This window comes from Streptomyces sp. NPDC127595 (assembly GCF_042671685.1).
Lineage (GTDB): Bacteria > Actinomycetota > Actinomycetes > Streptomycetales > Streptomycetaceae > Streptomyces.
Genome location: NZ_JBHXWK010000019.1, coordinates 1 through 94,927 on the forward strand (window position 1 = coordinate 1; position 94,927 = coordinate 94,927).

Sequence of the window (94,927 nt, forward strand, 5' to 3'; positions counted from 1 at the left end):
GTGGCCGGAACGATGTGTTCCGGCCACCCCGGCGGCACGTTTCTGCTGAAGTGCGGTCTGGAATCAGCCCTCGTCGTGGGAGACCGCGCGGCGTGCGTCCGCGTCCAGGACGCCCCAGCTGATGAGCTGCTCGGTGAGGACCGAGGGCGACTGGTCGTAGATGACGGCGAGCGTGCGCAGGTCGTCCTGGCGGATCGACAGCACCTTGCCGTTGTAGTCACCGCGCTGCGACTGGATCGTCGCGGCGTAGCGCTGCAGGGGACCGGCCTTCTCAGCCGGCACGTGGGCCAGCCGCTCCAGGTCCAGGACCAGCTTCGGCGGCGGCTCGGCGGCCCCGCCCGGAGTGGTGCCGGGCAGCAGCTCCTGCACCGGAACCCCGTAGAAGTCCGCGAGCTCGGCAAGACGCTGCACGGTGACGGCGCGGTCTCCGCGCTCGTACGAACCGACCACGACCGCCTTCCAGCGTCCCTGGGACTTCTCCTCGACGCCGTGGAGGGAAAGGCCCTGCTGGGTGCGGATGGCCCGGAGCTTGGCCCCGAGCTGTTTGGCGTATTCGCTGGACATATAGCTCCCCGGACGCTGTATCAACGTGCGGCTCGGCCGCGCGGCTGGTGACTCTGGTGACTCACTGTGAGGTTACGCAGCGTTACTCTCCCCCGTCAAGCCGAATGGTCCGGACCGACCCTTCAGTGGGATTCACCGGCGATGGCTTGAAGGGGGGTGATCAGGCGCGTTGCCGGGCTGGTAGCGTGGTTGGCGCAATTCCGACGTCCTTTAATGATCCGTCCCGTGAGGCGGAGAAGGAGGTCCGTTTCATATGGACACCGAGCAAGACAAGCAGCAATACGAAGCCGATGCGCGGCCCGTTCTCGAAGGCCCCGACATCGCGCGGGTGCTGACCCGCATCGCCCACGAGATCGTCGAGCGCGCCAAGGGCGCCGACGACGTGGTCCTTCTCGGCATCCCGACCCGGGGCGTCTTCCTCGCCCAGCGGCTCGCGGTGAAGCTGGCGGAGATCACCGGACGCAAGATCCCGGTCGGCTCCCTCGACATCACCATGTACCGCGACGACCTGCGCATGCACCCACCACGAGCGCTGGCCCGCACCGAGATCCCCGCCGACGGCATCGACGGCCGCCTGGTCGTCCTCGTCGACGACGTGCTCTTCTCCGGCCGCACCATTCGCGCGGCGCTCGACGCGCTGAACGACATCGGCCGCCCGCGCGCGGTGCAGCTCGCGGTCCTCGTCGACCGCGGTCACCGTGAACTGCCCATCCGCGCCGACTACGTCGGCAAGAACCTCCCCACGTCGTTGCGGGAGACGGTCAAGGTCCAGCTCGCCGAGGAGGACGGTCGCGACACCGTCCTGCTGGGTGCGAAGCGGACCTCCACGGGCGGCGAGCAGTAGCCACGCGCGGACGTACGGCCCTGTCGTGCGCCCTCGCACAGTGCTTCTGCCGTGTGCCCTTGCACGGCCGCGCGCCCGAATTCTCCCGCGAACTGAACTTCCTTACGGAGCCTGAAAGATGCAGCGTCATCTCATCTCGGCCGCCGACCTCACCCGCGACGACGCCGTCCTGATCCTCGACACCGCCGAGGAGATGGCCCGGGTCGCCGACCGGCCGATCAAGAAGCTGCCGACTCTGCGCGGCCGCACCGTCGTCAACCTCTTCTTCGAGGACTCGACCCGTACCCGGATCTCCTTCGAGGCCGCCGAGAAGCGCCTCTCAGCGGACGTCATCAACTTCACCGCCAAGGGGTCGAGCGTCTCCAAGGGCGAGTCCCTCAAGGACACCGCCCAGACACTCGAAGCCATGGGCGTCGACGCCGTCGTCATCCGGCACGGCGCCTCCGGAGCCCCCTACCGGCTCGCGACGTCCGGCTGGATCGACGCGGCCGTCATCAACGCCGGGGACGGCACCCACCAGCACCCCACCCAGGCGCTGCTCGACGCCTTCACCATGCGGCGCCGGCTCGTCGGCCGGGACGCGGGGATAGGGCAGGACCTGGCCGGCAAGCGGATCACGCTCGTCGGCGACATCCTGCACAGCCGTGTGGCCCGCTCCAACGTCGACCTGCTGCACACCCTCGGCGCCGAGGTCACCCTCGTCGCCCCGCCCACCCTGGTCCCGGTCGGCGTCGAGGCGTGGCCCTGCGAGGTCTCGTACGACCTCGACAGCACGCTCTCCAAGTCCGATGCCGTGATGCTGCTGCGTGTGCAGCGTGAGCGGATGAACGCGGCGTTCTTCCCCACCGAGCGCGAGTACTCGCGGCGCTACGGCCTGGACGGCGACCGCATGGCGCGGATGCCCGAGCACGCCATCGTGATGCACCCCGGCCCCATGGTCCGCGGTATGGAGATCACCGCCGAGGTCGCCGACTCGGACCGCTGCACCGTCGTCGAGCAGGTCACCAACGGCGTATCGATCCGAATGGCCGTCCTCTACCTGCTCCTTGGCGGCAACGAGCCCGCCGTCACCCACACCCGTACCGAGGAGAAGTAAGTACATGAGCAAGATCCTTATCCGTGGTGCGCGGGTGCTCGGCGGCGAGCCGCAGAACGTACTCGTCGACGGCCCGGTCATCGAGGCGGTCGGCACCGGGCTCTCGGCCGAGGGCGCGGAGGTGGTCGAGGCCGAGGGCAAGGTGCTGCTGCCGGGGCTCGTCGATCTGCACACGCATCTGCGTGAGCCGGGCCGCGAGGACTCCGAGACCGTGCTGACCGGCACGCGGGCGGCGGCGAGCGGCGGCTACACCGCCGTGTTCGCCATGGCCAACACCTTCCCCGTCGCCGACACCGCCGGTGTCGTCGAGCAGGTCTACCGGCTCGGCCAGGAGCACGGCTACTGCGACGTACAGCCCATCGGCGCCGTCACTGTCGGCCTGGAGGGCAAGAAGCTCGCCGAACTGGGCGCCATGCACGAGTCCGCCGCCGGGGTCACGGTCTTCTCGGACGACGGCAAGTGCGTGGACGACGCGGTGATCATGCGCAGAGCGCTGGAGTACGTGAAGGCGTTCGGCGGGGTCGTCGCGCAGCACGCGCAGGAGCCGCGGCTCACCGAGGGCGCCCAGATGAACGAGGGCGTCGTCTCCGCCGAGCTGGGGCTCGGCGGCTGGCCGGCGGTGGCCGAGGAATCGATCATCGCCCGGGACGTCCTGCTCGCCGAGCACGTCGGCTCCCGCGTCCACATCTGCCACCTGTCGACCGCCGGCAGCGTCGAGATCGTCCGCTGGGCCAAGTCCCGCGGTATCGACGTCACCGCCGAGGTCACCCCGCACCACCTGCTCCTCACCGACGAGTTGGCGCGTACCTACAACCCGGTCTACAAGGTCAACCCGCCGCTGCGCACCGAGCGTGACGTGCTGGCTCTGCGTCAGGCGCTCGCCGACGGGACGATCGACATCGTCGCCACCGACCACGCTCCGCACCCGCACGAGGACAAGGACTGCGAGTGGGCCGCGGCCGCCATGGGCATGGTGGGGCTCGAGACCGCACTGTCCGTCGTCCAGCAGACGATGGTCGAGACCGGACTGCTGGACTGGGCCGGCGTCGCGGACCGGATGTCCGCCAAACCCGCCGCGATCGGCCGGGCCACCGGTCACGGCCGTCCTGTCTCGGCAGGTGAGCCCGCCAACCTCACGCTGGTCGACACGGAATACCGTGGGGCCGTGGACCCCGCGGGCTTCGCCTCGCGCAGCCGCAACACCCCGTACGAGGGCCGTGAGCTGCCGGGCCGTGTCACGCACACCTGGCTCCGGGGCAAGGCCACCCTCGTGGACGGGAAGCTCGCGTGACACCTCAGATGATGATCGCCGCCGAACAGAAGTCGGCGGAAGTGACCGACTGGGCCGCCCGCGTGGGCTGGCTCGTCGGCCTCGCCCTCTTCGTCGCGCTTCTCTACTGGCTGATGCGTGAGGGCTGGAAGTGGCGCGGCACCCTCCAGGGCGACCTGCCCGAGCTGCCCACCGCGCCGGAAGACCTCGGTCCGGTGAGACTTGAGCTGACCGGTCGCTACCACGGCTCCACCACCGCCGGGCAGTGGCTGGACCGCATCGTGGCGCACGGCCTGGGCACCCGCAGCAGGGTCGAGCTCACGCTGACGGACGCGGGCCTTGACGTCGTACGCCCTGGAGCGGCCGACTTCTTCGTCCCGGCCGCGCAGCTCCGCGAGGCCAGGCTCGACAAGGGAATCGCGGGCAAGGTCCTCACCGAGGGCGGTCTGCTCGTCGTCACCTGGGCGCACGGCGAACGGCTGATCGACTCGGGGTTCCGCTCCGACCGCGCGGCAGAGCACACCACATGGGTCCAGACCCTGAACGACATGATCAAAACGACGGAAACGGAAGGCGCACGATGACGACCTCCACCAAGGGAGCCGCGAAGGTTCCCGCCGTACTCGTCCTGGAGGACGGCCGCGTCTTCCGCGGCCGTGCCTACGGGGCCGTGGGGGAGACCTTCGGCGAAGCGGTGTTCTCCACCGGCATGACCGGCTACCAGGAGACCCTCACCGACCCGTCGTACCACCGCCAGGTCGTCGTGATGACCTCCCCGCACGTCGGCAACACCGGCGTGAACGACGAGGACCCCGAGTCGAAGCGGATCTGGGTCGCCGGTTATGTCGTACGGGAACCCGCGCGCGTCTCCTCCAACTGGCGCTCCCGGCGCTCGCTGGACGAAGAACTGCGCAACCAGGGTGTCGTCGGCATCAGCGGCATCGACACCCGCGCGCTGACCCGCCACCTGCGTGAGCGTGGCGCCATGCGCGTCGGCATCTTCTCCGGCAACGCGCTGCCCGACGAGGGCACCATGCTCGCCGAGGTGCGCCAGGCTCCTGAGATGGCCGGCGCCAGCCTCTCCGAGGAGGTTGCCACCAAGGAGTCGTACGTCGTCCCCGCGATCGGCGAGAAGCGGTTCACCGTTGCCGCCCTTGACCTGGGGATCAAGGGCATGACCCCGCACCGGATGGCCGAGCGCGGCATCGAGGTGCACGTACTGCCCGCGACCGCCACGGTCGAGGACGTGTACGCGGTGAATCCGGACGGTTTCTTCCTCTCCAACGGCCCGGGCGACCCGTCCACCGTGGACCTGACCGTGATCAAGGCGGTGCTGGCGCGCAAGACCCCGCTCTTCGGCATCTGCTTCGGCAACCAGATCCTGGGCCGCGCGCTCGGCTTCGGCACGTACAAGCTGAAGTACGGCCACCGCGGCATCAACCAGCCGGTGCAGGACCGGACGACCGGCAAGGTCGAGGTCACCGCGCACAACCACGGCTTCGCCGTCGACGCGCCGCTCGACAAGGTGTCCGACACCCCCTACGGCCGCGCCGAGGTCTCCCACGTCTGCCTGAACGACCAGGTCGTCGAGGGACTTCAGCTGCTCGACCAGCCGGCCTTCAGCGTCCAGTACCACCCCGAGGCGGCGGCGGGCCCGCACGACGCGGCCTACCTGTTCGACCGCTTCGTAGAGCTCATGGCAGAAAAGGGAGCCCAGCGTGCCTAAGCGCACCGATATCCAGTCCGTCCTGGTCATCGGCTCCGGCCCGATCGTCATCGGCCAGGCCGCCGAGTTCGACTACTCCGGCACCCAGGCCTGCCGCATCCTGCGAGCCGAAGGCCTCAGGGTCATCCTCGTCAACTCAAACCCGGCGACGATCATGACCGACCCGGAGATCGCCGACGCCACGTATGTCGAGCCGATCACCCCGGAGTTCGTCGAGAAGATCATCGCCAAGGAGCGGCCGGACGCGTTGCTGCCCACCCTGGGCGGCCAGACGGCCCTGAACACCGCCATCTCCATGCACGAGCAGGGTGTCCTGGAGAAGTACGGCGTCGAGCTGATCGGCGCCAACGTCGAGGCGATCAACAAGGGCGAGGACCGCGAGCTCTTCAAGGGCGTCGTCGAAGCCGTCCGCGCCAAGATCGGGCACGGCGAGTCCGCCCGGTCGGTGATCTGCCACACCATGGACGACATCATCAAGGGCGTGGAGACGCTGGGCGGTTACCCCGTCGTCGTCCGCCCCTCCTTCACCATGGGCGGCGCCGGCTCCGGCTTCGCCCACGACGAGGAGGAGCTGCGCCGCATCGCCGGTCAGGGCCTCACGCTCTCGCCGACCACCGAGGTGCTCCTGGAGGAGTCCATCCTCGGCTGGAAGGAGTACGAGCTGGAGCTGATGCGCGACCGGAACGACAACGTCGTGGTCGTCTGCTCCATCGAGAACTTCGACCCGATGGGCGTGCACACCGGCGACTCGATCACCGTCGCGCCCTCGATGACGCTGACCGACCGCGAGTACCAGCGGCTGCGCGACATCGGCATCGCGATCATCCGCGAGGTCGGTGTCGACACCGGCGGCTGCAACATCCAGTTCGCGGTGAACCCCGAGGACGGCCGGATCATCGTCATCGAGATGAACCCGCGTGTCTCGCGTTCCTCCGCCCTCGCCTCCAAGGCGACCGGCTTCCCGATCGCCAAGATCGCGGCCAAGCTCGCCGTCGGCTACACGCTCGACGAGATCCCGAACGACATCACGGAGAAGACCCCGGCGTCCTTCGAGCCGACACTCGACTACGTGGTCGTGAAGGCCCCGCGCTTCGCCTTCGAGAAGTTCCCGAGCGCCGACTCCACCCTCACCACGACCATGAAGTCGGTGGGCGAGGCCATGGCGATCGGCCGCAACTTCACCGAGGCGCTACAGAAGGCGCTGCGCTCGCTGGAGAAGAAGGGCAGCCAGTTCACCTTCGTCGGCGAGCCCGGCGACAAGGCCCTTCTTCTGGAAGAGGCGGCCAGGCCGACCGACGGGCGTATCAACTCCGTCATGCAGGCCATCCGCGCGGGTGCCACTCCCGAGGAGGTCTTCGAGTCGACGAAGATCGACCCGTGGTTCGTGGACCAGCTCTTCCTGATCAAGGAGACCGCGGACGAGCTGGCCGCCGCCGACAAGCTGGATCCCGAGCTGCTGGCGGAGGCCAAGCGGCACGGCTTCTCCGACGTCCAGATCGGCGAGATCCGCGGCCTGCGCGAGGACGTGGTCCGCGAGGTGCGGCACGCGCTCGGCATCCGCCCGGTCTACAAGACGGTCGACACCTGCGCCGCCGAGTTCGCGGCCAACACGCCGTACTTCTACTCCTCTTACGACGAGGAGACCGAGGTCGCCCCGCGCGAGAAGCCCGCGGTCATCATCCTGGGCTCAGGACCCAACCGCATCGGCCAGGGCATCGAGTTCGACTACTCCTGCGTCCACGCCTCCTTCGCGCTGAGCGACGCCGGCTACGAGACCGTGATGGTCAACTGCAATCCGGAGACCGTCTCGACGGACTACGACACCTCCGACCGCCTGTACTTCGAGCCGCTGACGCTCGAAGACGTGCTGGAGATCGTGCACGCGGAGACGCTGGCCGGTCCGGTCGCGGGTGTGATCGTGCAGCTCGGCGGCCAGACCCCGCTGGGCCTCTCGCAGGCGCTCAAGGACAACGGCGTCCCGATCGTGGGTACTTCACCGGAGGCCATCCACGCCGCCGAGGACCGCGGCGCCTTCGGGCGGGTCCTGGAGGAGGCCGGCCTGCCGGCTCCCAAGCACGGCACCGCCACCACCTTCGCCGGGGCCAAGGCCATCGCCGACGAGATCGGCTACCCGGTCCTGGTCCGGCCGTCGTACGTGCTCGGCGGGCGCGGCATGGAGATCGTGTACGACGAGACGCGACTGTCCTCCTACATCGCCGAGTCGACCGAGATCAGCCCCTCCCGGCCGGTGCTGGTGGACCGGTTCCTCGACGACGCGATCGAGATCGACGTCGACGCCCTGTACGACGGTGAGGAGTTGTACCTCGGCGGCGTCATGGAGCACATCGAGGAGGCCGGTATCCACTCCGGCGACTCGGCGTGCGCGCTGCCGCCGATCACGCTCGGCGGGTTCGACATCAAGCGACTGCGGGCGTCAACCGAGGCCATTGCCAAGGGTGTTGGCGTGCGCGGACTCATCAACATCCAGTTCGCGCTGGCCGGGGACATCCTGTACGTCCTCGAAGCCAACCCGCGTGCCTCGCGGACCGTCCCCTTCACCTCGAAGGCGACCGCGGTGCCGCTCGCCAAGGCCGCCGCCCGCATCTCGCTCGGCGCGACCGTCGCCGAACTGCGCGCGGAGGGGCTGCTGCCCGCCAACGGCGACGGCGGCACGCTTCCGCTCGACGCGCCGATCTCCGTCAAGGAGGCCGTCATGCCGTGGTCGCGCTTCCGCGACATCCACGGGCGCGGCGTCGACACGGTGCTCGGCCCGGAGATGCGCTCCACCGGTGAAGTCATGGGAATCGACTCGGTGTTCGGCACGGCGTACGCCAAGTCCCAGGCGGGCGCCTATGGTCCGCTGCCGACCAAGGGCCGCGCCTTCATCTCCGTCGCCAACCGCGACAAGCGCTCGATGATCTTCCCGGCGCGTGAACTCGTCGCCCACGGCTTCGAGTTGCTCGCCACCTCAGGCACGGCCGAGGTGCTCAGGCGCAACGGCCTCAACGCCACCGTCGTACGCAAGCAGAGCGAGGGCGTGGGCCCGAGCGGCGAGAAGACCATCGTCCAGCTCATCCACGACGGCCAGGTCGACCTCATCGTCAACACGCCGTACGGCACCGGCGGCCGCCTCGACGGCTACGAGATCCGTACGGCGGCCGTGGCGCGCTCCGTCCCGTGCCTGACGACGGTTCAGGCGCTCGCCGCAGCCGTCCAGGGCATCGACGCGCTCAACCGCGGTGACGTGGGCGTGCGTTCACTGCAGGAACACGCCGAGCATCTGACCGCGGCCCGCGACTAGCAGCCCTGAGGGGGACACCGGAAACGGTGTCCCCCTCTTCGTGAGGACACCCATGTACAAGATCTTTTTCAAGCTCGTCTTCCAACGGATGGACCCCGAGCGGGCCCACTACCTGGCCTTCCGCTGGATCCGCCTGGCCGCCCGCATCCCCGTGCTCCGGACCTTCGTCGCGGCTGCCCTCGCGCCCCGCCACGAGGAACTGCGCACCGAGGCGTTCGGCCTGCGGATGCACGGCCCGTTCGGGCTCGCCGCCGGCTTCGACAAGAACGCCGTCGCCATCGACGGGATGTCGATGCTCGGCTTCGACCACATCGAGATCGGCACGGTCACCGGTGAGCCGCAGCCCGGGAACCCCAAGAAGCGGCTGTTCCGCCTGGTGCCGGACCGGGCGCTGATCAACCGTATGGGTTTCAACAACGAGGGCTCCGCGGCCGTCTCCGAGCGCCTGGCGGCCCGTACACCCGTCTTCAGGACCGTCGTCGGCGTCAACATCGGCAAGACCAAGGTCGTCCCCGAGGCGGAGGCCGTCGGCGACTACGTGAAGTCGGCCGAGCGACTGGCCCGCCACGCCGACTACCTCGTGGTCAACGTGAGCTCGCCGAACACCCCGGGCCTGCGCAACCTCCAGGCCACCGAGGCGCTGCGGCCGCTGCTGAGCGCCGTCCGTGAAGCCGCCGACCGCGCGGTCACCGACCGGCGGGTGCCGCTCCTCGTCAAGATCGCGCCCGACCTCGCCGACGACGACATCGACGCCGTCGCCGACCTCGCCGTCGAACTCGGCCTGGACGGGATCATCGCCACGAACACCACCATCGCGCGCGACGGACTCGGTTTGAAGTCCGAACCCACGCTGGTCAAGGAGACGGGCGGGCTCTCGGGAGCGCCGCTGAAATCGCGCTCCCTGGAGGTGCTGCGCCGCCTCTACGCGCGCGTGGGCGGCCAGATCACCCTGGTGGGCGTCGGCGGTATCGAGAACGCCGAGGACGCCTGGCAGCGCATCCTGGCCGGCGCCACGCTGGTCCAGGGCTACAGCGCCTTCATCTACGAGGGCCCCTTCTGGGGCCGCGCCATCCACAAGGGGCTCGTCGCGCGCCTCCGCACGAGCCCGTACGCCACCCTCGCCGACGCGGTCGGCGCCGACGTGAGGAAGTCCGCATGAGCCTGGAACCCTTCGGCGCGCGTCTTCGCCGTGCCATGGACGACCGCGGTCCGCTGTGCGTCGGCATCGACCCGCACGCCTCGCTGCTCGCGGAGTGGGGCCTCGGTGACGACATCGCGGGCCTGGAGCGGTTCAGCCGCACCGTCGTGGAGGCGCTGGCCGACCGGGTCGCCGTGCTGAAGCCGCAGAGCGCGTTCTTCGAGCGCTTCGGGTCGCGCGGTATCGCCGTCCTGGAGAGGTCGGTCGAGGAGGCGCGGGCGGCCGGCGCGCTGGTCGTGATGGATGCCAAGCGCGGCGACATCGGCTCGACCATGGCCGCGTACGCGGAGACCTTCCTGTGCAAGGACGCGCCGCTGTTCTCGGACGCGCTCACCGTGTCGCCGTATCTGGGGTACGGCTCGCTGAAGCCCGCGGTCGAACTGGCCCGCGAGAGCGGGGCCGGCCTCTTCGTCCTCGCACTCACCTCCAACCCGGAGGGCGGCGAGGTGCAGCACGCGGTCCGGGCGGACGGCCGGAACGTCGGAGCGACCATGCTGGCCCATCTCGCCACCGAGAACGCGGGAGAGACACCCCTGGGCTCCTACGGCGCGGTGGTGGGCGCCACCCTGGGCGACCTCTCCTCGTACGACCTGGACATCAACGGGCCGATCCTCGCGCCCGGGATCGGCGCTCAGGGGGCCACCGCGGCCGATCTCGCGGGTGTCTTCGGCGCGGCGGTGCGCAATGTCGTCCCGAACGTCAGCCGGGGTGTTCTGTGTCACGGTCCCGATGTCGTCGCGCTGCGGGAGGTCGCGGAGGGCTTCGCGGAGGAGATCCGGGTCGCTGTGGCGGCCGTCTGAGCGTCCGAAGGCCTTGCGACGTTCTGTGGGAGCACGTTTAGAGGCCTCGGAGGCTCTCCGACGAGGGGCTTCGGAGGGCGCCGAGCCTGAATACATTCTCAAATCCAGGGCAATATGTCGGAAATGTCTAGCTCCAGGGAGGCTGACCAGGACTTTTCCGCTGTTCTCGCTGACTCTGGCGCGGTTGCCCGCTAGTCTCCGTCGAGAGTGTTCGGGCAAGCGTGTTGCTCGTAGCTCCCCAGGTGTGGGGCGACTAGGTTCCTCACCGGTCCGTATCCGACAGTTCGACATCCGAGGTGACGTAGGCGTGGCTCTTCCGCCCCTTACCCCTGAACAGCGCTCAGCCGCGCTCGAAAAGGCCGCCGCGGCTCGCCGGGAGCGGGCCGAGGTCAAGAATCGACTCAAGCACTCCGGCGCCTCCCTTCACGAGGTCATCAAGCAGGGCCAGGAGAATGACGTCATCGGCAAGATGAAGGTCTCCGCTCTCCTCGAGTCCCTGCCGGGCGTGGGCAAGGTCCGCGCCAAGCAGATCATGGAGCGACTGGGGATCTCCGAGAGCCGTCGTGTACGCGGCCTCGGTTCGAACCAGATCGCCTCCTTGGAGCGTGAGTTCGGCGGCGCGGGCGCCTGAGTTCTGGGCACCCCGTGATTGCTGGAATAATCGCTGCATGAGTGAACGTCCGCGGCTGACCGTGCTCTCCGGCCCCTCAGGGGTCGGCAAGAGCACGGTCGTCGCTCATATGCGCAAGGAACACCCCGAGGTCTGGCTCTCGGTGTCGGCGACGACCCGTAAGCCGCGCCCCGGTGAGAAGCATGGAGTCCACTACTTCTTCGTCAGTGACGAGGAGATGGACAAGCTGATCGCCAATGGTGAGCTGCTGGAGTGGGCGGAATTCGCCGGCAACCGTTACGGGACGCCCCGTGCGGCGGTCCTGGAGCACCTGGAAGCGGGTGTGCCGGTCCTCCTGGAGATCGATCTCCAGGGCGCCCGGCAGGTCCGCGAGTCCATGCCGGAGGCCTTGCTGGTGTTCCTGGCCCCTCCCTCCTGGGAGGAGCTGGTGCGCAGACTCACCGGCCGGGGCACCGAACCGCCCGAGGTGATCGAGCGCCGTCTGGAGGCCGCCAAGATCGAACTGGCGGCCGAGACCGAGTTCGATGTCACCCTTGTCAACACCTCCGTCGAGGATGTAGCGCGTGAGCTGCTAGCCTTGGTGGAAGTTGTTTGATCTTTCAGGTCTTTTTCCCTTTTCGGAAGGCAGAGCGTGTCCTCTTCCATCACCGCTCCCGAGGGCATCATCAACCCTCCGATCGACGAGCTCCTCGAGGCCACCGACTCGAAGTACAGCCTGGTGATCTACGCGGCCAAGCGTGCCCGTCAGATCAACGCGTACTACTCGCAGCTCGGTGAGGGTCTCCTTGAGTACGTCGGTCCCCTGGTGGACACCCACGTCCATGAGAAGCCGCTCTCTATCGCCCTGCGCGAGATCAACGCGGGCCTGCTGACGTCCGAGGCCGTTGAGGGCCCCGCTCAGTAGTCACACTGTTTCTCTTCATCCACAGGCCCGGCAGCGCGACTGTCGGGCCTGTGGTGTGTCATGGAGTCGTCCGGCACGGGGTTTTCGGCCTGAGCCGTTCGGCGTCGTACGTTCTCGAGTGTGGGGAGACCCGGTGGACAAGCCCAAGGTCGTGCTGGGAGTCAGCGGCGGTATCGCCGCGTACAAGGCCTGTGAGCTGCTGCGCAGGCTGACCGAGTCCGGTCATGACGTACGGGTCGTACCGACGGAGTCCGCCCTGCACTTCGTCGGCGCCGCCACCTGGTCCGCCCTCTCCGGCCATCCTGTCTCCACCGAGGTCTGGTCGGACGTCCACGAGGTGCCGCACGTCCGCATCGGTCAGCACGCCGATCTGGTCGTCGTGGCCCCCGCGACGGCCGACATGCTCGCCAAGGCGGCCCACGGCCTGGCTGACGACCTCCTCACCAACACCCTCCTCACCGCCCGCTGCCCGGTCGTCTTCGCACCCGCCATGCACACCGAGATGTGGGAGCACCCGGCGACGCAGGAGAACGTGGCGACGCTGCGCCGCAGGGGCGCCGTCGTCATCGAGCCCGCCGTGGGGCGGCTGACCGGCGTCGACACCGGCAAGGGACGGTTGCCCGAACCCGCGGAGATCTTCGAGGTCTGCCGGCGGGTGCTCGCGCGGGGCGTGGCCGAGCCGGATCTCGCCGGCCGGCATGTCGTCGTCAGCGCGGGTGGCACGCGCGAGCCGCTCGACCCCGTCCGCTTCCTCGGCAACCGCTCCTCCGGGAAGCAGGGCTACGCCCTCGCCCGTACAGCGGCCGCGCGGGGCGCCAGGGTCACACTGATCGCCGCCAACACCGGACTGCCGGACCCGGCCGGTGTGGACGTCGTACAGGTCGGGACCGCCGTGCAACTGCGCGAGGCGGTGCTGAAGGCGGCCCCGGACGCCGACGCGGTGGTCATGGCCGCGGCCGTGGCGGACTTCCGCCCGGCGACGTACGTGACCGGAAAGATCAAAAAGCAGGACGGCCGGGAGCCGGACCCGATCGTGCTGGTCCGCAACCCGGACATCCTCGCCGAGATCTCGGCGGACCGGCCCCGGCCCGGCCAGGTGGTGGTCGGTTTCGCCGCCGAGACGGACGACGTGCTGGCCAACGGACGTACGAAACTCCGGCGCAAGGGCTGTGACCTCCTCGTGGTGAACGAGGTGGGGGAGCGCAGGACCTTCGGCGCCGAGGAGAACGAGGCCGTGGTGCTCGGCGCCGACGGCAGCGAGACCCCGGTGCCGTACGGGCCGAAGGAGGCGCTGGCCGACATCGTGTGGGATCTGGTGGTGCCGCGGCTCGGGTGAAGGAGGATGCCCGGGCTCGGGCTCGGGTGGTTCCCCGGCCCGGGTGGAGGTGATGCCGCGTCTCGGGTGAAAGTGGAACGTCTCAGTCACGTGAAATCTCAGCCATGGGGAACGCTGAAAATGCCTCAACAGGCGCCGCAAGACGCGCGAAAAACGGGCGTGGCGACCCTGGCGGAGACCGAGCGTCATGGCGGAGAATGCCCGTGCCGCAGGTCACAGCGCTTCCGCGAAGCGAGACAGATGGGCCTATAGGCGAGTGCGACCGATAAACTGTTCTCGGACGACGCCGGGCGCAGCCCCCGGCCGTCCACCAATGATCAGCCAGCAGCCGCTGCAACCTCAGGGAGCGTTGTGTCCCGTCGCCTGTTCACCTCGGAGTCTGTGACCGAGGGTCACCCCGACAAGATCGCTGACCAGATCAGTGACACCATTCTCGACGCGCTTCTGCGCGAGGACCCGAAGTCCCGGGTCGCCGTGGAGACGCTGATCACGACCGGCCTGGTGCACGTGGCCGGAGAGGTCACCACAAAGGCGTACGCGCCGATCGCGCAGCTCGTCCGCGACAAGATCCTCGAGATCGGTTACGACTCCTCGAAGAAGGGCTTCGACGGCGCGTCCTGCGGCGTATCGGTGTCCATCGGCTCGCAGTCGCCCGACATCGCGCAGGGCGTCGACACGGCGTACGAACAGCGGGTCGAGGGCGATGAGGACGAGCTCGACAAGCAGGGCGCGGGCGACCAGGGCCTGATGTTCGGCTACGCGACGGACGAGACCCCGGCGCTGATGCCGCTCCCGATCCACCTCGCGCACCGCCTCGCGCGCCGCCTCTCCGAGGTCCGCAAGAACGGGACGATCCCGTACCTGCGCCCCGACGGCAAGACCCAGGTCACCATCGAGTACGACGGTGACAAGGCGGTCCGCCTGGACACGGTCGTCGTCTCCTCGCAGCACGCGTCGGACATCGACCTGGAATCGCTCCTGGCCCCCGACATTCGCGAGTTCGTGGTCGAGCCGGAGCTGAAGGCCCTGCTGGACGACGGCATCAAGCTGGAGACCGACGGCTACCGCCTCCTGGTCAACCCGACCGGCCGCTTCGAGATCGGCGGCCCGATGGGCGACGCCGGCCTCACCGGCCGCAAGATCATCATCGACACGTACGGCGGCATGGCCCGCCACGGCGGCGGCGCCTTCTCGGGCAAGGACCCGTCCAAGGTCGACCGCTCCGCCGCGTACGCCATGCGCTGGGTCGCCAAGAACGTCGTCGCCGCGGGACTCGCCTCCCGCTGCGAGGTCCAGGTCGCGTACGCCATCGGCAAGGCCGAGCCCGTCGGCCTCTTCGTCGAGACCTTCGGCACCGCCAAGGTCGACGCCGAGAAGATCGAGACCGCCATCACCGAGGTCTTCGACCTCCGCCCGGCGGCCATCATCCGCGACCTCGACCTGCTCCGCCCGATCTACTCCCAGACCGCCGCGTACGGTCACTTCGGACGCGAGCTGCCCGACTTCACGTGGGAGCGGACGGACCGAGTGGAAGCGCTGCGCAAGGCTGTCGGCCTGTAGGGCCTGTTGTGTGGCGAGGCCCGGTGCCCTTGGGGGTGCCGGGCCTCGGTGTTTCCCGGTGTTGTGTCACTCGTCCTCGGGCGCGTGGCGCTGTCGGTGGGGTCTGGTAGGAATGTTGCTGTGAGCAGCGCGGACGGGGAGTCTGAGGGTGGTGCGGAGGGTGCGCCGCCCGAGCAGCTTGCGTTGATTCGGGAGAGTGTGCGGAAGGCCGCGGCGCCGAAGGCGAAGCCGCGGACGTGGCGGGGCGCCGCGCTGGCCAGGGAACTGCCCGTCGCGCGCGTGCTCGTGGACAAGGGCGTGCTGCATCTCGACCGGTACTTCGACTACGCCGTGCCCGAGGAGCTCGACGCGCAGGCGCAGCCCGGGGTGCGGGTGCGGGTGCGGTTCGGGGCCGGGCGGCATCGGGTGCGGGAGGGGCGGCGTGAGGGCGGGGGGCTGATCGACGGGTTTCTCGTCGAGCGGCTTGCCGAGTCGGAGTACGCGGGGCCCTTGGCCGCGCTGGCTCAAGTCGTCTCGCCCGAGCCGGTGTTGAGCGCGGAGTTGCTGGGGCTCACGCGTGCTGTCGCCGACCGGTACGCGGGCAGCCTCGCCGATGTGCTGCAACTGGCTGTGCCGCCGCGCAACGCTCGGGCGGAAGGCAAGGCTTCGCCCGCGCCGCTGCCGGTTCCCGGGGTGCCCGAGGTGGGGTCCTGGGCGCGGTACGGGCGGGGGGCGGCCTTTCTGGAGGCGCTCGCGGCGGGGGGAGCGCCGCGCGCGGTGTGGAACGCGTTGCCCGGGCCCGGCTGGGCCGAGGAGCTGGCGCGGGCCGTGGGTGCGACGCTCGCCTCGGGGCGGGGCGCGCTCGTGGTCGTGCCGGACGGGCGGGCCGTCTCGCGCGTCGACGCAGCGCTGACCTCGGTGCTGGGGGAGGGGCGGCACGCCGTGCTGACCGCGGAGGCCGGGCCGGAGAAGCGGTACCGGGAGTGGCTTGCCGTGCGGCGCGGGTCCGTACGGGCCGTCGTGGGCACGCGGGCCGCCATGTTCGCGCCCGTGCGGGATCTGGGGCTCGTCGCCATCTGGGACGACGGGGACGGCAGCCACAGCGAGCTGCACGCGCCGCAGCCGCATGCCCGGGAGGTGCTTCAGCTGCGGGCCGCTCATGACAAGTGTGCCTTTCTGCTGGGGAGTTGGAGCTGCACGGTCGAGGCTGCGCAGCTCGTCGAGAGTGGCTGGGCGCTGCCGCTGGTCGCGGAGCGCGAACAGGTGCGGGGGGCCGCGCCGTTGGTGCGGACCGTGGGGGACGGCGATCTCGCGCGGGACGAGGCGGCCCGGGCCGCGCGCCTGCCCACGATCGCCTGGCAGGTGGTCCGGGAAGGGCTGCGCAACGGGCCCGTGCTGGTGCAGGTGCCTCGCCGGGGGTACGTACCGCGGATGGCCTGTGCCCAGTGCCGGGCCGCCGCGCGGTGTCGGCACTGCGCGGGGCCGTTGGAGGCGCAGGATGCGGGGGCGCTGCGGTGTACGTGGTGTGGGCGGGACGAAGCGGCCTGGCACTGTCCCGAGTGCGGTGGCTTCCGGCTGCGGGCGCAGATCGTGGGCGCGCGGCGGACCGCGGAGGAACTGGGGCGGGCGTTTCCGGCCGTACCCGTGCGGACGTCCGGTCGGGAGCAGATCCTCGACACCGTGGCGGGAGCGCCCGCACTCGTCGTGAGCACGCCGGGCGCCGAGCCGGTGGCCGACGGTGGATACGCGGCCGCACTGCTGCTCGACGGCTGGGCGATGCTCGGGCGGCCCGATCTGCGGGCCGGGGAAGAGGCGCTGCGGCGCTGGATCGGCGCGGCATCGCTGGTGCGGCCGCAGAGCGCCGGGGGGACCGTGGTAGTCGTCGCCGAGCCGACCTTGCGGCCCGTGCAGGCGCTCGTACGGTGGGATCCCGTCGGGCATGCCGTCCGCGAACTGTCCGAGCGCGCCGAGCTCGGTTTTCCCCCGGTGTCGCGGATGGCGGCCGTGTCCGGTACGTCCGAGGCGCTGGCGGGATTCCTCGCCGCGGCCGAACTGCCCGGTGACGCCGAGGTGTTGGGGCCCGTTCCGATGCACGTCACGCAGGTGGGGCGTCCACGGCAGGCCGGGGGGGCGCCTCCGGGCGAGCACTGGGAGCGGGCCCTCATTCGGGTGCCGCCCGGGAGCGGGGCCGCGCTCGCCGCGGCGTTGAAGACCGCACAGGCGACCCGGATGGCTCGTGGGGGGAGCGAGCCCGTACGGATCCGGATCGATCCGCCGGACATCGGGTGAGGGCTGGGGGAGGGTGTGTCAGTTCGGGCTGCCTCCCAGGCCTGGTGGCGCCGGGAGGCAGACGAGGCAAGGGGTCAGCCGTTGCGCGGCCCGGGGAACGCGGTGGGCCGCACCTCCTCGCGGAGGGTGGGGCTGCCCGCCGTCGGCTGGGTCGGCATGGAGCGGGCGGCGGGAACCGTCGGTACGGGCAGGGCGGGGATGCCGGTGTTGACGGCGACGGTGTGGTTGCCCGCCGGCTCCGTGGCGCGCTCCGCCTCCGCGGCGGCCTGGGTGGTGGCCCGGCGGGCGCCGTAGCGGCGGTGCACCGCCTGCTTGGTGACCCCGAGGGCCGAGCCCACCGCATCCCACGAGAAACCCAGTGAGCGGTCGAAGTCCACGGCGGCCGTGACCAGGGTCTCGACGCTGTCCCGCAGCTCTTGGGCGAGGCGGACGGTCGGGGCGGGGGCGCGTCCGTAGACGACGAAGCCCGCGGAGGGGCCGGAGCGGCGCGGGCGGTAGACGTTGCCCAGCTGGGCGGTCAGCGTGCGCAGTGCGTCCACCTGCCGGCGGACCCGCTCGATGTCCCGCACCAGCAAGTGCAGGCTGGCCCGAGCCTGGGCGTCGTGGGTTGCGTGGTCGGCCATGAACAAGCCTCTCGAACAGGCGTTGAAAAGGATCGGGCCGCGATTGCGGCCCGTTGTGTCAACTCTTTCTTGACCAACGCGTTGAGGGGTGAGTGGTAACGCTGCGGGGGCGTAAGGGCATATGCACGGGGCGCGACGTGGGGCGTACGCCCCCGGTGGATTGTTGACTCGACAAGGGACTTCACCGGTACGTGTGTTCCCTCCCGGGATCTCTGTGCGAGTCGGTTGGCCGGATACGCGGCCTTCCGCGGGTCGGGCGCCCCCGCGCCCCCGACCGCCCGCCCCGCATAGACTGGTGCGCTGCCCCGCAACCCCGCCGCTCCCTGCGTGCGTGCAGGGTCTGAAGCACTCCCGTCCGAGAGGTCAACCGCCACCCATGAAGCTGGTCTTCGCAGGTACCCCCGAGGTCGCCGTTCCCGCTCTGGACGCCCTGATCGCCTCCGGGCGGCACGAGGTGGCCGCCGTTGTCACGCGGCCGGACGCGCCGGCCGGGCGGGGGCGTCGGCTTGTCGCGAGTCCGGTCGCCGAGCGCGCGGAGGAGGCCGGGATCGAGGTGTTGAAGCCGGTGAAGCCGCGGGACGAGGAGTTCCTGGCGCGGCTTCGGGAGATCGCGCCCGACTGCTGTCCCGTGGTCGCGTACGGTGCGCTGCTGCCTCGCGTGGCGCTGGACATCCCGGTCCACGGGTGGGTCAACCTGCACTTCTCGCTGCTGCCCGCCTGGCGCGGCGCTGCACCCGTGCAGCACTCGATCATGGCGGGGGACGAGATCACCGGCGCCTCCACCTTCCTCATCGAGGAGGGGCTCGACTCCGGACCCGTCTACGGGACCGTCACCGAGGAGATCCGGCCCACCGACACCAGCGGGGACCTGCTCACCCGGCTGGCCTTCGCCGGTTCCGGGCTGCTCGCCGCGACCATGGACGGGATCGAGGACGGCAGCCTGAAGGCCGTCCCCCAGCCCGCCGACGGCATCACCCTGGCGCCGAAGATCAGCGTCGAGGACGCCCACGTCGACTGGTCGGCCCCGGCGCTGCGCGTCGACCGGGTCGTCCGTGGCTGCACCCCCGCGCCCGGTTCCTGGACCGTCTTCCGGGGCGAGCGGCTCAAGCTCATCCAGGTCGCCCCGGCCGCCGACCGCACCGACCTCGCCCCGGGCGAGCTGTCCGTGGGCAAGAACAACGTGCACGTGGGGACCGGTTCGTACGCCGTCGAGCTGCTGTGGGTCCAGGCCCAGGGCAAGAAGCCGATGCGCGCCGCCGACTGGGCGCGCGGGGTGCGGATCGACTCCGGGGAGCGGGTCGGGGCCTGACCCGGCGCCCGCCGGGACGCCGGCGGGTCCAGGCATCAGCCGAGGCAGGGCGGCGGGTTGTGGGACCTGCCGGGAGGCTGGAGCGGGTCCTGGCATCATGCCGAGACGGGCGGCGGGTTGTGGGACCCGCCGGGACGCCGGTGTGGGTCCTGGCATCATGCCGAGGCAGGGGGGCGAGTCTTGGGCCCCGCCGAAACACCCGAGTGGGTCCCGGCACTACCGCGGGACCACCCCGGGACCACCCCGGGACCCCGAGGGCGGGTCGTGGCACCCCGCCGGGATCCCGCGGCCGGTCCTGGCACCCTGTCGAGACGCCGATGAGGTTCTTGACGCCGGCCGTGATACCGGCTCTTGGCACCACCCCGAGACACCGTCGGGGGCCCGGCGTCAGCCCCGCGGCGTACGCTGGCAGACGCACCTTTTCCCGAATCCGGAGCACCTTTTCGTGAGTGAGCAGTCCCGTCGGCCGCGCAAGCCCGGCAAGCCCTATCGCCGCCCCCAGAAGGACCCGGTCCGCATGCTCGCCTTCGAGGCGCTGCGGGCCGTGGACGAGCGGGACGCGTACGCGAACCTCGTGCTGCCCCCGTTGCTGAGGAAGGCGCGCGAGAAGGGCGACTTCGACGGGCGGGACGCGGCGCTGGCCACCGAGCTGGTGTACGGGACGCTGCGCAGGCAGGGGACGTACGACGCAGTCATCGCCGCGTGTGTCGACCGGCCGCTCCGCGAAGTCGATCCGCCGGTGCTCGATGTGCTGAGCCTCGGTGCTCATCAGCTGCTCGGCACCCGCATCCCGACCCACGCCGCTGTCTCCGCCTCAGTCGAGCTCGCCCGCGTGGTGCTCGGCGACGGACGGGCCAAGTTCGTCAACGCCGTCCTGCGGAAGATCTCGCAGCAGGACCTCGACGCATGGATCGAGCAGGTCGCGCCGCCGTACGAGGACGACCCCGAGGACAATCTCGCCATCGTTCACTCGCACCCGAGGTGGGTCGTCTCGGCGCTGTGGGACGCGCTCGGCGGAGGCCGCGCCGGGATCGAGGATCTGCTCGAAGCCGACAACGAGCGGCCCGAGGTGACGCTCGTCGCCCGGCCAGGGCGGTCCACCGCCGGTGAACTCCTCGACGTGCTCGGCGAGGAGTCCGCGCTGCCGGGCCGCTGGTCGCCGTACGCCGTGCGGCTCTCCGAAGGCGGCGAACCGGGTGCCATCGACGCCGTACGGGAAGGCCGTGCCGGTGTTCAGGACGAGGGCAGCCAGCTCGTCGCGATCGCCCTGGCGAACGCGCCGCTCGACGGGCCCGACAAGGCGTGGCTGGACGGGTGCGCCGGTCCCGGTGGCAAGGCCGCCATGCTGGCCGGGCTCGCCGCCGAACGCGGTGCCCTGCTGCTCGCCTCCGAGAAGCTGCCGCACCGCGCCGGTCTTGTGGCGAAGGCGCTCGCCGGGAACCCCGGGCCGTACCAGGTCATCGCGGCTGACGGGACCCGTCCGCCGTGGCGGTCCGGCACCTTCGACCGGGTGCTGATGGATGTGCCGTGCACCGGGCTCGGCGCCCTGCGCCGCCGTCCCGAGGCCCGCTGGCGGCGCCGCCCCGAGGACCTGGAGGGCTTCGCGCCGCTCCAGCGCGGGCTGCTGCGCACGGCGCTCGACTCCGTGCGCGTCGGCGGAGTGGTCGGTTACGCGACCTGCTCGCCGCACCTCGCCGAGACCCGGGCCGTGGTCGACGACGTCGTCAAGCAGCACGCCGCCGAGCTCATCGACGCCCGGCCGCTGCTGCCCGGCGTACCGGCCCTGGGCGACGGTCCCGACGTACAGCTGTGGCCGCATCTGCACGGGACGGACGCGATGTATCTGGCGTTGATCCGCCGGACGGGATGACCGTGTGAACTCTCGGCCCGGGCAGCCCCGGGCAGGGAGTGCGCGCGTTCGTCGACGGGCTGCTCGCGCGGGCCACTACCGCCCCCGTGGCGACGGTCCAGGGGATGAGTCAGTCCGGCCGCGAGGCCGGTTGCGGTGCCTCCGAGGGAGCCACCGCGGGCGGCGGCTCCCCGTCGTCCTCGTGGGCCAGCCGGTGCGGCCACCACACCTTCGGTCCCACGTCCAGGAACAGGGACGTGACCAGCACCGAGCGCACGATGAAGGTGTCGAGCAGGACGCCGAGCGCCACCGTGAAGCCGAGCTCCGCGAAGGCCACCATCGGCAGTGTGCCCAGCGCGGCGAAAGTGCCCGCGAGGACGAGGCCGGCGGAGGTGATGACGGCGCCGGTTGCGGTCAGGCCCGTCACCACGCCCTTGCGGGTGCCGTGGTGGGCCGCTTCCTCGCGGATGCGGGTGGTCAGGAAGATGTTGTAGTCGATGCCCAGGGCTACCAGGAAGACGAACACGAAGAGGGGGAAGTCGGTCGACTCGCCCGCGTAGTCGAAGACGTGCCGGAACGCCAGGGCGCTGATGCCGAGCGCCGCCGCGAAGGACAGCACCACCGTTCCGATGAGCAGCAGAGGCGCTATCAGGGCACGGAGCAGCCCGCACAGGATCAGCAGCACCACGACCAGCACCAGCGGGATGATCAGAATGTTGTCGTGAGTCGTCGCCTTGTCCATGTCGAGCAGGGACGCGGTGCCGCCGCCCACCTGGGCGTCGGCGTCGGGGACCGCGTGGACGGCGTCCCGGACCCGCTCCACCGTCTGTTTCGCGGCCTCGCTGTCGGCGGGGGCGGTCATGGTCGCCTCGAACAGCACCTTGCCCTCGAACTCGGGCTTCGTGCCGGGTGGCAGGCCCAGGGAGTCCGGTACGACACCGGAGGTGGCGGCCACCGCCTGACCGACCTCCTCGGCCTGGGCGCGGTTGCTGACGATGACGAGCGGATCGCCGCTGCCCGCGGGGAAGTAGCGCGCGGACACCTCCTGGCCGACGATCGAGTCGGGTTTGCCGGTGAAGGCGTCCGCGTTGCTGATGCCCTCCGCGCGCAGCTGGATCAGGCCCAGCGAGAGCAGTGCGAGCGCCGCCGCCGTGACGCCCCAGATCATGCGTGGGCGGCGGGCGATACGGCCGCCCATGCGTGCCCAGATGCCGCGCTCGGTCGGATCGGCGGAGCCGAAGTGCGGGATCACCGGCCAGAAGATCCAGCGGCCGAAGATCACCAGCAGGGCGGGGAACAGGGTCACCATGGCGATCAGCGCGACCGCGACACCGATCGCGGCGACCGGGCCGAGGCCGCGAGTGGAGTTCATCTCGGCCGCCAGCAGCACCAGCATGCTCAGGACGACGGTGGCTCCCGAGGCGAGTACGGCGGGCCCCGCGCGGTGCAGGGCCAGCGCCATCGCCTCGTGGCGGTCCTCGTGGCGGCGCAGTTCCTCCCGGTAGCGGGCGACCAGGAGCAGGGCATAGTCGGTCCCCGCGCCGAAGACGAGCACCGTGAGGATCCCCGCGCTCTGGCCGTTGACCGTCAGGCCCGCGTGCTCGGCGAGGAGATAGATCAGCGCCTGCGCGGTGAACAGCGCGGCGATCACCCCGAGCAGCGGGACGATGATCAGAGTGGGGCTGCGATAGGTGAGCAGCAGCATCACGATGACGACGCCCAGCGCGGAGAGCAGCAGGGTGGAGTCGATGCCCTCGAAGGCATCGGAGAAGTCCGCGGACGTACCGCCCGGGCCGGTGACATGCACCGCGAGCCCCTCGCCGCCCTTGCCGGTCACCTCACGGATCGAGTCGACCGCGGGAGCGATCTCCTCCCAGCCCTTCTCGTCCATCGTGATGGGGACGAGGATCTGGGCCGCGCGCGGGTCGGTCTCCCGGTCGTAGACCGGACCCCGGGTCTCCGCGCCGCGGATGCCGTGCGCGGTCAGCTGCTTGATCCGGTCCGCGTCCTCGGTGATCTGCGCACGGTCCTGTGCCGTGAGACCGTCCGCACGGGCGTACACGACGACCGCGGGGATCTGTTCCGGCCTGAAGTCCTCGGAGAGCTGCAGGACTTGGGTGGACTCGGCGGAGCCGGGCAGCCAGGAGGCCGCGTCGTTGTCCTGGGCGTCGGCGAGTTTCTGGGCGAACGGTGCCGTGAGAACCAGCAGCACCAGCCACAGGCCCACCACCGCCCACTTGCTGCGCCGACCGCAGACGAGCCAGGCGATTCCCCGCCGTTGCGTTCCCTGTTGGTCCCTCATGGCCACCCCCGTAGCCGCTCCTGGAGCCTGTGGGCCGCCCAGCATGGCATGTGGCGCCGTGGCACAACATCCGCAGAACGGCCTAGGTCTGGACCGAGGCGAGCGACCGGCCCGTGGCATGGCAGTCTTGGGGCATGGCCGTGCAGATCAACCCCAGCATCCTGTCCGCCGACTTCGCCCGCCTTGCCGAGGAGGCAAAGGCGGTGGAGGGGGCCGACTGGCTCCACGTGGACGTCATGGACAACCATTTCGTACCGAACCTCACGCTTGGTGTGCCGGTCGTAGAGTCCCTGGCCCGTGCTACGGATACGCCGCTGGACTGCCATCTGATGATCGAGGACGCCGATCGGTGGGCACCTCAGTACGTAGAAGCGGGTGCCGGTTCCGTCACCTTCCATGTGGAGGCGGCCGCCGCGCCCGTGCGGCTCGCCCGCGAAATCCGGGCCATGGGTGCCCGTGCCTCCATGGCGCTCAAGCCCGCGACGCCGATCGAGCCGTACGAGGATCTGCTCCCCGAGCTCGACATGCTGCTGATCATGACGGTCGAGCCGGGATTCGGCGGTCAGGCCTTCCTCGACATCATGCTCCCGAAGATCCGGCGCACTCGCGAGTTGATCAGCAAGCACGGTCTCGAACTCTGGCTCCAGGTCGACGGAGGAGTTTCGGCGTCGACGATCGAGCGCTGTGCGGAGGCCGGAGCCGACGTTTTTGTCGCCGGATCGGCCGTCTACGGGGCATCCGACCCGGCCCAGGCGGTACGTGCATTGCGCACGCAGGCTCAGGAGGTGACGGCCCAGGCATCGTGGGCGTGCGGCCACTGACCGAAGGGAACGTGAACGCCGCCCATCTGGGCTGATCAAATACGCCGGATCTGCAAGGATGGACGGCGAATCCAGAGTGTGAACAGCAGTGAGGAGATCGCCGTGCCGGGTATGTCGGCGGGCCGGTCAGCCATGCGGATGGGACCCGCAGAGCTGGTGCAGGCGGCGGCCATGGCCCGCCGCTTTTACCTCGAGGGCAAATCCAAGATCCAGATCGCGGAGGAGTTCGGCGTCAGCCGCTTCAAAGTGGCCCGGGTCCTGGAGACCGCTCTCGAACGGGATCTCGTGAGGATCGAGATCCGCGTCCCCGCAGAGTTGGACGCGGAGCGCTCGGACGCGCTGCGCGCCCGTTACGGCCTCAGGCACGCGGTCGTGGTGGAGTCCCCGGCCGAGGCCCAGGAGTCGCCCGACCCCGAGAACCTCGGCGAGGTCGCCGCGGACCTGCTCGGCGAGCTGGTCAACGAGGGCGATGTGCTCGGCCTCGCCTGGGGCCGCTCCACCATCCACATGGCGGCGGCCCTCGACCGGCTCCCGCCCTGCACGGTGGTGCAGTTGACGGGGGTGTACGACGCCGGGACCGCCGAGCGCGGTTCGGTGGAGGCGGTACGGCGGGCCGCCCAGGTGTCGGGCGGCGACGCTCACCCGATCTACGCGCCGATGCTGCTGCCCGACGCGGCCACCGCGGCCGCACTGCGCAGCCAGACCGGGATCGCCCGCGCCTTCGAGTACTTCGACAAGGTCACGGTCGCCTGCGTCTCCATCGGTTCCTGGGAGGCGGGCATCTCGACGGTGCACGACATGCTCACCGAGGAGGAGCGCGCCCACTACGCCACCCTCGGTGTCGCCGCGGAGATGTCCGCGCACCTCTTCGACGCCGAGGGGCGGCGGGTCGGCCGGGACCTCGGTGAGCGCTGCATCACCGTCGAGACGGACCGGCTGCGCCGGATCCCCGAGGTCATCGCGATCGCGGGCGGTCAGCGCAAGGGTGCCGCGATCGACGCGGTGCTGCGGTCCGGGCTCGTCACCAGCCTGGTGACGGACACGTCCGCTGCGGACTACCTGATGACGGCGGGAGCGACGCCGCGTCCGGCGCTGAACCGGGAGGATCCCGACGGGGTCTGACGGACTGACTTGTACGAGGAGTGGCCATGACGGCGGTCGGGATCATGCCTCCCCGCGCGCGGGGAGGGGCGGTCCGGCCTCTTCTCGGCGTCGCCGGCCGGTTGTTCCCCATGTGCTTGTCCGCCTTTGCCGCACCGCACTAACGTGCCGTCGTGGATCTCTTCTCGCGCTCCTGGACAGCGTTGCGTACGGCGGTCGCCGGGCTCTCGGACGAGGACTTCGCGCGGCCGTCCGGCTGTACCGGCTGGCTTGTACGGGACCTGGTGTGCCACCTGGTGATCGACGCCCAGGACGTCCTGATCACCCTCGTGACCCCCGCGGAGACGGAACCGACCCGCGACGCGGTGACCTACTGGGAGGTCGCGGAGACGCCGCCGACCGGTGACGACCCGCTGGACGCGCTGACCGTCCGGCTGGCCGCCGCGTATCAGGAGCCCTGGCTGCTCAAGTTCCACCTCGACGACGTCGGCTCCGCCGCCGGGCGCGCCGCGGAACTCGCCGACCCGGGCCTGCGGGTCGGCACCCGCGACGAGGTTCTCACCGCGGGCGACTACCTCTCCGCCTACGTCCTGGAGTGGACGCTGCACCACCTCGACCTGGTCGCCCACCTCCCGGACGCGGCGGATCCGCCCGCGGAAGGGCTCGCCCGGGCCCGCGAGCTGCTGGAGAAGATCGCCCGGGCCGCGTTTCCCGCGTCGGTCTCCGACAAGGACGCGCTGCTGGTCGGCACCGGACGACGTGCCCCGACCGACGCGGAGAAGGCCGAACTGGGCGAGCTGGCCGCCAGACTTCCGCTCATCCTGGGATGACCGACCAGCTGAACGGGACCCTGGGAGCGCGCAGGGAACGCACGGCGAGGGCGATCGGGAAGCGTGCCGCATTGTCAGCGGGCAGGGCGGCGAGATCTACTACACCGATGATCACAACGAATCAGTCAGGGCGGTGCTGAGATGACGGACAACCCGCTCGCGCCGGTGCTCGAAGGAAGCTCACCCGCCGGTGTCCTGTCCTGGCCCGCCCAGCTGCCCGTGGAACGTGCGCTCGAAGCCGCGCGGAAGGCCGACTGGGAAACCGCGGTCCTGGACCTCGCGGGCGTCACCGACAAAACCGGGCTGATGGCGGCGTGTGCCACCGCGCTGCGCCTGCCGGACTGGTTCGGCGCCAACTGGGACGCCCTCGCCGACTGCCTCGGCGACCTCGGATGGTGGCCCACTCCGCACGGCCGGCTGATCCTCGTACAGGACTGGCAGGCGTACGCGGCGGCCTCGGCCGCGGACTGGCGCGTGCTGCAGGAGATCTTCGCCGACGCGGCGGCACACTGGCGGGGTACGGACACCCCGCTGGCCGTGGTGATGGCGCTGGCGGGGCCCCGGTAGCGAGCATCCCCAGGTGCGATGTCGGAGATGTCGCGAACCGGGCGCACCCCGGTCTCCAGGTTGGCCCGCGCGGGACGCCGTCGAAGTAGCGGAAGACCGCGACGTGGCGTCGTGCGTTTCAAGCGGCAGTGTGTCCATCGGTTCGGGCGCCGGATGGCGGTCGACGGCGGCCTGAACGTTCTCGAGCAATGACGTCACTGCTTGGGCGGCCGCCGTCTGTGACAGCAGGTGACCCGGTTTATGACCGGTCACGGAGGCAGCGATGAGTTTTCGTGGCCTGGAGAGTCCGGTCGGCCGCGCCGTCGCCCCGGCGAGGCTGTTTGCCTGGGCCGGTGCCACGGCAAGCTGGCCCAGGCGTACCGAATCTGGGGGAGCCGGGGACTCGACGACTACTTCACGCGGGGCTGCGCGCGCAACATCGGCGCCGAGATCATGGGCCGCAATAAGTTCGGGTCCCAGCGTGGGCCCTGGAATGTTGGACGGCGTGCTGGGAAGGCCCGTGTACAAGGCCGTGGTGGTCTGCGGTGTCTGTCACGAGCGCGACCACACCGGGTGGCCGCCGTCAGGACCGGCTCCGACCCCTGCGCAGCGTATAGCGGGTCAGCAGCCGGAAGCCGCGGTCGAGGTGCGGCCGGTCCGCTGGGCGAAGGCATCGGTCTCGGCCTGTCCTGAGGGGTGATCAGCCGTTGCCTGCTCGCTGAATCGGGACTGCCGTCCCAGAGCCGGCCGCCAGGTGGGTGCCGAGCAGGCGAAACCGCGCGGGCTAGCTGGGAGTCCTGGCGGGTGGTGACGACGGCGTCCGCCCACCGCGGGGGGTGAGCGGGTACGTGAACTCCGCTTCGCGGAACGGCCGATGACCGTCGGACGGAGTGCGCGGAGCTCAGTTGTCGATTTTGAGCTCGCCCATGGCGCTCCAGCCGTCCGCGCCCTCGATCGTCGTACTCACGATGTCGGGTGTGCGACGGAGGAGGGGACGCATTGTCTCCAGTCCCGCGCGGAAGTGGTCGGAGTTCACATGGGCCGCGGCAGCGCCGTCTTCGAAGGCCTCGACCAGGACGTAGGTAGTCGGGTCCTCGACGCTGCGAGACCATTCGAACCATTTGTTGCCGGGCTCAGACCTGGTACCGGCGGTGAAGTCGGCGACGTGATCCGGCCACTGGTCGGCATATTCGGGCTTCACTGGAAATTTGACAACAATGAAGATCATTGAGCCATTCTAGGCTTGCTTCAGTGCACGGGGTCGGGGTGCCGGCTCGGACGACCGGCCAGGAGAGGCGTGAATCTCCTGGAACGAGTGCTGCACCGAAGGAGGGCCGAGACTGTCCAGCCTCGGCCCCTCCCCTTTGGGATATTGCCCCGAGGGCCCTCGGTTACCGCGCCAGAGGCGGGGTGCTGCGCGGAGGCTTGCGGCTCGTCGCGGCCTTCTCGTAGGCATAGGCGAGTGAGAGGAGCACCGGCTCGTCGAATTCACGCCCGAGCAGCTCCGCGCCCACCGGTACGCCGATCGGAGCCGTCGAGGTGGGGGCCGAGAAACCGCCGGGGAAGCAGATGGCCGGGAAGCCTGTGCCGTTCGACAGGGTGCCGTTGCGCTCCGGCTGGGGCACTCCGACCGAGGAGACGAGCACCTTCTGCAGCGGGTACAGGATCGCCTGGATGTCGAGCTCGGCCATCTTGGCGGAGACCGCGAGACGCAGCTTCTCGCGGTTGACGAAGTGGTCCTTGTAGGTCGGGTTGTTCAGTCCGTCGACGATGGCGATCTCCTGTTCCATCGCCGCCTGTGCATCGGGTGTCGCCGTCTTGGAGGCGACGAGCTGTTCGAAGGTGTGCACCGGGGCGTCCGGTCCGAGGGTCTCGAAGTACGCGTCCATCGCTGTGTGGGCTTCCCAGGTGGAGGTCACCACGACGTTCTGGAGAGTGTCGTATTCCGGCAGGCTGAACCGGACGATGGTCGCGCCCCGTGCCTTCATGGTGGAGATGACCTGCTCCATCACGCGGTTGACCTCCGCGTGGCGTGCCTCGGTGCCGAACAGGTTGGTCATCACGCCGATACGCGCGCCTCGGAGCGCGTGCCGGTCCAGGTGGTCCGTATAGCTGTGCGGAGGACGGCCGACGCCGTATCCCGTGACGGGATCGGCAGGGTCGAAGCCCGCCATCACGTCGAGCATCCGCGCCGCGTCCTCCACCGTGCGGGTGATGGGGCCCAGCTCGTCCTGGGTGATGCTGGCCGGTATGACACCACTGCGGCTGATCAGGCCCCGGGTGCATCGCACCCCGACGAGACTGTTGGCCGAGGCGGGGGAGCGGACCGACTGGCCCGTGTCACTGCCGGTGCCCAGGACGGCGAAGTTCGACGCGATCGCCGCGCCGGTTCCACCGCTGGAGCCCCCGGGGGTGCGGGTAAGGTCGTAGGGGTTGAGGACCTGTCCGCCCAGTGAGCTGATCGAGTTGCCGCCCCGTGCGAACTCCTGCAGGTTGGCCTTGGCGAGGATGATCGCGCCGGCCCTCCGCATCTTGGCGACCGTGAAGGCGTCTGTCGGCGGCACGGAGGTACGCATCGCCGTGTTGCCGCCCGTGGTCGGCATGTCGAAGGTGTCGTAGTTGTCCTTGAGGATCACCGGGATGCCGTGCAGCGCGCCGGTCAGGCCGGAACGCCGGTACTGGCGGTCGAGTTCGTCAGCGGTCTCGAGTGCACGTGGATTGACGGTGATGAGCGACTTCAGGGTCGGTCCCTGCTTGTCGTACGCGGCGATCCGGTCGAGGTACAGCTGCACCAGCTGACGGCACGTCAGCCGGCCACGGCGGTAGGCGTCGTGGATGTCGGCGACCGTCGCCTCGATCAGATCGAACCCGCCCGTGCCGGACCGCGACCCGGACGCGGCGGCCGCGGTCTTCGACGCGGCCGATCCCTGCGCGGCGGCCGGGCCGGCGGTCTCGCCGACGATACTCAGCGCGCCGACGGCGCCCACGGCGCCGATGAAACCACGTCTGTTCAGACTGCTGTGCTCGCTCATGTGTCCACTGGCCCTCTCTGGTACCGCCGTTGGCGGCGGCAAGGTGTGAATGGTTCGAGTCCTCGGCGGCACGCGCGCGCCTTGGACGGCTGGGGACCGACGACCCGTCAGAGCCTCGGCTGGTCCGATGCCGAAGGCGGGTGAGTCCCGCCGGCCGGGGAGGGGATCTGATGCTCGCTCGGCACCCCTACTTGTGGTGCCGCGGGGGGAAGTGCGCCTTCTGGATGACGCCGTGGACACCGACGGTGCGGTCCACGACCTGGGACACCTCGAAGTCGGCGGCCGCCGACAGGTAGGCGTAGGCCACGGCCCGGTCCATTCCGAGGTCGTGCTCGAGGAAGTCCAGTGCGTTGACCACCGCGCGCCGCATGGCGATGTTCAGTTCGCTGATCTGGCCGTTCAGGCCTCCGTCGGGATCCGACAGGCCCACGGCCACCCAGGCGTCCTGGGTCTCGGCGAAGGGGTAGTGGAACGCGACGGACGGGGCGTCGCCGGAGCCCTGCCGACACACCGTGAGGCGGAACGTCGTGCGCAGGGAACCTTCCATGGCGGTGAGGGCCACTTCGCCGTTGCCCATGGCCATGTGCGGGTCGCCGGTGTAGAACAGAGCGCCTTCGGAGAAGACCGGGAGGTACAGGGTCGAGCCCTGCTGGAGCCGGTTGATGTCGATGTTGCCACCGCCGAGGGTCGGCGGGATCGAGTTGAGCGCCGGTGCGGTGAGGTCGTTCTCGGAGGTGAAGGCGACGCCCATCATGCCCATGTGAGGCTTGAGCGGGAAGGCGACCTCACCTGAAGTGCCGAACGGCATCACGCCGTTGACTGCGCCGCCGTTGCCCCGGCGGACCGGTGTGAAGACGGAGACATTGCCGTAGTGCATGGGGTCGCCCGTGGGCCGGCCGTCCGTCGCCACCGGAGGCATGACCTCGTCGAGTGTGATCCCCACCGGAGCGGAGCCACCGGCCTGGCGGGCGAGGGAGCCCTTTCCGTGCCGGCTCGACACGACGCCGTAGGGCACCCGGGGCAGCAGCGAGAGAATCTCGATCTTCAGTACGTCACCGGGCCGCGCTCCCTCGACGTGGATCGGGCCGGTGACCACGTGCGGGCCGTCGACGTCGAAGTCGCGGTCCGTGCGGTTGTAGTCGCGGGCGATGGCGACCGCGTCGTCCAGCACCTGATCGGCCGGCACACCGTGGCTCCTGAAATAGGCGGCGGGGTCGCGGCCCTGGTCTTCCAGAAGTCCCTCGTGGGAGACTGTGTCCACGGTCACCGACTCACCGGATCGCATCCGCAGGACCGGCTGACTGCCGACCGAGGGCACGTACCCCCAGCGGACCCGCTCCGGAAGGGACGGCACGTAGTGCTTGCCGTGGATGGTTCCTCTGCCGGGCTGGAGGATCTCCTTCGGAAGCGCGGCCGTCGGCTGCGCCGCCTGCGCCGTGCCGTTCGACAACAGGGTCGCCGCGGTGCCCGCGGTGGTCACGGCGGTGGCGGCGCGGAGGAAACCGCGGCGCCCGAGGCCGGAGATGAGCAGCTCCCGGGCGTTGTCCGGGTCCATGGCGGAAGGGTTCACGGGTACTCCAGAGTTCGTGTCGTTGGATCGCTCTGCTGTCGGATCGGGGCCCGCCACGACCGGAACACGTCACTGCGCTGTGGCCGGGAAGCACCCGGGCAGATCCGGTGGGAGGGGGACTCGCAGGAGGAGCCACGCTGTCCTGTCGTGCGCAGCGGTGAAGAGAGAGGCCAGACCTGGTCAGACGTCAGGTCCGGCCGGCGCCGGGGAGGCGCTGAGGCCGATGGTCAGGCCTGGTCGGAGGAGGACGCGCTCTCGTCGCGCGAGCGCCGGATGAGCTGGTCGACGTCGGCGAGGTGACGGCTCATGGCACGGGCTGCCGCGCCCGGGTCACGGGCCTCGATCGCGTCACGGATCGCCTGGTGGCCGGCCAGCGATGCCCGACGCCCTTCCGGTGTGCTGTGGGAGTCCTTGCGCACCGGGGTGGTCCATGAACTGACCATCGTGGTGAGGGCGGTGAGCAGCGGGTTGTGGCTTGCCCTGGCCAGCGTCAGGTGGAACTTGATGTCGAGTTCGAGCGACTTGGCACCCAGGAGATCCTCGTCCGTGGCGTGCAGGATGTCGTCCATCTGCAGCAGGTCGGCGCTGGTGGCGCGCAGTGCCGCGAATTCGGCGATCTTCGGTTCGATGACCATCCGCAGCTCGGCGACGTTCCCCAGTTCGCGGTCGGCCTCGGCCAACTCGGTCAGATTCGTGTAGAGATCGTCGACCTGGGTGGGAGGAGCCAGCACCACTGTGCCGCGGCCCGGCCGGCGCTCGATGAGGTGCTTGGCCTCCAGCTGGTGCAGGGCCTCCCGCAGGGAGGTCCGCGACACGGACAGTGACTCGGCCAGTTCGCGTTCCGACGGCAGCCTGTCGCCCGGGGCGATCTCGCCCAGCGCCATCATCTGTTCCAGATGCGCGACCAGGGCGTCACTGATGCTGTGAGCACGGGTCCGCAGCGGCCGCACCTTCGCCACCCCCACGCCCTTTACCTCCTTGCCGAACGTGCAGCCAGCGTACCGTGCCCGATCACGTCGGGTCCGGGTTTCAGCCCGCGGCCGGGGTCGCCGGCTCCGACAGTCTTCCACGATCATGTCCACGCGCCGAAGTCGCTCTTACGGATCAGGCAGTGGACGCCCTTGACGTCGTCCACCACCTGGCTCACCACGAAGTCCGCGGCGGCACTCAGATAGGCGTACCCGATGTCCGTCGGCACCTCGTACAGATCCGCGAGCAGCCGCAGGGCTTCGCGGACCGCTTCGCGGACCGCCTCGTTGAGGTCGCGGTGGAGCCCGAGCGCGATCCAGTGCTCCGGCGTTTCACCGAGGGGCCGGCGCAACAACCCCAGCAGTGCTCGGCTTTCCGCCGCCGGCAGTACCGTCGCGCGCAGGGTCGCGCGCAGAGGAGCCTCCAGCGCGGTCAGCGCGACTTCGCCGTGCCCCTGGGCGTAGTGGGGGTCTCCGACGTAGAGCCCGGCCCCGTCCACCTGTACAGGCAGGTAGAGGCTGGTGCCGACGACGAGGTCCTTGACGTCCATATTCCCGCCGAACGGCCCGGGGGGTACCGAGTTGAGCGGAGTGGCGCCCGCGTTCGTCACCCCGACCAGCCCGAGGAACGGTGCGAGGGGGAAACGCAGTTCCCGGCCTCCCGGCACCGCGATGCTGCCCGTCAGGTCCGCCGTGGCCCGGCAGAACGTGGAGACGGAGCCCGCCTTCTCCGGGTCGCCCGGATCGGGCACGAAGCCGGGGTGCGGCAGGTGGGGGAGCTCCCCGGCCAGGGCGCCGTACCCGTGCCTGCTGGAGATGACGCCGTACGGGGCCCGCGGCACGAGCTCGAGGAAGTCGACCCGCAGTACGTCGCCGGCTCTCGCCCCGCTGACCGCGATGGGTCCGGTGGTGATGTGTGGTCCGTCGCCGGCGGCGTCGCGGACGGGGTGCTGGGCGGCGATGTCGGCGGCGTCTCGCAGCACGGACCCGGGGTCGATCCCGAACTGGCCGAAGAAGGCCACGGGGTCCCTGCCCTGGTCTTCCATGATGCCCTCGTGGGACACCGTGTCCACGGTGATGGTTTCCGCGGAGCCGATCCGGGCGACCGGTGCGGTCCCTTCGGCGGGCAGCCATCCCCAGGTGACCGTGTCGCCGGTCGAGGCCAGGTAGTGGCGGCCGGGAAGAGGCCCCTCGTGGGGCTGAAGGAGGGGCAGGCTCATGAGTGGTTCCTCTCCGGTATGCCGGCGATGAGATCGATCTCGATGGCGGCGCCCACGGCGAGACCGGTGACGCCGACGCAGGTACGGCTCGGCAGCGGGCCCTCGAACCAGGTTTCGTAGGCCGTGTTGAAGGCGCCGAAGTCGGCGAAGTCGGTCAGATAGACCCGGACCATCAGCACGTCGTCGAGCGTGAGGCCGAACTGTCGGAGCACGGCCTCCAGATTGCGGCGCACCTGCTCCGCCTGGGCGAGCACGCCGCCTTCGACCAACCGGTCGGTGGCCGGGTCGGTGGGCATCTGGCCGGTGACGAAGACCATCGGCCCGAAGCGGGTCGCGTGCGCGAAGGGGCCCACTTGCGGGGGCACCCCGTCCTCAGCCGAGAAGACGAAGGTCTCCTTGCCTGTCGGGGCATCGGCCGGGACAGTCATGCCGCCCCTCCCATGGTCTGCGCGCCCATGACCCGCAGGAACCGCGCGGTCGCCGGATGCCTGGGACGCGTGAGGAGCTCATCGGCGGGCCCTTCCTCGGTCACGGAGCCGTCGCTCATGAACACCACCCGGTCGGCCACCTCCTGGGCGAAGCGCAGCTGGTGGGTGGCGATGAGCATGGTCAGACCGTCCTCGCGGGCGAGTCGGCGGATCACCTCGAGTACTTCGTGGACGAGTTCCGGATCGAGGGCCGAGGTCGGCTCGTCGAGCAGCAGGACCCGGGGACTGGGCGCGAGTGCGCGGGCGATGGCCACGCGCTGCTGCTGCCCTCCCGACAGGTGCCGGGGCAGCGCTCCCGCCCGGTGGGCGAGACCGACCCGTTCGAGCAGTTCGGCCGCCCTGCCTTCCGCCTCTTCGGCGGGCAGCCGGTGCACCCGTCGCAGGGGCACCGCCACGTTTTCGAGGGCGGTGAGGTGGCTGAAGAGATTGAAGTGCTGGAAGACCATGCCCACCCCGGCTTCCGCGCGGGCGTTCGCGATCTTCGCGGGCGAGAGCGGCTTGCCGTCGTCGCGGTAGCCGATGCGGCGCCCGCCGATCAGGACCGCTCCGGAATTGGCTTCCTCCAGGTGGTTGATGCTGCGCAGCAGGGTGCTCTTTCCGGATCCGCTCGGACCGAGCAGCGCCACGACCTCGCCGGTACGCACGGTCATGTCGAGCCCGTCGAGGACGACGTGCGCCCCGTACGACTTGTGCAGGGAGCGGACCTCTACTGCGGCCGGGGCGGAGGCGAGGGCGGTCATCCGCGCTTCCCGCTCCGGCGGCTCGGGTGGCGTCGGAGGTACCCATGGCTCGTCGTCGGACACGGGTTCCTTCACCGCTGCGGCCACGGGTACGGGCACGGCGGTGGCCCGGCGGAAAGGCAGCAGCCGTCGTGCCCACGAACGGGAGGCGGGGCGGTCCAGATCGAGGGCACGCTCGGCCGCCAGTTGGATCGCGCTGATGCCGCCGGTGAGGACGAGGTACATGACGCCGGAGGCGAAGAAGACGGAGAAGAAGTCGAAGGTGGACGATGCGAGTTGGGTGCTGCGCAGGGTGAGTTCCTGGACGGCGATGAACGAGGCGAGCGAGGAGTTCTTGAGCGTCGTGACGGCTTCGTTGCCGAGGGCCGGGACCATGAGGCGTATCGCCTGCGGAGCAACGACTCTCCTCATGATCACGAGCGGTGTCATACCGAGCGCCTGCCCGGCGACGACCTGGCCCCTGTCCACCCCGAGCACGCCGGACCGGAAGACCTCCGCGATGAAGGTGGCCTCGTTGGCCGCGAGAGCGAGCCCGGCCGCCGTCAGAGGGCTCAGGGTCAGACCTGCGTGCGGCAGTGCGTCGTAGGCGAAGACCAGCTGGAGGATCAGCGGGGTGCCCCGGAAGATGATCGTGTATCCGCGCGCCACCGCGGACAGCGAACGGTGCCGGGACAGTTGCATGCTCGCCAGCACGAATCCCAGTATCAGACCGCCGAGCAGCCCCAGCGCGGTCAGCTCCAGGGTGATGAGGATTCCCTGCAGCAGATACGGCAGTTCGAGGTAGTGGAGGAACTGGGACATCAGCCGGTCACCAGCCGCGGAGCCTCCAGAGTGCCCGCCTCCAGGGACCACTTCTTGAGCAACTTGGTCTGGGTGCCGTCCTTCTGGATCTCCACGAGAGCGGCCTTGAGGGCGTCCCGGAACCCGGTCTTGTCCTTCGGCACCGCGATACCGATGGAGTAGGGCAGCGTCACGGCGGTCGCCTTGGCCAGTTGGTTCGGGTACGCCTTGACCGCCCCCGTCACGGTGTTCACGTCGTTGATGTAGGTGTCGGCGCGGCCGGCGAGGATCGCCTGGATGCACTGGGCGTTGTTGTCGTACAGCTGGACCTGCGGAGCCGGGCGACCGGCGGCCTTGCATGCGTCGGCCAGGTCTTGGACCAGGGGCACCTCTACGAAGCCGGTGTTGAGCGCGGCCGTCGACCCGCAGAGCGAGGTGTTGATGCCCGTGAGCTTCTTCGGGTTTCCCTTCTTCACCAGCACCCCGTCGTAGACCTTCGAGTAGGTCACGAAGTCGGCGGCCTTGGCACGGTCCTTGGTGGCGTAGATGTCGGAGATGACGAGGTCGGCCTGGCCGCTCTGCAGCGTGGGCAACAGCGCTGGGAAGGCCACCGGCTTGTAGTCCAGCTTGAAGCCCAGACACTGGCCCAGAGCGGTGCCGAGATCGATGTCGAACCCTACGTATCTGCTCGGATCGTTGGGATCGAGCGCCTCGTAGCCGGGCGTGTGCGGATTGATCGCGTTGGTGAACGTCTTGCCCGCAAGTTCCGGATGGGCGGACTGCAGCTTCTTGCAGGCCGGCGAGACGGGGGTGGTCGAGGCCGCGGCGTTCGACGGCGACCCGGCATCGCAGGCCGTCAGCAGGACGGCGGATGCGGCGAACGCCACGGTTATCGGCAGAAGGGGGCGCATGGAGGCATTCCTCTCGTTCGCGGGGAGTGAGGAGACTTATTGGTCCGATGGTCCGACCAAGTGCCCTCACCTTATGAACGGCCTGTGGGTGCGTCAGTAGCCGGGCGTGAACGTCATGGCGTTATTACCTGGATGCAACAAAGGCCGGTTGTCGCGGTGCTCCGGGAAATGTGGAGGTAACCGGACGGCCTCGGGCGGTGGGGTCCAGGAAATACGCGTGGCCGGCCGTAGAGGACATGCACGGACCGCGACGACGCCGGTGCGGTGTGGCGAAGGGGCACAGCGCGGGGCCGCGTCGGTGGCTGCTCGCTCGACGGTGGACGGTCGACCGTCATGGGGTCATGGACCTTCGGGGAACCGCGTGCCGCCGCCGTCCCCGGGGGCGCACGGATGATCGCCGGACGTCAGATGTCCTGTTCGGCCCAGATGATCTTGCCCGCAGCGGTGTAGCGGGTGCCCCAGCGTTGGGCGAGCTGCGCGACGAGGAACAGGCCGCGCCCGCCCTCGTCGGTCATAGCAGCACGCCGCATATGGGGTGATGTGCTGCTGGCGTCGGAGACTTCGCAGATCAGGCTCCGGGTACGAAGCAGACGCACCCGGATGGGGCCGGCCGCATGGCGGATGGCGTTGGTGACGAGCTCACTGAGAATCAACTCGGTGGAAAAGCCGAGGTCGTCCAGGCCCCATTCGGTCAGCGTGCGGGTGAGGGCGGATCGCATGGTGGAGACCATGGCGGGGTCGGAGGGGACATCCCAGGATGCGACCTGCTGGGCGTCCAGGGTGCGTGTGCGTACTACGAGCAGAGTGACGTCGTCACTCGACCGTGCGGGCAGCATGGTGTCCAGGACGGCCTCACACGTCTCCTCGGCGGGCCGGTCGGGGACGGTCAGGGCGCGACGCAGTATCTCGATGCCGGCGTCTATGTCACTCCGGTGCCCCTCCAGAAGGCCGTCGGTGTAGAACACCAGCTGGCTCCCCGCGGGCAGCTGCAGTTCGGCCGTCTCGAAGGGCAGTCCGCCCAAGCCAAGGGGCGGCCCTGGAGGCAGTTCCGGGAAGGTGGCGGTGCCGTCAGGGGCGACGACAGCCGGGAGTGGATGGCCGGCGCGGGCCATCGTGCAACAACCGGAGGTCGGGTCGTAGACGGCGTACAGGCAGGTGCTGCCGGTGATCCCCGGTCCTCCGCCCTCGGTCGGTCCCTCGCCGTCAAGACGGCTGACCAGGTCGTCGAGTTGGGCGAGGAGTTCGTCCGGGGGGAGATCCAGAGCGGAGAAGTTGTGGATCGCGGTGCGCAGCCGGCCCATGGTGGCGGCGGCCTGAATGCCGTGGCCGACCACATCGCCCACGACCAGGGCCACGCGGGCGCCGGACAGGGGGACGACGTCGAACCAGTCACCGCCGACTCCGGCTCGTGCGGGCAGGTAGCGGTAGGCAGCCTCCACGGCCTCATGATCGGGCAGACCGCGGGGGAGCAGGCTGCGCTGCAGCGCCTCGGCCATCGCGTGTTCGCGTGTGTAGCGGCGGGCGTTGTCCAGGCATACCGCGGCGTGAGCCACCAACTCCTCGGCGAGGGAGAGGTCGTCCCCCTCGAACGGGTCCAGTTTCCCCGAGCGGTAGAAGGTGACCAGGCCCAGGACGATTCCGGAGGCTCGGAGCGGAACCGTGATGAGGGAATGGATCCCGTGGTCGAGAAGAAGCCTCTCGCCGCGTACGGGATCCTGGGCCAACCAGCCGGGTGCGACGTTCAGGTCCGGTTCGAGCATCGACCGTCCGCTCGTGAGGCAGTGGGCCTGGGGCGTCCCGTCGGCGAACCTGAACACCTCGCCCACGGGGTAGAGAGGGCAGTTCTCCCACATCCCTTTGACCGCTATCCGGTGGACGTTCTCCGCGCGGTCGACGGGGTCCTCGCCGCGCAGGATCGAGTCGAGCAGATCGACCGTGACGTAGTCGGCGAGCCGCGGGACCGCCACCGTGGCGAGTTGCTCCGCAGTCAGTGACATGTCCAAGCTGGTGCCCATACGCAGGCCCGCGTCATGCAGGAGTTGCAGGCGCTGCCGAGTCCGGATGGCGATCTTCCCGACGGCTGGCTCGCCCACCAGGAGCAGTCGCTCCATGCCGACGGCCCCGGTGCCGCGCAGCAGGACGTGCTCGGGCTGCTCGATCGCCTCGGCGCCTTCGGGGTGCGGGTCCGTCGGGCCCGACGCGGGGAGCGGTGCCGTGGCGATCGACGGGGGTTCCGGGACCGGGTCCACGGGGAGAGGAGGCACGGTGACGATCCGGTCGGGTTCGTGGGGGAGGATCGCCTCAACGGCGGCACCGGCGACTCCGGAGGGTGTCACCAGCGGCCGGCACAGGAGCGTGACCACCTGGCCCTTGGAGATCGGGACCTCCGCGACACCCCAACTACCCACGGAGAACAGCTCTGTGGCCTTCTCCCTCAGGATCTGTTGATCGGCCCAGCCCAGCTCGCTGTCGGCCAGGGTGTCCGTTCCGGCAGGACTGAGGTGCCGGGACCCGGTGCTCGGCCGGGCGCCCTTTCTGGCCTGCATATACGCCCTGAGCAGAGCGCGCTCCCGCTCCGTGCTCCGCTCCATCAGCCGCCGCTCGATGGCGGTGGCCGCGTCGCGGACGACGGTCGCCATGCCCGGCTTCGCGTCGGTGCTCCAGCACGTGAGGTCCACAGCGCCCTCGATACGCCCGCTGATCGGATCGCGCACGGGAGCCGTGAAGCACGCGTACGGCTGGAGGCATTCTGCGTAGTGCTCAGCGCCCAGGACGACGTGGAGTCTGCGCTCGGCGAGCGCCGTGCCGATGGCGTTCGTGCCCGCGATGCGCTCCGAATACCGGAATCCCGGGGCGAACTGGATCTTGTCCAGATGCTTGGTGAACGAGTGGTCCCCGGTGTGGCGCTGGAGCAGCCGTCCCTCGTCGTCGGTGAGGACCACGCTCGCGTTGGAGCCCACGAGCGTCGAGGCAAGCCGGCCGAGCACCGGAACCGCCGCGTCCATCAGCCGCGTTCCCAGGTCGAGATCCGACACATACGGAAGCTCGAACCGGTCAGGCAGCAGCCCCAGAGCCTGGCAGCGCTGCCATGACCTCAGGATGGGTCCTCGCACGCCGCCGTCGAGGGGCTCCCCGGTGACGAACCGCTCATGGGTGCGTGCGCTCGGCTCGAAATGCCCGTCGTCCCAGAAGCCGATCATGCAGATCACCTTTTCGGTACAGGTGATTGCCCGCGCGGTTTCCCGCCATCTTGGCATTGTATTCCGATTGATATCGTTTTGGATTACTTTGCAGAAATAACTACAACTGCGGTGTGGGGTGCGCTCATTCGCGCGCCATCGATCTCGGCCGACCGTGGGGGTCGTCGGCCGGGTCGACCGGCAAAGCGCTCCGGACGGCCTGTGCGGAGCCGTTGCCGAGTCCGGCTCGGCCGACCGTCGCGTGCGGGGGGCGCGCCCTTGCCTGGGGTGGTTCGTCCCGTCTCCGGGTGCACCTGTCGGAAACGGCAGGGTTTCTGAGATGTTTCCGTTGAACCGTTGACTATGTTCGGTTCGGCACCTACTGTCCTCCTCAAGTCCTCTGACGTCTGAGGTGTGAGGAGCTGGGAATGGCTGAACGACGGGACCTTGTCGACACGGCGGCTGACGCGCTGATCCGCGACATCACCTCGGGCAAGTACCCCGCTGGTTCCACCCTTCCCAATGAGCAGGACCTCGCCGCTCTCCTGGGCGTGAGTCGACCGACCCTGCGCGGGGCCGTCAAAAGCCTCGTCAGCAAGTCGGTTGTCCAGGTGCACCACGGCAGGGGAATGTTCGTCAATCCGGTATCACAGTGGTCTGCGTTGGACCCGCAGCTGCTGGCCCACCGGGTCGGCTCCGACCCCTCGCTGCCCAAGCGCCTGATCGAGGCGCGACGGTTCATCGAGGCGGCCGCCTGCGAACTCGCGGCCACCCGGTGCTCGGAGGAGGATCTCGAGGATCTGGAAGCAAGCCTTTCCGACATGGTCGACGCGGCCAAGGCCGCGGATGTCGAGGGCTTCGTCCGGGCGGACCTCGCGTTCCACCAGATTGTGCTCAGCGCGTCACGCAACCCTTTCATCGCCGCGCTGTTCGATCCCATCAGTCAGCTGCTCCATGTCACGCGGACCCAGACCTCCTCCCACGCGGAGATCAGGGACCACGCGATCGAACAGCACCGGCTCGTCCTGGCGGCCTTGAGCAGTCGGGATCCCGAAGCCGCCCGGCTGGCCATGATCGGTCACATGAGCCAGACCGAAGACGACTTCGACCGCTACGTCGCTTCCGACGTCTGAGCGCCGATGGGCGACGCGACCGAGTAGCAGGCACCACCGCATATATCTGTACGGGCCATGGTTTCCCATCCCGAAGCCACCTCGCACGGACTTCTGAACACCGCTCCGTCCGCACCGGCATAGCCATGCCCGGCCCGGCACGTCGCCACGCGACGCCCCGGCCGGCGTGACGCCCGGTGGTGGACCGTGTCCACCCGGCCGTGCCGGGCGGCAAGCTCCCGCCGTCAGCGCGGGGGCCCATCTCTCCTTCTTTGCCCGCGCCGCCGGGGTGCCTTCCCCTGCTGTGCCTCCCCGTCCTCGAGCCGATCCGGCACGAGGGCCGATGTCCCACACCCGAAGGAGCCCTCGGTGTCCACCGGATCCTCGATTGCTGTGCTGCACACCAGCTTTGTCTTCGTCAACGTCGAACCAATGATCAACAACTACCTAGCGGAGCTGGCGCCCGACGCCAAGGTCATGCACTTCGTCGACAGCGACGTACTCGCGACCGTGATGCGCGACGGGTTCATCTCGCCCGCAAGCGCTCACCGCATGGTGCATCTGGCCCAGGCCGCGGAAGCCGCCGGCGCCGATGTCATTTTCTCCGCCTGCTCCTCACTGGGGCCCGCCATCGACGAGGCCCGGCGTGTGGTGTCCGTGCCGATCATCAAGATCGACGACGCCATGACCGCGGCAGCAATAGACGCCGGTGACGTCATCGGCGTGATGGCGACCGTCCCCACCACCCTGCCGCCCACCCGCGCGATGGTCGAGGAGAAGGCCCAGGCCGCGGGGCGCTCCATCTCCGTCGTTGAGCATCTATGCGAAGGCGCCTTCGGTGCGCTGATGTCCGGTGACCGCGACGGCCACGACGCCCTGGTCATCGAGGGGGCGCGCAAGCTCGCCACCCAGGCCGACGCGATCGTGCTGGCCCAGGCATCCATGGCGCGACTGGCCCCCGCCATCGCCGAAGCCGTCGGCAAGCCCGTGCTCTCCAGCCCGCGCAGCGGTGTGGAGAACGCGGTCCACGTGCTGAACGGGCGGTCGGCATGAGCCTGACCGTGCCTCACCACGAGGCCGCGCGGGGCAGGGCACGCCGCACCGACGTACTGGCCGGCGTGCCCGGGCCGGCCGCCGCCGGAACCTGGGACGCCGCCCTGCGGGAGGCGTTCGCGGGGGACGGTCGCCGGATCGTGGTCCTCGACGACGACCCCACCGGGACGCAAACCGTCCACGACGTTCCCGTGGTGACCCGGTGGAACGTGGAGGATCTGCGCTGGGCGCTGAACCGTGACAGCCGGGTGGCCTACGTCCTGACCAACACCCGCAGCCTGGACGAAGCCTCGGCCGCAGCCGTCAACGGCGAGGTCGTGACGAACCTGCTGGCGGCCGCGGAGGCCGAGGGCGTACCCGTGAGCGTGATCAGCCGCGGCGACTCGACGCTCCGGGGCCATTTCGCGGCCGAGACGTCCGCGATCATCGAGACGCTCGGCGCGAACGGGCAGCACGTCGACGGCGTGATCTTCTGCCCGGCGTACCTCGAGGCCGGCCGGGTGACCGCCGGGGACGAGCACTGGATCGTCGAGGGCGACTGGCTCAGGCCGGTGTCCGACTCGCACTACGCCACCGATGCGACGTTCTCCTTCTCCACCTCACACCTGCCCGACTACGTCGAGGAAGTGACCGGCGGGGGGATCAGGGCGCAGGACGTTCTCAGCATCGGTCTCGAGGACATCCGCTCCGGTGGCCCGGACCGGATCGCAGCCCTGCTGCGCGAGCTGAGCAACGGACGGGTCGCTGTGGTGAACGCCGTCGAGGCCACCGACCTGGAAGCGGTCCTCCTGGCGCTCCTTCAGGTGGAGGCGGAGGGACGGCACTTTCTCTATCGCACCGGCCCTTCGTTCGTCAGGGCCCGGGGCGGCATCAGCGAACGCCCCCCGGTGCGGGGGAAGGAGATCTATCCGAGCGGACCCCGTGAAGGGCACGGCCTGGTGGTGGTCGGTTCCCACGTGACCCTGACCACGCAGCAGGTCACGACGCTGCGGGACAGCGGCGAGGTGGAGCAGGTCGAACTGGACGTCCGCTCGCTGCTCGACCCGGCGGAGGCCGACCTCGCCGTCCGGACGGCCGTGCGACAGGTGGTCTCCGCGCTGGAGCGCAGGGACGTACTGCTGGTCACCAGCAGGGAGCTGGTCACCGGTGGTGACGGGCGGGAGAGCCTGGCCATCGCCCGGGCGGTCTCCGAGGCTCTGGTCACCACCGTCGGGCAGGTCGTCGGGATCAGGTCCCCGCGCTTCCTGCTCGCCAAGGGCGGCATCACGTCCAGCGACGTGTTCACGTACGGCCTGAGGAGCAGCCGGGCCAACGTGCTCGGCTCGCTGCTGCCGGGGATGGTCTCGGTCTGGCAGGCCGAGGACGGCATCGACGTCGGCCTTCCGTACGTGGTGTTCGCCGGGAACGTCGGGGACGGCGACGACCTGCTTGCCGCCGTCCGCATATTGAACGGAGACACCTCTTGCTGAGCGTCAACGCGGACGAACTCATCGCCGCGCGCAAAGAGCGCCGCGCGGTCGGCGCGTTCACCACCTACAACATGGAGACGACGATCGCGCTGTGCCGGGCCGCCGAGGCGGCCGGCAGCCCCGCCGTTCTCCAGCTGGGAGCGGGTGCCTTCCGCCACGTCGACCTCGGGGTGCTCACCCGGCTGGCCGTCGACGTGGCGGGCGCGTCGAGTGCCTCCCTGGGCGTCCACCTCGACCACAGCCGCGACCTTGCGGAGGTCCGGGCATGCCTGGACCTGGGGTGCTCGTCGGTCATGATCGACGGATCCCACCTTCCCTTCGAGGAGAACATCGAGCTCACCAGGGCCGCCGTGACCGCCGGGCACAAGGCCGGGGTGTGGGTGGAGGGCGAGCTGGGCGCCATCCCCGGCGAGGAAGACCGCTCGGTGTCCGCCCAACCCGAGGCGCTGTTCACCGACCCCGCTCAGGCGGCGCAGTTCGTGGAGCGCACCGGAGTGGACGCGTTGGCGGTACAGATCGGCAACGTGCACGGCTTCAGCGCCGACGGCGGCCGGCTCGACCTCGACCTGCTGGCCGACATCGCGGCGGTCGTCCCGGTCCCGCTCGTCCTGCACGGTGCCTCGGGTGTCGAGGACGACGTGCTGCGCGCGGCGGTCCACAGCGGCGTCGCCAAGATCAATGTCAACGCGGAGCTGCGGCGGGCGTGCTTCGGCGCCCTCGACGAGACCCTCGCCCCTGCCCGGGAGGACGGCTACCACCTGCAGCGCGTACTGAACGCGGCGCGGGACTCCGTCGCGGCGGCAGCCGAGGACCGCATCCGGCTGTTCGCCGGGCTGCCACGAGGAGGGCAGGAAACATGACCAGTGCCGCCACCGAAGACATCCGCACGGGCCGCGCCGCCACAGTTCCCGCGCCCGACCACGCGCTCCAGCAGGGCTACCTGGCAGAACACGTGAGCAAGGCGTTCTCGGGCGTCACCGTTCTCGACGACCTTTCGCTCGCGTTCCGTCCGGGCGAGGTGCACACCCTCATGGGTGAGAACGGCGCGGGCAAGTCGACTCTGCTGAAGATCCTCTCAGGCATCTACCGGGCCGACTCCGGGCAGTTCAGCATGGACGGCGCCTCCGTTCCGCTGGGAAGCCCGCGCGCTGCGCTGGAACAGGGCGTCTACCTGGTCCCGCAGGAACCCTCGCTGCTGCCGCATCTGTCCGTCGCCGAGAACCTCTACCTCGGCAACAGTCCGAAGCGCGGTCGCGGGCTGCGGCTCCTGGACTGGACGCGGATGTGGCGGGGGGCCGAGGAGATCCTTCCCCTGGTCGGTCTGTCCGTGGACGTCAGGACCCCGGTCGGCGCCCTCACCATCGCCCAGCAGCAGCTCCTCGAATGCGCCCGTGCGCTGGTACGCAAGTCCCGGGTGATCTTCTTCGACGAGCCCACCTCCCCGCTGACCAGCCACGAGGTCGAGCGACTCTTCGAGGTCATCGGTGACCTGAAGCGACAGGGCTATGTGCTCGGCTTCATCAGCCACCGCATGGACGAGGTGCTCGAGATCAGCGACCGCATCTCCGTGCTGCGCGACGGTCATCTGGTCGGCAGCGTCGAAGGCCCCGGGGCCGATCCGGCGGACCTCGTGCACAAGATGGTCGGCCGAGCCATCGATCTCGGCCGCCGCAAGGAGATCAGCCACGCCACCGACCAGACGGTCATCGAGGTCTCCGGGCTGAGCAGCCCCCCGGCGTTCTCCGACGTCTCGTTCACGGTCCGGCGCGGCGAGGTGCTCGGATTCGCAGGCCTGGTGGGCAGCGGACGCACCGAGATCGCCGAGACCATGGTCAACCTCAGGGGCCGTACGAGCGGCACCGTGACCATCGACGGCACGCCCTTGTCCTCCCTGCCGCTGAACCAGATCATCGACGCAGGGTTGGTCTACCTGCCGGAGGACCGGGCCAAGAACGGCGCCTTCCTGGACATGACGGTCACCCAGAACGTCTCGGCGAGCGTCGTCAACCGCCTCCGCTCTTCGAAGTTCGGGCTGCTCGACCTCGGTCGCGAGCGGCGCGAAACGGCCGAGATGGCGCAGCGGCTGAAGGTGCGCGCGGCCTCGCTCGACCTGCCCATCCGCTCGCTGTCCGGCGGAAACCAGCAGCGTTGCCTGTTCGGCAAAGCGCTCCTGACCTCCCCGAAGGCCGCCGTCTTCGACGAGCCCACCCGCGGTGTCGACGCCGGCGCCAAGGAAGACCTCTACGAAGTCATAGACAGCCTTGCCCAAGAGGGGCTGGCAGTCGTGGTCATCTCCTCCGAGCTGGAGGAACTGGTCCGGCTCTGCGACCGCGTCCTGGCCGTCTACGAAGGCCGGATCCGCGGAGAGCTGACGGGCCAGGAGATCTCCATGGCGAACATCGGCCGACTCATCCTCGGATCCGCCGAGCCCGAAGCCTGATCCGCAGCACGGCACAGCACAACTCCTCGCACCCGCAGCGCAGCTCACCTCCCCGTACAGCAGCGCGCCCCACTCCCCGTACCCCAGCCCACCCGCGCCAGGAGCGCTCATGCAAGCAACAGCAACGCATCTCTCACCAGCGGCCCCGCCGCTGCGCAGGCAGTCTGTCCGGGTCATCCTGCGCAACCGCTCGGCGCAGCTCGTCGTGGCGCTCCTCGTCATCAGTGCCCTCGTCGGGTCCTTCCACCCCGGGTTCCTCACCCGCGGCAACATCGAGTTCATCATGCTGAACTCGGTCGTCCTCGGACTGATCGCGCTGGGCCAGACGTTCGTGATCATCAGCCGGGGCATCGACCTGTCGGTGGCACCCATCATGGGGCTCACCGCGGTGGTCACCGGTCTGATGGCGACGCGCAACGGACTCGGTCTGGGGGCAGCCGTCCTGCTCGCCCTGGCGATCGGACTCGTACTCGGGGCCGTCAACGGTTTCCTGGTCAGCGTGGTCCGCATTCCGCCGATCATCGTCACCCTCGGCACTCTCGGCCTCTTCGGCGGCTTCCAGTTCCTCTACACGAACGGCGACCAGGTCACGAGCGTGCCCGCGTCCTACGACGCGTTCGGCAACAACCCCCTCGTACCCGGCCTGCCCCGGCCAGTGCTGCTCCTCGGCGTCCTCACCGTGGTGTGCTGGGCCGTCCTGCGCTACACGGTCTTCGGGCGCAACGTCTTCGCGGTGGGCAACAACGAACCCGCGGCGAGGGCGGTCGGCATCCCCGTCCGGCTCACGGTGTTCAGCACCTACCTCGTCAGCGGTCTGCTGGCCGGTCTCGCGGGGCTGGTCTACATCGCGCACACCGCCGCGGCGACCGCCACCACCGGCACCGCGGAGAGCATGCAGTTGCAGTCCATCGCGGCGGTCCTGATCGGCGGAACCATGATCAGCGGAGGTCGCGGCGGCGTGCTGGGCGGTGTGCTCGGCAGCCTGTTCCTCTCCCTGGTGCTCACCGCCCTCGTCTTCTCCGGCGTGCCGGCCATCTGGAACACCGCAGGCCAGGGCGCCCTCATCCTGATCGCCGTCCTGCTCGACGCTCGACTCTCCCGCCCGGCCGGCGGCGTGGAAGGAAGCACATCATGACCGACCTGTCCGTCGCCCCCAAGCCTCCGGCGGCCACTCAAGGCACCAGTCACCGGCGAACCGTCCGCGCCAGAGGCCTGATCAGCAGGTTCGGTGGCTGGGAATCCAGTCTCCTGGTGCTGTTCGTGGTGGAGTTGGTCTACTTCTCCGTCAGCTCGCCGGACTTCTTCAACGGCGGCAGCGGGCTGCTCTCCCTGTCCCAGCAGTTCGTCACGACCGGCATCGTCGCCCTCGGCCTCGCGCCGGTGGTGCTCAGCGGAGGCATCGACCTGTCGGTCGGCTCCACCGCGAGCCTCTCCGGCGTGGTGATGGCGGCACTGTGGAAGGGCGGCACGAACATCTGGCTCGCCGCGCTCGGCGGTCTGCTGGTGGCCCTGTTGGTGGGCCTGGCCAACGGTCTGCTCGTGGTACGGGGCCGGCTGGAACCCCTCATCGGTACCCTTGCCGTCGGGTTCATCGCGACGAGCATCTCCACCGGGGTCGCCGGCAACTCCCCGCCGTACGGTTTCCCCACGTCCTTCACCACGCTGGGCACCGGCACGATCGGCCAGGTCCCGATTCAGCTGATCATCTTCGCGGTGCTGGCCGTCGTGGTCCTCCTGCTCATGACCCGCACCGAGTTCGGTCGGTCCATCACCATGATCGGACACAGCGCGAGCGCGGCCCGGTACTCAGGAATCAAGGTCAACACCCAGCTGGTACGGGCCTACATGTTCTCCTCGCTGATGGCCGGCGTGGCCGGACTGATGCTCGGAGCGTTCTACAGCGCGGTCCGGGCCGACCTGGGCGACAGCCTGCTGCTGCCCGCGCTCACCATGATCGTCCTGGGTGGCGTGGACATCTTCGGCGGCAGGGGCCGGGCGATCGGCGTCATCGTGGCCGTCTTCGCCCTCGGCTACCTCACTCAGGGCCTGCTCATCTCCGGCTACTCCCAGCTCACCAGCAACATGGTCATCAGCGTGGTCATGCTGGCCGCCATCGCGGTGAAGATGTTCGTCGGCTCGGCCGAGGGCAGTCCCGCCGAGCGCCTGCGAAACCGCCTCCGAATGGTGCGTGGCACCACTCCGCACCCGGTCGCGCCGGGCAAGGCCCCGCACTAAGTCCCCTTTCGTCCGGTCCGTCTCCCCGGCGACGGCCGGCTCGGTACAGCGCCGTACACACCCCCAGAAAGGCAGAACCGTCATGTCCCGCATCCTCTCCCGCACCAGATGGGCGGCCATCGCGGCGGCCTCGGCCGCCACCATGCTCATCACCACCGCCTGTGGCAGCACCGGCGCCGGTACCGCGTCCCCCGGCGGCCAGCTCAAGGTCGCCATGGTCCCCAAGCTCGTGGGCCTGGCCGTGTTCAAGGCCAACCAGCAGGGCGCGGAGAAGGCCGCGGCCGAGCTCAACATCAAGTTCAACTACACCGGGCCGGTCGACGCCTCGGCGCAGGGACAGGTGCAGGTCTTCAACAGCCTCATCGCCCAGAGGTACAACGTGATCACCACGACGGCCAACAACCCGTCGGTGCTGGCACCCACCCTGGTGCAGGCCCGGAAGCAGGGCATCAAGGTGATCTCGTACGACTCCGACGTGCTGCCCGAGGCCCGGGACTTCTTCGTCCAGAACACCGACCTGCCCGCCATGGGCAAGGCACTGGTGGACTGTGTCGCCAAGCCGGCCGGTTCGCAGGCCGAGATAGCGATCCTGTCCTCCACCCCGGACGCGACCATCCAGAACCAGTGGATCAAGGCCGTCAAGGACAATCTCTCGGCGAACCACCCCGGCATCAAGATCGTCACGACGCAGTACGGACAGTCCAGCCCGTCCCATTCGCTCACCGCCGCCCAGAACATCCTCCAGGCCTACCCGAACGTCAAGGCCATCATCGCGCCCGACGGTGCCGCCGAGGCCGCCGCGGCCGAAGCGGTCCAGAAGCTCGGCAAGGCCGGCAAGGTCTTCGTGACCGGAACGTCGGACCCCGCGTCCATCCGTCAGTACGTGAAGTCGGGCGTCATCCCCTGCTCGCCGTTGTGGGACGAGACCAAGGAGGGCGAGCTGGTCATGCATGTCGCACGACTCGCCTACGACAACAAGATCGGCCCGAACAGCACGTTCACGGCGGGCGACCTCGGCTCTTTCACCGCGAAGGACGGTGTCATCACCTTCTCCGAGCCGCTGATCTTCACCAAGAACAACATCGACGACTACCAGTGGTGACCCACCCGGTAGCCCCACCGGCCGGTGAGACTCCCCGGTTCCCGGCCCAGGACAAGGAGGTCGCATGACGAAGGTCGGATGGCTGGGACTCGGTGCCATGGGCCTGCCGATGGCACGCCGGCTCCACACCTCCGGAGCCGCCGCGGTCACCGCCTTCGACCGGGCGCCCGGCGCCAGGGCCCGGGCCGGGGCGGACGGCATCACCGTTGCCGTCTCCCCGGCGCAGGCTGCCAAGGGCGCCGACCTGATCATGGTCATGGTCCGTGACGCGGCCCAGGCCGAGCAGGCACTGTTCCCCGAAGACGGTACGGATCCCGTGCCGGCGCCGGGGTCCACCGTGGTGGTGATGAGCACCATCGGACCAGACGCGGTGCGAAGTCTGGCCGCCGCACTGGCCGAGCGGGAGGTGGCCGTCGTCGACGCTCCGGTGAGCGGCGGCGTGGCGCGGGCCCTCACCGGGGACCTCGTCATCATGGCCGGCGCCCCGGACGACGCGTTCGACCGCTGCCGACCGGTTCTCGACGCCCTGGGCAGCACTGTCGCCCACGTCGGCCGTGGCGCAGGGGACGGACAGTCGGTGAAGCTGGTCAACCAGCTGCTGTGCGGAGTGCACATCGCCGCCGCGGCGGAGGCGCTCGCCTACGCCGAGTCACTCGGACTGGACTCCACCGCTGTGTGGCAGACCATCCGGGGCGGTGCCGCGGGGTCCTTCATGCTCGACGACCGTGGCCAACGCATGCTGCGGCGGGACTACGACCCGGTGCGCAGCTCGCTGTCCCTCTTCGTCAAGGACCTGGGGCTGGTCGTGGAACAGGCCCAACGGAGCCGTGTCCCGGTGCCGTTGGCCTCCGCGGCCGCCCAGCTGTTCACCATGGGCATCGGAGAGGGCCTCGTCGACGCCGACGACTCCAGCCTCATCGAACTCTTCCGACGCTGGAACACCAACCGGGCCGAGGGCCGACCCCAACCCCCGGGTGCAACAACCACTCCCTGAAAGACCTGCAACACCCCCTGAGAGACCGCCCGCCGCCCTGTCCGGTACACGTCCGGGCCAGGTACCTCGGCGGAACCGAGAGAAAGAATGAGAGAAAGCACCATGCGAATCCTCGTAACCGGAGCCCTGGGCAAGGTCGGGCGCGCCACCACGGAGGCCCTGGTCCAGGCCGGGCACCAGGTGACCGCGTCCGACCTGGCCCGCCCGGACTTCGACCGCCCCGCCCCCGGCACGCCGGACTACCAGATGGCCGACCTGACCAACTCCGGCGACGCGTATGCGCTGGTGCGCGGTCATGACGTCGTGGTCCATGTGGCGGCCATCCCCGAGCCCACTCACAACCCGTCGCACGTGGTCTTCCAGAACAACCTGATGGCCACGTTCAACGTGCTCGAGGCGGCCGTCCGGTTCGGAGTGAAGCGCTTCGTCAACATCTCCTCGGAGACCGTTCCCGGCTTCTTCTTCCCGGAGCGGCCCTTCCTGCCGGACTACGCGCCGGTGGACGAGGAGCACCCGGCCCGCCCGCAGGACCCGTACGCGTTGTCCAAGCTCTTCTCGGAGCAGCTGATGGACGCGGCGGTCCAGCGCTCGGACATCCGCGCCATCTCGATCCGGCCGAGCTGGGTCCAGCACAAGGGGAACTACGCGCGCAACCTCGGACCGCAGGTGCGTGACGCGTCGGTGCTCAGCCCGAACCTCTGGAGCTACATCGACGCGTACGACCTCGCGGACGCGATCGTCCTCGCGGCCGAATCCGACCTGCCCGGCCACGAGGTCTTCTACATCGCCTCGCCCGACAACGTCGGCGGCCGTGACTTCGCGGAGATCCTCCGCAAGTACTACGGCGACCGGATCGAGCTCCGTGACCTGGCACGGGCAGACGCCTCCGGCATCTCCTCGGCCAAGGCGCAGCGCCTGCTCGGCTGGCAGCCGAAGCGTTCCTGGCGTGACTACCTCGACGAGGACGGCAACGAGCTCGTCGAGGCCTGACCGGACCGGGCGCCAACGGCCCGGTCTCCCACGACTTCCCCGCGCGCCGGCCGGGCACCTCCGACGTCCTGCACCCGTAGGAGATGCTCGCGAGCAGCGTGCCGGCGAAGAAGGGTGAGGGTGGGCTGCCTGACCCGGTCGGTCCTCACCTGGCCGTGCCCCGGTCCTTTCGCGGACCGGGGCACGGCTCTGTCACGCCCGGGACAGCGGACGCGCAGCGGCCACCGTGGGAACGGCGATCCCGGACCTGAGCCGGATCCCGGTCCTCGGCTGCGCACCCACGGCCGCACGCTGTACCAATCACGGTGGGCGATCCTCACCGGCTCGCGGAGGCGATCACGGTTGGTGATCGGCCGTCGCCGCGTTAGCCCGGAACCGGCGAGAGGAAGGCCAAGCCGCTGCTCGCGCCGGCGTCCGATCGTGGGCGTCTGACCGGAGAGGTTCATCCCGCGGGCGAGTGCGAGCACCGCGGCGGACGGGTCAGATCGTCGTGATCCCGAAGCTCTTGAGCTTGCGGTACAGCGATGAGCGCGCGATACCGAGTGCGGTGGCAGCCTGGACGCGGTTGCCGTTGGCATCGTGGAGCGCCTTGATGATGGCGTCGCGTTCGACGGCCTCCATACCGGTGAGCTGGCGCCGCGCCGCGTCGTGGCAGTAGCCGGGCAGGTCCTGCGGCTGGATCTCTCCGACGGGCCGCTTGAGCAGCGCCGCGGACAAGGCCTCCTCGAGCTGCTTGATGTTGTGGGGCCAGGAGTACTGGCAGATCACCCGCAGGGCCGCCGGGCTGACCCGGGTGTCGCGCTTCGCCGCGATCTTGTCGAGCACCTGGGCGACCAGGCCGGGGATGTCCTCGGTGCGGTGGCGCAGTGCCGGTACCGTCGCGGCCTGCTGGAAGTGCACCAGAAGGTCGTGGAACGGCAGGTCGGAGTCGATGTTGGCATCGGACAGCGTGGCGGCGACGAAGGCCGGACGGTCGCTGTCGGCCACGGCGAGCAGGAAGGTGTTGAGCCGCTCGACGCCCTCCGTCGACAACTGGTCGATGTTGCGGAAGATGTACAGCGTCGGAATGGCCGTCGCCTCCAGGGCGACCTCCGCATCGGTATAGCTCGAGCGCGAGATGTTCACCGCGTCGAAGAGCAGGCTGCGCCCGCCGGGATTGACCCGGTGATAGATCTCGGCGACGAGCGAGAACTTGCCGGTGCCGGTCTCTCCCATGACCAGCAGCGCCTCGTGGCGGGACAGCGACGACCCGATGTCCTTGCAGGCCCGCTGCCACAGCGGGGAGCGGCCACTGCCGCTCAGCGTCGAAGGGGTGAGCAGTTGCGACAGGCTCAGGGTCGCTCCGCTGTCCCCGGTCAGCGCGGGAAGCTCGGTCTGGGAGGCGGGAGGAACGGGTCCGTCGGGAAGGCCGTCCGCGATCAGCGCGACCTCGACGACCATGCCCACCACGTCGTGCCCCGCGCTGATGCGGGTGCCGCGGACCCGGATGATCTTTCCGGTGCTCAGTTGCAGCTGGTCCACGGCGCGGTCCCGGCGGCTCATGAGGTGCCGGGCGTGGTCCTGGACGGTCTGCTGTTCCGCGGGCGTGAGCAGGACATGGGCGAAGGCGTTGGCCATCGTCACCGTTCCGCCGAGTGCTATGACGGCGCCCCGCGACCGTGCGTCGACGCGCACGAACGTCTCGAAGAGCGCCTGCTGGTTGTGGGTGCGGTCGATCAGCAGATTGCGCTCGATCTCGTGGGCGGCGGCCCTGACCAGCGAGTGCATCAGCGGATTCGAGTGCTCGGTAAGGCAGCTGATGTCCAGGACGCCCTCGATACGGCCGCTGAACGGATCGCGTACCGGCGTCCCGGAGCAGGCGAACGGCTGCAGGCGCTCGTGGAAGTGTTCCGGACCGACGATCTGGATCGGCTGCCCGGACTCGAAGACCGTGCCGACGCCGTTCGTCCCCACGCCACCCTCGGCGTACTCGAAGCCGGGGGCGAACGAGACCTTGTCCAGCATCAGCCCGATGGTCCGGGCGGTGTCGACGCGGGTCAGTACCCGGGCTTTCCCATCGGTGAGGGCGATGCTGAGCGGAATGTCCGCGGTCTCCTCGCTCAGCCGGTCGATGATCGGCTGTGAGCAGCGGACCAGTCGGCTCTGCACGTCCAGGTCATGGTGGAAGGCCGCCTGAGCGGTGGTTGCGTCCACGCCAGCCGTGCGGGAGCGCCGCCAGGACGCGGCCACGACATCGGTGACACTGCCCTCGACAGCTGATCCGGAGGTCAGGAAGCCGGTGCGAGCGGCGGCGATGGCGACGCGACGGTCGACGGTGTCCATCTGGCATCCCTTCCGATGGGATTCCTCGATCTTCTCGACCGGGACCCTTCCAGGGAAGAGCCGTGACCAGAACGGAGCTGTCGCAAGTGTCCGAATGTGGGACACGCCGTCTTTTGGCGGAGAGAGCACATTTGTCGCCAGGTCTCCTGGGAGCCGCCCACCGGAGACCTGCACCACCGACATCCCTCGGACAGCCGTAAGGGAATCCTCTCATGCCACGTCTGATCAACATCGACAACGGTGGAACGCTCACCGACATCTGTGTGTGGGACGGTCAGGACTTCACGTACACCAAGACGCTGACCACACCGTTCGACCTGTCCAAATGCCTTTTCGACGGCATCACCAAAGCGTCCGAGGCCGTCCACGGTGTCGCCGACATCGAGGCTCTGCTGCACAGCACACGGCACATCCGGTACTCGACCACTCAGGGAACCAACGCGCTGGTGGAGCGCAAGGGCCCGCCCATCGGACTCATCACCGACGACCCGGCGGTCGTCGCGGAGCTGCGGTCGACACCGAGTGAGGCCAGTCTCTTCGACGACCTCGTTGCCGGCCGGGTCGCCACCATCGACCCACGCGCCGACGAGGAATCCCTCGCTTTCGACCTCGTGCAACGGGTCAACAAGCTGACGACCGACGGCGCGGCACGCATCGTCGTTGCGGTCGGTGCCGCAGATGGCCAGGACGAACGCCTGCTGCGCAGCATCCTGCTGCGCAGGTTCCCCCGGCACCTGCTGGGCTCGGTGCCGATTCTCTACTCCTGGGAGCTCACCGCGGACAGGGTGCGCGCGCGCCGGATCTGGTCCGGCGTGATCAACGCCTTCCTGCATCCGACGATGGAACGCTTCCTCTACAACACCGAGGACAGGCTCAGGTCGCACCGCGTCCAGAACCCGCTGCTCATCTACCGCAACGACGGAGCCTCCTCCCGGGTGGCCAAGTCGGTGGCGCTCAAGACGTACTCCTCGGGCCCGCGCGGCGGACTCGAGGGGACCCGCGCCCTGGCCAAGGCGTACGGCCTCCACCATGTTCTGATGCTCGACGTCGGGGGGACGACCACCGACGTCGGGTCCGTCAAGGACTCGCGGATCGCGGTCGAGCGCCGCGGTTCGGTCAAGGGCGTGCCGATCTCGTTCCCCATGAGCGATGTCCGCTCGAGCGGTGTGGGCGGCAGCTCGGTGATCACCGTCCGGGACGGCCGCATCACGGTCGGGCCGGAGAGCGTCGGTGCCGCGCCAGGGCCGGCCTGCTTCGGCTTCGGCGGCAGGAGCGCCACCATCACCGACGTCAACCTGCTGCTCGGTGTCCTGGACCCCACGACCTACCTGGACGGCGGGTTCAGCCTTGACGCGGAGCGTTCGAAGGCGGTCATCACCGCGACGGTCGCCGAACCGCTGGGCGTGAGCCTCGCCGAGGCGCTGCTCCTGATGGAGTCGGCGTACCTCGCCACCGTGGCGAACGCCTTCGCCGACGTGATCGAGGACGCCGCGGACACGACGATCGCGGCCTTCGGCGGAGCCGGCCCGATGAGCGCCTGCGGCGCCGCACGTCTCAGCGGCGTCAGGACGGTGCTTGTTCCGAAACTCGCGGCGGTCTTCTCCGCGTTCGGCATCAGCTTCTCCGACATCGGGCAGAGCTACGAGGCCGGACTCCCGCAGTCGTCGGCCGCGGACGCCGCCGCGGTGCACGACACGCTTTTGGAGCGTGCCGAGCGCGACATGTTCCAGGAAGGGCATGAGCTGGCCTCGTGCGACCTGGAGTGGAGTGTCGTCGTGGAGGAGCAGGACGGCGCGCTCGTCTCCGAAAGGCCGTACGAGTACGGCGACGACCCGGCCGTCGGCGGCGCACTGCACGGTTCGCTCAGGCTCACGGTCACCGCCCCGCTGCCCCACGTCGAACTCCCCGGCAACGAGGCACTCGCACCCCGCCCGGCTGTGGCCTCGGGTCGCCGACGGGTCCGTTCGAGCGTGGATCAGGTGGACGACGTGCCCGTCTACTCGCTCGTGGAACAGCAGCCCGGCGCCACCGCCACGGGACCCGCCCTCGTGGAGGGTCCCTTCTTCACCGCCCGCGTCCTCAAGGGCTGGCAGCTCCACGTCACCGCCGGGGGCGACCTGCTGCTCACCGACACCCGCTGACCGCGGAACGCCCAGCTCACGAAAGGACGGATCACCATGCGCGTACCCATGACCGAGTACCTGCTCATCGACCTGGACACCGAACGCTGGGGGTGCAGGGTCTGCGACCACGACCTCGGCGACGCCCGCGGCAACTACAAGGAGGGGACGCTGGTCTACGACCGTGATCCCCGCGAGATCCACCAGCCGATCATCGACCCGGAGCGTTACGAGTTCACCTTCTCCCCGGATCCGTCGTACTGCCGCATCCTCGAGTTCTACTGCCCCGGCTGCGCCACCCAGCTGGAGACCGAGTACGTGCCTCCGGGCCACCCGCCGACCGTCGACATGCTCTGGGACATCGACGCGCTCCGCGCCCAGTGGCAGGAGCGCGGCACCGACCCGATGACGGCCGTCGTGTACGGCCCGGGTGAGGACGTCCAGCGGCACACCCACTCCGTCGATGCCCACTGACCTCTCACCCGGAAGGGAGACCGACACATGAAGCGCATCTCCGTCGACATCGGCGGCACATTCACCGACTGCTTCTTCGTCTGGGACGAGACGTACATCGAGGCCAAGGCACTGACCACCCATCACAACCTGGCGCTCGGTTTCAACGAGGCCCTGGACCTGGCCTGTTCGCGGGCCGGCCTGGACCGCGATCAGGTCCTCTCCGAGGTCGACTCGGTCCGCTATGCCACCACGCTCGGCACCAACGCGCTCATCGAACGCAAGGGTCCCAAGGTCGGCGCCATCGTGACGCACGGCTTCGAGGACACCATCCCCCTCTCCCGGGGGCGCGGCTACGGCGAGGGCCTGGACCCCTCGATGCAGCAGAACCTGCCGGCCGCCGAGCGTCCGGAACCGCTCGTCCCGCGGCAGCTCATCCGCTCGGTCAAGGAGCGCGTCAACTCCGCGGGCAAGGTCGTCGTCCCCCTCCACGAGAGGGACGTGCGCACCATGGTGCGCGAACTCGTGGACGCCGGTGCCGAGGCGCTCGTCGTCTCGCTCACCAACGCCACCGAGAACCCCGACCACGAGCTGCGGATCCAGGAGATCATCCTCGAGGAGTACCCTCCGCACGAACTGGGCGCCATCCCCGTCCTGTTGGGACACCAGGTCTCCGGCCGCAAGGGCGAGTACGTACGCGCCACGTCCACCATCGTGGACGGCTTCCTGCACGAGATCATGTTCCACGCCCTGAGCCAGCTCGCGAACAACCTGCGTGAATCCGGCTACGACAAGCCGATGCTGGTCATCCACAACTCCGGTGGCATGGCGCAGATGAACTCCACCGACGCCCTCCAGACCATTCACTCCGGCCCTATCGCCGGCGTCGGCGCCGCCGAGCACCTGTCCGGCGAGACCGGTATCGGCCACGTCATCTCCACCGACATGGGCGGCACCTCCTTCGACATCGGTCTGGTCCCCGAAGGCGGCGTCAAGCACTACGACTTCCAGCCCACGATCGACCGCTGGCTGGTGTCGGTCCCGATGATCCACCTGCTGACCCTAGGGGCCGGGGGCGGTTCCATCGCCTCCTACGACCGGATCCACAAGGGCGTCAAGCTCGGCCCCGAGTCGGCCGGCTCCGATCCCGGGCCGGCCTGCTACGACCGCGGAGGTCTGCGCGCCACAGTCACCGACGCCGACCTGCTGCTCGGTTACCTCGACCCGGACAACTACGCCAACGGGTTCATCAAGCTCAACCCCAAGCGGTCCGTCTTCGCCATCGAGGAGACGCTCTGTGACGAGCTCGACATGGACGTCATCCAGGTGGCCAAGGCGATCAAGCGCGGCGTCGACGAGCAGATGGCCATAGGCATCGCCAAGGAGCTTCGGGTACGGGGCTATCTCCCCGAGGACTTCACGATGCTCGCCTACGGCGGCAACGGTCCACTGCACGCCTGCGGGATCGCCGACCACGCCGGGATCAGGAAGATCCTCGCGCCGCCCTTCGCCTCGGTGTTCTCTGCCCTGGGCGCCGGCAACATGAAGCAACTGCACATCCACGAGCGCGGCGCGCACGTGGTGATGTACAACGCCACCACGCGGGCCCTGTACGACCGGTACGACGAGTTCAACACCATCGTCGAGCAACTGGAGGCGAAAGGCCGGGAGGACCTGGTGCGCCAGGGCTTCGATCCGGCGGATGTGCGCTACCGGCTCGAGATGGACATGCGCTACGGCAACCAACTCGTCACGACCGCCGTGGTGTTCGACATCAGCCGGATCCATGGAGTCGGTGACGTCCTGCGGATGATCAGGACCTTCTCCGAGATCTACGGCCAGCGCTACGGCGAGGGCTCCGAGGCACCCGAGGCCGGAATCCGCGTCCAGACCATCCGCGTCGCCTCATTCGTCGACGGCGACGTCGTGAAGTTCGACTCCCTGGAGTACGCGGGGGAGCGCACGGTACCGACCGCCGTCAGCCACCGCGACGTGCACTACGCCGGCGAGGCGGGACCTGTCAGAACGCCGATCTACGACTCCGCGACGCTGACGCACCGCCACCTCATCCCCGGCCCGGCCATCGTCACCACCGAGAACACCACCTACCTCGTCGAGCCCGGCTGGCGCCTGGAACCCACACCTCAGGGTGCCGTGTGGTTCCTGCGTGACTGAGCCTCGCCACAGACTTCAAGGAGTAGCGAAATGACCGCCATTCACGAGTCTCCGGCCGTCGGGCTGACGGCCCAGGAGCAGCAGTGGGTCGACCAGTTCATGGACGAGACGACCCTCTTCCTGGGCCCCGACCGCGACATCATGCGCTCCCACCACATCGCGCCCCGCTCGGTGCTGGAGGAGGAGTGCATCGCCGAGGGCATCGACCCGCTCCAGATCGACCGCATCCGCAAGCGGCTCGCCGGTGCTCTCGACGAGGGCTACGAGATGTGCGAGGCCATGGGCGCGGCACCCGGCGCCAAGTGGGGCGACCTCACCACCGCCGTCTACACGGCCTCCGGTGACGTCACCTATCTGTCCTGCCACGGCGTCATCGCCTTCTCGGCGATCCTGCACCATCCGATCCGGTACATCATGAAGTACTGGAAGGACGAGCCCACGGTGGGCATCCACCCCGGCGACGGCTTCATCCACAACGACGCCCGCTACGGCAACGTCCACAACACGGACCAGTCGATGATCATGCCGGTCATCCGCAACGGCGAGGTCATAGCCTGGGTCGCGGCCACCATTCACGAGGGCGAGAACGGTGCCTGCGAGCCCGGGGGCATGCCCTCCGGATCGGAGACCCCGTTCGACGACGGTCTGCGGATGAGCCCCTTCAAGATCGTGGAGCGGGGTGAGCTACGCCGTGACCTCCTCACGTTTCTGCAGCACTCCGTCCGCGACCCCAAGCTCCAACTCGCCGACCTGAAGGTCAAGATCGGCGCGGTGCAGCGCATCATGGAGCGCATCGATCTCCTGATCGACGAGGTCGGCGTCGAGACCTTCGTCGCCGCCCTGCGCGTCACCGTCGAGGACGTGGAGGAGGAGGTCCGTCGCCGGATCAGGGAACTGCCGGACGGCACGGTCCGGTTCAACCAGTTCATGGACTCCACGCTCAAGGAGAACATCCTCATCAAGCTCGCCTGCAAGGTGACCGTCAAGGGCGACAGGATGACGATCGACCTTCGCGGCACCGGGCCGGAAATCCTCAACCGGGCCATCAACTCCCCGCTGTGTTCGGTGAAGTCGATGTTCATGCAGGCGATCCTGGCCTTCTGGTGGCCGGATCTGCCGCGGTGCACCTCGGCCATGAGCCCGATCGAGATCATCTCGGACGAGCACACCTGGGCCGATGCCGGCTACGACGCACCGATGGGCCAGTCACTGCAGGCGTCCTTCCGCGGCTTCTCCGCCCTGCAGTCGTCCTGGGCGAAGCTGCAGTTCGCCAACCCGGAGAAGTTCTCCAACGTCATCGCCCCCTGGTTCAACCAGATCAACACCTTCCTGTGGGGCGGTGTCACCCAGCACGGCGACCAGGTCGGCAACCTCTGCGCGGACCTGAACGGCATGCCGGGCGGGGCCAAGGCCTTCCTGGACGGGGAGGATGCCGTCTCCCCGCTGTTCTGCGCCATGGCCGACACGGCGGAGCAGGAGGTCATGGAGGAGGAGGTGCCCTTCATGCAGTTGGTCTCCAAGCGCCTGGTCCGCGACAACATGGGCTTCGGCAAGCACACCGGTGGCATGGGCTACGAGATGATCGTCGCCAGCGAGGGCACACCGCTGTGGGGGTTCATGACGGTGACCTCCGGCGCCAAGTTCTCCTCCGTGTACGGCATGTTCGGTGGTTACGGCTGTGGCACCTACCCGCTGGCCCGCGTCAAGGGCATCAATGTCTACGACGTCCTTCGCAAGGACCCCGCTCGCTTCGACCTCTCCATCGAGAAGGTCATGAACGAGCAGCCCTTCGAGGGCGGCCAGTACATGACCGACCACATGGGTCTGCAGTTCGACGTCGCCAAGGACGGCGAGCTGTACATGATGAGCCAGGGAGCCGGCGGCGGTTACGGCGACGTCCTGGAGCGCGATCCGCTCGCCGTGGTCAAGGACGTCGAACTGAAGCGGATCAGCGAGAAGGTCGCCCGCGACATCTTCGCCGTCGCCTTCGATCCCGACACCTTCATCCTGGACGCCGAGGGCACGAAGGAGCTGCGGGCGCAGGCCCGCCAGGACCGGCTCCGCCGCGGCAAGCCCTACGCCGAGTTCGTCGAGGAGTTCGTCACCGACGAGCCCGCCGAGGGCCTGCCGTACTACGGCTCGTGGGGCGACAGCACGGAGGAGCTCACCGCCACGGTGTTCGGCATCGACGGCCCTCAGCGGGTCACCGCGCCGATCGAGAAGATGCCGATCGTCATGCTTCCGGACCGCCGGGACCTGAAGGTCGCACAACTCGAGGCCCGCGTACGCGAGCTGGAGGACAAGCACGGCGAAGAGGTGCGCCGGAAGTCCTGAACTCCCAGCCCGTTCCACCCTCGGCATGCCTCGGAACGCGTAGGCATCTCGGCTCGCCCCGAGCCATCCGCACGCGCTCAAGGCCATCCTCGGCTGACGGCTGACGGCTGACGGCTGACGGCTGACGGCTGACGGCTGACGGCTGACGAACCGAACCACCGGCGGAGGACCAGTGGCACCCCGCCCCGCCCCGGCCCTGCGCTCCCCCCGCGGCCGTCCGGCGGCGCCTGGGAAGCACTGGCCTCCGCCGGTCTCCAATCCGGCCGTACCCGCGGCCACCAATGCTCCGAGTCCCTTCCTCGAACTCCCCGACTCCAGGACCCCTCATGGCCATGGACTTCACGTCGATCGTCTCCGCACCTCCCTCGGGCCGCCGGACCGCGCTCGTCATCGACCACCACCGCTACACACAGGCCGTCATCCTCCGGGGCCGACCGGTCCCGTGGACGGATCCGACCGGCTACGCGCAGTACGCGCGACAGGCCCAGGGCCTGCTCCGGTCCGATGCGACCCTGCTCGACCTGGGCGCCTTCCACGACCAGGTCCTCGCCGCCGACGACACGCTGAGGTCGTCCCTGTCCGCCCGTTCACGTACCGGATACGCGCTCAAGACCCTCCTCGCGGCCGACGCGGTCGCGGGACAGGCCGTCGAGCTGGCCGGTGTCGTGGCACAGACGTCCGGGGCGCCACTGATCCTGCAGATCCCGTCGCCCATGCGCTGGCTGGCGCGCACTCACACGCTCAGCGGGGCGGGCTCCGTGAGCGACCTCGACGCCGACCACGCGGAGAACGCCGCCATGTACGTCGCGGACTGGTTGCGCCGGCTGTCGGCCCTGCCGGTGGCGATGCTGCTCCTTGACGACCGCCGGCCCGGCACGCAGTCGTTGCCGCAGGTGGAGGACGCGGCGTACAAGCCGCTCTCCAACATCACGGATCACTATCGGTGGACGCTCGGCCGGCGCACCCAGGACGGCGTCGAGCTCCTCGGTTCCGCCGTTGTCGGGGCGCTGATTCCGGATACGTACTGGCTCGCCGACGAGGTGCTCGCGCCCTCGGGTGACTTCCTCGTCGCGGACATTCCCGCCGACGCCGTGCCCGAGAAGGTTCTCGCCCAACTGGCCAAGTTCGCCTGAGAACTCGACCGAGAACTCGACCGGGAACTCGACCGAGAACTCGACCGGGAACTTGCCTGGAACTCGCCCGAAAAGGAGAAAGACCTTGGACAAGGTGGTCTACACCGCCACCCGGGCCATCGCCGGAATCGGCGACGGAGCAACGATCGCCTGCGGAGGCTTCGGCATCTGCGGGATTCCCGCCGTCCTCATCGACTCGATCGCGGAGGCGGGCATCAAGAACCTGGAGGTCTACTCCAACAACTGCGGGACCGACGGGGTGGGACTCGGGAAACTGCTGGAGCGCAAGCAGATCAGGCGCATGGTCGCTTCCTACGTCGGCGAGAACAAGGAGTTCGCGCGTCAGTACCTGAGCGGTGAGCTCGAGGTCGAGCTCACCCCGCAGGGCACCCTGGCGGAGCGTCTGCGCGCCGCGGGCGTCGGCATTCCCGCCTTCTACACCAGGACAGGCACCGGAACCCAGGTCGCGACCGGGGGAGTGCCCTGGCGGTACGCGGAGGACGGCTCGGTGGCGGTCGCCTCGCCGCCGAAACCGGTCACCGACTTCGACGGGAGTTCCTTTTTGCTCGAACGGGCACTGCACGCCGACTTTGCCCTCGTACGGGCTTGGAAGGGCGACCGGCACGGCAACCTCGTGTTCCGCATGGCCGCCCGTAACTTCAACCCCGTCTGCGCCATGGCCGCCAAGACCGCCGTCGCCGAGGTCGAGCACCTGGTCGAGGCGGGCGATCTGGACCCCGACTCCATTCACCTGCCCGGGGTTTACATCGACCGGGTCCTGCCCCTCACGACCGCGCAGGTGGCGGACAAGGGCGTGGAACGGCTGACCACCCGCCCCCGTCCGTCCGAGTTCCTGGGAGAGTGACGATGCCGCTGACCAGGGAACAGATGGCAGCGCGCGCGGCGCGGGAGCTGCGCGACGGTGACTACGTCAACCTGGGGATCGGTCTGCCGACACTGGTCCCGAACCACGTCCAGGCCGGCGTGGAGCTGGTCCTGCAGTCCGAGAACGGCATCCTCGGCACGGGGCCCTACCCGTACGCCGGCGACCAGGACCCGGATCTGATCAACGCCGGCAAGGAGACCGTGACCGTTCGGGCGGGTGCCAGCTTCTTCGACTCGGGCACGAGCTTCGGCATGATCCGCTCCGGCAAGATCGACGCGGCGATCCTCGGAGCCATGCAGGTCTCCGCACAAGGAGACATCGCCAACTGGGTGATCCCCGGCAAGATGATCAAAGGGATGGGCGGTGCGATGGACCTGGTCCATGGCGCCCGCAAGGTCATCGTCCTGATGGAACACGTCGCAAGGGACGGCGCGTTCAAGGTCGTCAAGAACTGCACCCTGCCACTGACCGGCCAACGGGTCGTCCACCGGATCATCACCGACCTGGCCGTCCTCGACGTCACCGACAACGGGCTGCGTCTGGTGGAGTGCGCACCCGATGTCACCGAGGCCGACGTACGGGCGGCGACCGAACCGGAACTCATCACGGGGCCCGCGTGAACATCGCCGTCCTGCTGGACCGCGCGGCCACCGCCCTGCCCGACCGCACAGCGGTCTACCCGGGCGTCCAACCGCTCTACAGCTACCGGGAGTTGCGAAACCGCGTCGCCGCTCTGGCCGTGTCGACGACCCCCTTCGGATGCTCTCCGGGCGAGCGGGTTGCGATCGTCAGGAACAACCGCCCGGAGTACCTCGAGGTGCTCTTCGCCGCTCGGTGGGCCGGACTTGCCGTCGTCCCGGTGAACGCCAAGCTCCACCCCCGCGAGGTGACCTGGACCGTCCAGGACGCCGAACCCGGCCTCGCAGCAGCCCGTGTGGATCATCGGTGGCTACCAGAGCGACTTCGCTCGCAACCTCACCAGGGAGTCGCTGGACACCGGGGACCTCGTCAGGGAGACCGCGACCGGCAGCCTGAACGCCGCCGGTATACCCGCCGAGCACGTCGACGTCATCCATGTCGCCCATGCCATGGGCGAGTTCTACGTCAGCAGGGCCACCTGGGGTCCATGGTCGGCACCGTCGTGCCGGGCCCTTCACCTTCTCGCGGATCGCCGAGGAGCACGACCGGCGATACGGCCTCGAGGATCGGCATCTGCGCCGGATCGCGAGTGAGAGTATCGCCAATGCCAGGACCAACCCCAAGGCGCAGACCCGGGGTTGGATCACCTCGCCCGACTGCTCCAGCGACGACGACCTGGCCAACCCCAGGATCGCCGGCCGGGTGCGTAGGTACGACTGCAGCCGGATCGCCGACGGAGGTGCGGGCGTCCTGCTGGTCTCCGACCGCTGGCTGCGCCGACACGCGGACGAGGTCAGGGGACCGGTCGCGTGCATCGCCGGATGGGGACACCGCAATGCCTCGCTGCACCTCCAGGACAAGCTCGACACGGGTGCCGACAGCGAGTACGGCTTCCCGCACGTCCGGGAGACGATCAGGACGCGTTCGCACGGGCCGGCATCGACGACGTCTTCGAACCCGACGGCATCGAGACCCACGACTGCTTCACGGTCTCCCAGTACCTGGCCATCGACCACTTCGGCATCATCAAGCCCGGCCGCAGCAGCGAGGCGGCCGACAGTGGCGTGACGCGCCGCGACGGAAAGCTCCCCGTCAACCCCAGCGGTGGGCTCATCGGCGTCGGCCACCCCGTGGGGGCGACGGGCATTCGCATGATGCTCGACGGCTACCTGCAGGTGACTGATCAGGCGGAGGGATACCAGGTCCCCAACGCACGCCGCTTCGCCACAGTGAACTTCGGAGGCAGCACGGCAACCGTCGTATGCACGGTGATCTCCCGGGCGTCCGGAGCGTGACGCGTCCGCTTTCGCCGTTGCCCCCCGGCCTTCGCTGGTGCGAGTCCGATCTCGCAGACCACGTCGGGTTCAGGCTCTCGACGGCCGGAGCGCTTTCGGTGCCGACCTTCGGAGAAGACCTCCGCGAGGGCCCTCCAGTTGCCGGGCGCGCCGTCGCCGACGGCCAGGACCGGGCACGCATCCCGCCTCGGTCGCATCGCGAATCGGGTTGCCCCAGGACTCGGCCGATTCGCGGTAGCCGTCGGCCGTCGCGATCAGCTCCCTGGTACCGTCCGCGCGCCCGCCCCTACCGCTCGGAAGCCGAACGACGCGCAGCGTTCCCCGACTGGCTGCACACCTGCAAGCACCACCGCCGGCGCCGCGCTCGCAGGCGTCCTGGGCTCGCAGGCCGAACAAGTGCTCAGGTAACGTCTTGTTGTAAGGCAGGTTCCTGCCCGGCACGGGAGCCCCCGTACCTCCTTGGAGGATTACATGACCGTGGGGGAGTGCTCTCTGTGTCTTCGTGGGAGTGATCTGCGTCATTTCGCATGAAAATGTGGGTCTATGCGTTTCATTGAGGCCAGCGCCGGTCGCTACGTAGAATCATCTCCGGTTCCCTACGATCTGACGTACGACGACGTGTTCATGGTGCCCAGCCGCTCCGCGGTCGGCTCGCGTCAGGGTGTGGACCTCGCCTCCCCCGACGGTTCGGGCACCACGATCCCGCTGGTCGTCGCCAATATGACGGCGATCGCGGGCCGCCGGATGGCCGAGACCGTCGCCCGTCGCGGCGGGCTCGTGGTCATCCCGCAGGACATCCCGATCGAGGTCATCACCGAGGTCGTCTCCTGGGTCAAGGGGCGCCATCTGGTGCTCGACACCCCGATCATCCTCGCCCCGCACCAGACCGTCGCCGACGCGCTGGCCCTGCTGCCGAAGCGCGCGCACAACGCGGGCGTCGTGGTGGACGAGGAAGGGCGCCCGGTCGGCGTGGTCACCGACGCCGACCTCACCGGCGTCGACCGCTTCACCCAGCTCTCCGAGGTCATGTCCAAGGACCTGCTCCTCCTCGACGCCGACATCGAGCCGCGTGAGGCCTTCAACAAGCTGGACCACGCCAACCGCCGCTACGCCCCCGCCGTCGACAAGGACGGCAGGCTCGCGGGCATCCTCACCCGTAAGGGCGCCCTGCGCGCCACGCTGTACACGCCGGCCACCGACGCGAACGGGCGGCTGCGCATCGCCGCCGCCGTCGGCATCAACGGCGATGTCGCGGGCAAGGCCAAGCAGCTCCTCGCCGCGGGCGTCGACACGCTCGTCATCGACACGGCCCACGGGCACCAGGAGTCGATGATCAGCGCCATCAGGACGGTGCGCGCGCTCGACCCGCAGGTGCCGATCGCGGCGGGCAACATCGTCGCCGCGGAGGGCGTGCGCGACCTGATCGAGGCCGGCGCGGACATCATCAAGGTCGGTGTGGGCCCCGGCGCCATGTGCACCACCCGGATGATGACCGGCGTCGGGCGCCCCCAGTTCTCGGCGGTGAAGGAGTGCGCCGCGGAGGCGAAGAAGTACGGCAAGCACGTGTGGGCCGACGGCGGCGTACGGCACCCGCGCGACGTCGCGATGGCGCTGGCCGCGGGTGCGTCCAACGTCATGATCGGCTCGTGGTTCGCCGGTACGTACGAGTCCCCGGGCGACCTCCAGCAGGACGCCGACGGGCGCCTCTACAAGGAGTCGTTCGGTATGGCGTCCGCCCGCGCGGTCAAGAACCGCACCAGCGACGAGTCGGCGTACGACCGTGCCCGCAAGGCCCTGTTCGAGGAGGGCATCTCCACCTCGCGCATGTTCCTCGACCCGTCCCGCCCGGGCGTCGAGGACCTGATCGACTCGATCATCGCGGGCGTCCGCTCCTCCTGCACCTACGCGGGGGCCAACTCCTTGGAGGAGTTCGCCGAGAAGGCGATCGTGGGCATCCAGAGCGCGGCCGGCTACGCCGAGGGCAAGCCGCTGCACGCGAGCTGGTAGCGGCGCGCTTCCTCTTTCTCGTACGGCCCCCGTGGTGCGGGCGAACGCGGGGGCCGTCGGCGTTCGAGCTCCTTTTCCGTCAGGCCACCTTGACGTCAAACTTGCTTGACGCGAGGCTGGTGGTATGACGACACCACAGAGCATCGAGCCGCAGTACACCCTGCTGACGGCCGTGGCCCGTCTGGACGAGCTGCGGGTGCGTGAGTCGCTCGCCGGAGCCGGGAGCAACGCCGAGGCGCTCGACCGGGCCGGGCTGCTGGAGCTGCTCGCGCTGAGCGAGGTGGTGGTCCGCAAGGCGGCGTACGGGCGTCAGCTCACCGTTCGCGCGGCGCGTGAGGCGGGTGCCTCCTGGTCGCAGATCGGCGCGGCCCTCGGCACCAGCAAGCAGGCCGCCTGGGAGGCGTACACGCGCTGGATCGACGGGCAGGCGGCGTCGTACGGGCAACCCGGGCAGCTGGGCTTCGACGAGGAGGACGCGGCGCGGGCACGGGCCGTCGCCGGGGGGTCGGAGGAGGGTTGAGCGGGGCTCGCCCCACCGGCTCTCGTTGCCGCGCCCGGGCGCTGAGCGGGGCTCGCGTTCACCGGCTTGCGGAGCTGCGCGGGCAGGGGTGACCGGGGGTCAGGTTCACCGGCTTGCGGAGCCGGGGTCAGGGGGGAAGGGGGCTCCGGGTCGCCGGGTCTCGGAGCCGCGCCGCCGGAGGGGCTGGAGGGGGCGCGCGTTCGCCGGCTCGCGGAGCCCCGCGCAGCGAGTGAGAGAAGGCTCCGCGCAACCATCGAAAGGCTCCGCGCAACGAACACCCGCCGGGCCGCGATGAACGCAATGATCTTGCGGAGGTGCGCAAGGTTGCTGCATTACGCCCGTGAAGTCCGGGCTCGTAGGGTCAAGCGCTGTACTCAGTGCGGCGGGGACTCCGCTCGGCGGGTCCCTACTGTCAGGGGTGCCGCCGGTTCCCGCTTCCTCCGACCGGCAGCGATGAAGGAGCCAACGCGTGCTCGACCAAGGCGCACCCCCGCAGCCCCGCCCCTCGTCCGCCCCGCCGTCCCCGGGCATGGGCGCACGACTTATGCGTCGCAAGCCGGTGGAACGGCTCGTCGCCGAGGGCGGCCAGGGTGAGGGAGGGTCGCTCCGGCGCTCCCTCGGGCTGTGGCAACTGACCATGATCAGCATCGGTGCCACCCTCGGCACCGGCATCTTCGTGGTCCTGGGCGAGGCGGTCCCCAAGGCCGGCCCAGCGGTCACCCTCTCGTTCGTGATCGCCGGCCTCACCGCGCTGTTCTCCGCCTTCTCCTACGCCGAGCTGGCGGGCACCATTCCGGTCGCCGGGTCCTCGTACTCGTACGCGTACGCAACGATGGGTGAGCTGATCGCCTGGATCTGCGGCTGGTGTCTGGTCCTGGAGTACGGCGTGTCGGTCGCCGCCGTCGCCGTCGGCTGGGGCGAGTACCTCAACGAGCTGCTCGACGGGACCATCGGCGTCACCATCCCGGACGCGCTCTCCGCACCGCCCGGTGACGGGGGCATCTTCAACCTGCCCGCGCTGATCGTCGTCCTGCTCGCGATGGCGTTCCTGCTCGGCGGCGCCCGGGAATCGGCCCGTGCCAACACGATCATGGTCGTGGTGAAGATCGCCGCGCTGCTGCTGTTCTGCGCGATCGGCATCCAGGGCTTCCGGTCCGGCAACTACGAGAACTTCATGCCGCTCGGCATGGCGGGCGTCAGCGCGGCCGGGGCCACGCTCTTCTTCTCGTACATCGGCTTCGACGCCGCCTCCACGGCCGGTGAGGAGGCGAAGAACGCGCAGCGCGACCTGCCGCGCGCGATCATGCTCTCGCTGATCATCGTCACCGCGCTGTACGTCCTGGTCGCGGCCGTCGCCGTCGGCGCGATGCCCTGGCAGCGGTTCACCGACTCGGAGGCGGCGCTCTCCGGGATCATGGAGGACGTCACGGGCGACGCCGTCTGGGGCACCCTGCTCGCCGCCGGAGCCGTCATCGCCATCGCGAGCGTCGTCCTGACCGTGCTCTACGGCCAGACCCGCATCCTCTTCGCCATGTCCCGCGATGGGCTCGTGCCCAAGGTGTTCTCGCGCGTTCACCCGAAGAGCGGTGTGCCCCGTGCCAACACCCTCATCGTGTCGGTGTTCTGCGGAGTGCTCGCCGCCGCGATCCCGCTCGGCCAGCTCACCGACGCCACCAGCATCGGCACGCTCTTCGCCTTCGCCCTGGTCAACATCGCGGTCGTGGTGCTGCGCCGGACCCGTCCGGAGATGCCCCGTACGTTCCGGGTGCCGCTGTCGCCGGTGCTGCCCGCCCTCGGCTTCGCCTTCTGCGTCTGGATGATGGGCAGCCTCGACACCGTGACCTGGGTGGTCTTCGGGGTCTGGATGGCCGTCGGGCTCGTGTTCTACTTCAGTTACGGCTACCGCCGGTCCCGTATCGCCACCGTAGAGAAGTGAACCACCCGCAGTGCTGAACAATCTCGACGAACGCATCGTGCACGCCCTCGCCGAGGACGCGCGGCGCTCCTACGCCGACATCGGGCAACAGGTCGGCCTGTCCGCGCCCGCCGTGAAGCGCCGGGTGGACCGGTTGCGTTCCAGCGGCGCGATCACGGGGTTCACCGTGCGGGTGGATCCGGCTGCGCTGGGGTGGGAGACCGAGGGGTTCGTCGAGATCTACTGCCGGCGGAACACCTCGCCGGAGACCATTCAGCGAGGGCTCGAGCGGTACCAGGAGGTGGTGGCCGCGTCCACCGTGACCGGGGACGCGGACGCCGTGGTGCAGGTCTTCGCCTCGGACATGCGGCACTTCGAGCGGGTGCTTGAGCGGATCGCGGGGGAGTCGTTCGTGGAGCGGACGAAGTCCGTGCTTGTTCTGTCCCCTTTGCTGCGCCGGTTCTCTTCCGGGTCGCCTACGTAGTCGCTCCGCTGCGGGTGAGTGGGGGCTGGTCGCGCAGTTCCCCGCGCCCCTGACGGGCGCGCTCCTGCCCGGGGCGTTTCCAAAATGCCGTTACTCCGCGGTCTTCCTCGCCAGCGCGTTGTTCTCTATCGAGTTGTGGACGCTGAAGCTCACGGCGTCCGAGCGGTAGCGGTCGTCGGACCACTCCACCGGGCGGCCTTCGCGGGTGGTGGTGACGCGGCGGACGCGGAGCAGCGGGCTGGTGCGGCGGACGCCGAGGAGTTCGGCGTCCTGGGCGCCCGCCGCCACCGCGTCGATGAGGTGTTCGCCGTACGCGAAGACCAAACCCGTGTCCTCGAAGAGGCGTTGGGTGACGGAGGGGCAGCCGGGTTCGATGGCCTCGACGGCGGGGGAGATCCAGTCCGCGTAGACGGTCCGCTCCAGGAGGACGGGCTCGCCGTCCAGGCCGCGTACGCGCAGGACGTGCAACACGGTGGTGTTCTCCCGCAGTTGGAGCCGTACGGCATCCTCCGCCGTCGCCCGGCGGTACTCCTGCGTCACCACCTCGCCCGTCGCCTCCCGCCCCATCGCGCGCGCCCACTGGGCGAAACTGCGCAGTTCGGCGAAGCTCTGGCTGCGGCGGCCGGCCAGGACCACGCGGCGGGCTCCCTGGCGAGACCCGATGAGCCCCTCGGCGGACAGTGCCGCGACCGCCTGGCGGACCGTGCCGCGTGAGACGGCGTAGTGCGCCGCGAGGTCCGTCTCCGTGGGGAGCAGGCTGCCGACTGTGTACTCCTCGCGGTCGATCGCCCGCCGCAGCTCCTCGGCGATCTCCTCGTGTCGCGCAGGCATGCTTCCCCTCTGGTCCGGTCCCTGTGCACAGGGTGATCACCCTAGTCGAGGTGCTGGAGTGGTAGGTGGGGGCGTGGATTGTCCAGGGAATCAGGGGGCACGGTTTCGCCAGAGTTTACAGACAGGACATCAACGACGGGCCTACTGAGGCCAACTTGTTCAGACAAGTTATCCGTCCCACCACACCCTCGTGCGCAATCCTGGAGAGACCGTGACCGTGTTCCTGCCGAGGACCGCAGTCCTCACCGGCGGCCTCGCCGTCGTCGCCGCCCTGGCCCTGAGCGCCTGTGGCGCGGCCCCCGAAGAGTCGACCACCGCCGACGGCAAGAGCGCGGCCACCGCGACCTCGGCCGAGGACTTCGGTGGCCTCGACGCCCTGGTGACGGCGGCGAAGAAGGAGGGCACGCTGCAGGCCATCACCCTGCCCCGCGACTGGGCCAACTACGGCGCCATCATCGACGGCTTCGAGAAGAAGTACGGCATCAAGATCGAGGTCGAGAACCCGGACGGGTCCAGCCAGGACGAGATCAACGCCGTCACCTCCCGCAAAGGCCAGGACCGTGCCCCCGACGTCCTCGACCTCGGCAGCTCCTTCGCTCTGAGCGCCGCCCAGCAGGGGCTGCTCGCGCCCTACCAGGTCGCGTCCTTCGCTGACATCCCCGAGGGCCAGAAGGACCCGAAGGGCCAGTGGTACAACGACTACGGCGGCTACGTCTCCATCGGCTGCGACGCCAAGCGCGTCAAGACCTGCCCGACCACCTTCAAGGACCTGCTGAAGCCGGAGTACAAGGGACAGGTCGCCCTCAACGGCAACCCCACCAAGTCGGGGTCGGCCTTCGGCGGCGTGTTCGCGGCGGCCCTCGCCAACGGCGGCTCCTTCGACGACATCCAGCCCGGCCTGGACTTCTTCGCCGAGCTGAAGAAGAACGGCAACTACACGCCGGTCGAGTCGACCCCGGCCACGGTCGAGAAGGGCGAGACCCCGATCAGCATCGACTGGGACTACCTGAACGCCGGCTACGCCGCCGAGTTCAAGTCCAAGGGCGTCGACTGGAAGGTCACGGTCCCGGAGGACGGCAAGTACGCCCAGTACTACTCCCAGGCCATCAACAAGGACGCCCCGCACCCGGCGGCCGCGCGCCTGTGGGAGGAGTACCTCTACAGCACCGAGGGCCAGAACCTCTGGCTCGAGGGATTCGCCCGCCCGGTCCTGATGACCTCCATGGAGAAGGCCGGCACGCTCGACAAGACCGCCGCCGCCAAGCTCCCCGAGGTCTCCGGCACGCCCAGCTTCCCGACCGAGGACCAGCAGAGCAAGGCCAAGGAAGTCCTGGCCCAGGGCTGGGGCAAGGCCGTCTCCGGATGACCGCCACTCTCCCCGCGGCCGACGCGGTGTCCGTCGCTTCTCAGAAGCGCGGGCGCCGCGTCGCCGGCTGGCTCCCCGTCGTCCCGCTGCTCGTCGTCGTCGCGATCGCCTTCGGGATCCCCGCCCTGGCCATGCTGAACGGTGCCTTCACCGTCAAGGACCAGGCCACCGGCGCCACTTCGTACACCACGTCCAATCTGACCGACTCGCTTCAGGGCGCCTACCTCACCGCCCTGACCGGCAGCGTCAAGCTGTCCGCCGTCTCCGCCGGCATCGCGACCGTCCTCGGACTGCCGCTCGCCCAGGCCGTGGTGACCTCCCGCTTCCGTGCGCTGCGCGAGGCCGTGCTCACCGCGTCCGGCGTGCTCGCCAACTTCGGCGGCGTCCCGCTGGCCTTCGCGTTCGTCGCCACCCTCGGCAACGCGGGTGTCCTGACCCGGCAGTTCGGCCTGACCGACAAGGGCTGGAACCTCTACAGCTTCTGGGGTCTGGTCATCGTCTACCTGTACTTCCTGATCCCGCTGATGGTCCTCACCATCACACCCGCCCTGGACGGACTGCGCGCCCAGTGGCGTGAGGCGGCGCAGAACAACGGCGCCACCTCCACGCAGTACTGGCGGCACGTGGCCCTCCCCGTCCTCGCGCCCTCGCTGCTCGGCGGACTCGTACTCCTCTTCGGCAGTGCCTTCGCCGCGTACGCCACCGCGGCGGCCATGGTGGGCAGCGCCGTCCCGCTGGTCACCCTGCAGATCGCCGACGCCATCTCCGGCAACGTCCTGGTCGGCCAGGAGAACGTGGCGCTCGCCCTCAGCCTCGACATGGTCCTGATCGCGGGCGTGGTGATGGCCGTGTACCTGCCCCTGCAACGACGGAGCGCACGATGGCTCGCCTGAACCTCTGGCGGTGGGTCGTGCTGGCCCTCGCCGCGCTGTACTTCCTGGTGCCGCTGGGCGCGTCCGTGATCTTCACCGTGGACGTGCCCGGGCAGGGGGTCACCTTCGACGCGTACAGCCAGATCGTCTCCACCGAGGGCTTCACCTCCAGCCTGCTGCTCTCCCTTGAACTGGCCCTCGCCACCATCGCCTTGGTGCTGCTGCTGATGGTGCCCGCGATGGTCGCGCTGCGGCTCGGCGCGCCCCGGCTGCGGCCGGTCGTCGAGGTGGTGTGCTCGCTGCCGCTGGTCGTCCCGCCGATCGCGTTCGTCGCGGGTATCTCCACGGTCCTCAAATGGGGTCCCGAACACCTCTCCCGTACGCCGCTGTTCCAGACCTTCGTGGCGATCCAGAACCCGAGCTTCCCGTTCGTACTCGTCCTCGCCTACGTCGTGATGGCGCTGCCGTTCGTGTACCGGGCGCTGGACGCGGGGCTGCGCGCCGTCGACGTACGCACGCTCGTCGAGGCCGCCCGCAGCTGCGGCGCGCCCTGGCCGCAGGCGCTGGTCCGGGTCGTGCTGCCCAATCTGCGCGGGGCGCTGCTCAACGCCTCCTTCCTCACACTCGCGCTGGTCCTCGGCGAGTTCACGGTCGCGCAGCTCCTGGGCTTCCAGCCGTTCGCCGTGTGGATCTACAGCGTCGGCGGCTCGCAGGCGCAGCTTTCCGTCGCGGTGTCCGTACTCAGCCTGCTCGTCACGTGGGCACTGCTTCTCTCGCTCGCCGTGTTCGGCGGCCGCTCCTCCAAAGCATCCGCTTCGGCCTCCCGAGGATGAACCCATGACTGTCACCACCCTTCAGAAAACGTCCGAGAAGTCCGAGAAGGCAGCCACCGTCGAATTCCGCGGCCTGCGCCGCGAGTTCGGCTCGACCGTGGCCCTCGACGGGCTCGACCTCACCGTGCAGCCCGGTGAGCTCCTCGCCCTGCTCGGTCCGTCCGGCTGCGGCAAGACCACCGCGCTGCGCATGCTCGCCGGGTTCGAACATCCCGACTCCGGTGAGGTGTTGGTCGACGGCCAGGACGTCACGCGCGTCCCCGCGCACCGCCGCGACGCCGGGATGGTCTTCCAGTCGTACAGCCTCTTCCCGCATCTCAGCGCGCTGGACAACGTGGCCTTCGGACTGCGGATGCGCAAGGTCCGTACGTCCGAACGGCGGGCCCGCGCCGCCGAGTTGCTCGACCTTGTCGGCCTCGCCGACAAGGGGGAGAACTTCCCCCACCAGCTCTCCGGTGGCCAGCAGCAGCGCATCGCGCTGGCCCGCGCACTCGCCCTGCGCCCGCGCGTACTGCTGCTCGACGAGCCGCTCTCCGCCCTCGACGCCAAGGTGCGGCTCAGCCTTCGTGAGGAGATCCGCCGGCTTCAGCAGGAACTCGGCATCACCACACTGTTCGTGACACACGATCAGGAAGAGGCGCTGTCCATGGCCGACCGCGTCGCCGTGATGCGGGCCGGACAGCTCGAACAGTGCGCCACGCCGGCCGAGTTGTACGGGCGGCCGGCCACCCCGTTCGTCGCCGAGTTCGTCGGCACGATGAGCCGGATTCCGGGACACCTGGCCGGAGGACTGGTCGAGCTGCTCGGGCAGCGGCTTCCGGTCGACGGAGAGGCGCCCGTCGTGGCCGAGGGAGATGTGGTGGATGTGCTCGTACGGCCCGAGGCCGTCCAGGTCCGGGCGGACGACGCCGGTGACGCCCAGGTCGTCGCCACCGCGTTCCTCGGGGCGGCCACCCGGGTCACCGTGCGGCTCGCCGATGCCACCGAGGTCAAGGCAGACCTGCCGACGCACGAGGCCGCGGCGCTCGGATCAGGGGCGGCGGTGACGGTGAGCCTGCCGGAGCGACCGGTGCTGGTCGCCGCGCGCACCAACTGAACCACCCCGGTCGAGCCCACCCCCACGGGCCCCAGTCGAGTGAAGGAAAGAGAGTTCCGTGACCCGCCGTTCCACCCCCCAACCCCCCCTCCAAGCCGTTCTGTTCGACATGGACGGCACGCTCGTGGACACCGAGCGGCTGTGGTGGGAGGCGGTGGAACAGGTGGCGGACGGGCTCGGGCGAAGACTGACGGGGGCCGACCAGCCGGAGGTGCTCGGGCACCCGGTCGAGTACACCGCGGCCTGGCTGGGCGGGATCACGGGGGCCCCGGTGGAGGCGGTCGCGGACGAACTGCACAGGGAGTTCGCCGACCGCGTCCGCACCGGCATCGTGCCCCGCCCCGGCGCGCTCGCTCTGCTCGACTCCCTGGCCCGTGAGGGCGTACCCACCGCCCTGGTGACGGCGTCGCCGCGCGCGGTCGCCGACACCGTCCTCGCAGCCCTCGGCGCCGGACGCTTCGCCGTCTCCGTCACCGCCGACGACACCGAGCACACGAAGCCCGCACCCGATCCCTACCTCGCCGCCTGCCGCGCCCTCGGCGTGGACCCCGCCGCGTGCGTCGCCGTCGAGGACACCCAGACGGGCGTCAGCTCCGCCGAGGCCGCGGGCTGCGCCGTCCTCGCCGTCCCCTCGCTCGCGCCGATCGGCCCCGCCCTCGGACGTACCGTCCTCAGCAGCCTGGAGGAGGTGACCCCGGCGCGGCTGCGGGCCATGGTCGCCCCCACCGAGCTGCGGGTGATGACCTGGAACCTCTGGTACGGCGGCACGAAGGTCGACGACCACCGGGAGAAGCAGCTCAAGATCATCGCGGAGACGGGCGTCGACGTGGTCGCCCTCCAGGAGACGTACGGCACCGCCGCGGAGGAACTCGCCGACGCGCTGGGCTGGCACCACCACCGGGCCGGCGACAACCTCGGCATCATCAGCCGGTACCCGATCACCGCCCGTCTCGGCGACCCGGACGTCGGCTTCTACGGAGGCACCGGGGCGCGGATCCTTCTCGACGGCGGGCAGGAGGTGGCCGTCTGGAGCGCCCACCTCGACTACACGCCGTACGGGCCGTACGAGGCACGCTTCGACGGGCTTCCGGCAGCCGGGCTGATCGCCCACGAGGGTGTGCGGCTTGCCCAGATGCGGGAGATTCTCCGGGGGATCGCGGACTCTTCGGATGCCGGTGCGCCTGTTCTGCTGCTGGGGGATTTCAACGCTCCTTCGCATCTGGACTGGCCCGATGTCGAGTGGCCTGTGACGAAGGCTGCGGAGGAGGCGGGGCTGCGTGATTCGTATCGCGAGGTTCATCCGGACCCTGTCCGTGCCCCCGGTTACACGTGGTCGCCGGTTCATGTCGAGCATGAGGACGGGAGCGGGCGGCCTGAGCCGCAGGACCGGATCGACTACGTGCTGTACCGAGGCCTGCGCGTACTCGACTCGCGGACCCTTGTCTGCGGCTCGCCGCGGGCGTGGCCTGATGTTGCGGGGAACGCGTGGCCTTCTGACCACGCTGCGGTGATCACGACGTTCGGGGTGGGATAGGGGTTTTTCGCCCCCTCCGCCCCTGCCCATTCCCGTCACTTGGAGGCTCCGCCCCCAAACCCCCGCTCCTCAAACGCCGGACGGGCTGAAATTCTTCAGCCCGTCCGGCGTTTGAGGACGAGCGCGTTCAGCGCGACAGCGGGGGCCTGGGGGCGGCAGCCCCCAGAAACGGGACGGGAAGGGGCGGAGGGGGCGAAAACCCCTACCCCACCCCCCCGCGCAACGAATCGCCGCCACCCCCACCCCCCACGCAACGATTCGTCCGCGCACGCGCAACGGCTCCGCCTTGTCCCCCGAGCGCCCGCGCCCGTACCGTCTATGAGGCCCCCCAAACCCCTCCGTACCGGCAAGGAACACGCATGCGCACAGCCCTGCTCCAGAGCTCCGGCCGTCCCGGGTCGGTCGTTGGGAACCTGAAGGTCCTCGACGAAGCCGCAGGGCGTGCCGCGGCGGCGGGCGCCGGGCTGCTCGTGGCGCCGGAGATGTTCCTGACCGGGTACGCGATCGGCGACGACATCGCGCGCCTCGCCGAGGCCGCGGACGGCGACTCGGCGGACGCGATCGCCGATATCGCCGAGCGCCACGGCGTGGCTGTCGCGTACGGCTACCCCGAGCGCTCAGGGGAGGCGGTCTTCAACTCGGCGCAGTTGATCTCCGCGGAGGGCGCCCGCCTCGCGAACTACCGCAAGACCCACCTCTTCGGCTGCTTCGAGCAGGAGCACTTCACGCCGGGGGAGCAGCCGGTGGTGCAGGCCGAGCTCGACGGGCTGCGGGTCGGGATCATGATCTGCTACGACGTGGAGTTCCCGGAGAACGTCCGGGCGCACGCCCTCGCCGGCACCGACCTCTTGCTCGTGCCGACCGCGCAGATGCACCCGTTCCAGTTCGTCGCCGAGTCGGTCGTCCCGGTGCGCGCCTTCGAGAACCAGATGTACGTCGCGTACGTCAACCGCACAGGCCAGGAGGGGGAGTTCGACTTCGTCGGGCTCTCGACGCTGGCCGGGCCGGACGGGGTTGCCCGGGCCCGTGCGGGGCGAGCCGAGCAGCTGGTCCTCGCCGACGCCGACCCTGTCTTCCTCGCGGCCTCGCGCGAGGCGAACCCGTATCTGAAGGACCGCCGCCCCGGCCTCTACGGGTCCCTCGTCTGACGTCCGCCACTCGCCTTCCCCCTCAAGCTTTCCCGCAAGGAGTCCGTACCCCATGACGTCCACCGTGCCCAACGCCGTCGAGCACGCCGACGTGCAGCAGTCGCCGATCACCATGTTCGGCCCGGACTTCCCGTACGCGTACGACGACTTCCTCGCGCACCCAGCGGGCCTCGGCCAGATACCCGCGACCGAGCACGGCACGGAGGTCGCGGTCATCGGCGGCGGACTGTCCGGCATCGTGGCCGCCTATGAGCTGATGAAGATGGGGCTCAAGCCCGTCGTCTACGAGGCGGACCAGATCGGCGGACGGCTGCGGACGGTGGGCTTCGACGGGTGCGATCCCTCGCTCACCGCCGAGATGGGCGCGATGCGCTTCCCGCCCTCCTCCACCGCCCTCCAGCACTACATCGACCTGGTGGGCCTGGAGACCCGGCCGTTCCCCAACCCCCTCGCCGAGTGCACGCCTTCGACCGTCGTCGACCTCAAGGGCGAGTCGCACTACGCCGAGACGGTGGACGACCTTCCGCAGGTCTACCGTGACGTCGCCACCGCCTGGAACGCCTGCCTCGAAGAGGGCGCCGACTTCTCCGACATGAACCGGGCCATGCGCGAGCGCGATGTCCCGCGCATCCGCGAGATCTGGTCCCAGCTCGTCGAGAAGCTCGACAACCAGACCTTCTACGGCTTCCTCTGCGACTCGGAGGCCTTCAAGTCCTTCCGGCACCGCGAGATCTTCGGCCAGGTCGGCTTCGGGACGGGCGGCTGGGACACCGACTTCCCGAACTCGATCCTCGAAATCCTGCGCGTCGTCTACACCGAGGCCGACGACCACCACCGGGGCATTGTGGGCGGCTCCCAGCAGCTCCCGCGGCGGTTGTGGGAGCGCGAGCCGGAGAAGATCGTGCACTGGGCGTACGGGACTTCGCTGGCCTCGCTGCACGGCGGCGCCCCGCGCCCGGCCGTGACCCGGCTGAACCGCACGTCCGGCAACCGGATCACCGTGACGGACGCGAACGGTGACATCCGCACCTACCCGGCGGCGGTCTTCACCGCCCAGTCCTGGCTGCTGCTCTCGAAGATCGCCTGCGACGACTCGCTCTTCCCGATCGACCACTGGACGGCGATGGAGCGCACTCACTACATGGAGAGCTCGAAGCTCTTCGTGCCGGTCGACCGGCCGTTCTGGCTGGACAAGGACGAGGACACCGGGCGTGACGTGATGTCCATGACGCTCACCGACCGTATGACGCGCGGGACCTACCTCCTCGACGAGGGGCCGGACAAGCCCGCCGTCATCTGTCTCTCGTACACCTGGTGCGACGACAGCCTGAAGTGGCTGCCGCTGTCCGCGAACGAGCGGATGGAGGTCATGCTGAAGTCGCTCGGCGAGATCTACCCGAAGGTCGACATCAGGAAGCACATCATCGGCAACCCGGTGACCGTGTCCTGGGAGAACGAGCCCTACTTCATGGGTGCGTTCAAGGCGAACCTGCCCGGCCACTACCGCTACCAGCGGCGCCTGTTCACGCACTTCATGCAGGACGCGCTGCCCGAGGACAAGCGGAGCATCTTCCTCGCCGGCGACGACATCTCCTGGACCGCGGGCTGGGCCGAAGGCGCCGTGCAGACCGCGCTGAACGCAGTCTGGGGCGTCATGCACCAGCTCGGCGGCGCGACCGACCCGACCAACCCCGGGCCCGGCGACGTCTACGACGAGATCGCGCCGGTGGAGCTTCCGGAGGACTGACGTCGCCGACCGAGTGATCAGTCCGGCAACGGCGTGAGCAGCATCCGTCCGGCGAACCCCACCGCCGTGTCGAGGCGGCCGGCCAACTCCTCGGCGAGATCCGGGAGTTCGCGCAGCGCCCACAGCGCCCGGGCGGCCGACCAGGTGGCCTCGCGGGCCCGGTCCAGGCTCCACGCGCCGAGCAGATGAGTCAGCGGATCGGCGATCTGGAGGAGATCCGGACCCGGCATCAGCTCTTCGCGGATGCGCTCCTCCAGCGCGACGAGGAGATCGCCCACACGGTCGAACTCGTCCTCCAGCTCGGCCGGTTCGCAGCCGAGCGTACGACAGGCGTCCACGACCGCGAGCGCCAGATCGTGTCCGATGTGCGCATTGATGCCCGCGAGCGCGAACTGCAGCGGACGTACACCGGGATGCCGCCGGAACTGCAGCAAGGGCCGCCAGCAGGCGGGCGGATCCCCCTCCTCGGCCACCCGCAGATAGCGCTCCGCGAACCGCACGTCCAGCGTGATCGCGGCCGCCGGGTCCGCGAACTCCCCCGCGTCCAGGCGCCGGTCGACCTCCTCGGTGACGGCGAGGTAGACGCGGTTGAACACCGCGATCCCGTCCCGCTCGGGGAGGACCGCGTCCAGGGCGCGCATCCGGGAGACGACTGTGTCCACGGTGTGCACGGGATGGGTGAAGTGCTCCAACAACGCCATGGGGGCAGCGTCCCAGTCCTAGGCTGACCGGAGTGCCGCCGGGCCGGACGCTTCCCCAGAACGGGGGAACACGTCCGTGGCGGGAGTGGGGGGAGCAGTACGTGTCAGGCTCACGTGCCCAGCGGGCGGCCACGCGCAAGGCCGAGCGCAGGCGAGCCGCGCGGCGCGGTGCCATGGTCGCGGCGGCCTCGGTCGTGGTCGCGGTCGGCAGCGTCACGGGGATGGTGTCCGCGATCGGCGACGGGCGTCCGTCCGACGACGCCAAACCCCTGGTGACCCGTGCGCCCAGCCTCCTGCCGCTGCCCGCCGTACCGACCCCGTCCGTGTCGCCGACCAGGACCTCGGCGGCACCGTCCCCGTCGAAGTCGTCCCCCGCACCGAAGCCGAGTCCCAAAGCCTCCGCCGACAAGGAGAAACCCGCGACCGTGGCCGCCTCCGCCGGGCTCTACCGCCACCCCGAATCCCAGGTCCTCGACTGGGTCGCGGCCCATCCCGGCGACTCCCGGCGCCAGGTCATCGAGTCCCGGATAGCCGACCGCCCGGCCGCGGTCTGGTTCGCCGACTTCACGCCGTCGAACATCACCGCGCGGGTCAGGGCGGTCACCTCGGGCGGCGCCGCGCAGGGCCGGGTCCCGGTCGTCGTGGCATACACGATCCCCGGGCGCGACTGCGGCGGAGCCTCGGAGGGCGGGGCACCCGATCTCGACGCGTACGACGGCTGGATCGACAAGTTCGCGGCGGGGCTCGGCTCCCGCGAGGTCATCGTCATCCTGGAACCGGACTCGGTCGCCCAGGCCGACTGCCTGTCCGCGGGCCAACGCGCCGACCGCTTCGCCTCGTTGGCCCGTGCCGGCCGCGTCCTCAAGGCCGCCAATCCCCGGGCCCGCGTCTACTACGACGCCGGCCACTCCGCCTGGAAACCGGCCGCCGCCCAAGCCGCCCTCCTCAAGCAGGCGGGCGCCGCCTCGGCCGCCTCCTCCGACGGCATCTTCACGAACGTGTCCAATTTCCACCGTACGAGCGCGGAGATCACGTACGCCCGGGAGGTGCTGTCCGCTCTCGGCGGCCCCGCGAGCCTGGGCGCCGTCATCGACACCAGCCGGAACGGCAACGGTGCCCCGGCCGACGGTGAGTGGTGCGATCCGGCGGGCCGCAGGATCGGACAAGCGCCGACCCTGAACACCGGAGAGGCGCGGATCGACGCCTATCTGTGGGTGAAGCTGCCGGGCGAGTCGGACGGCTGCAAGGGCGCACCCGGGACCTTCTCGCCCGGCTACGCCTACGACTTGGCGACCTGAGAGTCCTTGCCGGAGTCCTTGTCCGAGTCGTTGTCGTACGACGAGGTGCCCTCGTCGAGCAGCGGCTCCTGTGACTTGAGGTGAGCGGGAGCCAGCGCCCGCAGCGCGTGGTAGCCGATGATCACGACGAGCGTGCCGAGTGCGATCCCGCTCAGCGAGAAGGTGTCCGTGAAGGTGATGGTCACATTGCCGACGCCGATGATGATGCCCGCCGCGGCCGGCACCAGGTTCAGCGGATTGCGCAGGTCCACCCGGGCGTTGAGCCAGATCTGGGCGCCGAGCAGGCCGATCATGCCGTACAGGATGACGGTGATGCCGCCGAGGACGCCGCCCGGGATCGCCGCCACGATCGCGCCGAACTTGGGGCAGAGGCCGAAGAGGAGGGCGAAGCCCGCGGCTGCCCAGTAGGCGGCCGTCGAGTAGACGCGGGTCGCGGCCATCACACCGATGTTCTCGGAGTACGTGGTGTTGGGCGGGCCGCCGACCGCGGTGGAGAGCATCGACGCGACGCCGTCCGCGGAGATCGCGGTGCCCAGCTTGTCGTCCAGCGGGTCGCCGGTCATCTCGCCGACCGCCTTGACGTGGCCCGCGTTCTCGGCGACCAGCGCGATGACGACGGGCAGCGCCACGAGGATCGCCGACCACTGGAAGGACGGGCCGTGGAAGGTGGGCAGCCCGATCCAGTCGGCCTTGCCGACGGCGGAGAGGTCGAGCCGCCAATGGTCGGTGAGCCTGCCGCTCGCGTCCACCGAGTGGATGCGGCCGAAGATCCGGTCCAGGGCCCAGGAGAACCCGTACCCGAAGACGAGACCCAGGAAGATCGCGATCCGTGACCAGAAACCACGCAGGCAGACGACGGCCAGAGCGGTGAACGCCATCACAAGGAGTGCCGTCCACTGATCCTGGGGCCAGTACGTGGACGCGGTCACCGGCGCGAGGTTGAAGCCGATCAGCATGACGACCGCGCCGGTCACGATCGGCGGCATCGCCGCATGGATGATCCGGGCGCCGAAGCGCTGCACGGCAACGCCCACCAGGAACAGCGCGACGCCCACCACGAACACCGCGCCGGTGACCGTCGCGCTGGTGCCGCCCTGCGCGCGGATCACCGCGGCGACGCCCACGAACGAGAGCGAACAGCCGAGGTAACTGGGCACGCGCCCGCGGGTCGCCAGCAGGAAGATGACCGTCGCGACGCCGGACATCATGATCGCGAGGTTCGGGTCCAGGCCCATCAGGACGGGTGCGACGAAGGACGCCCCGAACATGGCGACCACGTGCTGGGCGCCTAGCCCGAACGTGCGCGGCCAGGAGAGTCGTTCGTCGGGGCGGACGACCGCTCCGGGGGCAGGCGTACGCCCGTCGCCGTGCAGTTTCCAGCGCACACCGAGGTCCATGGTGAGGCTTCACTTTCTCTGTACGTGAATCTGTCCGGACCATTGTCACGGTCGGCCAGCAGCCCTACGCTCGCACGGTCCCACTCATGAACTGCGTTCACATTTATGATCGGAGTGACTGATGAGTGCAAGCCCTCGACTGGGCGTGCTCCTCGCGGCCGTGGTCACCTTGGCGGCCGTCGTCGCCCCCTCCGCGGCGGCTCATGCCGCGCCGAAGGTGCCGAAGACCGCGGTCCTCGACGGGGCGCGACTGCAGCAGACCAAGGTCCGCCTGGACCGTGGCGACTCCCAACTCCGGCGCACCCTCAAGAACTTGACGGCCCGCGCCGACAACTGGCTGGACCAGGGCCCCTGGACGGTCGTCGACAAGCCGAGACCCGCCCCCAGCGGTGACGTCCACGACTACCTCAGCCAGGCCCCCTACTGGTGGCCCTCCCAGCCCAAGACCGCTGAGAACCCCTGGGGTTGCCCCTACGTCCAGCGTGACGGCCAGCGCAACCCCGAGGTCGACACCGGCACGGACCGCCAGGACGTCGAGAAGGTCTTCGACTCCACGTACGACCTCGCGCTGGCCTGGTACTACACCGGCAAGAAGCAGTACGCCGAGAAGGCCGCCTCCGTCCTGCGCACCTGGTTCCTCGCCCCCGGCACCCGGATGAACCCCAATCTGAACCACGGGCAGTTCATCCCCTGCAAGTACGACGGCCGGGCCATCGGCATCATCGACTTCTCGCAGTCCTACACAAGCGTCCTGGACGCCATCGCGATCCTGGACACGGGCGCCCCCGGCTGGTCGAAGACCGACCGCTCCGAAATGCTCGCCTGGAACACCGACTTCCGCGACTGGCTGGCCGACAGTGCCTTCGGCAAGGAGGAGGGCGCCGCCAAGAACAACCACGGCACCTTCTACGACATGCTGCTCGCCGGCCTGGCGTACGCGACCGGCGACAGGGATCTCGCGCGGAAGACCGTCCTGGACGCGCGGGCCAAGCGGATCGACCCGCAGATCGCCGCCGACGGCAGCCAGCCCCAGGAGCTGGCCCGCACCCGCAGTTGGCACTACTCGACCTTCGACCTGGTCGCCTACACGCGGCTCGCGGCGATAGGCCGGCACGTCGGCGTGAACCTGTGGTCGTACCAGGGGCCGGACGGCCAGAGCCTGTTCAAGGCGGTCGACTATCTGCTGCCCGCCGCGACGGGAGCTGCGCCCTGGGCCTACCCGGAGCTGGAGTTCTACCGCTTCGCGGCGAGCGACATCGTGCACGCGGCGGCCGACGCCGGTGACAAGGCCGCGCGCGCCGCGGTGCCGAAGCTCGAAACGCCGCCCGGCGGGGACCTGTGGGCGCTGCGGCCCGCCGCCGAGCAGCTGGACTCGATCACGGGCTGAGCCGGCGCCGTCCACGGCCCCCGAGCAGGGGTTCCTGAGCGGTTGCTTAGGATGGGGTGACCCCACCGCCCCGTACGGCACCCTCAGGAGCCCCGCCCGTGACCGCCGAAGCCCCGACAGCCCCCGCGCTCGCCTACGGGCGGCTCATCCCCGTCACCGTCCACTTCGACGATCTCGACGCGCTCGGACTGCTGCACAACGCCCGCTACCCGCTGATGGCCGAGCGGGCCTGGACAGCCCTCTGGAACGACCACGGATTCCGCGGCTTCGAGGGCGACTGGGAGGCGGCGGGCGACTTCTGCAACGCGGTCAAGGAGCTGCGGATCAGCTATGACGCCCCGGTGAAGCGGCCGGGCGCGTACGCCGTCCACCTCTGGCTGGAGCGGCTCGGGAACACCGGACTGACGTACGGCTTCCGCTTCTGCTCGGCCGATGGAGCGGTGACGTACGCGCACGGCATACGGGTCCTCGTCAGGCTGGACGCCGGGACGCTGCGCCCGACGTCCTGGAGCGAGCCGTTCAGAGCCGTGGGCCGGGAACTGCTGCGGCCGACGGCGGAGTGACCTTCGGGCGGTCCCGGTCGCCGGCGCGCAGCACACCCGCGAAGGCGACGACTCCGCACGCCAGCACCGTCACGAGGCCGAACGACACCATCAGGCTTGTCGCCTGCGCCAGCGTGCCGATCGCGCTCGGCGCGACCAGACCCGAGGTGTACGTGATGGTGGCGACGCCCGCGATGGCCTGACTGGGGTTGGGGCCGCTGCGACCCGCTGCCGCGAAGCACAGCGGGACCACGGCCGCGATGCCGAGCCCGAGCAGCGCGAAACCGGTCATGGCGACCGCGGGATGGTCCGCGACGACGATGAGCAGCCCGCCCAGTACGGCCAGGACGCCGCTCACGCGCACGGTGCGTACGGCGCCGAAGCGGTTCACCACCGTGTCGCCCACCAGCCGCGCCACCGCCATGGTCAGCATGAAGCCGGTCGTCGACGCCGCCGCGAGACCGGCCGAACTGCCCAGCTCGTCCTGGAGATACACCGCCGACCAGTCGAGGCTCGCGCCCTCCGCGAACACCGCGCAGAACCCCACCGCGCCGATCAGCAGCGCCGAGCGTGGCGGCAGCGCGAACCGCGGCGGCGGCTCCTCGTCCTCGGTGGCCTGCAGATCGAGCACCCAACGACAGGCGACCAGTCCGAGGACGGTCAGGGTCGCGGCCGCCAGGGAGTGGTGGAGGCGCGCGTCCGTGCCCAGGTGCGCGGCGACCGTGCCCGCCGCCGAGCCGGTCAGGGCGCCCGCGCTCCACATGCCGTGCAGGCTGGACATGATCGACTTGTTGAGCCCGCGCTCGACCTCCACGCCCAGTGCGTTCATGGCGACGTCGGCCATGCCGGCCGTGGCGCCGAAGGTGAACATCGCCAGGCAGAGGCTGAGCAGGTTCGGCGCCTGCGACGGGAGCAGCAGGGCGAGCGTCCACAGCGCCAGCAGGCCGCGCAGGGCCGTGCGCGAACCGAAACGGTGGCTGATCCGGCCGGCCAGCGGCATCGAGACGGACGCGCCCAGGGCCGTGAAGGCGAGCGCGAACCCCAACTGGCCGGTGCTGAGCCCCGCGTGGTCCTGGATCCACGGCACGCGGGTCGCGAAGGACCCGGTGACCGCGCCGTGCACCGCGAACACGGCGGCCACGGCGTATCGCGCGCGCTTCAACTCGCGCATGTCGTAGACCACTTCACTCATGGTGCCGCTGCCCCTCCCGGACGTCCTCCCCGTACTGTTGTCGTAAACTATCAGGAACCCTGCCTGATAAATAGAGAATTTGCGGCCGGGGAACCGGACGAGGACTCCGCGCCCTCGCTGATCTGGAAGGATCCCGGCATGCCCGCATCTCCGAGCACCGCCCGGGCCATCAACGACCGGCTCGCCCTGCAGCTCATGCAGCAGGAAGGCCCTTTGACGGCAGGGCAGTTGAAGCAGCTCACCGGACTGTCCCGGCCCACCGTCGCCGATCTCGTCGAGCGCCTCACCGTCGCCGGGCTGATCGCTGTGGTGGGGGAGTCGGGGTCGCAGCGGCGCGGCCCGAACGCGCGGTTGTACGGGATCGTCGCCGACCGTGCGCACCTGGCCGCCCTCGACGTCCGCACCGAGGGCGTCTCCGTCGTCGTCTCCGACCTCCTCGGCACCGAACTCGCGCGGGCGTCGGTGCCCATCACGGACGACGCGGGTACCGGGCCCGCCGTGGAGCAGGCGGTCGCGCTGGTGGAGCGCACCGCCAAGGAGGCGGGGGCCGAGCGGCTGCACAGCGTCGGCATCGGCGCCCCCGGCCTCATCGACCCTGTAACCGGCGAGCTCCGCGACTCCACCGGCCTGCCGGAGTGGCACCGCCGGCTCGTCGCCGCCCTCCAGGAACGCCTCCCCGCCGCTCGCGTCCTCGTCGAGAACGAGACCAACCTCGCCGCTCTCGCCGAACAGCGCGACGGCGCCGCCCGCGACCGTGACACCTTCGTCCTGCTGTGGCTCGGCCACGGCACCGGCGCGGCCGTCGTCCTCGACGGCTCCCTGCGCCGCGGCGCCTCCGGCGGTACCGGCGAGATCGGCTTCCTGCCGGTGCCGGGGACCGTGAAGCTGCCGTCGGCGACGGACTGCGAGGGCGGCTTCCACTCCCTCGCCGGGGCGGTGGCGATCGCGGGGCTCGCGGCGGAGTACGGCGTCGCGGCGGAAGGGGTACCGCATGAGCCGTATGCGGCGGCGCTGGTGAGGGGGGCGGTGGGAACGGTCGTGGATGCGCGGGAGCGGACGCGCGTGGGCACGCGGGTGGACGCGGCGGTTGCCGGAAGCCCTGCCTCCCGTTTCCTCGACGCCCTCGCCGACAGGCTGGCCATCGGCGCCGCCTCCGTCGTCGCCGTGCTGGACCCCGGTTGCGTCGTCCTGGGCGGCGAGATCGGGCAGGCGGGCGGGGGCGTACTCGCTTCGCTCGTCGAGGAGCGGCTGGCGAGGATGTCGCCGTTGCCCGTGGAGGTGCGGGCGAGTGCGCTGGGCGGGAGTGCGGTGCTGCGCGGGGCGCTGCTGACCGCGCGCGAGGGCGCTCAGGACGAATTGTTCGCGCCGCCGGGTCGGTAGGTTTTTCCGCGCCTTGGCCGTGGGTCCCCGGCGGGGCCCGGCGTCACGTCGTCGGCCCCGACCTGATCGGGCGGCCCGGACGGGCCGGATTGAAAGGCCCGGCGGCGGGGCAAGGGCCTCCGTCACCGCCGCCGGGCCGCTCGGGGGGCGGATGCGACACGTCGTGAACGCTCAGCCGGTATCGCCGAGCCATGATCGCGACCCTAGGAGGACTAGACCAGTGAGGTCAATAGGTATGTACCAGCCTCGGCCCCGCGAGGTGTCCCGGAGGGCCAAGTAAGCGCGGTACCGGTCGAGTTGACCGGTGTTGTCTCCTCTTGTGTCCCCTTGGAAGTCCATTCACACTGCCTGTGAGTCAGCCCACAGTTGTTCGCCCGTATGGGCATCGATCAGACGTGGCACACTGGCCATGTACCAGAAGCAGCGCACTCCGGGGTCGGTGAAAGTCCGAACCGGCGGTTACAGTCCGCGACCCGGTCGCTTCCAGCGGCCGGTTGACCAGGTGAAATTCCTGGACCGACGGTTAAAGTCCGGATGGGAGGCAGTGCGCGGCGGGCGGGCATTCGTGCGCGCTGCCGTTTGTTTCGACCTGTCCTGACGGGACGAGTCTCATTCGGCATCGTTCCCGGTGTCGCAGTCCGTTTCATTCTGTCGTCATCGACAGGCCCCGGAGTCCGTGCCCTATGAGGCAGGAGGACCCGGGAAGTGTTCACCGGAATCGTCGAAGAGCTGGGTGAGATCACCGCCGTCGAGAACCTCGGCGACGCCTCACGCTTCCGACTTCGTGGCCCTGTAGTCACCGAAGGTGCGCAGCACGGCGACTCCATTGCCGTCAACGGCGTCTGTCTCACGGTCGTCGAACACGAGGGCGACGAGTTCACCGCCGACGTCATGGCGGAGACCCTGGACCGCTCCAGCCTCGGCGCCCTGGCCGTCGGCTCCCGCGTCAACCTTGAGCGCCCCACCGCGGTGGGCGCCCGCCTCGGCGGGCACATCGTGCAGGGCCATGTCGACGGCACGGGCGCGGTCATCGCCCGCACGCCGTCCGAGAACTGGGAGATCGTGAGGGTCTCGCTCCCCGCGGACCTCTCCCGCTATGTGGTCGAGAAGGGCTCCATCACCGTCGACGGCATCAGCCTGACCGTCGTCGAGGCCGGCTCCGACTACTTCACCGTCAGCCTCATCCCCACCACCCTCGCGCTGACCACGCTCGGCCTCAAGCAGCCCGGCGACCCGGTCAACCTCGAGGTCGACATCATCGCCAAGTACGTGGAGCGCCTCCTCGGCAGCAAGGAGGCCACGCGGTGAACTGGCTCAACTCCGAGGCATTCACGCTCTTCGGCCAGCACATCAAGTGGTCGGACATGATCGGCAACACGATCGGTCTGATCGCCCTCGCGCTCGGCTGGCGCCGCTCCATATGGACCTGGCCGGTGCAGTTCCTGTCCGGCGTCATCCTCCTCGCGGCCTTCGCCTCGGCGCACCTGTCCGGCAGCGCCGGCAAGCAGGTCGTCGTCATGGTCGTCGCCGTGTGGGGCTGGTGGCAGTGGAACCGCGGCAAGGGGCAGGCTCAGGACGGCTCCATCGCCGTACGGTTCGCCACCTGGCGCGAGCGCGGTGCGCTGCTCGGTGCCGCCGCCGTGGGCACCCTCGCGGTCGGCCTCCTGTTCAAGGCGTATCCCACCCTCTCCTGGGACCCGTGGCCGGACGCCTACATCTTCGTCGGCACCATCGTCGCCATGTACGCCCAGGCGCGCGGCATGGTCGAGTTCTGGTTCGCCTGGCTGCTGGTCGACCTGGTGGGCGTCCCGCTCAACTTCGCCAACGGATTCGCCTTCTCAGGTTTCGTCTACGTCCTCTACGGCGCGCTCGTCCTGTGGGGCATGCGCGACTGGTGGCTGCGCTCCCGCAAGGCCGGGCAGCCCGTCCTGGAAGGAGCCCCGGCATGACATCAGCGCCGGTTTGGTACAGCAGGGACAATATCGAGGACTTCGCCCTCGACCCCGTCGAGAAGGCGATCGCCGACATCGCGGCCGGCCGCCCGGTCGTGGTCGTCGACGACGAGGACCGGGAGAACGAGGGCGACCTCGTCATCGCCGCCGAGAAGGCGACCCCCGAGATCGTCGCCTTCATGATGAGCGAGTGCCGCGGCCTGATCTGCGCCCCCATGGAGGGCGACGAACTCGACCGGCTCCGGCTCCCGCAGATGGTCGACGACAACACCGAGTCGATGAAAACGGCGTTCACCGTGTCCGTCGACGCGTCCGCCGCTCACGGGGTGACCACCGGCATCTCGGCATCCGACCGCGCCACCACCCTCCAGCTCCTCGCGGACGGCACTGCCCAGGCGGACGACTTCGTCCGCCCCGGCCATGTCTTCCCGCTGCGTGCCAGGCCCGGCGGAGTCCTGGTCCGCAACGGCCACACCGAGGCCGCTGTCGACCTGGCCCGCCTCGCCGGCCTGCGCCCGGCCGGCGCGATCGTCGAGATCGCGGGGGAGGACGGCCGGATGCTCCGCCTCCCCGAACTGATCCCCTTCGCCCGCAAGCACGGCCTGACGATCATCTCCATCGAGGACCTGATCGCCTACCGCCGCGCCGCCGAGCCCACCGTCCGACGCGAGGCCAAGACCCAACTTCCCACCGCCTTCGGTGAGTTCACGGCGTATGGCTACCGCTCCACCCTCGACGGAGTCGAGCACGTCGCTCTCGTCCACGGCGAGATCGGCGACGGCGAGGACGTCCTCGTCCGCGTCCACTCCGAGTGCCTCACCGGCGACGTCTTCCACTCGCTGCGCTGCGACTGCGGCCCCCAGCTCCAGACCTCCATGGAGCGCATCCAGGCCGAGGGCCGGGGCATCGTCGTCTACCTGCGCGGCCACGAGGGGCGCGGCATCGGCCTCCTGTCCAAGCTGCGCGCGTACGAGCTCCAGGAGCGCGGCCGGGACACCCTCGACGCCAACCTGGAACTGGGCCTGCCCGCCGACGCCCGGGACTACGGCGCGAGCGCCCAGATCCTGGACGATCTCGGGGTGACGAGCGTCCGTCTGATGACCAACAACCCCGACAAGACCGACGCGCTCGTCCGGCACGGCCTCAAGGTCACCGGCCGGGAGCCGATGCCCGTACAGGCGGGCGAGCACAACCTCCGCTACCTGCGAACCAAGCGGGACCGGATGGGCCATGACCTGCCCTGGCTGGACACCACCACCGTGTCGGCCTGCGGCAACCAGTAAGACCACAAGAACAGCACTGAGGAGAGACGTGAGCGGCAAGGGTGCACCTGAACTGTCCGTACGCAACTGCGGCGACCTGCGCGTCGCGGTGATCGCGGCACAGTGGCACGAGAAGGTGATGGACGGCCTCGTCGACGGCGCACTGCGCGCCCTGCACGAGCTGGGGATCGACGAGCCGACCCTCCTGCGGGTTCCCGGCAGCTTCGAGCTCCCGGTCGTCGCGAAGGTCCTCGCGGGCCGTGGATACGACGCCATCGTCGCGCTGGGCGTCGTCATCCGCGGCGGCACCCCCCACTTCGAGTACGTGTGCCAGGGCGTCACCCAGGGCCTCACCCAGGTCTCCATCGACACCGGCGTCCCCATCGGCTTCGGTGTGCTGACCTGCGACACCGAGGAGCAGGCCCTCGACCGCGCGGGCATCGAGGGCTCCAAGGAGGACAAGGGACACGAGGCGGTGACGGCGGCGGTGGCGACGGCGGCCACCCTCCGCTCAGTATCTGAACCGTGGCGCTAGAGAAACTATTACGTGCAATAGGGTGGGCGGCACCATGTCCAATAAGACGTTCGAGGAGCTCTTCACCGAGCTCCAGCACAAGGCCGCCACCGGCGATCCCGCCACTTCGCGCACCGCCGAGCTGGTCGGCAAGGGTGTCCATGCCATCGGCAAGAAGGTCGTCGAAGAGGCCGCCGAAGTATGGATGGCCGCCGAGTACGAGGGCAAGGAAGCCGCCGCCGAGGAGATCTCGCAGCTGCTCTACCACGTCCAGGTGATGATGGTCGCGCGCGGGATCTCCCTCGACGACGTGTACGCCCACCTCTGAGCCGTAGCCCCGCACCCCGCACGTACGAACCAACTAGCAAAGGAAGCCGACCTCATGCTGCGCATCGCCGTCCCCAACAAGGGTTCCCTCTCAGGACCTGCGGCGGAGATGCTGCATGAGGCCGGCTACCAGCAGCGCCGGGAGTCCAAGGAACTGCGGATCGTCGACCCGGAGAACGAGGTCGAGTTCTTCTACCTCCGCCCCCGCGACATCGCGATCTACGTCTCCTCCGGCCGCCTCGACATCGGCGTCACCGGACGGGACCTGCTCATCGACTCGGGCGCAAGCGCCGAGGAGATCCTCCCGCTCGGCTTCGCCCGCTCCACCTTCCGCTTCGCCACCAAGCCCGGCACGGCGAACTCCATCGGGGACCTCGCGGGCAAGACCGTCGCGACCTCGTACGAGGGCATCGTCGCCAAGCACCTCGCCGACCACGGCATCGACGCCTCCGTCGTCCACCTCGACGGCGCCGTCGAGACCGCGATCGAGCTGGGCGTCGCCGAGGTCATCGCGGATGTCGTGGAGACCGGCACCTCGCTGCGCAACGCGGGCCTCGAAGTGTTCGGCGACCCGATCATGAAGTCCGAGGCCATCGTGATCCGCCGCGTCGGAGCCGACGCCTCCGCGGACGCCGAGCCCAAGGTCCAGCAGTTCCTGCGCCGCCTCCAGGGCGTCCTGGTGGCACGGACGTACGTGATGATGGACTACGACTGCCGCGCCGAGCACCTGGAGAAGGCCGTCGCGCTCACTCCCGGCCTGGAGTCGCCGACCATCTCGCCGCTGCACAACGAGGGCTGGGTCGCCGTCCGCGCGATGGTCCCGTCCAAGGAAGCCCAGCGGATCATGGACGATCTGTACGAGCTCGGCGCGCGGGCCATCCTGACCACGGCCATCCACGCCTGCCGGCTCTGAGGGACCTCAAGACCATGTCCGAACTTCCCGCTCTGCCCGTCACTTTCCGGCCCTCACGAACCCGCGTTGTCCTGGTCGGCACCGGTGTGGCGATCGTTGTGGTCCTGACCACAGTCGTGATGCTTCTGGAGCAGCTCGGCCCGGGAGAAAAACTCAGCTTCATTTTCACCGGCGCTCTGATCTTCGGGGTGCTGCTGATGCTGGCCCGGCCCAAGGTCGTCGCCGACGAGGGCGGCGTCACCGTCGTCAACATCGCCAGCAGCAGGCGCCTGGCCTGGGCGGAGATCCTCCAGGTCAACCTGCGCCCGGGTGACCCGTGGGTGTTCCTCAACCTCAGTGACGGCACCAGTCTGCCCGCGCTCGGCATCCAGCCGGGCATCGCCAAACAGCGCGCGATCGAGGACGCTCGCGCCCTCAGAGCCCTCGCCGAAGCCCGCTCCACGGGCCACCCCGAGGAACATCAGGGCTGACTCTCAGCCTTCCACCCTGCCGCACGGGCCCATGTCTTGATTAATCTGTTGGCGGAGGCGTTTTCATCGCGCCTCCGCCGCTGATGTACCAGCCGGTACTCAGAGGCCCCCAGCTACCCGAGGAGTGACTCCCTCCAGCGATGGACGGATCGTCCTGTAGTACCTGCGCCGCCCCCTTCCGACATATCGAGGCGGCGGCATGATCATCCCTCTGCTGCTCCTTGGGGCGGCATTCCTGCTCATTCTCGCCAACGGATTCTTCGTCGCGGCGGAGTTCGGCCTTGTCACGGTCGAGAAGCCCGACGCCGAGAAGGCGGCCGCCGAAGGCGACCGACGGGCTGCGACAGTCGTCAACTCGCTCAAGGAGCTGTCCTTCCAGCTCTCCGGCACCCAGCTCGGCATCACCATCACCTCACTCGTCGTCGGCATGCTCGCCGAACCGGCTCTCGCCGAGCTGCTGCACGGACCGTTCGCCGCGACCGGCCTGCCCGAAGGCGCCGTAGCCGGCGTCGCCGTGGTGGTCGGCATGCTGCTGGCCGCGGCCGTGCAGATGGTCATCGGCGAACTCGTGCCCAAGAACTGGGCCGTGTCCAAGCCCCTTCAGGTCGCCCGCTTCGTCGCGGGCCCGCAGCACATCTTCGCCCGCACGTTCCGCCCGGTGATTGCCGCGCTCAACGCGGTGGCCAACCGTCTCGTACGAGCCCTGGGCGTCGAGCCCGCCGAGGAGCTGGCCTCTGCCCGCACCCCCGGCGAACTCGTCTCCCTCGCCCGGCACTCCGCGCGGGCCGGCGCCCTGGAGCAGGACACCGCGGATCTCTTCGTACGCACCATGTCGCTGGCCGACCTGACCGCGCAGCACGTCATGACGCCGCGCGTGAAGGTCAGCGCCCTGCAGTCCTCGGCGACCGCCGAGGACGTCGTCAACCTCACCCGGGCCACCGGCCTGTCCCGCTTCCCCGTCTACCGGGAGCGGATCGACGAGATCGTCGGCATGGTCCACCTCAAGGACGCCCTCGCGGTGCCCTCGCGCGACCGGCTGCGGACCCCCGTCGGCCGGATCGCCCAGGCCCCGCTGCTCGTCCCCGAGACACTGCCGGTGCGCCCGCTCCTGGAGCAGCTCCGCAGCGAGCAGCCGATCGCCGTGGTCGTCGACGAGTACGGCGGCACGGCGGGCGTCGTCACCCTGGAGGACATCGTCGAGGAACTCGTCGGCGAGGTCCGCGACGAGCACGACGGACAGGACCTGCCCGAACTCGCGGCGGCGCCGCCCGAGGACGGCAAGCCCGCCTGGGAGGCCGACGGCAGCTGCCGCGTCGACGTCCTGCAACGCATAGGCCTCGACGTGCCCGAGGGCCCGTACGAGACCGTGGCGGGCCTCGTCGCCGATCTGCTCGGCCGTATCCCGGCCGCCGGTGACAGGGCCGAACTGCCGGGCTGGCGGCTGCTGGTGCGCCAGGTCGGGCACTACCGCGCCGAACGCGTCCGCCTGGTGCGGACCGCGCCTGTCGCGGAGGCCGTCCGATGAGCGTGCTCCAACTCCTCTTCGCCGCCCTGCTGGTGCTCGCCAACGGCTTCTTCGTCGGCGCCGAGTTCGCGCTCGTCTCCGTACGGCGCAGCCAGATCGAACCGCTGGGGACCGCGCGGGCGCGACAGGTGCTGTACGGCCTGGAGCGGCTGCCCCAGATGATGGCCGCGGCCCAGTTCGGCATCACCGTCTGCTCGTTGACGCTCGGCGCGGTCGCCGAGCCGACCGTCGCTCAGCTCCTCGAACCGCTCTTCGAGGCGGTCCACATGCCGCACGGCGTGATCCACCCCCTCGGCTACGTCATCGCGCTCGCCTCCGTCGTCTTCTTCCACCTCGTCATCGGCGAGATGGTGCCGAAGAACCTGGCGATGGCCGCGCCCGAGAGGACGGCGCTGTGGCTCAGCCCGGGACTGGTCGCGTTCGCGCGGCTGTGCCGGCCGGTCACCGTCGGCCTTGGAGCCTGCGCGCGGGTGATCCTCAAGCTGTTCCGCGTGGAGCCCAGGGACGAGGTCGAGGCGGTCTTCACCAGTGAGCAGCTCAACCGTCTCGTCGAGGACTCCGGCCAGGCGGGTCTGCTGGACCCCGAGGAGCAGGAGCGCCTGGAAGACGCCCTGGAGCTGGGCTCCCGCCCGGTCACGGACGTCCTCCTCGACTCCGGCTCCCTGGTGACCGTGGGCCCCTCGGTCACCCCGGGCCAGGTCGTCGCGCTCACCGCCCGCACCGGGTACTCCCGTTTCCCGGTGGTCGCGGAGAACGGCGCCTTCATGGGCTACCTGCATGTGAAGGACGTACTCGACCTGGAGGAGTCGGACCGGGCGGTGCCCCAGCAGAACTGGCACCACATGACGACCCTGCGGGCCGAACTCCCCCTGGACGACGCCCTCACCGTGATGCGCCGCGCCGCGACGCACCTCGCGCAGGTCGCCGACGCGTCCGGCAAGGTCCTCGGCCTTGTCGCGCTGGAGGACGTCCTGGAGCTGTTGGTCGGCGAAGTGCGGGACCCGGCACACCGGGAGGTCCCGGCGCCGCCGGTACGCGTTTCGGAACCCCGGGCGAGCGGGACCCCGGAGGAGGCCCAGGCACTGGCGAGCTGAGCACCGGGTTTTCTCGCCCCCGCCGCCCCTGCCCTTCCCGCTCTGGGGGCTCCGCCCCCAGACCGCGCAGTTCCCCGCGCCCCTGCAGGGGCGCGGGGAAC

79 protein-coding genes, 5 pseudogenes and 1 riboswitch are annotated in these 94,927 nt (G+C 69.7%); of the genes and pseudogenes, 65 read left to right on the forward strand and 19 right to left on the reverse strand.

Features of this window, described 5'->3' with window-relative positions; all coding sequences use genetic code 11:
* Positions 1 to 63: 63 nt before the first annotated feature.
* The gene (bldD, locus tag ACFVKT_RS38095; RefSeq protein WP_067366005.1) at positions 64 to 564 is read right to left on the reverse strand and encodes a transcriptional regulator BldD; all 501 of its coding nucleotides are present in this window, start codon (positions 562 to 564) and stop codon (positions 64 to 66) included.
* A 253-nt stretch (positions 565 to 817) separates the two neighbouring features.
* Here bldD and pyrR point away from each other — a divergent pair, with 253 nt between their 5' ends.
* The 14 genes from pyrR to ACFVKT_RS38165 all read left to right on the forward strand — a co-directional run bounded on the left by pyrR (position 818) and on the right by ACFVKT_RS38165 (position 17,498).
* Positions 818 to 1,408, forward strand: a complete 591-nt coding sequence (pyrR, locus tag ACFVKT_RS38100; RefSeq protein ID WP_385740859.1) for a bifunctional pyr operon transcriptional regulator/uracil phosphoribosyltransferase PyrR — start codon at positions 818 to 820, stop codon at positions 1,406 to 1,408.
* A 118-nt stretch (positions 1,409 to 1,526) separates the two neighbouring features.
* The gene (locus ACFVKT_RS38105; RefSeq protein ID WP_329548768.1) at positions 1,527 to 2,504 is read left to right on the forward strand and encodes an aspartate carbamoyltransferase catalytic subunit; all 978 of its coding nucleotides are present in this window, start codon (positions 1,527 to 1,529) and stop codon (positions 2,502 to 2,504) included.
* Between the two features lie 4 nt (positions 2,505 to 2,508).
* A complete protein-coding gene (locus ACFVKT_RS38110) occupies positions 2,509 to 3,795 on the forward strand; it encodes a dihydroorotase (protein ID WP_385740863.1) in 1,287 nt (428 codons plus the stop codon).
* Between the two features lie 8 nt (positions 3,796 to 3,803).
* Positions 3,804 to 4,358: a hypothetical protein gene (locus ACFVKT_RS38115; protein ID WP_385741070.1), complete on the forward strand. Its 555-nt coding sequence runs from the start codon at positions 3,804 to 3,806 to the stop codon at positions 4,356 to 4,358.
* On the forward strand, positions 4,355 to 5,500 hold the full coding sequence (gene carA / locus ACFVKT_RS38120) for a glutamine-hydrolyzing carbamoyl-phosphate synthase small subunit (protein ID WP_385740866.1): 1,146 nt from the start codon (positions 4,355 to 4,357) through the stop codon (positions 5,498 to 5,500). Before ACFVKT_RS38115 ends, carA begins: the two co-directional genes overlap by 4 nt.
* Positions 5,493 to 8,801 carry a carbamoyl-phosphate synthase large subunit gene (gene carB / locus ACFVKT_RS38125; protein WP_385740869.1) on the forward strand — a complete coding sequence of 1,103 codons (3,309 nt, stop codon included), beginning with the start codon at positions 5,493 to 5,495 and terminating at the stop codon, positions 8,799 to 8,801. The genes carA and carB overlap by 8 nt, the downstream gene beginning before the upstream one ends.
* Before the next feature lie 52 nt (positions 8,802 to 8,853).
* Positions 8,854 to 9,960 (forward strand): quinone-dependent dihydroorotate dehydrogenase, encoded by a 1,107-nt coding sequence (locus ACFVKT_RS38130; protein ID WP_385740872.1) that lies wholly within the window; start codon positions 8,854 to 8,856, stop codon positions 9,958 to 9,960.
* Positions 9,957 to 10,799, forward strand: coding sequence for an orotidine-5'-phosphate decarboxylase (pyrF, locus tag ACFVKT_RS38135; RefSeq protein WP_385740875.1), 843 nt, complete (start codon positions 9,957 to 9,959; stop codon positions 10,797 to 10,799). Before ACFVKT_RS38130 ends, pyrF begins: the two co-directional genes overlap by 4 nt.
* A gap of 307 nt (positions 10,800 to 11,106) precedes the next feature.
* On the forward strand, positions 11,107 to 11,430 hold the full coding sequence (locus ACFVKT_RS38140) for an integration host factor (protein WP_384389499.1): 324 nt from the start codon (positions 11,107 to 11,109) through the stop codon (positions 11,428 to 11,430).
* 37 nt (positions 11,431 to 11,467) lie between these two features.
* Positions 11,468 to 12,025 (forward strand): guanylate kinase, encoded by a 558-nt coding sequence (gene gmk, locus ACFVKT_RS38145; protein ID WP_385740878.1) that lies wholly within the window; start codon positions 11,468 to 11,470, stop codon positions 12,023 to 12,025.
* Positions 12,026 to 12,061: 36 nt separating this feature from the next.
* Complete coding sequence (gene rpoZ / locus ACFVKT_RS38150; protein WP_003982715.1) at positions 12,062 to 12,334, forward strand: DNA-directed RNA polymerase subunit omega; 273 nt, start codon at positions 12,062 to 12,064, stop codon at positions 12,332 to 12,334.
* Between the two features lie 133 nt (positions 12,335 to 12,467).
* The gene (coaBC, locus tag ACFVKT_RS38155) at positions 12,468 to 13,670 is read left to right on the forward strand and encodes a bifunctional phosphopantothenoylcysteine decarboxylase/phosphopantothenate--cysteine ligase CoaBC (protein WP_385740883.1); all 1,203 of its coding nucleotides are present in this window, start codon (positions 12,468 to 12,470) and stop codon (positions 13,668 to 13,670) included.
* A gap of 351 nt (positions 13,671 to 14,021) precedes the next feature.
* Positions 14,022 to 15,230 (forward strand): methionine adenosyltransferase, encoded by a 1,209-nt coding sequence (metK, locus tag ACFVKT_RS38160; RefSeq protein WP_385740886.1) that lies wholly within the window; start codon positions 14,022 to 14,024, stop codon positions 15,228 to 15,230.
* A gap of 120 nt (positions 15,231 to 15,350) precedes the next feature.
* Entirely contained in the window at positions 15,351 to 17,498 is a 2,148-nt protein-coding gene (locus tag ACFVKT_RS38165) for a primosomal protein N' (RefSeq protein ID WP_385740889.1), read from the forward strand.
* Positions 17,499 to 17,572: 74 nt separating this feature from the next.
* On the opposite strand, the gene ACFVKT_RS38170 is transcribed toward ACFVKT_RS38165, so the two are convergent.
* A complete protein-coding gene (locus ACFVKT_RS38170; RefSeq protein ID WP_385740892.1) occupies positions 17,573 to 18,121 on the reverse strand; it encodes a hypothetical protein in 549 nt (182 codons plus the stop codon).
* Between the two features lie 376 nt (positions 18,122 to 18,497).
* Here ACFVKT_RS38170 and fmt point away from each other — a divergent pair, with 376 nt between their 5' ends.
* Positions 18,498 to 19,430 (forward strand): methionyl-tRNA formyltransferase, encoded by a 933-nt coding sequence (fmt, locus tag ACFVKT_RS38175; RefSeq protein ID WP_385740895.1) that lies wholly within the window; start codon positions 18,498 to 18,500, stop codon positions 19,428 to 19,430.
* 445 nt (positions 19,431 to 19,875) lie between these two features.
* Entirely contained in the window at positions 19,876 to 21,300 is a 1,425-nt protein-coding gene (locus tag ACFVKT_RS38180) for an RsmB/NOP family class I SAM-dependent RNA methyltransferase (protein WP_385740898.1), read from the forward strand.
* 109 nt (positions 21,301 to 21,409) lie between these two features.
* On the opposite strand, the gene ACFVKT_RS38185 is transcribed toward ACFVKT_RS38180, so the two are convergent.
* Positions 21,410 to 23,581 (reverse strand): MMPL family transporter, encoded by a 2,172-nt coding sequence (locus ACFVKT_RS38185; protein WP_385740901.1) that lies wholly within the window; start codon positions 23,579 to 23,581, stop codon positions 21,410 to 21,412.
* 134 nt (positions 23,582 to 23,715) lie between these two features.
* On the opposite strand from ACFVKT_RS38185, the gene rpe reads away from it, so the two are divergent.
* The 6 genes and pseudogenes from rpe to ACFVKT_RS38215 all read left to right on the forward strand — a co-directional run.
* Complete coding sequence (rpe, locus tag ACFVKT_RS38190; RefSeq protein ID WP_385740903.1) at positions 23,716 to 24,402, forward strand: ribulose-phosphate 3-epimerase; 687 nt, start codon at positions 23,716 to 23,718, stop codon at positions 24,400 to 24,402.
* Positions 24,403 to 24,480: 78 nt separating this feature from the next.
* Complete coding sequence (locus ACFVKT_RS38195) at positions 24,481 to 25,524, forward strand: sugar-binding transcriptional regulator (RefSeq protein WP_385740906.1); 1,044 nt, start codon at positions 24,481 to 24,483, stop codon at positions 25,522 to 25,524.
* Between the two features lie 152 nt (positions 25,525 to 25,676).
* A complete protein-coding gene (locus tag ACFVKT_RS38200) occupies positions 25,677 to 26,333 on the forward strand; it encodes a maleylpyruvate isomerase N-terminal domain-containing protein (RefSeq protein WP_385740909.1) in 657 nt (218 codons plus the stop codon).
* Between the two features lie 37 nt (positions 26,334 to 26,370).
* Positions 26,371 to 26,478 (forward strand): annotated as a pseudogene (locus tag ACFVKT_RS38205) (ribonuclease N); the annotation flags it as partial.
* Entirely contained in the window at positions 26,475 to 26,900 is a 426-nt protein-coding gene (locus ACFVKT_RS38210; protein WP_385740912.1) for a barstar family protein, read from the forward strand. The pseudogene ACFVKT_RS38205 and the gene ACFVKT_RS38210, both read left to right, overlap by 4 nt.
* A gap of 262 nt (positions 26,901 to 27,162) precedes the next feature.
* Positions 27,163 to 27,371: pseudogene (locus ACFVKT_RS38215) on the forward strand (deaminase); the annotation flags it as partial.
* Between the two features lie 409 nt (positions 27,372 to 27,780).
* Here ACFVKT_RS38215 and ACFVKT_RS38220 read toward each other — a convergent pair.
* The 10 genes and pseudogenes from ACFVKT_RS38220 to ACFVKT_RS38265 all read right to left on the reverse strand — a co-directional run bounded on the left by ACFVKT_RS38220 (position 27,781) and on the right by ACFVKT_RS38265 (position 39,788).
* The gene (locus ACFVKT_RS38220; RefSeq protein ID WP_385740915.1) at positions 27,781 to 28,107 is read right to left on the reverse strand and encodes a putative quinol monooxygenase; all 327 of its coding nucleotides are present in this window, start codon (positions 28,105 to 28,107) and stop codon (positions 27,781 to 27,783) included.
* A gap of 163 nt (positions 28,108 to 28,270) precedes the next feature.
* Positions 28,271 to 29,911 carry an amidase family protein gene (locus ACFVKT_RS38225; protein WP_385740918.1) on the reverse strand — a complete coding sequence of 547 codons (1,641 nt, stop codon included), beginning with the start codon at positions 29,909 to 29,911 and terminating at the stop codon, positions 28,271 to 28,273.
* Positions 29,912 to 30,098: 187 nt separating this feature from the next.
* Positions 30,099 to 31,481: an acetamidase/formamidase family protein gene (locus ACFVKT_RS38230; RefSeq protein ID WP_385740921.1), complete on the reverse strand. Its 1,383-nt coding sequence runs from the start codon at positions 31,479 to 31,481 to the stop codon at positions 30,099 to 30,101.
* Positions 31,482 to 31,708: 227 nt separating this feature from the next.
* Positions 31,709 to 32,446 carry a FadR/GntR family transcriptional regulator gene (locus tag ACFVKT_RS38235; protein ID WP_385740924.1) on the reverse strand — a complete coding sequence of 246 codons (738 nt, stop codon included), beginning with the start codon at positions 32,444 to 32,446 and terminating at the stop codon, positions 31,709 to 31,711.
* 107 nt (positions 32,447 to 32,553) lie between these two features.
* The gene (locus tag ACFVKT_RS38240; RefSeq protein WP_385740927.1) at positions 32,554 to 33,669 is read right to left on the reverse strand and encodes an acetamidase/formamidase family protein; all 1,116 of its coding nucleotides are present in this window, start codon (positions 33,667 to 33,669) and stop codon (positions 32,554 to 32,556) included.
* Complete coding sequence (locus ACFVKT_RS38245; protein ID WP_385740930.1) at positions 33,666 to 34,097, reverse strand: RidA family protein; 432 nt, start codon at positions 34,095 to 34,097, stop codon at positions 33,666 to 33,668. Before ACFVKT_RS38245 ends, ACFVKT_RS38240 begins: the two co-directional genes overlap by 4 nt.
* The gene (locus ACFVKT_RS38250; RefSeq protein ID WP_385741073.1) at positions 34,094 to 34,897 is read right to left on the reverse strand and encodes an amino acid ABC transporter ATP-binding protein; all 804 of its coding nucleotides are present in this window, start codon (positions 34,895 to 34,897) and stop codon (positions 34,094 to 34,096) included. The genes ACFVKT_RS38245 and ACFVKT_RS38250 overlap by 4 nt, the downstream gene beginning before the upstream one ends.
* A 186-nt stretch (positions 34,898 to 35,083) precedes the next feature.
* A pseudogene (locus ACFVKT_RS38255) lies at positions 35,084 to 35,698 on the reverse strand (amino acid ABC transporter permease); the annotation flags it as partial.
* Positions 35,698 to 36,588, reverse strand: coding sequence for an ABC transporter substrate-binding protein (locus tag ACFVKT_RS38260; protein WP_385740933.1), 891 nt, complete (start codon positions 36,586 to 36,588; stop codon positions 35,698 to 35,700). The gene ACFVKT_RS38260 and the pseudogene ACFVKT_RS38255, both read right to left, overlap by 1 nt.
* A gap of 404 nt (positions 36,589 to 36,992) precedes the next feature.
* Complete coding sequence (locus tag ACFVKT_RS38265) at positions 36,993 to 39,788, reverse strand: SpoIIE family protein phosphatase (protein ID WP_385740936.1); 2,796 nt, start codon at positions 39,786 to 39,788, stop codon at positions 36,993 to 36,995.
* A gap of 407 nt (positions 39,789 to 40,195) precedes the next feature.
* Between ACFVKT_RS38265 and ACFVKT_RS38270 the strand changes: the two genes are divergently transcribed.
* From ACFVKT_RS38270 to ACFVKT_RS38315, 10 genes are all read left to right on the forward strand, one after another.
* On the forward strand, positions 40,196 to 40,900 hold the full coding sequence (locus tag ACFVKT_RS38270) for a FadR/GntR family transcriptional regulator (RefSeq protein WP_385740939.1): 705 nt from the start codon (positions 40,196 to 40,198) through the stop codon (positions 40,898 to 40,900).
* Between the two features lie 348 nt (positions 40,901 to 41,248).
* On the forward strand, positions 41,249 to 41,932 hold the full coding sequence (locus tag ACFVKT_RS38275) for an aspartate/glutamate racemase family protein (RefSeq protein ID WP_385740941.1): 684 nt from the start codon (positions 41,249 to 41,251) through the stop codon (positions 41,930 to 41,932).
* Positions 41,929 to 43,401: a four-carbon acid sugar kinase family protein gene (locus ACFVKT_RS38280; RefSeq protein ID WP_385740944.1), complete on the forward strand. Its 1,473-nt coding sequence runs from the start codon at positions 41,929 to 41,931 to the stop codon at positions 43,399 to 43,401. Before ACFVKT_RS38275 ends, ACFVKT_RS38280 begins: the two co-directional genes overlap by 4 nt.
* The gene (locus ACFVKT_RS38285) at positions 43,395 to 44,261 is read left to right on the forward strand and encodes a class II fructose-bisphosphate aldolase (RefSeq protein WP_385740947.1); all 867 of its coding nucleotides are present in this window, start codon (positions 43,395 to 43,397) and stop codon (positions 44,259 to 44,261) included. The genes ACFVKT_RS38280 and ACFVKT_RS38285 overlap by 7 nt, the downstream gene beginning before the upstream one ends.
* Positions 44,258 to 45,841: a sugar ABC transporter ATP-binding protein gene (locus tag ACFVKT_RS38290; RefSeq protein ID WP_385740950.1), complete on the forward strand. Its 1,584-nt coding sequence runs from the start codon at positions 44,258 to 44,260 to the stop codon at positions 45,839 to 45,841. The genes ACFVKT_RS38285 and ACFVKT_RS38290 overlap by 4 nt, the downstream gene beginning before the upstream one ends.
* A 109-nt stretch (positions 45,842 to 45,950) precedes the next feature.
* Positions 45,951 to 46,976 (forward strand): ABC transporter permease, encoded by a 1,026-nt coding sequence (locus ACFVKT_RS38295; protein ID WP_385740953.1) that lies wholly within the window; start codon positions 45,951 to 45,953, stop codon positions 46,974 to 46,976.
* Complete coding sequence (locus ACFVKT_RS38300) at positions 46,973 to 48,076, forward strand: ABC transporter permease (RefSeq protein WP_385740956.1); 1,104 nt, start codon at positions 46,973 to 46,975, stop codon at positions 48,074 to 48,076. Before ACFVKT_RS38295 ends, ACFVKT_RS38300 begins: the two co-directional genes overlap by 4 nt.
* A gap of 82 nt (positions 48,077 to 48,158) precedes the next feature.
* A complete protein-coding gene (locus ACFVKT_RS38305) occupies positions 48,159 to 49,178 on the forward strand; it encodes a substrate-binding domain-containing protein (protein WP_385740959.1) in 1,020 nt (339 codons plus the stop codon).
* 64 nt (positions 49,179 to 49,242) lie between these two features.
* A complete protein-coding gene (locus tag ACFVKT_RS38310) occupies positions 49,243 to 50,172 on the forward strand; it encodes an NAD(P)-dependent oxidoreductase (protein WP_385740962.1) in 930 nt (309 codons plus the stop codon).
* A gap of 102 nt (positions 50,173 to 50,274) precedes the next feature.
* A complete protein-coding gene (locus ACFVKT_RS38315; RefSeq protein WP_385740965.1) occupies positions 50,275 to 51,162 on the forward strand; it encodes an NAD-dependent epimerase/dehydratase family protein in 888 nt (295 codons plus the stop codon).
* A gap of 480 nt (positions 51,163 to 51,642) precedes the next feature.
* On the opposite strand, the gene ACFVKT_RS38320 is transcribed toward ACFVKT_RS38315, so the two are convergent.
* Complete coding sequence (locus ACFVKT_RS38320) at positions 51,643 to 53,484, reverse strand: sigma-54-dependent Fis family transcriptional regulator (RefSeq protein WP_385740967.1); 1,842 nt, start codon at positions 53,482 to 53,484, stop codon at positions 51,643 to 51,645.
* Between the two features lie 212 nt (positions 53,485 to 53,696).
* On the opposite strand from ACFVKT_RS38320, the gene ACFVKT_RS38325 reads away from it, so the two are divergent.
* From ACFVKT_RS38325 to ACFVKT_RS38365, 9 genes and pseudogenes are all read left to right on the forward strand, one after another.
* Positions 53,697 to 55,625 (forward strand): hydantoinase/oxoprolinase family protein, encoded by a 1,929-nt coding sequence (locus tag ACFVKT_RS38325; protein ID WP_385740970.1) that lies wholly within the window; start codon positions 53,697 to 53,699, stop codon positions 55,623 to 55,625.
* Between the two features lie 36 nt (positions 55,626 to 55,661).
* Positions 55,662 to 56,078: an acetone carboxylase subunit gamma gene (locus ACFVKT_RS38330; RefSeq protein ID WP_385740973.1), complete on the forward strand. Its 417-nt coding sequence runs from the start codon at positions 55,662 to 55,664 to the stop codon at positions 56,076 to 56,078.
* 27 nt (positions 56,079 to 56,105) lie between these two features.
* The gene (locus tag ACFVKT_RS38335) at positions 56,106 to 58,232 is read left to right on the forward strand and encodes a hydantoinase/oxoprolinase family protein (protein WP_385740976.1); all 2,127 of its coding nucleotides are present in this window, start codon (positions 56,106 to 56,108) and stop codon (positions 58,230 to 58,232) included.
* Positions 58,233 to 58,262: 30 nt separating this feature from the next.
* Positions 58,263 to 60,566 (forward strand): hydantoinase B/oxoprolinase family protein, encoded by a 2,304-nt coding sequence (locus ACFVKT_RS38340; protein WP_385740979.1) that lies wholly within the window; start codon positions 58,263 to 58,265, stop codon positions 60,564 to 60,566.
* Between the two features lie 326 nt (positions 60,567 to 60,892).
* On the forward strand, positions 60,893 to 61,699 hold the full coding sequence (locus ACFVKT_RS38345; RefSeq protein ID WP_385740982.1) for a hypothetical protein: 807 nt from the start codon (positions 60,893 to 60,895) through the stop codon (positions 61,697 to 61,699).
* Positions 61,700 to 61,784: 85 nt separating this feature from the next.
* Positions 61,785 to 62,564, forward strand: coding sequence for a CoA transferase subunit A (locus ACFVKT_RS38350; RefSeq protein ID WP_385740985.1), 780 nt, complete (start codon positions 61,785 to 61,787; stop codon positions 62,562 to 62,564).
* 2 nt (positions 62,565 to 62,566) lie between these two features.
* Entirely contained in the window at positions 62,567 to 63,205 is a 639-nt protein-coding gene (locus ACFVKT_RS38355) for a 3-oxoacid CoA-transferase subunit B (RefSeq protein ID WP_385740988.1), read from the forward strand.
* Positions 63,202 to 63,522: pseudogene (locus ACFVKT_RS38360) on the forward strand (AMP-binding protein); the annotation flags it as partial. The gene ACFVKT_RS38355 and the pseudogene ACFVKT_RS38360, both read left to right, overlap by 4 nt.
* A gap of 523 nt (positions 63,523 to 64,045) precedes the next feature.
* Complete coding sequence (locus ACFVKT_RS38365) at positions 64,046 to 64,519, forward strand: hypothetical protein (RefSeq protein WP_385740991.1); 474 nt, start codon at positions 64,046 to 64,048, stop codon at positions 64,517 to 64,519.
* A 92-nt stretch (positions 64,520 to 64,611) separates the two neighbouring features.
* Here the strand turns inward: ACFVKT_RS38365 and ACFVKT_RS38370 are convergent.
* Positions 64,612 to 64,804: pseudogene (locus ACFVKT_RS38370) on the reverse strand (IS256 family transposase); the annotation flags it as partial.
* A 258-nt stretch (positions 64,805 to 65,062) separates the two neighbouring features.
* On the opposite strand from ACFVKT_RS38370, the gene ACFVKT_RS38375 reads away from it, so the two are divergent.
* The 4 genes from ACFVKT_RS38375 (at position 65,063) to ACFVKT_RS38390 (ending at position 69,445) form a co-directional block, all read left to right on the forward strand.
* A complete protein-coding gene (locus ACFVKT_RS38375; RefSeq protein WP_385740994.1) occupies positions 65,063 to 66,526 on the forward strand; it encodes a GuaB1 family IMP dehydrogenase-related protein in 1,464 nt (487 codons plus the stop codon).
* Between the two features lie 124 nt (positions 66,527 to 66,650).
* Positions 66,651 to 67,046 (forward strand): hypothetical protein, encoded by a 396-nt coding sequence (locus tag ACFVKT_RS38380; protein WP_385740997.1) that lies wholly within the window; start codon positions 66,651 to 66,653, stop codon positions 67,044 to 67,046.
* Positions 67,047 to 67,515: 469 nt separating this feature from the next.
* Entirely contained in the window at positions 67,516 to 68,982 is a 1,467-nt protein-coding gene (locus ACFVKT_RS38385; protein ID WP_385740999.1) for an amino acid permease, read from the forward strand.
* A 10-nt stretch (positions 68,983 to 68,992) separates the two neighbouring features.
* Positions 68,993 to 69,445 (forward strand): Lrp/AsnC family transcriptional regulator, encoded by a 453-nt coding sequence (locus ACFVKT_RS38390; protein WP_365438506.1) that lies wholly within the window; start codon positions 68,993 to 68,995, stop codon positions 69,443 to 69,445.
* A 90-nt stretch (positions 69,446 to 69,535) separates the two neighbouring features.
* On the opposite strand, the gene ACFVKT_RS38395 is transcribed toward ACFVKT_RS38390, so the two are convergent.
* Positions 69,536 to 70,276, reverse strand: a complete 741-nt coding sequence (locus tag ACFVKT_RS38395; protein WP_385741003.1) for a GntR family transcriptional regulator — start codon at positions 70,274 to 70,276, stop codon at positions 69,536 to 69,538.
* A 211-nt stretch (positions 70,277 to 70,487) separates the two neighbouring features.
* Here ACFVKT_RS38395 and ACFVKT_RS38400 point away from each other — a divergent pair, with 211 nt between their 5' ends.
* The 7 genes from ACFVKT_RS38400 to ACFVKT_RS38430 all read left to right on the forward strand — a co-directional run bounded on the left by ACFVKT_RS38400 (position 70,488) and on the right by ACFVKT_RS38430 (position 78,872).
* Positions 70,488 to 71,642 (forward strand): ABC transporter substrate-binding protein, encoded by a 1,155-nt coding sequence (locus ACFVKT_RS38400; protein WP_385741006.1) that lies wholly within the window; start codon positions 70,488 to 70,490, stop codon positions 71,640 to 71,642.
* Positions 71,639 to 72,535 (forward strand): ABC transporter permease, encoded by an 897-nt coding sequence (locus ACFVKT_RS38405; protein ID WP_385741009.1) that lies wholly within the window; start codon positions 71,639 to 71,641, stop codon positions 72,533 to 72,535. Before ACFVKT_RS38400 ends, ACFVKT_RS38405 begins: the two co-directional genes overlap by 4 nt.
* Positions 72,523 to 73,347 (forward strand): ABC transporter permease, encoded by an 825-nt coding sequence (locus ACFVKT_RS38410; RefSeq protein WP_385741012.1) that lies wholly within the window; start codon positions 72,523 to 72,525, stop codon positions 73,345 to 73,347. Before ACFVKT_RS38405 ends, ACFVKT_RS38410 begins: the two co-directional genes overlap by 13 nt.
* A gap of 4 nt (positions 73,348 to 73,351) precedes the next feature.
* Complete coding sequence (locus ACFVKT_RS38415) at positions 73,352 to 74,443, forward strand: ABC transporter ATP-binding protein (RefSeq protein ID WP_385741015.1); 1,092 nt, start codon at positions 73,352 to 73,354, stop codon at positions 74,441 to 74,443.
* A 58-nt stretch (positions 74,444 to 74,501) separates the two neighbouring features.
* Positions 74,502 to 75,977 (forward strand): HAD-IA family hydrolase, encoded by a 1,476-nt coding sequence (locus tag ACFVKT_RS38420; RefSeq protein ID WP_385741018.1) that lies wholly within the window; start codon positions 74,502 to 74,504, stop codon positions 75,975 to 75,977.
* 359 nt (positions 75,978 to 76,336) lie between these two features.
* Positions 76,337 to 77,125 carry a carbon-nitrogen hydrolase family protein gene (locus tag ACFVKT_RS38425; RefSeq protein WP_385741021.1) on the forward strand — a complete coding sequence of 263 codons (789 nt, stop codon included), beginning with the start codon at positions 76,337 to 76,339 and terminating at the stop codon, positions 77,123 to 77,125.
* 52 nt (positions 77,126 to 77,177) lie between these two features.
* The gene (locus ACFVKT_RS38430; RefSeq protein ID WP_385741024.1) at positions 77,178 to 78,872 is read left to right on the forward strand and encodes a flavin monoamine oxidase family protein; all 1,695 of its coding nucleotides are present in this window, start codon (positions 77,178 to 77,180) and stop codon (positions 78,870 to 78,872) included.
* Between the two features lie 17 nt (positions 78,873 to 78,889).
* Here the strand turns inward: ACFVKT_RS38430 and ACFVKT_RS38435 are convergent, their stop codons facing one another.
* Positions 78,890 to 79,573: a DUF5995 family protein gene (locus tag ACFVKT_RS38435; RefSeq protein WP_385741027.1), complete on the reverse strand. Its 684-nt coding sequence runs from the start codon at positions 79,571 to 79,573 to the stop codon at positions 78,890 to 78,892.
* A 173-nt stretch (positions 79,574 to 79,746) separates the two neighbouring features.
* Between ACFVKT_RS38435 and ACFVKT_RS38440 the strand changes: the two genes are divergently transcribed.
* A complete protein-coding gene (locus tag ACFVKT_RS38440) occupies positions 79,747 to 80,871 on the forward strand; it encodes a glycoside hydrolase family 6 protein (protein WP_385741076.1) in 1,125 nt (374 codons plus the stop codon).
* Here ACFVKT_RS38440 and ACFVKT_RS38445 read toward each other — a convergent pair.
* Positions 80,853 to 82,268, reverse strand: coding sequence for a uracil-xanthine permease family protein (locus ACFVKT_RS38445; RefSeq protein ID WP_385741030.1), 1,416 nt, complete (start codon positions 82,266 to 82,268; stop codon positions 80,853 to 80,855). The two genes, ACFVKT_RS38440 and ACFVKT_RS38445, sit on opposite strands and share 19 nt — an antisense overlap.
* A gap of 121 nt (positions 82,269 to 82,389) precedes the next feature.
* Here ACFVKT_RS38445 and ACFVKT_RS38450 point away from each other — a divergent pair, with 121 nt between their 5' ends.
* The gene (locus tag ACFVKT_RS38450) at positions 82,390 to 83,655 is read left to right on the forward strand and encodes an alginate lyase family protein (protein ID WP_385741033.1); all 1,266 of its coding nucleotides are present in this window, start codon (positions 82,390 to 82,392) and stop codon (positions 83,653 to 83,655) included.
* Positions 83,656 to 83,753: 98 nt separating this feature from the next.
* Positions 83,754 to 84,218: an acyl-CoA thioesterase gene (locus ACFVKT_RS38455; RefSeq protein WP_385741036.1), complete on the forward strand. Its 465-nt coding sequence runs from the start codon at positions 83,754 to 83,756 to the stop codon at positions 84,216 to 84,218.
* Here ACFVKT_RS38455 and ACFVKT_RS38460 read toward each other — a convergent pair.
* Positions 84,175 to 85,389 (reverse strand): MFS transporter, encoded by a 1,215-nt coding sequence (locus ACFVKT_RS38460; RefSeq protein ID WP_385741039.1) that lies wholly within the window; start codon positions 85,387 to 85,389, stop codon positions 84,175 to 84,177. The two genes, ACFVKT_RS38455 and ACFVKT_RS38460, sit on opposite strands and share 44 nt — an antisense overlap.
* A 138-nt stretch (positions 85,390 to 85,527) precedes the next feature.
* On the opposite strand from ACFVKT_RS38460, the gene ACFVKT_RS38465 reads away from it, so the two are divergent.
* The 10 genes from ACFVKT_RS38465 to ACFVKT_RS38510 all read left to right on the forward strand — a co-directional run bounded on the left by ACFVKT_RS38465 (position 85,528) and on the right by ACFVKT_RS38510 (position 94,826).
* Positions 85,528 to 86,769 (forward strand): ROK family transcriptional regulator, encoded by a 1,242-nt coding sequence (locus ACFVKT_RS38465; RefSeq protein ID WP_385741042.1) that lies wholly within the window; start codon positions 85,528 to 85,530, stop codon positions 86,767 to 86,769.
* A 421-nt stretch (positions 86,770 to 87,190) separates the two neighbouring features.
* Positions 87,191 to 87,321, forward strand: a riboswitch (FMN riboswitch).
* A gap of 153 nt (positions 87,322 to 87,474) precedes the next feature.
* Positions 87,475 to 88,077 (forward strand): riboflavin synthase, encoded by a 603-nt coding sequence (locus ACFVKT_RS38470; RefSeq protein ID WP_385741045.1) that lies wholly within the window; start codon positions 87,475 to 87,477, stop codon positions 88,075 to 88,077.
* On the forward strand, positions 88,074 to 88,718 hold the full coding sequence (locus ACFVKT_RS38475; protein WP_385741047.1) for a nicotinamide riboside transporter PnuC: 645 nt from the start codon (positions 88,074 to 88,076) through the stop codon (positions 88,716 to 88,718). Before ACFVKT_RS38470 ends, ACFVKT_RS38475 begins: the two co-directional genes overlap by 4 nt.
* On the forward strand, positions 88,715 to 90,004 hold the full coding sequence (locus ACFVKT_RS38480) for a bifunctional 3,4-dihydroxy-2-butanone-4-phosphate synthase/GTP cyclohydrolase II (RefSeq protein WP_385741050.1): 1,290 nt from the start codon (positions 88,715 to 88,717) through the stop codon (positions 90,002 to 90,004). Before ACFVKT_RS38475 ends, ACFVKT_RS38480 begins: the two co-directional genes overlap by 4 nt.
* A 28-nt stretch (positions 90,005 to 90,032) precedes the next feature.
* Positions 90,033 to 90,518 (forward strand): 6,7-dimethyl-8-ribityllumazine synthase, encoded by a 486-nt coding sequence (ribH, locus tag ACFVKT_RS38485; RefSeq protein ID WP_385741053.1) that lies wholly within the window; start codon positions 90,033 to 90,035, stop codon positions 90,516 to 90,518.
* 34 nt (positions 90,519 to 90,552) lie between these two features.
* Positions 90,553 to 90,825 carry a phosphoribosyl-ATP diphosphatase gene (locus tag ACFVKT_RS38490; protein ID WP_006378313.1) on the forward strand — a complete coding sequence of 91 codons (273 nt, stop codon included), beginning with the start codon at positions 90,553 to 90,555 and terminating at the stop codon, positions 90,823 to 90,825.
* A 54-nt stretch (positions 90,826 to 90,879) separates the two neighbouring features.
* Positions 90,880 to 91,737 (forward strand): ATP phosphoribosyltransferase, encoded by an 858-nt coding sequence (gene hisG, locus ACFVKT_RS38495; RefSeq protein ID WP_385741058.1) that lies wholly within the window; start codon positions 90,880 to 90,882, stop codon positions 91,735 to 91,737.
* A gap of 14 nt (positions 91,738 to 91,751) precedes the next feature.
* Complete coding sequence (locus tag ACFVKT_RS38500; protein WP_385741061.1) at positions 91,752 to 92,207, forward strand: PH domain-containing protein; 456 nt, start codon at positions 91,752 to 91,754, stop codon at positions 92,205 to 92,207.
* 199 nt (positions 92,208 to 92,406) lie between these two features.
* A complete protein-coding gene (locus tag ACFVKT_RS38505) occupies positions 92,407 to 93,732 on the forward strand; it encodes a hemolysin family protein (protein WP_385741064.1) in 1,326 nt (441 codons plus the stop codon).
* Positions 93,729 to 94,826 (forward strand): hemolysin family protein, encoded by a 1,098-nt coding sequence (locus ACFVKT_RS38510; RefSeq protein WP_385741067.1) that lies wholly within the window; start codon positions 93,729 to 93,731, stop codon positions 94,824 to 94,826. Before ACFVKT_RS38505 ends, ACFVKT_RS38510 begins: the two co-directional genes overlap by 4 nt.
* Positions 94,827 to 94,927 lie beyond the last annotated feature (101 nt).

Excerpts from the sequence above, each read along its gene's own strand:
- bldD (WP_067366005.1), bottom strand. The coding sequence starts at position 564 with ATGTCCAGCGAATACGCCAAACAGCTCGGGGCCAAGCTCCGGGCCATC.
- pyrR (WP_385740859.1), top strand. The coding sequence starts at position 818 with ATGGACACCGAGCAAGACAAGCAGCAATACGAAGCCGATGCGCGGCCC.
- ACFVKT_RS38105 (WP_329548768.1), top strand. The coding sequence starts at position 1,527 with ATGCAGCGTCATCTCATCTCGGCCGCCGACCTCACCCGCGACGACGCC.
- ACFVKT_RS38110 (WP_385740863.1), top strand. The coding sequence starts at position 2,509 with ATGAGCAAGATCCTTATCCGTGGTGCGCGGGTGCTCGGCGGCGAGCCG.
- ACFVKT_RS38115 (WP_385741070.1), top strand. The coding sequence starts at position 3,804 with ATGATGATCGCCGCCGAACAGAAGTCGGCGGAAGTGACCGACTGGGCC.
- carA (WP_385740866.1), top strand. The coding sequence starts at position 4,355 with ATGACGACCTCCACCAAGGGAGCCGCGAAGGTTCCCGCCGTACTCGTC.
- ACFVKT_RS38130 (WP_385740872.1), top strand. The coding sequence starts at position 8,854 with ATGTACAAGATCTTTTTCAAGCTCGTCTTCCAACGGATGGACCCCGAG.
- pyrF (WP_385740875.1), top strand. The coding sequence starts at position 9,957 with ATGAGCCTGGAACCCTTCGGCGCGCGTCTTCGCCGTGCCATGGACGAC.
- gmk (WP_385740878.1), top strand. The coding sequence starts at position 11,468 with ATGAGTGAACGTCCGCGGCTGACCGTGCTCTCCGGCCCCTCAGGGGTC.
- ACFVKT_RS38170 (WP_385740892.1), bottom strand. The coding sequence starts at position 18,121 with ATGGCCGACCACGCAACCCACGACGCCCAGGCTCGGGCCAGCCTGCAC.
- fmt (WP_385740895.1), top strand. The coding sequence starts at position 18,498 with ATGAAGCTGGTCTTCGCAGGTACCCCCGAGGTCGCCGTTCCCGCTCTG.
- ACFVKT_RS38185 (WP_385740901.1), bottom strand. The coding sequence starts at position 23,581 with ATGAGGGACCAACAGGGAACGCAACGGCGGGGAATCGCCTGGCTCGTC.
- rpe (WP_385740903.1), top strand. The coding sequence starts at position 23,716 with ATGGCCGTGCAGATCAACCCCAGCATCCTGTCCGCCGACTTCGCCCGC.
- ACFVKT_RS38210 (WP_385740912.1), top strand. The coding sequence starts at position 26,475 with ATGACGGACAACCCGCTCGCGCCGGTGCTCGAAGGAAGCTCACCCGCC.
- ACFVKT_RS38220 (WP_385740915.1), bottom strand. The coding sequence starts at position 28,107 with ATGATCTTCATTGTTGTCAAATTTCCAGTGAAGCCCGAATATGCCGAC.
- ACFVKT_RS38225 (WP_385740918.1), bottom strand. The coding sequence starts at position 29,911 with ATGAGCGAGCACAGCAGTCTGAACAGACGTGGTTTCATCGGCGCCGTG.
- ACFVKT_RS38240 (WP_385740927.1), bottom strand. The coding sequence starts at position 33,669 with ATGAGCCTGCCCCTCCTTCAGCCCCACGAGGGGCCTCTTCCCGGCCGC.
- ACFVKT_RS38245 (WP_385740930.1), bottom strand. The coding sequence starts at position 34,097 with ATGACTGTCCCGGCCGATGCCCCGACAGGCAAGGAGACCTTCGTCTTC.
- ACFVKT_RS38250 (WP_385741073.1), bottom strand. The coding sequence starts at position 34,897 with ATGACCGCCCTCGCCTCCGCCCCGGCCGCAGTAGAGGTCCGCTCCCTG.
- ACFVKT_RS38260 (WP_385740933.1), bottom strand. The coding sequence starts at position 36,588 with ATGCGCCCCCTTCTGCCGATAACCGTGGCGTTCGCCGCATCCGCCGTC.
- ACFVKT_RS38265 (WP_385740936.1), bottom strand. The coding sequence starts at position 39,788 with ATGATCGGCTTCTGGGACGACGGGCATTTCGAGCCGAGCGCACGCACC.
- ACFVKT_RS38270 (WP_385740939.1), top strand. The coding sequence starts at position 40,196 with ATGGCTGAACGACGGGACCTTGTCGACACGGCGGCTGACGCGCTGATC.
- ACFVKT_RS38280 (WP_385740944.1), top strand. The coding sequence starts at position 41,929 with ATGAGCCTGACCGTGCCTCACCACGAGGCCGCGCGGGGCAGGGCACGC.
- ACFVKT_RS38290 (WP_385740950.1), top strand. The coding sequence starts at position 44,258 with ATGACCAGTGCCGCCACCGAAGACATCCGCACGGGCCGCGCCGCCACA.
- ACFVKT_RS38295 (WP_385740953.1), top strand. The coding sequence starts at position 45,951 with ATGCAAGCAACAGCAACGCATCTCTCACCAGCGGCCCCGCCGCTGCGC.
- ACFVKT_RS38300 (WP_385740956.1), top strand. The coding sequence starts at position 46,973 with ATGACCGACCTGTCCGTCGCCCCCAAGCCTCCGGCGGCCACTCAAGGC.
- ACFVKT_RS38305 (WP_385740959.1), top strand. The coding sequence starts at position 48,159 with ATGTCCCGCATCCTCTCCCGCACCAGATGGGCGGCCATCGCGGCGGCC.
- ACFVKT_RS38310 (WP_385740962.1), top strand. The coding sequence starts at position 49,243 with ATGACGAAGGTCGGATGGCTGGGACTCGGTGCCATGGGCCTGCCGATG.
- ACFVKT_RS38315 (WP_385740965.1), top strand. The coding sequence starts at position 50,275 with ATGCGAATCCTCGTAACCGGAGCCCTGGGCAAGGTCGGGCGCGCCACC.
- ACFVKT_RS38320 (WP_385740967.1), bottom strand. The coding sequence starts at position 53,484 with ATGGACACCGTCGACCGTCGCGTCGCCATCGCCGCCGCTCGCACCGGC.
- ACFVKT_RS38325 (WP_385740970.1), top strand. The coding sequence starts at position 53,697 with ATGCCACGTCTGATCAACATCGACAACGGTGGAACGCTCACCGACATC.
- ACFVKT_RS38330 (WP_385740973.1), top strand. The coding sequence starts at position 55,662 with ATGCGCGTACCCATGACCGAGTACCTGCTCATCGACCTGGACACCGAA.
- ACFVKT_RS38335 (WP_385740976.1), top strand. The coding sequence starts at position 56,106 with ATGAAGCGCATCTCCGTCGACATCGGCGGCACATTCACCGACTGCTTC.
- ACFVKT_RS38340 (WP_385740979.1), top strand. The coding sequence starts at position 58,263 with ATGACCGCCATTCACGAGTCTCCGGCCGTCGGGCTGACGGCCCAGGAG.
- ACFVKT_RS38345 (WP_385740982.1), top strand. The coding sequence starts at position 60,893 with ATGGCCATGGACTTCACGTCGATCGTCTCCGCACCTCCCTCGGGCCGC.
- ACFVKT_RS38355 (WP_385740988.1), top strand. The coding sequence starts at position 62,567 with ATGCCGCTGACCAGGGAACAGATGGCAGCGCGCGCGGCGCGGGAGCTG.
- ACFVKT_RS38365 (WP_385740991.1), top strand. The coding sequence starts at position 64,046 with ATGGGGACACCGCAATGCCTCGCTGCACCTCCAGGACAAGCTCGACAC.
- ACFVKT_RS38375 (WP_385740994.1), top strand. The coding sequence starts at position 65,063 with ATGCGTTTCATTGAGGCCAGCGCCGGTCGCTACGTAGAATCATCTCCG.
- ACFVKT_RS38380 (WP_385740997.1), top strand. The coding sequence starts at position 66,651 with ATGACGACACCACAGAGCATCGAGCCGCAGTACACCCTGCTGACGGCC.
- ACFVKT_RS38395 (WP_385741003.1), bottom strand. The coding sequence starts at position 70,276 with ATGCCTGCGCGACACGAGGAGATCGCCGAGGAGCTGCGGCGGGCGATC.
- ACFVKT_RS38405 (WP_385741009.1), top strand. The coding sequence starts at position 71,639 with ATGACCGCCACTCTCCCCGCGGCCGACGCGGTGTCCGTCGCTTCTCAG.
- ACFVKT_RS38410 (WP_385741012.1), top strand. The coding sequence starts at position 72,523 with ATGGCTCGCCTGAACCTCTGGCGGTGGGTCGTGCTGGCCCTCGCCGCG.
- ACFVKT_RS38415 (WP_385741015.1), top strand. The coding sequence starts at position 73,352 with ATGACTGTCACCACCCTTCAGAAAACGTCCGAGAAGTCCGAGAAGGCA.
- ACFVKT_RS38425 (WP_385741021.1), top strand. The coding sequence starts at position 76,337 with ATGCGCACAGCCCTGCTCCAGAGCTCCGGCCGTCCCGGGTCGGTCGTT.
- ACFVKT_RS38430 (WP_385741024.1), top strand. The coding sequence starts at position 77,178 with ATGACGTCCACCGTGCCCAACGCCGTCGAGCACGCCGACGTGCAGCAG.
- ACFVKT_RS38435 (WP_385741027.1), bottom strand. The coding sequence starts at position 79,573 with ATGGCGTTGTTGGAGCACTTCACCCATCCCGTGCACACCGTGGACACA.
- ACFVKT_RS38440 (WP_385741076.1), top strand. The coding sequence starts at position 79,747 with ATGGTCGCGGCGGCCTCGGTCGTGGTCGCGGTCGGCAGCGTCACGGGG.
- ACFVKT_RS38445 (WP_385741030.1), bottom strand. The coding sequence starts at position 82,268 with ATGGACCTCGGTGTGCGCTGGAAACTGCACGGCGACGGGCGTACGCCT.
- ACFVKT_RS38450 (WP_385741033.1), top strand. The coding sequence starts at position 82,390 with ATGAGTGCAAGCCCTCGACTGGGCGTGCTCCTCGCGGCCGTGGTCACC.
- ACFVKT_RS38460 (WP_385741039.1), bottom strand. The coding sequence starts at position 85,389 with ATGAGTGAAGTGGTCTACGACATGCGCGAGTTGAAGCGCGCGCGATAC.
- ACFVKT_RS38465 (WP_385741042.1), top strand. The coding sequence starts at position 85,528 with ATGCCCGCATCTCCGAGCACCGCCCGGGCCATCAACGACCGGCTCGCC.
- ACFVKT_RS38480 (WP_385741050.1), top strand. The coding sequence starts at position 88,715 with ATGACATCAGCGCCGGTTTGGTACAGCAGGGACAATATCGAGGACTTC.
- ACFVKT_RS38490 (WP_006378313.1), top strand. The coding sequence starts at position 90,553 with ATGTCCAATAAGACGTTCGAGGAGCTCTTCACCGAGCTCCAGCACAAG.
- hisG (WP_385741058.1), top strand. The coding sequence starts at position 90,880 with ATGCTGCGCATCGCCGTCCCCAACAAGGGTTCCCTCTCAGGACCTGCG.
- ACFVKT_RS38500 (WP_385741061.1), top strand. The coding sequence starts at position 91,752 with ATGTCCGAACTTCCCGCTCTGCCCGTCACTTTCCGGCCCTCACGAACC.
- ACFVKT_RS38505 (WP_385741064.1), top strand. The coding sequence starts at position 92,407 with ATGATCATCCCTCTGCTGCTCCTTGGGGCGGCATTCCTGCTCATTCTC.
- ACFVKT_RS38510 (WP_385741067.1), top strand. The coding sequence starts at position 93,729 with ATGAGCGTGCTCCAACTCCTCTTCGCCGCCCTGCTGGTGCTCGCCAAC.